This window comes from Pseudomonas sp. JS425, assembly GCF_018223845.1.
GTDB classification, from domain to species: domain Bacteria; phylum Pseudomonadota; class Gammaproteobacteria; order Pseudomonadales; family Pseudomonadaceae; genus Aquipseudomonas; species Aquipseudomonas asiatica.
The window spans coordinates 1900251-2015593 of the sequence record NZ_CP073661.1; the positions used below are offsets into that span (position 1 = coordinate 1900251).

Genomic DNA, 115343 nt, shown 5'->3' on the forward strand with positions numbered 1-115343 from the left:
AGCGCTTTGGCGTGCAGGTGGACTACGTGCCACTGGTCGACCTCGCCGGCTGGGAAAAGGCCATCAAGGCCAATACCAAGCTGCTGATCGTCGAATCGCCGTCCAACCCGCTGGCAGAGCTGGTCGATATCACCGCGCTCAGCGAAATCGCCCATGCCCACGGCGCCATGCTGGTGGTGGACAACTGCTTCAGCACCCCGGCGCTGCAGCAGCCGCTGAAGCTGGGTGCCGACATCGTGTTCCACTCGGCCACCAAGTTCATCGACGGCCAGGGCCGCTGCATGGGTGGCGTGGTTGCCGGCCGTGCCGAGCAGATGAAAGAAGTGGTGGGCTTCCTGCGTACCGCAGGCCCCACCCTCAGCCCGTTCAACGCCTGGATCTTCACCAAGGGCCTGGAAACCCTGCGCCTGCGCATGCGTGCGCACTGCGAAAGCGCCCAGCTGCTGGCCGAATGGCTGGAGCAGCAGGAGGGCGTGGAGAAGGTGCATTACGCCGGCCTGCCGAGCCACCCGCAGCACGAACTGGCCAAGCGCCAGATGAGTGGCTTCGGTGCGGTGGTCAGCTTCGAGGTCAAGGGTGGCAAAGAAGGCGCCTGGCGCTTCATCGACGCTACCCGGGTGATTTCCATCACCACCAACCTGGGTGACAGCAAGACCACCATCGCCCACCCGGCCACCACCTCCCACGGTCGCCTGACGCCGCAGGAGCGTGAAGCCGCGGGTATCCGTGACAGCCTGATCCGGGTTGCCGTGGGCCTGGAAGATGTGGCCGACCTGCAGGCCGACCTGGCGCGCGGGTTGGCTGCACTGTGATTGAAATCCGCGGCGGTACGCCCGGCCATAACGGCCGGGTAGCCCTGGTGACCGGTGCCGCACGCGGCATCGGCCTGGGTATTGCCGCCTGGTTGATCTGCGAAGGCTGGCAGGTGGTGCTCAGCGACCTCGACCGCCAGCGCGGCGCAAAGGCGGCCAAGGCGCTGGGTGACAATGCCTGGTTCATCACCATGGACGTTGCCGACGAGGCCCAGGTCAGCGCCGGGGTGTCGGAGGTGCTGGGGCAGTTTGGTCGCCTGGACGCGCTGGTGTGCAATGCGGCCATCGCCAACCCGCACAACCAGACCCTGGAAAGCCTGAGCCTGGCGCAGTGGAACCGGGTGCTGGCGGTCAACCTCAACGGCCCGATGCTGCTGGCCAAGCATTGTGCGCCGTACCTGCGTGCGCACAATGGGGCGATCGTCAATCTCACCTCCACCCGGGCGCGGCAATCCGAACCCGATACCGAGGCCTACGCAGCGAGCAAGGGCGGGCTGGTGGCCTTGACCCATGCCTTGGCCATGAGCCTGGGCCCGGAGATTCGCGTCAATGCGGTGAGCCCGGGCTGGATCGATGCCCGTGATCCGTCGCAGCGCCGTGCCGAGCCGTTGACCGAGGCGGACCATGCCCAGCACCCGACGGGCAGGGTAGGGACGGTGGAAGACGTGGCGGCCATGGTTGCCTGGCTGTTGTCTCGGCAAGCGGCGTTCGTCACCGGCCAGGAGTTCGTGGTCGATGGCGGCATGACCCGCAAGATGATCTACACCTGAGCCTTGTGCATATCCTGTACCGGTCTCTTCGCGGGCACGCCCGCTCCCACAGGTGCAGCGCAGTTCTCAAGACCTGTGCGGTACCTGTGGGAGCGGGTTTACCCGCGAAGAGGCCGCCACAGGCAACCGCACCGCTTTTGCGCTTTTCTGAAAAAAATTCAATGGGGCTATTGACTTAGCTTCGCCACCTGCGTAAATTTCGCGGCCTCAGCGAAGCAAACGCAACAAGCAACATCGCGAGGGTGATTAGCTCAGCCGGGAGAGCATCTGCCTTACAAGCAGAGGGTCGGCGGTTCGATCCCGTCATCACCCACCACTTCCTGAGATGTTCCTGGTGCTTCAGGTTTCGCAAGAAACCGATAGCCAGAGAGGAACGCACTGCGCAGCGGTAGTTCAGTCGGTTAGAATACCGGCCTGTCACGCCGGGGGTCGCGGGTTCGAGTCCCGTCCGCTGCGCCATTTTTTAGTATCAGATGGGTGCCTGGCACCGGTCTGAAGCCACAAGGTAAACGCCTTGGGCTGATCCCAGTTTCAATCGGGCGAAAGCCTGAACGATACGCAGCGGTAGTTCAGTCGGTTAGAATACCGGCCTGTCACGCCGGGGGTCGCGGGTTCGAGTCCCGTCCGCTGCGCCATCTTCGTTTCAAGGTCCCTTGAACACCTTGAAGCAAACACAAGAGAAGCGATCACGTTATCGCTTTTTTTGTGCCTGTCCTGAGGCCATCGCGCCGGAAGGGTAGACCCAGGTTTCAATCGGGTGCAAGCCTGAATGATACGCAGCGGTAGTTCAGTCGGTTAGAATACCGGCCTGTCACGCCGGGGGTCGCGGGTTCGAGTCCCGTCCGCTGCGCCATCTTCGCTTCGAGGCCCCTTGAACGTCTCGAAGCCACGAGAAAGCGACCTTAGGGTCGCTTTTTTCGTTTCTGCGTCTGGCAATTGCCGCCCTTGACCCAGATTTACACGAACCTGACAGACTCTTCACCGATCAGCGGTTCCTGTGCCTGCCTGCTGTGTTGCACAATAGGCACCTTCTTGACTTACCCGGAATTCGCAATGACCAGATCTTCCGTCTTTGGTGCGCTCGGGCTGGCCCTGGTGCTGGCGGGCGTGACCGGTTGTTCCTCGAAAAAAGCCGCCGTCTACGAGCACGAGAACTTCGATGACTCGGGCACCTTCTCGCGCAGCTTCCCGGTGAGCGATGCCGGCTCCTGCGAGGCCGCCCGACGCGCCTTGCTCAGCCAGGGTTACATCATCACCAGCAGCGGCGCCAACCAGGTGGTGGGCAACAAGAGCTTCCAGCAGAACAGCGAGAACCACCTGCAGATCAGTTTCAACGTCACCTGTGCGCCGGATGTGAGCGACGAGCAGCGTTCGACCATGTTCGCCAACGCCCTGCAGGACCGCTACGCCCTGAAAAAGTCCAACACCTCCGCCAGCCTGGGGGTTGGTGTACTGGGGTCGGTATCGATGCCGATCGGCTCCAGCGACGACTCGATGGTCAAGGTGGCCAGCGAGACTGTGACAGCGGCTCAGTTCTATGACCGCTATTTCGCCCTGGTAGAGAGCTATCTGCCCAAGCCCAAGCCGAAGCAGGCCAATAAGGCCGAGGTCGAGGCGCCTGCGCCGAATGTCGAGAAGCCGGCGGCAGCCCTGGGGCTACCGGAGCAGGCCGCCGCAGCGCCGGTGGCACCGGCCCCGGTTGCTGAGCCTTTGGTTGATGCGGCGCCAGCCCCGGCCCCTGTAGCCCCGGCCAGCGAGGCGGTAGCAGCGCCGGTGCTGGATGACAGCCAGGGCTCGCAGCCAGTGGCACCGCCGGCTGAGGCTGCGCCTATTGAAGTACAACAGCAAGCACAGCCTGCCGAGGCCGCTGAGCCCGCGTCCCCCGCCCTTTGATGGCTTGCCTGTACGGGTAAACCCGCTCCCACAGGTACTGCGCAGTTCTCAACATCTGCGCAGTACCGCCATGGGGCAAAATCCTCCGTGCCCATGAACTTGGCCCTGTGCTGTGCAACTGCCCCGGTGCGAACAGCTTACGGAGGTCCCCAAGGCGCGCTGCGGCTTGGCGAAGCCTTCCCAATTCGCTTTTTTCTGGATCGACATCTACAAGGCGTACTTCTTGGCCCCGGCAACACAGATGACAGCCCCCAGCGTCACCACAAGCATCATCCAGCTGACCTGTTCGTGCAGCAGCAACGCTGCCAGCCCAAGCCCCATGAACGGCTGAAAGAGTTGCAACTGGCCCACTGCTGCAATGCCACCCTGGACGAGCCCTCGGTACCAGAACACAAAACCGATCAGCATGCTGAACAGTGAAACGTAGCCGAGGCTGAACCACGCAGGGGCGCTTACTTTGGCGAAGGCATCTGGTGTCGGAAGATTAGTGATTGTCAGTAGTAGCATCAGCGGCAACGCCACCAGCAACGCCCAACTGATCACTTGCCAACCCCCCAACGTCCGTGACAGGCGCGCCCCTTCGGCATAACCCAACCCACAGACGATGACCGCCGCCATCATCAGCAAATCGCCCAGCGCCGATGCCTCCCCACCATTCATAAGCGCATATCCAACGACGATTCCGGCACCCGTCAACGAGAATAACCAGAACAGTGGCCGAGGTCGCTCACCGCCCCGCAGCACGGCAAACCCTGCGGTACACAGCGGCAGCAGCCCGACAAAGACAATGGAATGGGCAGAGGTTACATGCTGCAGGGCCAGTGCCGTCAGCAGCGGGAAACCGATTACCACGCCCAACGCTGTTACCGCCAATGACCACAGGTCACCGCGTTCAGGGCGAGGCTGGCGCAGCACAAGCAAGAAAAGCGCCCCCAACAGAGCGGCAATCGTTGCCCTGGCACAGGTCAGGAACGTCGGTTCGAAGGCCGTCACTGCCACACGGGTGGCCGGCAGCGAGCCGGCGAAGATGGCGACGCCTATGAAGCCGTTGATCCATCCGCTTGTTGATTTTTCCATCGCCCAGTCCTCGATAAGTCTGGGTTCAGTACATCACTGACGCGCTCACCAAGGCCATGTACAATCCAATACAGTTTTACCGAACTGTTATGCACATTAATCCAGCACAGTTGAGGGTGCGATGAAACGCAGTGGAACGCTGATTCGGACCGTCATGGGTGAGGTGCAGGCGAGGATAGCCTCCCGGACCTACACGCCCGGTGCGCGGATCCCTTCGGTCCGGGCAATGGCACAGGCCATGCAGGTATCGGTTTCTACCGTACTTGAGGCCTATGAACGGTTGATGGCAGAGGGGGTGCTCAGCGCCCGCCCTGGCTCTGGCTACTACGTGGCAGGGCCCGTGGCGCCCTTGGCACTGACCGAACTCGGCCCCAGGCTCGATCGTGAGGTCGACCCGCTGTGGATCTCGCGCCAGTCTCTTGAAACCTCCAGCGATGCGCTGAAACCAGGGTGCGGGTGGCTGCCTGCCTCCTGGATGTACGAAGCCGGCATGCGTAAAGCGCTGCGAGTCGCTGCCCGTTCCGACACGGTAAAACTGGCCGAGTACGCGTCGCCGCTCGGGCATCCGCCGCTCAGGCAGTTCCTGTCGCGACGGCTGGCTGGCATCGGCATCGAAGCCCCGCTGGAACAGATCATGCTCACCGAATCGGGCACCCACGCCATCGACCTGATTTGCCGTTTTCTGCTGGAACCGGGGGACACGGTCCTGGTCGACGACCCCTGCTATTTCAATTTTCACGCACTGCTCAAAGCCCACAGGGTGAACATTGTCGGGGTACCCTACACGCAGACAGGCCCGGACATCGAGGCGTTCGGCGCAGCCCTGCTCAGGCACGCACCCAGGTTGTACATCACCAATTCCGGCATCCACAACCCAACCGGGGCCAGCCTGTCCCCGGTCACCGCGCACAGGCTGCTGAAGCTGGCCGACACCTCTAGCCTGGTGATCGTGGAGGACGACATCTTCGCTGATTTCGAGAATACGCCCGCGCCACGGCTGTCTGCCTTCGACGGCCTCTCGCGTGTGATTCAGATAGGCAGCTTTTCCAAGACCATCTCTGCTTCAATCCGATGCGGCTACATCGCCGCCCGTGGTGAATGGATCGAGAGCCTGGTCGACCTGAAGATCGCGACCACCTTCGGCGGCGGACGCTTGGCCGCGGACATCATCTATCAAGCGATTACGGATAGCGGGTACCGAAAACACATGGAAGGTGTCCGCCACCGGTTAGGCGAGGCAATGGACAGAACGGTGCCGAGGCTTCAGGCCATTGGTATCAAGCCGTGGATAATTCCCCAGGCAGGCATGTACCTCTGGTGCCAGCTCCCTCAAGGCAAGGATGCAGCAACGCTGGCCAGGACCTGCCTGAATGAAGGTGTAGTGTTGGCGCCCGGTAATGCGTTCAGCCAATCCATGACGGCGGGGGATTTCCTGCGCTTCAACGTTGCTCAATCGGGTGACGGCAAACTCTACGAAGTGTTGAAAAGGGCGCTGAGTGCGCAGTCGCCAGAGCACTTAGTGCCAAGCTGAGCTTGTCATGGGGCACACCTGCGACAGAAATGGCTACGGCATGCTCGCGCACCGCACGGGGGAGCGCAGCCAGCACTGCGCACGCGTAGTTCGGCTTGGGCCTGCCGTCTAAAGCCTGCATGACCTACAAACGGCTAATATCAAGTAGCACGGGGCTAACGATTGCTGGGCACCGGATCATAAGCTTGTCATCAATCCTTCATCCTTCCTGCCTAGGGTGAGGCGACAGTTACCAGGAAAAATGAGTGAAGAGGGCTTAGGGCTATGGACGAATACCAAGAAGAACTTCTCGAATTCCAGGCTTATGAACTGGACACCCCGGAACCGGCTGACGACGCCACCGAGCTCTAGCCCACCCGCCGCTGGCTGCGGCGAAACTCCCCCGGTGTAAGGCCCGTCCAGCGTTTGAATGCGCGCTGGAAGGCCTCGGCCGAAGCAAACCCCAGCAGGTAGGCAATCTCGCCAAAGGCCAGTTCCGTATCGCGGATGTAGGTCTCGGCCAGGTCGCGCCGTGTTTCGCTGAGCAGGTCGCGAAAACGGGTGCCTTCCTCGGCCAGCTTCCGGCGCAAGGTCCAGGTCGGAAGTTGCAGGTGCAGCGCCACTTCTTCCAGATCCGGCTCACGACCGCCGTTGAGCAATGGGCCCAGCAGGTGGGTGATGCGCTCACCCAGGCTGCGTACCCGCGTGCGTTGCAGCATTTCCGCCTCGCACAGCTGCAGCAGGTGGTGCCAGGTGCTTGGGCAATGCCTGGGATTGGCCAACTGCAGCGTGGCGCGGCTCAGGCGCAGCTGGTTACCAGCGGCCGCGAACTGCACGGGTGTGCTGCACAGCGGCTGGTAGCGCGCGGCATAAGCGGGTGCGGCGAACTCGATGTCCATATGTTCGGCCTGCACCGCCGTACCGGCCAGGTCGGCAAGCTGGGCGAGCCAGCCGGCAAGTAGCGAATCGACCACGAAACGGTTGTAGGCGTTGTAGGGGCTGATGGAGTAGAAGCGCAGCCAGGCGCCCTCGGCATCTTCCTGAAAACTGGAGTGGCCGCGGTAGTTGGCGGCGTACAGCGGCTCGAAGCGCAACAGGGTACGTGCCGCCTCGCCCAGGTTCGGTGCCTGGGCAGCGGTGACCCCGGCCAGGCCGGCATGCGCCAGGCGGCTCAGGCGCCCCATGTGCAGGCCCAGTGCGGCCTCGCCGCACAGCTCGATGGCAGCGTGCCCAAGGTGCATGTAGCGCGGGATCGACAAGCGCGCGCCGGCTTCGCCCAGGCGCGCCGCATCCAGGCCATAGCGGCGCAGCAGCGGCTCGGGGTCATGGCCCAGTTCGCGCAGGGCTTCGGTCAGCGGCTGGACAAAGCCAACCGACAGGTCGCCCAGGCGCACGCGGGGGCGGGCCATGGGCTTACAACCACAGGTTCAACAGGCGGGCTCCAGGGCTGGGGGTGCCTGCCAGCAATTCACCCGCCTGGCGGGCAAAGCCCTGGCCGTCGCTGCCCTGTTCCCAGAACTGCCCACGCATGAACACGCTCATGCTGCTGACGCTGGTTCCGGCCGATTGGGTCAGTCGCTGCCATGCAGCCTGTTCGCTGACTTCGCCGCGCCGCAAGGGCAGCCCGGCGCTGGCATCCTGATGGCGATTGCCGCGCCAGGGCGCTTGCCAGCTGCCCTTGCCGCTGAGGAACACCGGGTTGGCGATCAGTTGTACTGCCTGTTGGGCCAGTTGTTGGTGGTTTTCCGGGTACCAGCTGTCGCTGCCCACCAGCACGCCCAGGCGCCCGGCAGGGGTTTGCAATACCTGCAGCGGGTGCTGGCGGCCATCATGTACATAGCGGCGCATTTCGCTGTCGGGGAACTGCTGGCGTTGCGGTTGGCCCAGCAGCGAGCCGTCGCCGGCGAACACCACGCTGCTGTTGAACAGCGGGCCGCTGCCGGCATGCAGCACGCCCTGTTTCACGTAGGGGGCGGGCAGTACGATAGAGCCGGCCACCAGGGTGACATTGAATTCCTTGGCCAGGCCACCGAACAGTTGCTGGTAGTCCGCAGCCATCTGCTCGGCTTTCATGCGCAGGTGCGCGTCGGCGCGCCAGTCGTCCCCGTCGGCACGGAGCATGGCCAGGCCATAGCGCAGCGGGTTGCTCAGTTCCAGCCATTGCAGGGCTTCGCGGCTTTGCGTGACTTGATAAAGCTCGTTCTTTTCGCCACGCGCCCACAGCCAGGTGCCGATGTGCTCGGGTAGCACCACCACCGTGCGCGGGCCGACCAGCCCTTGGGTGCGGGCTTGCTCCAGGTAGGCCGCGAGCTTGCGGTGCAGGCGCTGCAGGTTCTGGTAGTCGCCCGGGAACAGCAGCGGTTCGACGCCAAGCAGGTTGCCGTGCTCGCCCGGCACGCCATGGTTCAGCGCCAGTTCGATGCGCAGGTCGGACAGGTAATGGCCTTCCGGGCGCTGCTGGGTCCAGAAACCGTAGCCGCAGAGGGCGGCGATCATCACCAGCGCCAGGGCGCTTGCCAGGAGTTTTCGCATGAAGCAGGACAGCGCCTTGGAAACAAGAGTTTCCTAGGGTAGTCGCGCTGTGCGCGAGGATCAATAACTTGTCAGTTTCGATCATTGAGCCCGTTCAAACGTCTGTTTAATGTCGCAGGCAGACAAACGACGGGGTCCGCCAGCCGGTGAGGCACCCGCATTCCGTGAATACGCCACCTGGGGACCTTTCCATGGCCGCCGACCGCTACCCGCACCTGCTCGCACCGCTGGACCTGGGCTTCACCACCTTGCGCAACCGCACCCTGATGGGCTCGATGCACACCGGCCTCGAAGAGCGCCCGGGCGGCTTCGAGCGTATGGCGGCGTACTTTGCCGAGCGCGCCCGCGGTGGCGTCGGCCTGATGGTTACTGGCGGCATCGCGCCCAACGATGAGGGCGGAGTGTATTCCGGGGCGGCCAAGCTCAGCACCGAGGAAGAAGCCGACAAGCACCGCATCGTCACCGAGGCGGTACACGCTGCCGGCGGCAAGATCTGCCTGCAGATCCTGCATGCCGGGCGCTACGCCTACAGCCCGCGCCAGGTGGCGCCCAGCGCGATCCAGGCGCCAATCAACCCGTTCAAACCCAAGGAACTGGACGAGGCGGGTATCGAGAAGCAGATCGCCGACTTCGTCAATTGCGCGGTGCTGGCCCAGCGCGCCGGTTACGACGGCGTCGAGATCATGGGTTCGGAAGGCTACTTCATCAACCAGTTCCTCGCCGCCCACACCAACCACCGCACCGACCGCTGGGGTGGCAGTTATGAAAACCGCATGCGCCTGGCGGTGGAGATCGTCAGCCGGGTGCGCGGCGCGGTCGGGCCGAACTTCATCATCATCTTCCGCCTGTCGATGCTCGATCTCATCGAGGGCGGCAGCACCTGGGATGAAATCGAGCTGCTGGCCAAGGCCATCGAGAAGGCCGGCGCGACGTTGATCAATACCGGCATCGGCTGGCACGAAGCGCGTATACCGACCATTGCCACCAAGGTGCCGCGCGCGGCATTCAGCAAGGTCACCGCCAAGTTGCGCGGCGTGGTGAACATTCCGCTGATCACCACCAACCGCATCAATACTCCGGAGGTGGCCGAGGCGGTGCTGGCCGAAGGCGATGCCGACATGGTCTCGATGGCACGTCCGTTCCTGGCCGACCCGGACTTCGTCAACAAGGCCGCTGCTGGTCGCGGCGACGAGATCAACACCTGCATCGGCTGCAACCAGGCCTGCCTGGACCATACTTTCGGCGGCAAGCTGACCAGTTGCCTGGTCAACCCGCGTGCCTGCCACGAGACCGAGCTCAACTACCTGCCCGTGCGCACCGTGAAGCGCATTGCCGTGGTCGGCGCAGGCCCGGCCGGCCTGGCGGCAGCCACGGTGGCGGCAGAGCGCGGCCACGCGGTGACCCTGTTCGATGCCGCCAGCGAGATCGGCGGGCAGTTCAATGTGGCCAAGCGGGTACCGGGAAAGGAAGAGTTCCATGAAACCCTGCGTTACTTCCGCAACAAGGTCAAAAGCACGGGCGTGGACTTGCGCCTGAACACCCGGGTCAATGTGCAGGCCCTGGTGGACGGTGGCTACGACGAGATCATCCTGGCCACCGGCATCGCCCCGCGCACGCCGGCCATCCCCGGTGTCGAGCATGCCAAGGTGCTCAGCTACCTCGACGTGCTGCTCGAGCGCAAGCCGGTGGGCAAGGCTGTCGCGGTGATTGGTGCGGGTGGCATCGGTTTCGACGTTTCCGAGTACCTGGTGCATCAGGGCGTTGCCACCAGCCAGGACCGTGAGGCGTTCTGGAAGGAGTGGGGCATCGACACCCATCTGCAGGCGCGTGGTGGCGTGGCCGGGATCAAGGCCGAGCCGCATGCCCCGGCGCGGCAGGTGTACCTGTTGCAGCGCAAGAAATCCAAGGTGGGTGACGGCCTGGGCAAGACCACCGGCTGGATTCACCGCACCGGGTTGAAGAACAAGCGGGTGCAGATGCTCAACAGCGTCGAGTACCTGGGCATCGACGATGCCGGCCTGCACATTCGCGTGGCCGATGGCGAGCCGCAGGTGCTGGCGGTGGACAACGTGGTGATCTGTGCAGGGCAGGAGCCGCTGCGCGAGCTGCAGGACGGGCTGGTGGCGGCGGGGCAGTCGGTACACCTGATTGGTGGGGCAGATGTGGCGGCCGAGCTGGATGCCAAGCGGGCGATCAACCAAGGTTCGAGATTGGCGGCTGAGCTCTGAGATCGCCGGGGCCGCTTTGCGGCCCTGTGGGAGCGGGTTCACCCGCGAATAGGGCTGCGCGGTGCATGGCACCGGCTGCGCCGGTGTTCGCGGGTGAACCCGCTCCCACAGGGGCGCAAAGCGCCCCCGGGATTTCACTGGTAAACTCGCAGCATGCTCCTCGACCTCCCCCAAGCCCCCCTGCAGCCCCTGATCCTGCCCTGGCTGCAACAAGCCCAGGTAGAAGCCGCCATCCTGCGCCTGGACCTGATCGATCCGCTGATCAGCGGCAACAAATGGTTCAAGCTACGCCATCACCTGCAACAGGCCAGCGCCAGCAACGCCCCGGGCCTGATCAGCCTCGGCGGCAACCATTCCAACCACCTGCACGCCCTGGCCGCTGCCGGCAAGCGCTTCGGCTTCGCCACCGCCGGCCTGCTGCGTGGTCACGCCCAGGACACGCCAACCGTGCGTGACCTGCAGACGCTGGGCATGGAACTGCACTGGCTGGGCTATGGCGGCTACCGCGCACGAAATCAAGCGGGTTTCTGGGAGCCCTGGCAAGCGCGCTACCCGGGTTGGTACTGCATCCCTGAAGGGGGCGGCGGGTTGGCCGGTGCACAGGGCTGCGCGCTGATCATGCAGCAGGCACGGGCGCAGATCGCGGCACTGGGCTGGTCGGGCTACGACGCCTGGTGGCTGGCTGCTGGAACGGGGACTACCCTGGCCGGTCTGGTAATGGCCGAGGCGGGCGCACATGTGGTGCATGGTGCAGTGGCGGTACCCAGGGACCATGGTGTGCCGGTGGCGGTAGCTGCACTGGCCGGCGCGCATGGCTACCAACTGCACGACGCCTGCCGTGGCGGTTTCGGCAAATTCGACGCTGATCTGTTGGCGTTCATCGCTGATTGCGAGCGGCACACAGGCGTGCCGCTCGAAGCCCTCTACACTGGCAAGGCTCTGCTGGCCCTGCGTGAGCAGGTCGAGGCCGGGCTGTTCGCGCCCGGCACCCGCCTGATCGTGGTGCACACCGGCGGCCTGCAGGGCCGGCGCGGTTACTTGTAGGGCAGCATGCGCAGCAGCGTGTTGTCGCGCTGCACATAGTGGTGATAGAGCCCGGCCAGAGCGTGCAGGCCGATCAGCCAGTAGCCCCAGCTGCCGATGCGTTCATGCCAGCCTTTGATGAACTTGGCCTGGTCCGGATTCGGGCCGATCAGGTGCGGCAGCTCCAGACCGAAGAACGGCACTGGTTTGTCGGCGGCGCTGAGGATCAGCCAGCCGGCCAGCGGCAGGATGATCATCAGCAGGTACAACGCCAGGTGCATCAGGTGCGCGAGGCCGGTCTGCCAGGCCGCAGGCTTGGGCACGATGGGTGGAGTCGGGCGGCTCAGGCGGATGGCCAGGCGCAACCAGACCAGCACGAACACGCTGAGCCCGAGCATGAAGTGCAGGTCCTTCATCAGGTTGCGTTCGACGCTGTCCTTGGGGAACAGGCCACGCAGTTCGATTAGGGCGTAGACAGCGGCCAGCAGCACCAGCATCAGCCAGTGCAGGGCGATGGACAGGCGCGCGTAATGGGTCGTGGGGGTGGATGAAACCATGATCGGTCCTCGTCATCAGGTCGGAATAGCGCTCTTGCCGGCGCTCAGGAAGTACTGTAGTGGCTACGGGGTAACAAATCTTTGCGCCAGGTCTGTGAAAATTGTGTTGTCTGCACCGGCCCTTTCGCGGGTGAACCCGCTCCCACAGGCACAGCGCTGAGCCAGAGACCTGTGCAGTACCTGTGGGGGCGGGCAAGCCCGCGAAGAGGCCGGAACAGCCTGTATCATGCCTTGGATGTAAATGGCCAACTGTCAGCCACCAGAAACACCCGCTCGGCCTCCTGCCACGCCCCGTCAGCCTCTTGCTCCAACCTCACCAGCAACTGCGCCGGAGCCTGCCGCTCCAGCACATGCAGCCATGCCGCAAACTGCTCCACCGCCCAGCACTCATGCGCCTCGACCCGCGCTGGCGCCAGCCAGGCATGCCGTTGCAGCGGCTGCCATTGCTCACCTTCGCCCATGACCCAGTCCCGCCGCCGCAGCCAGCGCCCGCGCAAGTGCTGCGGATTGGCGCCCTGTGGTGGCTGCGCATGCCCGGGCCACGGGTAGAACAGATAGCCACCCAGCCACACATGCGCCTGCACCTGCTCCACCCCCAGCCGAGCCAGCACCTCGCGGCTGTGTGCCCCCGCCGACATGGGCAACTGGTGCCGTGCCAGGTGCGCCAGTTTGCTTCCCAGTCGGTCATGGCAGCCCGGCCCCAGCCAGGCGTCGGGGTCATGCCCGGGGTGTTCCGGACCCAGGTACAGCTTGATGGCCAGTTCCAGGTGGTGCACACCGTCGCGGTCGCGCAGCACCACATCCAGCTCGCCCAGGGTGCGCCCGCCGTCGCGAATCGCCAGGTTGGCCGCCAGCAGTTCGATGCCCGGGGCCTGGCCCAGGGCGAATTGCCACAGCCGTTCGTAGTAGTGCCCCAGGCGCCGGCTACCCAGCTGCGCCAGCCAGTCGCGCAATGGGCGGTCATCGTCATCCAGCGCCCGCAGCCAGTCTGCCAGGCGCTGTGGCTGGTCCGCCCACAGGCTGCCCGCCAGCGGGTGGCGCTGGGGGCAGGGCGGGGCGCTGAGCAACGGAGGCGACAGCAGGGCCCAGGCCAGGTCGCGCACGTTGGGGCGGCGTAGCTGCCGGGGCAGGTCGTGGAGCAGGGCGAATGGCATCATCCTGCGAGCATAGCCGGTTTGCCGCTACCCGGTGGTTTCGCCCATAATCGCGGCATAGTCACCCGCCGCAGAGCCTCGCAGGAGCCCCATGGAGCAATTTCGCAATATCGGTATCATTGGCCGCCTTGGCAGCTCCCAGGTGCTCGACACCATTCGCCGACTGAAAAAATTTCTTATCGAGCGCCACCTGCACGTGATCCTCGAGGACACCATCGCCGAAGTGTTGCCTGGCCATGGCCTGCAAACTTCCACCCGCAAGCTGCTGGGTGAGGTCTGTGACCTGGTCATCGTGGTCGGCGGCGACGGCAGCCTGCTGGGCGCCGCCCGCGCCCTGGCCCGGCACAACATTCCGGTGCTGGGCATCAACCGTGGCAACCTGGGTTTCCTCACCGACATCCGCCCCGACGAGCTGGAAGAGAAGGTCGCCGAAGTGCTCGACGGCCACTACCTGGTGGAAAACCGCTTCCTGTTGCAGGCCGAGGTACGCCGCCACAACGAAGCCATCGGCCAGGGTGATGCGCTGAACGATGTGGTGCTGCACCCGGGCAAGTCCACGCGCATGATCGAGTTCGAGATCTACATCGATGGCCAGTTCGTCTGCAGCCAGAAGGCCGACGGCCTGATCGTCGCCACCCCCACCGGCTCCACCGCCTACGCGCTGTCGGCCGGCGGCCCGATCATGCACCCCAAGCTCGATGCCATCGTCATCGTGCCGATGTACCCGCACACCCTGTCAGGCCGGCCGATCGTGGTCGACGGCAACAGCGAACTGAAGATCGTGGTGTCCAAGGACCTGCAGATCTACCCGCAGGTATCCTGTGACGGCCAGAACCACTTCACCTGTGCCCCCGGCGACACCATCACGGTGAGCAAGAAACCGCAGAAGCTGCGCCTGATCCACCCGCTGGACCACAATTACTACGAGGTCTGCCGCACCAAGCTCGGCTGGGGCAGCCGGCTGGGAAGCAGGGACGACTGATGCTCGATCCGGCGCGTAGTTTCGACATCATCGGTGACGTGCACGGTTGTGCGCTGACCCTTGAACGCCTGCTCGACGCCCTCGGTTACAAGCGTGTGGCAGGCGTGTGGCGCCACCCGCGGCGCCAGGCGCTGTTCCTTGGCGACATCGTGGACCGCGGGCCACGCATCCGCGAGGCGCTGCACATCGTCCACGACATGGTCGAGGCCGGCCAGGCGTTCTGCATCATGGGCAACCACGAGTACAACGCGCTGGGCTGGGTCACCCCGGCACTGCCTGGCAGCGGCAAGGCCTTTGTGCGCGAGCATACGCCACGCCACGCCCGGCTGATCGACGAAACCCTGACCCAGTTTGCCCACCACCCCGCTGACTGGCACGACTTCGTCAACTGGTTCTACGAATTGCCGCTGTTCGTCGACGCCGGGCGCTTCCGCCTGGTGCATGCCTGCTGGGACCCGCGGCTGATCGAGCCGCTGCGCCAGCAGTACCCCGACGGGCGCATCGACGAACACTTCATCCAGGCCTCGGCGGTGAACGGCAGCTTTGCCGCCACCGTGTGCAACCGCCTGCTGCGCGGTACCGACATGCGCCTGCCGGACGGCCTGACCCTCACCGGTGGCGACGGCCTGACCCGTGCCTTCTTCCGTACCAAGTTCTGGGAAGAAGACCCGCAAACCTACGGCGACATCGTGTTCCAGCCAGACGCCCTGCCCGCGGAAGTGGCCAGCACCCCGCTCAGTCACAGCCAGAAGAACGCCTTGCTGCGCTATGCCGAAGACGAGCCCATGCTGTTCGTCGGCCATTACTGGCGCAGCGGCCGCCCGGCGCCGATCCGCGCCAACCTGGCCTGCCTGGACTACAGCGCCGTGCTCTATGGCAAGCTGGCAGCCTACCGGCTGGATGATGAAACCCGCATCGACCCGCACAAGTTCGTCTGGGTCGACGTCGACCGCCCACAGGCCAACCAATGAACATTATCGAAGTGATGCGCCTGCCGCTGTCGGTCGACCTCAGCGGCTTCGTTCACCTGCTGCAGCGCCTGCAGGTGCCGCACCGGGTCAGCGAGGAGGGCGATGCCCAGGTGCTCTGGGCCCCCGACACCCTGGCAGCGGACGTCCGCGAACTCTACCAGCGCTACCCCGACGGCAACGCCGACCTGCCAGCCACCACCGATCCTGTGGGAGCGGGCGAGCCCGCGAAAGGGCCCTCCCTGGCAGAACAGGCCAAAGCCTGCAAAGTCACCACTATCACCCTGCTGCTGTGCTTCATCGTCGCCGGCCTCACCGGCCTTGGCGACAATTTCACCACCATCAGCTGGTTCACCTTCCTCGATTTCCGCGTCCAGGGCGACTACCTGTACTTCAGCCCGCTGGCGCAAAGCCTGGACCAAGGCCAGTGGTGGCGCCTGGTATCGCCCATGCTGCTGCATTTCGGCGTGCTGCACCTGGCCATGAACAGCCTGTGGTACTGGGAGCTGGGCAAACGCATCGAACTGCGCCAGGGCCCGTGGGCGCTGCTGGGCCTGACCCTGCTGTTCAGCCTGGTGTCCAACCTGGCCCAGCACTACAGCAGCGGGCCGAGCCTGTTCGGCGGCCTGTCCGGCGTGCTGTACGGCCTGCTCGGGCACATCTGGCTGTACCAGTGGCTGGCACCCGACCGTTACTTCAACCTGCCCAAGGGCGTGCTGGTGATGATGCTGATCTGGCTGGTGGTGTGCCTGAGCGGCGTGATCGACACCCTGGGCCTTGGCCAGATCGCCAACGCCGCCCACGTCGGCGGGCTGCTCATCGGATGCCTGACCGGGCTCTTGGGTGGGGCGCTGGCCCGGCGTAAACTGTCGGCTTGAATCAGGAGACACTATGTCCACTTTCGCGCAAATGATTGAAAACATCACCCCGGAAATCTACGAGAGCCTGAAACTGGCCGTGGAAATCGGCAAATGGTCGGATGGCCGCAAGCTCACTGCCGAGCAGAAAGAGCTGTCGCTGCAGGCGGTAATCGCCTGGGAGATGAAAAACCTGCCCGAAGACCAGCGTACCGGCTACATGGGCCCGCAGGAATGCGCCTCGAAGTCCGCGCCGATCGCCAACATTCTGTTCAAGTCGGACTCGGTACATTGATCGAACTCGCTCGTGGCTCGTTGAGCAAGATGGCGGTAAGCCTGCAGGCGCCAGTGGTGCAGTACAGCTTTCGCCTGGATGACACGCAGGTGCCGGTCAACCCGCTGATCGGCCAGCGCCTGCGCCTTGAGTACCTTGGCGCCATTCACTGCAGCCATTGTGGCAAGCGCACCAAGACCAGCTTCAGCCAGGGTTACTGCTACCCGTGCATGACCAAACTGGCCCAGTGCGACGTGTGCATCATGGCCCCGGAAAAGTGCCACTACGACGCCGGCACCTGCCGCGAACCGTCGTGGGGCGAACAGTTCTGCATGACCGACCATGTGGTCTACCTGGCCAACTCGTCGGGGATCAAGGTCGGTATCACCCGCGCCACCCAGCTGCCCACCCGCTGGCTCGACCAGGGCGCCACCCAGGCCCTGCCGATCGTGCGCGTGGCCACCCGCCAGCAGTCCGGCCTGGTCGAAGACTTGCTGCGCAGCCAGGTGCCGGACCGCACCAACTGGCGCGCCCTGCTCAAGGGCGATGCCGAGGAGCTCGACCTGGTGGCCATTCGTGAACAGGTCTTCGACGCCTGTGCCGAGGGCCTGCGCGAGCTGCAGGGGCGCTTCGGCCTGCAGGCGATCCAGCCGCTGGCCGACGCCGAAGTGGTGCAGATGAAGTACCCGGTCGAGGCCTACCCATCGAAGATCGTCAGCTTCAACCTCGACAAGGACCCGGTAGTGGAAGGCACGCTGCTGGGCATCAAGGGCCAGTACCTGATCTTCGACACCGGTGTGATCAATATTCGCAAGTACACGGCCTACCAGTTGGCCGTGCTCCAGTAAAAAGGACCTGCACATGCGTACCGAACAACCGCAAGTGATCTATCTCAAGGACTACCAGGCGCCCGAGTACCTGATCGACGAGACGCACCTGACCTTCGAGCTGTTCGAGGACCATACCCTGGTTCACGCGCAACTGGTCATGCGCCGCAACCCGGCACGCGGTGCCGGCCTGCCGCCACTGGTACTCGATGGCCAGCAGCTGGAGCTGCTGCGCGCCTCGCTGGATGACCAGGAGCTGCAGCCGGGCGACTACCAGCTCGACGCTGACAGCCTGACCGTGCAGCCCAAGGCCGAGCGCTTCACCCTCGACACCAGCGTGAAGATCCACCCCGAGAGCAACACCGCACTGGAAGGCCTGTACAAGTCGGGCAAGATGTTCTGCACCCAGTGCGAGGCCGAAGGCTTCCGCAAGATCACCTACTACCTCGATCGTCCGGATGTGATGAGCACCTTCACCACCACGGTCATCGCCGAGCAGCATCGCTACCCGGTATTGCTGTCGAACGGCAACCCGATCGGCAGCGGGCCGGCAGACGATGGCCGCCACTGGGCGACCTGGGAAGACCCGTTCATGAAGCCGGCCTACCTGTTCGCCCTGGTGGCCGGTGACCTGTGGTGCGTCGAGGACAGCTTCACCCGCCAGTCCGGCCGTGACGTGACCCTGCGCATCTACGTCGAGCCCGAGAACATCGACAAGTGCGACCACGCCATGGTCAGCCTGAAGAAGTCCATGCGCTGGGACGAAGAAGTCTATGGCCGCGAGTACGACCTGGACATCTTCATGATCGTCGCGGTCAACGACTTCAACATGGGCGCCATGGAAAACAAGGGCCTGAACATCTTCAACTCCAGCTGTGTGCTGGCTCGTGCCGAAACCGCCACCGATGCCGCCCACCAGCGCGTCGAAGGCGTGGTCGCCCACGAGTATTTCCACAACTGGTCGGGCAACCGCGTCACCTGCCGTGACTGGTTCCAGCTGTCGCTGAAGGAAGGCTTCACGGTGTTCCGAGATGCCGAGTTCAGCGCCGACATGAACTCGCGCACGGTCAAGCGCATCGAAGACGTGGCCTACCTGCGTACTCACCAGTTCGCCGAAGACGCTGGCCCCATGGCCCACCCGGTGCGCCCGGACAGCTTCATCGAGATCTCCAACTTCTACACCCTGACCGTGTACGAGAAGGGCGCCGAAGTGGTGCGCATGGTTCGTACCCTGCTGGGCGCCGACGGCTTCCGCAAGGGCAGCGACCTGTACTTTGAACGCCACGATGGCCAAGCGGTGACCACCGACGATTTCATCAAGGCCATGGAAGACGCCAACGGCGTCGACTTCACCCAGTTCAAGCGCTGGTACAACCAGGCCGGCACCCCGCGCCTGGAAGTCAGCGAGGCCTATGACGCGGCCGCGCAAACCTACAGCCTGACCTTCCGCCAAAGCTGCCCGCAGACCCCGGACAAGGCCGAAAAGCTGCCGTTCGTGATCCCGGTGGAGCTTGGCCTGCTGGATGCCGCAGGCAACGACCTGCCGCTGCAACTGGCCGGCGAAGATACGGCGCAGGGCACCAGCCGCGTGCTGTCGGTGACCGAGGCCGAGCAGACCTTCACCTTCCAGGGTATCCAGGCCAAGCCGCTGCCGTCGCTTCTGCGTGGCTTCAGTGCACCGGTCAAGCTGAGCTTCCCCTACGACCGCGACCAGCTGATGTTCCTCATGCAGCACGACAGCGACGGCTTCAACCGCTGGGAGGCGGGGCAGCAGTTGTCGGTGCAGGTGCTGCAGGAGCTGATCGGCCAGCATCAGCGCGGCGAGGCACTGAAGCTCGACCAGCGCCTGATCACCGCCCTGGGCACCGTGCTCGGCAATGAGTCGCTGGACCCGGCCATGGTTGCCGAAATGCTCTCGCTGCCGGGTGAGGCATACCTCACCGAGATCAGCCAGGTGGCCGACGTGGACGCCATCCACGCTGCCCGCGAGTTCGCCCGCCAGCAGATCGCCGAGCAGCTGTTCGACGCCCTGTGGGCGCGCTACCAGGCCAACCGCGAAGTGTCGCGCAGCACCGCCTACGTGGCCTCGGCCGAGCATTTCGCTCGCCGCAGCCTGCAGAACATCGCGCTGTCGTACCTGATGCAGAGCGGCAAGCCGCAGGTGCTGCAGGCGGCTTTGGAGCAGTTCGAGCACTGCGACAACATGACCGAGCGCCTTACCGCCCTGGCTGTGCTGGTCAACTCACCGTTCGAAGCCGAGCGGGCCAAGGCGCTGGAAGCCTTTGCCGAGCACTTCAAGGACAACCCGCTGGTCATGGACCAGTGGTTCAGCGTGCAGGCGGCCAGTACGCTGCCGGGCGGGCTGGCGCGGGTCAAGGCGCTGATGCAGCACCCGGCGTTCACTCTGAAGAACCCGAACAAGGTACGTGCGTTGATCGGCGCCTTTGCCGGGCAGAACCTGGTCAACTTCCATGCGGCGGATGGCTCCGGCTACCGCTTCCTGGCGGACCTGGTGATCGAGCTGAATGCGCTGAACCCGCAGATCGCTTCGCGCCAACTGGCACCGCTGACCCGCTGGCGCAAGTATGACGATGCGCGTCAGGCCCTGATGAAGGGTGAGCTGGAGCGGATTCTGGCTTCTGGTGAGCTGTCCAGTGATGTGTATGAGGTTGTGAGCAAGAGCCTGGCTTGAGTTTTCCGTAGCCTGAACCGACCTCTTCGCGGGTAAACCCGCTCCCACAGGTCCTGCACCGCTTTCACGGGCTGTGCAGGACCTGTGGGAGCGGGTTTACCCGCGAAGCTTTTGGAGCCGACAACAAAACATAACACCCCGCCCGTTGTATTCCCGCAAACATCCCCGCTACGATCCCTTCAAGCTATTGCAAGCCTCTAGATCAGGCTTTTCGCAGTACCTGCAGTGCATTGACCCACCAGACAAGAACACAACAGGGGGACAGTCATGAGGGAACAGAACAGGCGCTTTGCCTGGCCATTGGCAGCCAGCGCGGTACTGGCGCTGGGGCTCGGCGTGTGGGCTGACAGCGTGCAAGCCGCTGCCGCCGACGAATATTCCACCGAATCGGCCAAGGCCAGCCAAAGCCTGCTGATCGACGCCACCCATGCCGGTAAGCGCCTGGTGGTAGTGGGCGATCGCGGTCATATCCTGTTCTCCGACGACCAGGGCAGAACCTGGACCCAGGCGCGGGTGCCCACCCGGCAACTGTTGACCGCGGTGTTCTTCCTCGACGACAAGCGCGGCTGGGCCGTCGGCCACGATGCGCTGGTGCTCGCCAGCAGCGATGGTGGTGCCACCTGGAGCAAGCAGTTCGAAGACCTGACCCGCGAAGCACCCTTGCTCGATGTCGCCTTCCTCGACGCCCGGCACGGCTTTGCCGTAGGTGCCTACGGCGCCTTGCTGGAAACCACCGACGGCGGCCAGCACTGGCAGGACGTGGCCGAGCGCCTGGACAACCCCGACCAGCTGCACCTGAACGGTATCGCCCAGGTGCGTGACGCGGGCCTGTTCATTGTCGGCGAGCAGGGCGGCATGTTCCGCTCGGCCGACAACGGTCAGACCTGGGCCAAGGTTCAAGGCCCCTACGAGGGCTCGCTGTTCGGCGTGATAGGCACTGCACAGCCGCGCACATTGCTGGCCTACGGCCTGCGCGGCAACCTGTTCCGCTCCACCGATTTCGGTGACAGCTGGCAACCGATCGAGCTCAAGGCCGCACGTGGCACCCTCGAATTCGGCCTGGCAGGCGCTACGCTTGTCGAGGACGGTAGCCTGGTGCTGGTCGGCAATGGCGGCAGCGTGCTGCGCAGTACCGATGACGGCCAGACCTTCAGTGTCTACAACCGCGCCGACCGCATTGCCCTGGCCGGCGTCAGCGGCCTAGCCGATGGCGGCCTGCTGCTGGTAGGGCAGGGTGGCGTGCACCTGGCTGACCCGCAGGGTGCTGACCAGGAGGTGCGTCCATGACCAGCAGGGAGAGCATCACCATGCACCCGCATCACCAGGACAAGGCCACGTTGCTCGAACGCCTGATCTTCAACAATCGCCCCGTGGTCATCGCCCTGTGCGTGCTGGTCAGCATCTTCCTGTTCTGGCAGGCCACGCAGATACGCCCGTCCACCAGCTTCGAGAAGATGATCCCGCTGCAGCACCCGTTCATCGAGCAGATGATGGAGCACCGCAACGACCTGGCCAACCTCGGCAACACCGTGCGCATTTCGGTGGAGGCCGTGAATGGCGACATCTTCGACAAGGACTACATGGAGACCCTGCGGCAGATCCATGACGAAGTGTTCTACATCCCTGGCGTCGACCGTGCCGGGTTGAAGTCGCTGTGGAGCCCCAGCGTGCGCTGGAGCGAGGTCACCGAGGAAGGCTTCTCGGGTGGCGAGGTGATTCCCAACACCTACAACGGCTCGCAGGACAGCCTCGACACCCTGCGCGACAACGTGCTCAAGTCGGGCCAGGTGGGGCGACTGGTGGGCAACAACTTCAAGTCCAGCATCGTCGATGTGCCACTGCTGGAGAGCTACCCCGACCCGCAGGACCCAGGCAAGCAGGTGAAGTTGGACTACCAGCAGTTCTCGCACCAGCTTGAAGAAAAGATCCGTGACAAGTTCCAGGCGCAGAACCCCAACGTGAAGGTGCACATCGTCGGCTTCGCCAAGAAGGTCGGCGACCTGATCGACGGCCTGGTGATGGTGGCGATGTTCTTCGGCGTCGCCCTGGCCATCACCTGGGTGCTGCTGTACTGGTTCACCTGGTGCATCCGCAGTACCATCGCCGTGCTCATCACCACCCTGGTGGCAGTGGTCTGGCAGTTGGGCCTGATGCATGCAGTGGGCTTTGGCCTGGACCCGTACTCGATGCTGGTGCCGTTCCTGATCTTCGCCATTGGCATTTCCCACGGGGTGCAGAAGATCAACGGTATCGCCCTGCAGTCGAGTGACGCCGACAACGCCCTGACCGCCGCCCGGCGCACCTTCCGCCAGCTGTTCCTGCCGGGGATGATCGCCATCCTCGCCGACGCCGTGGGCTTCATCACCCTGCTGATTATCGACATCGGCGTGATTCGTGAACTGGCCATCGGTGCCTCCATCGGTGTGGCGGTGATCGTGTTCACCAACCTCATCCTGCTGCCGGTAGCGATCTCCTACGTCGGCATCAGCAAGAAGGCCGTCGAGCGCAGCAAGCAGGACGCCACCCGCGAGCACCCGTTCTGGCGCCTGTTGTCGAACTTCGCCAGTGCCAAGGTGGCGCCGGTGTCGGTGGCCCTGGCGCTGGTCGCCTTCGCCGGTGGCCTGTGGTACAGCCAGAACCTGAAGATCGGCGACCTCGACCAGGGTGCGCCGGAGCTGCGCCCCGACTCGCGCTACAACCAGGACAACAACTTCATCATCAGCAACTATTCGACCAGTTCCGACGTGCTGGTGATCATGGTCAAGACCCCGCCGGAAAGCTGCTCGATCCACTCGACCATGGCACCGATCGACGAGCTGATGTGGACCATGCAGAACACCCCGGGCGTGCAGTCGGCAATTTCCCTCGTGACCGTGTCCAAGCAGGTGATCAAGGGCATGAACGAGGGCAGCCTGAAATGGGAAACCCTGTCGCGCAACCCGGACATTCTCAACAACTCCATCGCCCGCGCCGACGGCTTGTACAACGGCGACTGCTCGCTGGCGCCGGTGCTGGTGTTCCTCAACGACCACAAGGCCGAAACCCTGGAGCGGGTCACTGCCGTGGCCAAGGCGTTTGCCGACAGCCACAACAAGGAAGGCCTGCAGTTCCTGCTGGCGGCGGGCAATGCCGGGATCGAAGCGGCGACCAACGAGGTGATCAAGTCGGCCGAGCTGACCATCCTGATCCTGGTGTACATCTGCGTGGCGGTGATGTGCCTGATTACCTTCCGCTCGTTCGCCGCCACCCTGTGCATCGTCCTGCCGCTGGTGCTGACCTCGGTGCTGGGCAACGCGCTGATGGCCTACATGGGCATCGGGGTCAAGGTGGCGACCTTGCCGGTGGTGGCGCTGGGTGTGGGCATTGGCGTGGACTATGGCATCTACATCTACAGCCGGCTGGAAAGCTTCCTGCGCGCCGGGTTGCCGTTGCAGGAGGCGTATTACGAGACCCTGCGCTCGACCGGCAAGGCAGTGCTGTTCACCGGCTTGTGCCTGGCCATCGGCGTGTGCACCTGGATCTTCTCGGCTATCAAGTTCCAGGCGGACATGGGGCTGATGCTGACCTTCATGCTGCTGTGGAACATGTTCGGTGCGCTGTGGCTGCTGCCGGCGCTGGCAAGGTTCCTGATCAAGCCTGAGAAGATGGTGGGCAAGGAGGGGGGCTCCATTTTCGCTCATTGACCGCAGGGGGCCGCTCCTGCAGGGGAACGCGTATCGGCAGGCTGATGCGATCCCTGTAGGAGCGGCCTTGTGTCGCGATGGGCTGCAAAGCAGCCCCAGGGCTATAATGCCAACTCATTTCAGATTGGTACCCCCATGTCCCCCCTCGCCACCGCCCTGCAGTCCTGCGACATGCTCCTGATCGACGGCCTGCACGCCTTCGACTTCACCTCCGATGAATCCGGCCTCACCATCGAATGCATGGACGGCCGCCAGCTCCGCCGCTGGACCTTCACCCCCGAGCAGATCACAGCTGCCATCGCCGTGGGTGACGAGTGGCAACTCGACGATGCCGACGGCGCGCATCGGCTAGTCTGTATGAGTGCCTTTCGCGCCCCGGATGATGACGAAGATGAATCGGATCTGGACGAGCCTGCTGACCGCTAGCCTGATGAGCCTGACCATCCATGCCCACGCCGCCACCTTGCTGGTGGGCAGTTACACCGATGGCGCCAGCGAGGGCATCTACCGCTACGGGTTCGACGAAAAGACCGGTCATATCGACCCGTCGCCGCAGCAGGTGGTGGAGAGTGTCAGCCCTTCATGGCTGGTGCTGTCGGCCGATCAACGCCAGCTCTTTGCGGTCAACGAAACGCCGAAGGGCGGGGTCAGCAGTTTCGCCGTCAGTGCAAAAGGCGAGATCAAGCTGCTCAACCAGGTACCCAGCCAAGGTGACGAGCCTACCCACGCCAGCCTCAGCCAGGACCAGCGTTATCTGTTCGTGGCCAACTACGCGGTCAAGCCCGATCCCGGCGGCAGCCTGGTGGTAGTCCCGGTGGCCAAGGACGGCAAGCTCAAGCCGGTGGTGCAACAGGCCCGGCACAAGGCGAGCGGGGTCAACCCCGAGCGCCAGGCCGGCGCCCATGTGCATTCGCTGGTGCTGTCACCGGACGGCCGCCACCTGTATGCCAGCGACCTGGGGGCCGACAAGGTGTTCATCTACCGCTACGACGGTGCCAGCGCAGACCACCCGTTGACGCCGGCGATCCCCGCGTCGGTGGACCTGCCGCCGGGCAGCGGGCCGCGCCACCTGTTGTTCGACGCCAAGGGTCGGCACGCCTACCTGACCCTGGAAATGAGTGCCGAAGTGGTGATGTTCGACGTGCAGGAGGGCAACCTGGTCGAACGCCAGCGCCTGCCCCTGACCGAGAGCAAGGAAGCTGCGGCGAAAGCGGCAGGTGGCTTGCACTTGTCGGCAGACGGGCGCTTCCTGTATGTGAGCAACCGAGGCACGGCCAACGAGATCGTGGCGTTCAGCGTGGGCAAGCAGGATGGCCAGCTGACCTTCCTGCAGCGCCGTTCGGTGGAGGGGGATCATCCCCGCGAGTTCGCCCTCGACCCGAGTGACAACTTCTTGCTGGTGGCCAACCAGAAGAGCAACCAGATCGTGGTGATGCGCCGCGATCCGCGCAGCGGCAAGCTGTTGGAGACGGTGCAGACGCTGAAGCAGGATGCGCCGTCGGACCTGAAGTTCATCGAGTGATATCGATCGGCGTGATAGTCGATACTGGCGCAATGAATTTTTGCCTGCGGCTTCGGCGGCGTAAGTTTGACCCAAGGCCCAAACAGGCCAACGTCAAACCACCGCCGTCGAGGTCAGCCCAGATGAACTTCAATCTCTTCCCGGTCATTGCCGCATCCGCCATTTCCGCTTCGGTCGTATTGCCAGCGCATGCCCATGCCGACAGCAGCGGCAAGGCGTCCGCTACCCATAGCTACACCGAACAGTACCTGCGCCAGAGTGCCAACTTCCATGCGGCATTGAGTGGCAAGCACAACCACTGACTCAAGCCTGACACGGATCCTGTGGGAGCGGCCTTGTGTCGCGAAAGGGGCGCGAAGCGCCCCCAGGATTTCAGCGGTTTACCCCAGGATTGCCGGGGCCGCTGTGCGGCCCTTTCGCGACACAAGGCCGCTCCCACAGGGGACTGTGCAATGCTGATAGTTGTTCATTTGGCCATGACTGACCTGAACAGCTCCGAAGCCAACCACCCCTCCAGCCAGCTCCGCACCCGCGGATAAGCCGCCTCGGCGAACCACTGCGGTTCGACCCCGGCAAACTGGCGCATCAGGGGCAGCAACGCGGCATCGGCAATGCTCGGGTGCGTGGCCAGCAAGTAGGGCCTGCCTGCCAGCAGGCCCTCGAGCTCCGCCAGCCAGGCCTCGGCCTGCTGGCGGTAATGCTCGCGGGTATGCTCGGGGTAGCGCTCGGCATACTTGTACAGGTTCGCCTGCGCCTTGAACGTGCTGTCGTTGCGCGCAATCAGTGTTTCAGCCTGCTGCGCCGCCGCAGGGTCGGCCTGCAGCCGCCAGTCCTGGGGGTCGTTTTGCGCCAGCGCCCAACGCATGATGTCCAGGCTTTCTTCGAGCACCCCGGCACCGGTATCCAGTACCGGCACCGTGCCCTTGGGTGACAAGGCCAGCAGTTCTGCCGGCTTGTTCTTCATCGCTACCTCGCGAATCTCCACCTTGCACTCCGCATAGCGCAGGGCCAGGCGCGCGCGCATGGCCCAGGGGCAGCGGCGGAACGAGTAGAGGATCACCCGCACACCTCCACGTCACTCAGGCCATTGCCTTGGCGGCGCACCTGGATCTGCACCGGGATGCGTTCGTGCATTTCCTGCACGTGGGAAATCACCGCCACCTTGCGGCCCTGGGCCTGCAAGCCGTCAAGGGCGTCCATGGCCAGTTGCAGCGACTCGGGGTCGAGGCTGCCGAAGCCTTCATCGATGAACAGCGATTCGATGCGCAGCGTGCTGGAGGCCATCGAGGCCAGGCCCAGGGCCAGGGCCAGCGACACCAGGAAGGTTTCCCCGCCAGACAGCGAGTGCACCGAACGCAGTTCGTCACCCATCTCGGTGTCCAGCACCAGCAGGCCCAGGGCGCTGCCGCCGCGCTTTAGGCGGTAACGGCGGGCCAGCTGGCGCAGCTGGGCGTTGGCGTGGTGCAGCAGCAGGTCGAGGTTGTAGCCCTGGGCGATCTTGCGGAACACATCGCCAGAGGCCGAGCCGATCAGGGCGTTCAGGCGAGCCCAGCGTTGCCACTGCTGGTGGGCCTGTTCGATTTCCGCCGCCAGCGCCTGGTGCGCCTGTTGGCGACGCTGGTCATCGGCCTGCTGTGCACGCAGTTCGGCGCATTGCTGCTCATGGCCGGCCAGGCGTTCGCGCAGTTCGGTCAGGGCCTGTTCCAAGGCGTCGGCCGAGGTGTCCACAGTCATTTGCGCGGCATGTTGCTGCAGGCGTTGTTCACGTTCCTGCAGCAGCACGCGTCCCTGTTCGATGGCCTTTTCGGCGCCTTGCAGGCGCTGGCGCAGCTCATTTACCTGCGCGTCCTCCATGCCCAGCAGGCGATCCAGGCCGGCGTCGTCCAGTTCCGGGTGTTCTGCGCGCCACTGGGCGATCTGGCCCTGCAACTGCTGGCACTCGGCGTCCAGCGCCTGCTGCTGCTGGGTGTTGGCCTTGAGTTCGCTGGCCAGTTGCACGCCTTGGGTACGCAAGTCCTGCAGGCGCTGGGCAGTGTCGGCATCGAGGGCGCGGGCCTGCTCCAGCGCGGCGTCCATATGCAGTTGCCAGGCTTCGGCGCTGGCGTGTCCGCCCAGCAGTTCGCCGAGCGAAGCCTGGGCCTGCTGGCGCTGCTCGTCGAGGGCGGCAAGTTTCTGCTGCAGCTGCTGCTGGGTCTGCACGCGTGCCTGCTGCTGGTCGCGCAGCTTGTCCAGCTGGGCCTGGCGGGCTTGCTGTTCTTCCTGTTCGTCCTTGCGCTGCTCCAGTTGCTGCAGGCGCAGGGCGATCTGCTGGTCCAGGGCGAGGAAGGCATTGGCCGGGTCGTCGTTCAAGGCCTTGAGGGCCTCTTCGGGCAATACGCCGGCAAGGTCCTCAAGGCCTTGCTGCAACTGCTGCTCGTCGCTGGCCAGGGCCTGGTGCTGTTGCTCCAGGTGGCGCTGGGCTTGCTGTTGCGCCTGCTGGGCGGCCTGCAATTGCTGGTTGAGACGGGCTGCATCTTTTTGCAGGGCGAGCAGGGCGCTCTGGCGTTTCTCGTCCTGGCCGATTTCTTCGTCCAGGCGCCGCAGCTGGCTGTCGAGCCAGGCACTGCGGGCATTGTCGTCCTGCGGGGCCAGGGCGGGCCACAGGCTGTGCGCCTGCACCTGGGCCACCAGCGGTTGTAGCTGTTCGCCCAGTTGCTGCTGTTGCTGCTGATAATCCTTGAGCTGGGCGTTGACCACGCCCAGCTGGGTGCGCAGCTCCACCAGCTTGCTGTTGAGGGTTTCGACCTGCTTCTGCGCGGCGTCTTCCTCGGCCTGGTCATGGCGACCCAGGCTTTGCAGCAGCGCGTCAGGCTGGTGGAACGGGTGCTCGGCGCTGCCGCACACCGGGCAGGGTTCGCCGTCGCGCAACTGGCCGCGCAACTCTTCGACGCTGGTGTTACGTGCCAGGCGCTGGCGTTCCAGCAACTGGCGGGTGAGGTTGAGCGCTTGCTCGGCGGCTTCCAGCTCGGCCTTGGCGGCGGTGCCTTCGGTAATCAGTTGCTGGCGCTGCTGCATGGCCTGCTGCTGACGCACGCGTACGGCCTCCAGCTGTTGGCGCAGCTCCAGTTCACGGCCATGCAGACGTGACAGCTCTTCCACGGCGCGCTGCTGCTTGCGGTTGTCCTGCAGCATGCCACCCAGCAGGTCGATCTGTTCTGCCAGGGCCTGGGGTTCGGCCTTGGCTTCGCGGAACAGCAGCTCGAAGGCATCGCGCTCGGCCTGCAAGTGCGCATTGGCCTGGCTGGCCTGGGCTTGTAGGCCGGGCAGCTCTTCACGGCCCTTGGCCAGGCGGCCACCGATCAGCATCACTTGCTTCAGTTGCGGCAGGTAGGCGTGCCAGGCATTGGCCAGGCCCGCCAGATGCTGGCTGTCGGCGAGCGCGGTGTCGATCTGCGCCAGTTGCTGCAGGCTGCGCTGCTGGTTGTCTTCGAGCTGCTGCAGGTGCTGCTGGCCTTCGGCGACCTGCTGCTCGGCCTGCTGGCCGGCGCTGCGCTGTGCTGCCAGCTCCTGGTCCAGGCGGGCCAGGTTGTCCTGGGCGGCAAAGGCCTGGCGCAGGCGAGGGGCGTTCTCGCTGTGTTGGGCCTGGCTATCGGCAAGCGCCTGACGCGCGGCGTCCAGCGCCTGTTCGAGCTCACTGGTGCGCACTTGCAGTTCGGCTTGCTGCTGCTGTTGCTCGGCGATCTTCGCTGCCACCGGTGCCAGTTGCGCGGTCAGTGTCTGCTGGCGGTGGAACTGGTGACGCTGCGGGGCCAGACGCTCCAGGCGCACCAGGTCCAGGCGCTGGTCAGCCAGTTGTTGCCAGTCCTGTTCGGCGGCCTGCAGCGCGGTGCCGGCTTCGGCGTGCTGGGCCTGCAACTGGCGCTGCTCGTTCAGCCAGTTGCGTTGCTGTTCCAGCTGGCGCTCGCCAGCCTGGTCGGCCTTGAACTGCTGTTGCGCCTGCTCCAGGCGCTGGTCGAGTTCGGCGCGCGCTTCGGCGGCCATCGGCAGCAGGTGGCTGGCACGGTCCTTCAGGGCATTGTGGGCCTCACCGGCTTCGCGTGCCTTGCTGAAGGCGCGCTGGCCCAGGCGGGTGTAGATGGCGGTGTTGGTGAGCTTTTCCAGCAGCTCGCTGCGTTCTTTGTCGTCGGCCTTGAGGAAGGCGCCGAATTCGCTCTGGGCCAGCATCACCGCGCGGGTGAACTGTTCGAAGTTCAGGCCCAGGCGGGCTTCGACCAGTTGTTTGTACTCGTTCTTGCCACTGCCCAGTACCTGCTCGCTGTCCAGGTCATAGAAGCTCTGGCGGCTGTGCTGCAGCTTGCCGTTGGCCTTGTCGCGGGCGCGGTTGGCTTCCCAGCGGGCGCGATAGCGGCGGCCATCGATGCCGACGAAATCGACTTCGGCAAAGCCGCTGCCGGTGCCGCGGCGCAGCAGGTTGCGCGGGTCGGAGGTAGGGATTTCACCGTCTGCATCCGGCACCTTGGCCTCGCGGCCAATGTCGTTCAGCCGTGGCACGGTGCCGAACAACGCCAGGCACAGGGCGTCGAGCAGGGTACTTTTGCCCGCCCCGGTAGGCCCGGTGATGGCGAACAGGCCGGCGCTGGCCAGCGGTTCGGCGGTGAAATCGATATCGACCGGGCCGGCCAGGGATGCCAGGTTCTTCAGGCGGATGGCGAGAATCTTCATGGCTGTTCCTCTTCCTGCTGCACGTCCTGCAACAGCAGGGCGAAGTCGGCCAGCGCCTGTTCGTCGGCGGGGTTGCCATAGGCCTGCTCCCAGGCGCGGCTGAACAGGTCCTGCGGGGTCATCTGGGCCAGTTCGACAAAGGCCAGGTCATCGTCTTCGGCATTGTTGCGGCCGGCGTATTCGGCACTGATGCGGATCAAGCGCACGGCCTTGCCTTGCAGTGCGGTTTCGATCTGCTGGCGCAGGTCGGGTTGCGGCTCATCCAGTATCACCCGCACCTCCAGCCAGGGCTGGCGGTTGGGGTCTTCGAGCAGGTCGATCACTGGCAGCTCGGCCAACTGCTCCAGCAGTTCGCCCAGTGGTGCCGGGCCGACCCGTTGCAGGGCCACGGCGCGCGGTACCGGGCGCGGTTCGACGCTGACCAGGCCAGTGCCGTCCAGCTCCACTTCCAGCACTTGGTGCGGGTAGTTGATTTCGGCGAACGACAGCGGGATCGGCGAGCCGCTGTAGCGGATGCGTTCTTCGCGGTTGACCTTCTGCGGCTTGTGCAGGTGGCCCAGGGCGACGTAGCTGATGGCCTTGTCGAACAGCTTGGCCGGCAGCGCTTCGGCGTTGCCGATGATCAGGCTGCGTTCGGAGTCCTCCGACACCGCGCCACCGGCCATGTGCGCGTGGCTGATGGCGATCAGCGCCTGGTCCTTCTTGCGCTTCTTTTGCGCGGCGGCGATCAGTTGCTGGTGCACCTGGGTAATGCCTTGCAGGTAGTCGTCACCCAGTTGCGGGCCGGTCACCTCGGCCGGGCGCAGGAAGGGCAGGGCCAGGCACCAGGCGGCGACCTTGCCACGGCCGTTGGTCAGCGGAATCAGCAGGCGCTCGGCATCCAGCTGGCCCTCGTCCAGCCAGTGCACACGGCCCAGGGCATGGGTGCGCAGGCGGCGCATCAGCGCCGCGGGCAGCTCGATGCGCGAGCCGGAGTCGTGGTTGCCAGCGATCATCACAATGTCCAGCTTCGGCTGTTGCTCGTGGGCCTGGACGATGAAGTCGTAGAGACGTTCCTGGGCTTTGACCGGCGGGTTGACCGTGTCGAAGATATCGCCGGCGATCAGCAGCGCATCCGGCTGGCGCAGGCGCAGCTGGCCGAGCAGCCAGTCGAGGAAGCAGGCGTGTTCGAAGTCGCGTTCCTGGCCGTGCAGGCTTTGGCCCAGGTGCCAGTCGGAAGTATGAAACAGACGCATGGATGACCTGTTGGTGTCGAGTCGAGCAAGCGGGGGCTTGGCTTGGGTGATGGGTGTTGCGCAAGGGCGGTATGGTAACCCAAGCCTATGCGGCAAGGCAGTCGCTCCTGGCGGGTAAGTGCTTTCCTACAAGCAGGTCCGCGCACTGAACGCCTTGTTCATTGACGGCCTAACGGCGTTTTCCTAGCGTCCTTGGGTTTCAAGCCTCAAGGACGCAACAATGATCAAGGATCTGACCGAGCGCTCGCTGCTTCAGTCTTGTCGTTCATTCACGTTGCACAACTTGGCCGAACAGGAGTAACCCCTCATGTTCGAAGCGGCCAGGTTTGGCGACGAGATTTCACACACCGGCGCATTGGGCGGCTTCCTGCTGGGCGCTGCCCTGGGTATCGCACTGGTGGCCACGGTGGCCATCGCCACCTTCACCTGCGGGTTAGGCGTGGCTTTGCTGGCCGGCATCGCGGCAGGTCTCGGGGGCAGCTTGCTGACCGCTGCCGGCGAGGCACTGGGCAGTCTGTTCTCATCCCCCTCAGGGACGATACTGACGGCCTCGCCCAACGTCTTCATAAATAGCCGCAAGGCCGCCCGCGTCGAGAAAAGCATCGGTGCCTGCGACAAGCACCCCGGCCCGGTGCAGATCGCCGAGGGCTCGACCAATGTCTTCATCAATGGCGTCGCGGCGGCGCGCAAGGGCGACAAGCTGACCTGCGGCGCGACCATTTCCGGGGGTTCGAACAACGTCTTCATCGGCGGTGGCGCTTACCGCTACCTGCCCGTGGATGACGAAGTCCCGGAGTGGCTGCGCACCACCGTGGATGTGCTGATGGCGATTGCTGGCGCAGCCAGTGGCCTTGCGAATGTGCTCAAGATGGGTACCCAGGCCGGTATGAAGGCCGCCCTACCTTGTGCCCTGAAATTCACGGCCGGCTTCATTGCTGGCGAAGTGGCCGCCCGCTACATGGTCGAGCCTGTGGCACGCAGGGTGTTGGGTGGACTGGTTGGCAACCCGGTCGACCTCACCACCGGCCGCAAGCTGATCCCCGATGAAATTGACTTCAGCCTCCCGGGCTTGATGCCGATCGAGTGGTCACGTTTCTACGCCAGCGACCTTACCGTCGACAGCGTGCTCGGGCGCGGCTGGGTGCTGCCCTGGGAGCAAAGCCTGCGTCGGCGGGGCTCATTCATTTACCTCACCGACAACCAAGGCCGCAAAGTTCCGTTCGTGACCCTGCAACCGGGCGAACGGATCTACAACCCGCACGAGCAGGTGTACCTGGTGTGCACCGAGGGCGGCCACTACATCCTGCAAACGCGGGACAACCTGTTCTTCTACTTCGGCGAAGTGCCAGACACCAACAGCGAAGTGCCGCTGCAACGCATCGAGAACGTTCTCGGTCACTTCCTGCATTTCACCCGCACGCCTGACGGTACGCTGACCGACATCAGCGGCACCGGCGGCACCCGCGTGCACCTGCACTACGACCACCCGCTGGGCCGCCTGACCGACATCAAGCGCGTGGTGAACGACCAGGCGGTCGAAACGCTCACCCAGTACCGCTACGATGAACACGGCCAGTTGAGCGCGGTGATCAACCGCAACGGCCACACCGTGCGCAGTTTCAGCTACGCCGAAGGCCTGATGGTAACCCACAGCAACGCGCTGGGCCTGGGCTGCCATTACCGTTGGGAAACTCTCGGCGGCCAGCCGCGCGTGGTCGAGCACTGGACCACCGATGGCGAACGCTTCCACTTCCGCTACGACCTCGACGCCCGCACCAGCTGGGCCACCGACGTGCTCGGCCGCGAGCTGGAAGTGCAGTACAACCCCGACCACCGGGTGATCGCCAGCCGCGACTACGGCGGCGAACGCTACGCCACCGAGCTGGACGACAATGGCAACATGGTCGACCTGACCTTGGCGGACGGTAACCGCCTGCAATTCAAGTACGACGAATTCTCCCGCCTGCTCGAAGAAACCGACCCGCTGGGCCGCAAGACCACCTACGAATATCACCACCTGACCACGCTGGTGACCCAGGTCAGTTACCCGGATGGCAGCACCTGGCGGGCGCGCTACGACGAAAAGGGCAACCTGCTCGCCGAATTCGATGCCCTGGGTCAAATGACCGAATACCTGAACAGCGATGACGGCCTGCCGCACACCATTATCGACGCGACCTACAAGTCCAAGTACCTGTGGTGGAACACCTTGGCACAGGTCGAGCGTTACCAGGATTGTTCGGGCAAGAATACCTGGTACCGCTACGACGAACGCCAGCACCTCGTCGCGGTAACCGATGCGCTGAACCAGACCACCACGCTGGAGCGCAAGCCCGACGGTGAGGTGCTGCGCATCAGCCATCCCGACGGCACGGCGGAAACTTTTACCTACAACGACCTTGGTCAGGTGCTCGACCACACCGATGGCAAAGGCCAGATCACCCGCCTGCTACGCACTTCCCGTGGTTTGCCGAGTAACCGCCGGGACCCGAAAGGAGGGACGGTTCGTTACGAGTACGACAAGGCCTGGCGTCTGACCGGGTTGGTGAACGAGAACAACGCCACGTACCGCTTTGCCTATGACGCCTCGGACCGGCTGACTGAAGAAGTGCGGGTGGATAACCTGACCCGGCGTTTCAGCTACAACCTCGGCGGCCATCTGACCCGGCTGGATGAGATTGGCTATGGCGAAAATGCCGAGCGGCCGGAGCGGCATACGCTGTTCGAGCGTGACAGCATTGGCCGGTTGGTCGCCAAGATCAACCGCGATGCGAGCCAGACCTTCGCGTACGACGACAGCGACCGGTTGCTGAGCATCGAGCGGCAGCCGACCGGAATCGGCAAGCAGCTAGGAATCAGCGAAGAAAAGCTGGAGTACACCTACGATTTGCTGGGCCGGCTGATCAAAGAAATCACCTCCGACGGCACGCTCTGCTACGAATACGACCCGCTCGGCAATCTGACTACGCTAACCCTGCCGGACGGCCGCAAGGTCAATCACCTGTACTACGGCAGTGGGCATCTGCACCAACTGAACCTGGACGGTCAGGTGATCAGCGACATGGAGCGTGATGACCTGCACCGCGAGGTTTACCGGACCCAGGGCAAGCTCACCAGTTGTTTCGGTTATGACGAGATGGGGCGCAAGGCGCGGCAATACGCCTCGATGCTGCCCGCCGACAAGCTCTCGCAGGTGCACAACACCGGTATCAATACCTCATTGCTGGTGGAGCATGCGTACAACCCGATTCACCGCCGTTACCAATACGACCCGGCAGGTGAACTGGTGCGTACGCTCGACAAGCTGCGTGGCGAGATCAAGTACGAGTACGAAGCGAACGGCCAGTTGCGCAGCCGCGATACGGGCTCGCTGGTTGGCAGCGAAGAGTTTCGTTACGACCCTGCGGGCAACCGCTTGGATTTCAATGCCCGGCAATTTGCCAAGTCCAGGGACAACCGCATCACACACTGGCGGGACCAGGAGTATCGTTACGACCCGTGGGGCAACCTGATCGAAAAATGCTCGGAATATGGCAACCGGTTGCAGCGCTTCGGTTATGACGGTGAAAACCGGCTGGTGCGGGCGGAGACATGGGTCAATGGCAAGCTGGAGAGTACCGGGCACTACCGTTATGACAGCCTGGGGCGGCGGGTGGCCAAGCTGGCTGAGATCAATGGCCAGGTCGAGCAGAAGCGCTTCCTCTGGCAAGGGCTGAGAATGCTGCGGGAGGAGACGCCGGGGCAGAGCATCCTGTATCTGTATGAGCCGGGTAGCTATGCGCCGTTGGCGCGGGTCGATCAGGCGGAAGGGGAGGAGCAGAAGCTTTATTATTTCCATACTGACCAGATTGGTACGCCGCTGGAGGTCACGGACAGTGACGGTAAGATCGTCTGGCAGGCGACGTATCGCTCGTGGGGGGCAATAGAGAGTCTGCCGATCAATGAGATCGAGCAGAATTTGCGTTTCCAAGGTCAGTACTTTGATAGTGAAACGGGACTGCACTACAACACGTTCCGGTACTATGGTCCTGAGATAGGGCAATTTATCACCCAAGACCCAATTGGCTTGGGCGGGGGATGGAATCTCTATAAATATGCCAACAATCCGGTTGTTTGGGTTGATCCCTTTGGATTGGATGCATTAAGCACTCTTGCCGAGCGTGGTTATTTTGGTATAACTAAAACACTAGGTGGTGGCCTAGATTATTCTGGTAGCAATGCGCTTTATGCGAAAAATCCAGGGGTCAATCCCATAGTGGTAATTGAATATACGGGAAATTATATTGAGGACTTTGAGGCTGCAAACAAAGTGGCCGAATTAAATCAAAAAACCACGCCGCGAGGCTATGTGTGGCATCATGTGGATGACTATAATCCTAAAACCAATAAAGGCACTATGCAATTAGTAGAGCAGAGGGCTCATCAAGGTGTTCCTCATAATGGAGGAGTATCTCAATATAAAGCTGCAACCGGAAAAGCTTATACATTCCCAGCCAGAAAGCCAGTGGCCGCGAAAAAAGCAGGAGGAATTTCATGTTAGATCTCGAAGGGTCTGAATCCAGTATTGATGTCGGTGATTTTTCAGAAATTGAAACTTTGGCAAATGGTAAGCTTCCGATCCTATTTAAGGAAATTTATCTTAGGAACAATGGCGGATTTCCCAGGGTTACCGAGGTGGAAGGTGATGAGTATGTATTTAGTATAAATGGTTTCAATTCGGTAAAATTCGGGGAGCTACCGATAGAAAAATTAATGCAAGAATATAATGCTCAAGATAAGGCTTTGCATGGCTATGTGCCTTTTGCATATGACGATGGCGGCAACAGCTTCATGCTTTCTCTGAGGGAGGAAGACGCTGGAACTGTATATTTACTAATTCAAGATGGTCTGCAAATGGAGAGGGTCTGTGCGAGCTTTGATGATTTCGTAAATTCGCTGAGCATTGGGTGAGATAGTTGTTTTATTAAGGTGAGGTTCAGTTGTTAAAGTGCTGGATTCAATCGCTTAGCAAGAACTGCTTGTGGGGTTGATAGATGTTGCGGCAATCGAGGTTGAACCGGAGTGCGTTGAGGTTTTCGCTCGCTTTGATTTTGCTAAACAGCGTGCGCCTGAACTGTGCTCTGACTTTACCGAGGCTTACAAACAGGCTGGACTGACAAAGGCTCAAGTGAAATCAATAGGCAAATACACTTGGCACCACTTGGACGATTTCGATCCTGTGACGGGCAAAGGTACTATGCAGTTAGTAATGCAGTCTGCTCACAAGGCTTCGTTGCCGCATACTGGCTCAGTCGCGCAATTCGAAAAATATTTTGGTTTGCCTTCTGGATCTTATGGGATACCTGAAGCTATAGCTATCTCACAGGATAAGGGTTGACTAAAGGCCGCCCACAGAAAACAACATTAAAAACTTGTTGAAGATTCTATAATGGATGACTTTGAACTGTTTGATTCTGGTGCTCCCGTCTCGATATTAGATATTGATAACCTTGAGTCTGAAATTGGCATGCAATTTCCAACGGACTTCAGGGAGCTTTACCTGTCTTTCAATGGAGGCACTCCGAATCGGGAGTTTTGGGCGGGCGATAAAAATTATGAGCCGATTAGAATTGAAGATTTTAAAAGCATCGCCAGCGCTGAAATCGTTGACAAAGACGAGACTAAATACATAGGCGGATGCTTCAATTTGATGGTGCATAGGAACGTATTGCCAGCACATTTGGTACCTTTTGCCGTTGATGAGGCAGGTAATTTTATTTGCCTTGATAAAGAAGGAGGTAGTGTTATTTATTTTGCGGTTGATGTTTTTCAGCCGGATATTGACATGCGCATAAATCACATTAACGCTCAAAAGATGTTGTCCTCTTCGTTTCGTGTGTTTATTGACTCCTTGGTTGGTGAGGGTGAGGTCGATCAGTAGATTCCTTGAGGGGCGTGCATATTAGGTCATTAGATGATTGAAATGAAAATGATGATCGACAAGTTGTCTGGTGCGCCTGCACTTATTCCCGGTGCATCCGAAGAAGATCTGGAATTATTTGTTCAGCGCTGTCAGTTGGCGTTGCTTGCTATGCCGCCCTCAGAGTATCTGGAGCTATTAGGTGTTTGTAATGGGGCTGCGGAGAATGGCGTATTTTTGTATTCAACTCGCCGAATACCATTTTCGGATTGTGCCGGTGAGACCAATGATTTTATAGAGATGAATTTGAATTGGCGTGATTTGGAATGGATGAAGGATTACTTGGTTTTTGGAGAGAGTGATATGGATGTTTATGTGCTGGAAATGTCCTCAAAAATATATCAGGTGAGAGATCGCCAGGCCTTCGATAATGTTTACTATGAGTTTTCAACATTTAATGAAATGGTAAGTCATATGTTTGGTTTTATGGCGGTCGGGTGAGTTTTTAAGGGGCAGTTTTCCAATTTCTGATAGAGTGTGATCCATGAACTCCCCCTGCTACAAGATGGGGCTCAATTTGCCGTGGCATCTCTGGCCCCATGAAAAACCCTGCGCCTCCTGGGTTTGAGGTTACGAGACCTCTGCATGCGGATTGTTCCGATGAAGGAATATACAGAAATGGAAGGTTTTTCTCGATTGGCTTCGAGGATCAAGTAAAGGTGTTAAACTATGAATCAAACTTCCAAGGGTCGAGTGAAGTGGTAAATACCTAGAAGAGGGCAAGATCATTTTCCGGATGGGGGTTATATAAAAATGGAGATATCCCTGTTGATCCAGGGTTTCGTTTTTCCATGATTGCTAAGGCTGCTAAATTGGGTTCGGAACTGCAGCGGGTCAATAGTTTGCCTTCGGGGTATTGAGGTGTATGAAAATGAATTGGCCTGAATCTTTGAGGCGGCGTATTGTAACGAGCTAAAAGGTTATGATGTATATTTTTCACCTTACGATGTTCCTAGAACAATGTCTGTCATTGCGATTGTCATGGAGGGGGCTGGGGTCTCAGCTTCAGCCCTTATGAAGCTCCATCGTGTACTTGGTGTCCCATTGTTGCAGTTGAAATCAACGATTCTGGCGCATGAGCCAGTATTAGAGTTGGAAATTTTTGACGGCGAATATCACGATCATGCAAAAATGATTCGATCAGTTTGTGCTGTGCTAACTGCGGAAAAAGTAGATGCGTCTTATTACGAAATTCCCTATGGTCAGCAATATGTAGGGAACCCCAAATTATCCATTTGGAAAATCGATTCAAGTCTGGTGGAGGGTATATTGAGTGCGGCTGATGATGAGGTGGAGCGACAGCTCAATAGTTAGTCTAATAGGGGGTATACGAAGTTCCTCAGCGGCACCCGCGTTCACCTGCACTACGACAACCCGCTGGGTCGCCTGACCGACATCAATTGGTGAACAACGAATTTCTGATCGCGCCGATCTGGAAGCCTTGAGTGTTTCGTGACTTGGCTCTCGCTTTGCGGGAGGTATTAAGCTTGCCCTCAAAAGCATGCTGTTTTACCCTCCAAACCGGCCATGATCATGGCTATTCGACACACACGGACGATAATCACAGGAGTCACCAATGGAAGGCATCCCACAAACCCAATCCACCCCAGATAACCTCAAGCCAAAATGGCGGGAGCGTTTCGCTTTCTTCGATCAGTACGGCGCACCCACCTCCGAGCCCTACAAAGCCGCTTTCCGCGCCTTGCCATTTGGTAAGAAGCTGCTGATCAACAACAACTTCATCGCCTTTTTCTTCGGCCCGATCTACTGGTTCGTGCTGGGACTGTGGAAGAAGAACCTGGTCATGCTGGCCATCATGATCGCCATCGGCGTTCTCCTGAGCTACTACGAGATCGCGACGGGTAGCGAAATCCCGCGCCCGTTGGATAACGGCATCAGCATGGCGTTTGCGTTTCTGTACAGCTTCCTGACCAACCGTGCCTACTACCTGAAGCAGACCAAAGGACAGCAGAGCTGGAACCCGTTCGAGGGGCAGCGGTTCATCTGAGCTGTCAGCCAGGTCAACCGGTGCTCGCAGGTTGATGAAGCCCCGATCACGGTCTCTGTAGGAGCGGCCTTGTGTCGCGAAAGGGCCGCAAGGCGGCCCCGGCGATTTTGCGGTGATGCGCAGATCCTGGGGGCGCTTCGCACCCCTATCGCGACACAAGGCCGCTCCTACAGGGGCCGCGCATGTCTTGGGGCTGTGTAGTCAGTGCCAGGTGATATCCCCGGTTTGCCGGTGCAACAGCAACTCGGCCAGGGCCTTGGTCATCTGTACGTGATGCACCGCGTTGACCAGCATGTTGATGCCGGGCTCGCCGGCATTGGCGCAGATGTATTCGTCCAGCGAGTCTTCGATGCCGGCCATCAGCTGGAGGGTGTGGATCAGGGCGTCAACCGAGGGGGTGTCCTGGTTGATGGTGTAGAAGGGGCGGGCCGTTAGTTTTACGGGTGGATCGGGGACGAGTTTCTTCATGGCGTATTCCTCTGAAGGAGAAGGGAACTGCCACCTGAATCTTTCTCACGGATTGAGGGTGGCAGCCGTACGCGGGGTGAGAAACCGAGGAGAAATACGCAAAGACTCGGCCAGGCCAAGGCCCGCCCACGTACGGCCACCATAGAGGTGCTGCGTAAAATCTCTGTCGGGTTCTCACACCCGGTCACCGAAGCGACCCGGAAACGTTATCCGTGAGGTGTTTCCCCGACAACAGCGATAGTTCGGCAGCGCGCGTAGGATAATTCCTAAGTGGGTTGATTCTGAAGCATTAGGGTGCAGGTTCAGAAATGTCGTACGGCGGCGGGTGGCACCGGCTACGCCGGTGTTCGCGGGTGAACCCGCTCCCACAGGTACTGCGCAAGGTTTGTGGGAGCGGGCATGCCCGCGAAGAGGCCTGCACAGGCAGCACATCACTTGGGATAGAGCGGCGGCAGGCTGCCGTTCTCGCCGGTCGGTAGCAATACCTGCTCAGCCGGCGGGATCGTACCGATCGCCCGCCACAAATCTTCACCCTGCCAATACTGCCCGCTCTCGCTATACAGCGCCCCGTTCAACCCATCCAGTGCATCCGACAACGGCACGAACCGCGCCGCCATCTCGGCCAGGGTCTCCGGCTGCTGGCGGGCCCAGGCGTCCAGCGCCTGGCGGGTTGCCTGTGGGTCGTTGGCCTGGCACGCGCGCTTGAGATCATCCAGCAAGGTACGCGGGCTCGGCCCGGCCTGCGCGGCACGCAGCACCGCTGGCTGCGAGCGGGCGCGCCACCACAGGGCAAAGCCCAGCACGGTGGTGAGGGCGAACACCAGGGTGGCCAGCTGCCAGGGCCACAGCAAGCTGCTGGCACTGCTGTTGTCGCCAACCGGGGTGTCGGCGCTCAGCGCCGGGTTGTCCTGCACATTCAGCGTGCGCGCCGGCAGGCTGCTGTGCTCCAGGTGGTCTTCTCGGGTATTCCACCAGGCCACTTCCAGCGCCGGCAGGGCCAGCGCGCCGCTGTGGGTTGGCACCAAGGCTTCGCGCTCTTCGCGGTTGGCAATCATCCCTCGTTCGCTGATTTCGTTGCGCAGCAACGGCTGGTCGGGGTACCGGCGCAGGCCGGTGATTTCGGTGGCTGGCAGCGGTGGCAGCTGGGTGCTGGACAAGCCTTCGGCACGCAGGGTGATGTTACGGGTCAGCGAGTCGCCAATCTGCACCTGCTGGTTGCCAGGGTCGGGGTTCCAGTGCTCTTCAAGTGTCAGGCTGCGGGCCGGTAGCCAGGGCGCGCCAGCAGGCCAGGCCGCCGGAATCGGCCGTACGGCCAGGCGCAATGGCAACGAACTGACCTGCACCTGGTGGCCGGCCCGGGTCGTGCCGTTGGCTTGCGGGGCCTCGTCCTGGCTAGCGGCGGCGGTGGCGGTGAAAGTCAACGGTGGGATGTCGAGGGTGCCGCTTTGTTGGGCATACACGGCATAGCGGGTTTCGATCACGCCGTGGCGGACGCCGTTGATTTCCTTTTCATAGGTGCGCGATTCACCCAGCGGTTCGACCTTGGCGTTTTCCAGTTGCAGCGGGCTGAGGCTGCTGTCGTCGTACAGTGCCACTGAATGGTAGATGCGCAGGGTGAGCACGGCCTGGGCCTGGACGTAGACCTCGCTGCTGTCGAGCGTGGCTTCGATGAACACCTGCGAGGCACTGTCCTGGCGGCTGGCATCGGCCTGCAGCACTTGCAGTTCGATGGCCTGGCTGTGCGACTGGCCTAGTTGCAGTTCGGGGATGCGCAGGCTGCCGCTGCGCCGCGGCAGCAGGGTGATGATCCAGCGGGTACTGGCGCGGGTTTCGCCATCGAGGCTGTGCAGGCTGTTCAGCTGGCGCGTGCCGCGCACTTCGAAGTCACCCTCCAGCGCGCGCAGGTCGGGCTTGCCGAACTGGGTGACGTCCTGGCTTTCCAGGGTCAGCTCCAGGCTTTCGCCGGCTTCCAGGCGGGTACGGTCGACGCTGGCACGCAGCAACGGTTCGGCCTGGGCCAGCACGGCCCACAGCAGACAGAGGAGAAAGACGCCGAAGCGACTCATCGTGAGGTTTCCTGATGCAATTGCTGTTCATACCAGAATTTGCGCCGCAGCAGCTCCGCCGGGTTGTCGGGGATCTCCCGCAGCCATTGTTCCAGGGCCTGGCGCTGTTCGGTATCAAGGCTGGTCGATACCGGGCGCTGCGGCGGCTGGGTGACGCTGTCGTCCGCGCCCGCTTGGTTGCCGGGCGTTACCTGGCTGTTGCTACTGCCTTCGCCGGGCTGTTCGGCGCTGGCCTGTTCGTCGTTGCCGGGCGTGCCTTGGGCCGGGCTGCTGGCCGAGCTGCTGTTGCCTTCGGTTTCGCTGCCGGGCGTGCCTTGGGTATCGCTGCTGGCCGGTTGTTCCTCGGCAGTGGCCTCGCGCTGTTGCAGCAGTTGCTGCACCAGTGCCTGGTTGTCCAGCGCCGCTTGCAGGTCGGGCTGGCGTTCAAGGGCTTGTTCGTAGGCGTCCAGCGCAGCTTCCAGCTCACCGCCGCGGGCCAGGGCATTGCCTCGATTGTAGTGTGCGGCGGCGGTGTCGCCTTGGGAAAAGGCTTCGGCAGCGCCGGCATAGTCGCCGGCCTGGTACAGGGCCATGCCGCGCCATTGCGGGTCCTGGAAATGGCGCGCGGCACTGGCCGGGCGATTCTGCTCCAGCAGGCGCTGGCCTTGCTGGTCGGGGCGCAGCCACAGGTCGTTGAACTCGAAGGCCTGGCTGGGCTGGGGCAGGGCCAGCAGCAGCGGCAGGCAGAACAGCCAGCCGCGTCGGCCGGCACAGGCGGCCAGCAGCAACAGCGGCAGCAGCAGCCAGTACCCCTGGTCGGCCCAGCTGTCCAGTTGCAGGGTCTGGCCATCATTGCGCCCGGTGCGCGGGCTGTCGAACAGGCCCAGGCCTCGCAGGTCGAGGTCGTCGATGCGAGCATGCCGGTAGCGCCCGCCGGTGCCGTTGATGAAGCCCTTGAGGCTGGCGCTGTCCAGGCGTGGCAACAGGATGCCGCCCTGGTCGTCCTTGAGGTATTCGCCATTGGCCTGGCGCACCGGTGCGCCTTCGCGGCTGCCGATGCCCAGCATCAGCAGGCTCGGGCCCTGGCGGCCGAGGGCCTGGGCGATGCCTTCGCGCTCCGGGGCGCTGAGCGACGAGCCGATCAGCAGCAGGCGGCCCTGGCCCAGGCCGCTCTGGGCAAGCAGGGCAAGGCCTTTTTGCACGGCCAGGTCGGCGCGCTGGCCGGGCTTGGGCATGATCGATGGGTCGACCGCCTCGAGCAGGTTGCGGCTGGTGGCCAAGTCATCGGACAGCGGCACCAGGGTGTGTGCGGAGCCAGCGTAGACCACCAGCGCGGTCTGGCTGTCGCGGCGGTGCTCCAGCAGGTCGAGGATTTTGCGCCGCGCCTGCTCCAGGCGGTTGGGCGGGCTGTCCTCGGCGAGCATCTGCGGGGTCAGTTCGAGCAGGATCACCAGTGGGTCGGCCGGGCGCTGGCGGCTTTCTTCCACGCGCTGCCAACTGGGCCCGAGCAGCGCCAGGATCACCAGCACCCAGGCCAGGCCCAGTGCTACCCATGGCAGCTTGCTGGTGCTGCCGCTGCCACCGCCGAGCAGGACGCCATGGAACGCCGGCGGCAGAATCATCTGCCAGCGCCCGGCGCGCTTGCGCCGGTGCCACAGTTTGTACAGCAGCCAGGCGAGCAGGGGTACGGCCAGCAGCCAGAGCGGGCGCAGCCATTCGGGCCACAGTTCGATCATCGCCGCCTCCTCAGGCGCAGGCGCTTCAGACGCTGGCGCCATTCCGGGTGCGGTTGCAGGAAGCGCGGCTTGCGCAGCAGGCGGTGCAGCAGGTTGTCCGGCCATTGCACGGCCAGCACCAGCAGCACGCTCAGCAGCAAGGCCAGGGCCAGGGGCCAGGCATACAGGGCCTTGGCCGTGCGCGCCTGGGTCGGTTGCTGGGCCACCGGTTCGAGCTGATCGAGGGTGTCGCCGATGGCGTCCAGTTCGGCGCCGTCATGGGCGCGGAAGTAGGCACCGTGGGTGATGTCGGCAATTTCCTTGAGCGAGGCTTCGTCCAGGTCCAGGCTCGGGTTCAGGCCGAGCAGACCAGGGGTGCCGCTGGCTTCGGGGTTGGCGCCGATGCCGATGGTGTAGATGCGCACGCCTTCCTGGGCGGCCAGGCGGGCGGCGGTCAGCGGGTGGATCTGCCCGCCGTTGTTGGCGCCGTCGGTGATCAGCACCAGCACCCGGCTTTGTGCCGGGCGTTGACGCAGGCGCTTGACCGCCAGGCCAATGGCGTCTCCGATGGCGGTGTTCTTGCCGGCGATACCGATCTGCGCCTCGTCGAGGAAGGTACGCACCGTGCGCCGGTCGAAGGTGAGCGGGGCCTGCAGGTAGGCCTGGCTGCCGAACAGGATCAGGCCCACGCGGTCGCCTTCGCGGTCCTGCAGGAAGTCGCCGAGCAGCGCCTTGACCAGGTCGAGGCGGCTGATCTCTTCGTTCTGCCACTGCATGTCGGGGAAGTCCATAGACCCGGACACATCCACTGCCACCAGCAGGTCGCGGCCGCTGGCGGCCACTGGCACCGGCTCGCCCAGCCATTGCGGGCGGGCGGCGGCGCACAGCAGCAACAGCCAGATGACGACAAAGGGCGCCTGCTGGCGCCAGGTTGGCAGGTTGAGCCGCGCGCGGCGCCCGGCCAGGCCTTCCAGTTCGTCGAGGAAGCCCACCTTGAGCACCGGTTCGCCGCTGTCGGCTGCTGGCAGCACCAGGCGCGCCAGCCACGGCAGCGGCAACAGGGCGAAGACCCACGGCCAGGCCAGTTCAAACATGCTTGCGAATCCAGGTTTCGACGGCTTGGCTGAGCCCGGCGATGGCCTTGTCGTCGAGCTTGCACTCGGGTTTGTAGGCGCCTTCGACCAGTACCATCCAGCGGGTCAGGCCGGCGGCCGGGCAGCGGTTGTCGAGAAACGCCAGCCACTGGCGGCCGTTGAGGGTATGGCTGTTGGCGCCTGGGTAGTGGCTGCGGCACAAGCGCTTGAGCAGGGCGTTGATCTGTTGCAGCCACGCCCCGGCCGGCGCGCCATCGTAGGGGCGCGGCAGGCGGGCCAGTTCGGCCAGTGCTTCCACGCGTACCGGGTCCAAGGGTTGTTCGGCACGCACGATACGACGTTTGCCCGGGCGCCAGTGGCGCACCCGCCACAGGCCCCAGGCCAGCAGCGGCAGCATGGCCAGCAGCAGCCACCAGCCGGGTGCCGGTGGCCAAAGACCGATCGGCGCGGGGGCGATCAGCGGCTGCAGTTGATCAAGCGGGTTCATTGGCCGCTGCTCTTCATGACGCGCTCCGTGGCCGCTGGGCGTTCAGGTACTCGCGCAGCTGCTCGATCATGTCGCTTTGGGTGCTCAGTGGCATCAGCAGCACGCGCAGCTTTTGCGCCATCAGCTCCCAGCGCTCGATGCGCGCTTCGGCCTGCTGGCGGTAGGCCTGGCGCAGGTTGGCGTCCAGGGTGTCGAGCTCCAGCTGCGCGCTGCGCTGGGCGAAGCGCAGCAGGCCAGCGGCGGGCAGGGCATGATCGAGCGGGTCGGACACCGGCATCAACAGCAGGTCGCAATGGCGCGAGAGCATGGCCAGGTGCTGCTCCACCTGGGCAGTGAGCGAGCGCTCATCGCAGATCACGATGGCCAGGCTGCCGGGGCGCAGCACTTCGCGGGCGCGGCGCAGGGCCAGGCCGAGGCTGTCGGCACCGGGCGTGGCCTCGGTGTGCAGCGCCTGGTTGACCTTGGCCAGGCGGTTGAGCAGTTGCAGCAGGCTCTGTTTGCTGCGCCGGGGCTTGATTTCGTGGTGCTCGTTGTCGCCGAACACCAACCCGCCAATGCGGTCGTTATGGCCCAGCGCGGCCCAGCCGAACAGCGCTGCAGCCTGGGCGGCCAGCACCGACTTGAACATCAGCCCCGAGCCGAAGAACAGCCGTTGGCTCTGCTCGACAAGAATGAAGATTGGCCGTTCGCGCTCTTCGTGGAACAGCTTGGTATGCGGCTCCTGGGTACGCGCGGTAACCCGCCAGTCGATGTTGCGCACATCGTCGCCAGCCTGGTAGACGCGCACCTGGTCGAAGTCCACGCCGCGCCCGCGCAGCTTGGAGTGGTGCAGGCCCACCAGCGGGCTGCGCTGGCCGGGCCGGGAAAACAGCTGGATTTCGCGCACGCGGTGGCGCATGTCGATCAGCTCGGCAAGGCCGATGCGGATGCCGGGTTCGGCCAGCGATGCAGTGGGCATGGGCTCAGGCAACGGCGACGACGTCGAGGATGCGCTGGACCACGCGGTCCTGGTCGATCCCTGCCGCCTCGGCCTCGAACGAGAGGATGATGCGGTGGCGCAGCACGTCGAACAGCACCGCCTGGATGTCTTCGGGGCTGACGAAGTCGCGCCCGGCCAGCCAGGCGTGCGCGCGCGCGCAGCGGTCCAGCGAAATGGAACCACGCGGGCTGGCGCCGTAGGCGATCCAGTCGGCCAGTTCGGCATCGAACTTGGCCGGAGTGCGGGTGGCCATCACCAGTTGCACCAGGTATTCCTCCACCGCGTCGGCCATGTACAGGCCAAGGATTTCCTTGCGGGCGGCGAAGATCGCCTGCTGGCTGACCCGGCGCTCGGGCTTGGTCTCGCCGCCCAGGGCTTCACCACGGGCCTGCAACAGGATGCGCCGCTCTACCGCAGCGTCGGGGAAGCCGATTTTCACGTGCATCAGGAAGCGGTCGAGCTGGGCTTCGGGCAGCGGGTAGGTGCCTTCCTGCTCGATCGGGTTCTGTGTGGCCATGACCAGGAACAGCGGCGACAGGTCGTAGGTGCTGCGGCCCACGCTGACCTGGCGTTCGGCCATGGCTTCGAGCAGTGCGGACTGCACCTTGGCCGGGGCGCGGTTGATTTCGTCGGCCAGCACCAGGTTGTGGAAGATCGGCCCCTGCTGGAACACGAAGCTGCCGGTTTCCGGGCGGTATATCTCGGTGCCGGTGATGTCGGCCGGGAGCAGGTCGGGGGTGAACTGGATGCGATGGAACTGCGCCTCGATGCCTTCGGCGAGCTCTTTGATGGCCTTGGTCTTGGCCAGGCCCGGCGCGCCTTCGACCAGCATGTGGCCGTCTGCCAGGAGCACGATCAACAGCCGCTCGACCAGTTTCTCCTGGCCTAGGATCTGGGAAGAAAGAAAGGTGCGCAGCGCGATCAGCGCTTCACGGTGTTCCATTGGTGACGGTTCCTGGTATGGGGCCGCAGGCGGCTGGAAGCAGCTGCCCTGGCAAGGGGTGATACTTTAATCCATCCGGGGGGGTGGCGACCAATGGCGGTAGGGAAATTTATCCTTGCCGGGGGCCATGCAGGTCCGGAAATGTCCTGCATATGGCTGGCCATTGGCTGATGTTCCGCGGCGGTGTGCTGGCGCCTGCTTGTGCTTTTTGTACAAGCAGGAGGCAGGACAATGGACCTGAACAGCTGTAGCACTGCACGCATCACGCCGGTCACTCTGCGTTTTGGCGTGTTCTTCGATGGCACCGGTAACAACCTGAACAATGTGATGGCGGTGGATGCACCGGTGGGTAAAGGGGGCAGTTATGCCAATGCCATGAGCAATGTGGCCCTGTTGCATGCACTGTACCCGACGAAGGGGGCCAATGCTGATGGGACCATGGCGTTTCTGAAGCGCTATGTCGAGGGCGTGGGCACCCTGGCGGGGGAGGCGGATCATGCCTATGCCTCGGCCACCGGGTGTGGGCGTAGAGGGGCCGAGGCGCGGGTCACCGAGGCCTTGGCGGGGATAGCTGGGCAACTGCGGGACTGGCGCCAGGCGCACCCACAGGCAAGGCTCGAGCGGGTCGAGTTCGACTTGTTCGGTTTCAGCCGCGGCGCTGCGGCTGTGCGTCATCTGGCCAACCTGCTGCATGATGGCGGCAGCAGCCTGTTGGCTGTGCCCTGTGGCATCGTGATCAACTTCATCGGTCTGTTCGACACGGTTGCTGCGATTATCGCGCCGCTGCAGGGCGACTTCGATCCTGCCGACGACCGCCATGGTGGCTTGCGCCTGGGTCTGGTCGCGGGCATTGCCCGGCAAATGGTGCAACTGGTGGCGGGGGACGAGCAGCGGCACAACTTCCCGCTGGTACGCAGCGGCCATGACATCGTGTTGCCAGGCGTGCACTCGAACATTGGCGGTGGTTACCCGGATACCACGCAGGAGCAGGTGCTGCTGTGCAAACCGCATTCTCAGCGGGTGCCGCTGAGAATGCGCGCCGAGCACACGCGTGTGCATGCCACAGTCAGTGCGTTGCTGGCGTCGTCGTTTGGCGAAATGGGCGCGCCCAGGCCGCGTGTGCTGGCCTGGGAGGTTCCGATTGCCGGTGGCCTGCCTAGCGAGGCGCAGAAACAGGTGTATGCGGCGGTGTACCGCGAACGGGAAGTGGCGGGGCAGCTGTCGCGGGTGTACCTGAGCATCATGCGGGAGCTGGCGGTGCGCGCTGGTGTGCCGTTTGCGCAACTGGGCGGGCAGGTTGAGTACCGGCTGCCGGATGAACTGCTGGGCATCAGCCGCAAGTTGCATGCGTTTGCCTTGGGTGAATGCGAACAGCCTGGGTTGACCGAGGATGAGCAGCGATTGTTGCGAGACAGGTACGTGCATGCATCAGCGAACTGGAATGCGTTGAAGGGGTTGCACGGCAGTGTGCTGGATGTGTTGTTCGTCAATCGGCCGGGAGCAGGTGGGCGGGTGGTGCATGCCAATCCGGTCGCCTGAGTAGCCAGTGCGCAGATGAATCAATGGCCATGTGCTGTTCTGCGGGATCTGCCTTGCATTGCGAAAGGGCTGCAAAGCAGCCCTGGGGCTAGACAGGCTGTCGGTGCTTCCTGGCCAGGTAGGCTTCCTGTGCCAAGGTCAGCAGCACCGTCAGCAGCATGAACACGATCGATGCCACGAAGATGCCATGAGGCAGGCGTTGGTCGAGCATCCAGCCAAACGCCACCGGCCCGAGGGCACCGCCGATGCTGAAGCCGGTCGAGACCAGCCCGAACGCTTTGCCCTCGGCGCCGCTCGGTGCCGCCGCCTTCACCAGCATGTCCCTCGACGGGGCGATGATCCCGGTCAGCAAGCCAATGGCACCGAGAACCACCACCAACCCCCAGCCCCGAAGCAGCCCGAGGGCCACCAGCGTTGTCAACGCGGCAGCCAGGGCAAAGGCCGAGGCCGCCACCAGGCCGTGACGCCGGGTCCGGTCAGCCAAGGCCCCACCGCACAGTACACCTGCAGCACTGCTGAGCAGAAAGGCCGTGAGTGCCGTGTTGGCCCAGGCCAGGGTCAGGTCTTGGCCCTGGACCAGGGCGGCCACGGAGAACTTCTCGATGGCACTGGTGCTCAGGTTGAGCAAGATGAACAGGACCGTCAACAGCCCGAGCATGGGCGTGAACAGTCGCGCGCGACCTGCTGCAGTGGGGCCAGAGCCGCCTTTGCCAGGCTTGGCAACGTGGTGGATTCCACTGCCTGGAACCGATATCAACAGCAAGGCGGCAACCCCCGCAGCCGCGCCCGCCATCAGGGCAGCCTGCGTGCCGAATAGTGCAGCGATGCCGAGAAATATCGCTGGCGTTACCGCCGAGCCGAGGAAGCCGGCAAAGGTATGGATCGAGAACGCCCGCCCCAGGCGGCCTTGTTCGATGCCGTTGGCCAGCAGCGCGTAGTCGGCCGGGTGGTACACGCCATTGGCCAGGCCGGCCATGGCCATCGCCACCAAAAGCAGGATGTAGCTGGGGCTGACAGCAACCAGCAGGAAACTGATGCTGCCCAGCAGCAAGCCCGCCTTGAGCACCTTGCGCGCACCGTAGTGGTCGACGGCATAGCCTAGCGGTGCCTGCACCAGGGCGGAGACGATATTGAACACGGCCAGGGCTGCGCCGAGTTCGACGAACCCTACCCCCAGCAAGTCGGGGAGCACGGGTAGCAGCGCCGGGATAAGCATGATGTGCACATGGCTGACGAAGTGTACGGCAGCAATTTGGGTAAGAAGCTTGGGGCCAGCTTTGGGCATGTCGATACCTGTTGTACGGCGTGCGCACCTGGCGCACGGCAGGATGGTGGAAAGCCCGCTTACCGGGAGAAGTGGCAGAAACCGGGTAGGCGGCCGTTCAGTACGGCATAGGCCAGCAAGCCAATGACCAGCCCCCAGAATGCCCCGCCAATGCCAAACAGGTTGATGTTGGCTGCCGCGGCCAGGAATGTGATCAGTGCCGCTTCGCGTGAACGGGCATCTGCCATTGCGTTGGCCAGGCTGGCGCCGATGGTGCCCAGCAGTGCAAGGCCGGCCAGCGTGGTGATGAAGGTGGCCGGCAGGGCCATGAACACACTGGCCAGGGTGACCCCGAATACCCCTACGAGGATGTAGCAGACGCCGGCAGCGATGCCCGCGACCCAGCGTTTGCCCGGGTCTTCGTGGGCTTCCTTGCCAGTGCAGATGGCAGCGGTGATGGCAGCGATGTTGAAGGCGTGCGACCCGAACGGTGCCATCAGCAACGACCCCAGGCCAGTGACTGCCACGATCGGATTGGCGCTGGTCTTGAAGCCATCGTTGCGCAGCACCAGCATGCCTGGCATGTACTGACCGGTAAGGGTGATCAGGAACAACGGCAGGGCCACGCTCAGGGCGGAGTTGAGGGAGAAGGTGGGCGCGGTGAACAACGGCGTGGCGAATTCCAGCCTGAGCGCTGTCAGGTCCACCTGGCCCTGCAGTAGCAGGTAGCCCAGGCCTAGCAGCAGAATGCCTACTACGGCATAGCGGGCGGTAAAGCGTTTGAATGTTACATAGGCCGCGATCAACAGCCCGGCCAGGGCGGGGTCGACCGACAGGCCGCCGAATGCACCAATGCCGAATTGCAACAGGATACCCGCCAGCAGGCCGGCGGCAATTCCGCCCGGGATGGCCCGTACCAGGCGCTCGAAGTAACCGGTCACTCCCAGCATCACGAAGCCGGCTGCCGACAGCAGGTAGGCACCGATGGCGTCGCTGTAGGGCACGCTGGCCAGCGCTGTGACCAGGAACGCAGCGGCCGGCGTGGACCAGGCGGTGATCACCGGCTCGCGGCTGTACCAGGACAGGACCAGGCCACTGAGCCCGACGCCGATCGACACTGACCAGACCCACGAGGAGGTCAGCGCCGGGCTCAGCCCGGCCAGCTTGGCGGCCTGGAACACCAGGATGAAGGTGCCGCCATAATTGACTATTACCGAAACGATCCCCGCCACCACGGGGTGAAGGATGTCTGTCAGCCGTAGCGGGGTTGGAACAGTGTGTGCGGGCGTGTTCATCGAGGCCTCGGTCGTTCTGGCGCATAGGGTTGGAAAGGCTGGTTTTTATAGCGCTAGAATGGCCGGTATAGCCCCACCACTTTTCCACACATGGCCATACCAATGTTCAAGCATGCACAACTGGAGTCGGTGAAAGCCTGGATCGGCGACCCAGAGCGCGCGTCACTGCCGTTGCACGTAAGAATCCAGCGTGCGATACGCCAGCTTGTTCTCGAAGGGGCGTTGCCCGTGGGCAAGGCGTTGCCCGCCTCCCGTGCGCTGGCGGCCTCGCTGGCTGTGTCACGGGATACGGTCGAGGCTGCATATGGCCAGCTGCACGCCGAAGGCTTCATCGAGCGCCGGGTGGGTAGTGGCAGCTTCGTATCACCCCGTGCGCAGCACCTTCCGGCCCCGCCCCGGGCCCGCAAGGTGAAAGCCCCGGACGAACCGCCGGCAATCAGCCGTCGTGGCCAGGCGCTGTGCCAGGAGGGCGGAGTGCACAATTTCTTCGTTTCTCGGCCGTTTGCGCCGGGGGTGGCGGAAACCCGCAATTTCCCGTTGCAGGCCTGGGAAAAGCTGCAACGGCAGGTGTTCAAGGAACATGGCTCCCAGGCATTGGAGCCCAGTAGCGCGCAAGGTACCGAGCCACTGCGGCGGGCTATTGCCGATTACGTCAATCTTGAACGTGGCGCACAGGCCACGGCTGACCGCGTGCTAATCCTTACCAGTTCACAGCAGGCGTTCAGCCTGTGTGCTCACGTATTGGCCGACGCGGGCGATCAGGTGGTTATCGAAGACCCGGCCTACCATGGGGTCAGGAAGGCGCTGGGTGCTGCTGGCCTGCATTGCATCGCCGTGGCCGTGGACACGGACGGCATGCAGGTCGCGCAGATAACACGGCTGGCTCCCCATGCCAGGGCTGTTTTCCTGACCCCTTCGCATCAGTTCCCTACTGGTGTGACCCTGTCCCTGGACCGGCGTCTGGCGGTGATCGAGTGGGCCCGGCAACAACGCGCCTGGATCATCGAGGACGATTACGACAGCGAGTTTCACTATGCCGGCAAACCCACCGCGTGCGTGCAAGGCCTGGATGCCCACGACCGTACGGTTTACATCGGCACGTTCACCAAGTCCCTGTTCGCCGGCTTGCGCATTGCCTACATGGTCTTGCCGCCGCAACTGGTCGAGCCGATGACCGCTGCGCGAACCTTGCAGGACGGGCATACGGCTTCGCTGGCACAACTGACCTTGGCCAGGTTCATCGAAGGCGGGCACTTCGGCGCCCATGTGCGCTTGATGCGGGCGATCTATGCGGAGCGCCGCGATGCCCTGGCGGCATTGGTGCAGGCACAGCTGTCGGACTTTCTTGTCGCGCGTGTGCCCGCAGGCGGCATGCAGATGCCTTGTGTTTTCACCAGGCCGATGCCTGAAGAGCAGGTCGTGAAGGCGGCGCAGGCCGCTGGTATAGACCTGCTGGGGCTAAGTGGCCTGTATGCGTCGACGAAAGGGGAGGCGGGATTGCTGATGGGGTTTGCGGCGCATACCCCTGGCGAGCTGGCGATGGCCGTGGCGAAATTGGCGAAGGTGTTGCGCCAGGTCGAGTCTGGCCAAGGGCGAGCAACGTTGCCAGGATGAAGCCCGGCAGCAAGACGCCGCCGGGCAGTTGTCACGGTCAGTCGGCCAGTTCTACCAGCATGCTCTTCAGGTAGTCGCTGCCTTGCGCATCCAGCGGTTGCAGGGGCAGGCGTGGAGCGCCGACATCCTGGCCGAGCAGTTTTAAACCGGCCTTGATGGTGGTGGGCAGGCCACGGCGGGTGATGTACTCCAGCAGTTCGTACTGGCGGTAGAACAACGCGCGAGCTTCGGCCAGGTTACCTTGCTGCACCGCGTCCCACAGCGCCAGGTTCAGTGCCGGGATCAGGTTGGGCGCGGCGGTGCACCAGCCGGTGGCACCGGCCACCAGGGCTTCCAGGGTGAGCGGGTTGCAACCGTTGTAGAAGGCCACCTGGCCATCGGTGGCCTTGAACAGGCGGTGCATGCGCTGAATGTCGCCGGTGCTTTCCTTGACCATGGTCACATTGGGCACTTCGCCGAGGATGCGCAGGATCAGCTCCACCGACAGGTCGGTGCCGCTGGTGCCCGGGTTGTTGTAGAGCATGATCGGAATGTCGATGGCTGCGCCCACCGCCATGTAGTGGGCGACCACTTCGGCTTCGGTGAGCTTCCAGTAGGAGATGGGCAGCACCATCACCGCCGTGGCGCCGCAGGCCTGTGCCAGGCGGGCGCGCTGCACGGTGCGTGCGGTAGTCAGGTCGGAGACGCTGACCACGCTGGGCACGCGGCCGGCGATGCGTGCCTGGCTGAAGCGCACCACCGTTTCCCATTCGCTGTCGGACAGGTAGGCGCCTTCGCCGGTGCTGCCCAGCGGTGCGATGGCGTGCACGCCGTCTTCTATCAGGCGGTCGATGGACAGGCCCAGGGCATCCAGGTCGAGCGCGCCGTCTGCCGTGAAGGGAGTGATGGTGTAGCCGATAACGCCGCGAATTACAGGTGTAGACATAACCAGGCACCTTTGCCGTTGTTGGGGAAAGAGTACAGCTTCAGTCAGCCCAGGCAGTCGCCATGGGCACGCAAGGCACGGCGCGCGTAATAGCTGAACGCGGCACCATGACGTTTGGGGGTGGAGATCCAGTCGTGGGCTTCCTTGCCCAGGGCATCCGGGATGGGGCGAATTTCACCGGCGCCCATGGCCAGCAGCTGCATCTTTGCCGCGCGCTCGAACAGCATGGCAAGGACGCAGGCTTCCTCGATCGAGCGGCCGGCGATCAGCAAACCGTGGTGGGAAAGCAGGATCGCGCGCTTGTCGCCGATCGCCCTGGAAATGATTTCACCTTCTTCGTTGCCCACCGGTACGCCGGGCCATTCCTTGAGGAACGCGCAGTCGTCGAACAGCGGGCACAGGTCCATGTGCGAGATCGCCAGTGGCACTTCCAGCATCGACAGGGCGGCGCTGTGCAGTGGGTGGGTGTGGATGATGCAGTTGACGTCGGGGCGTGCGCGGTACAGCCAGCTATGGAAGCGGTTGGCCGGGTTGGCCATGCCGCGGCCTTGCAGCACGGTGAGGTCTTCGTCGACCACCAGCAGGTTGGAAGCGGCGATCTCGTCGAAGCCCAGGCCGAGTTGTTGCGTGTAGTAGGTGCCAGGCTGCTCGGCGCGGGCGGTGATCTGCCCGGCCAGGCCCGAATCGTGGCCGCCGTCGAACAGGATGCGGCAGGTAAGGGCGAGTTTCTGGCGAGGAGTGTAGGTGTTGTCGGCCAGCGCCGTCAGCATCTGCTGCTGGGCGAGTTTGACGAGCTGATCCTTGGGGGTCTGCATGGTGGTCGTCATGGGCTGTACCTGCATGGGGAAGGGCGATGGATTGCTGATCGGCGAGGACACCGTCAGGACACAAGTGCGATATTAATGACACAAAGTGTCATATGCAAGCGATGTGTCATCGCCAGCGCCAGTCATCTGAGACTGCGCGGGGGAGGTATGGCGGGGTTGTCAGAGGTGGTGCAGGCAACGATCGGCAGGCCAGCCTTGGTCACAGGGCTGGCACGTGCCCTTCAAGGCGCGCCGAACAGCATCGTCCAGTACACGCCGTTATCGCTACGCGAGTTCTCGGCAAAGGCCGCACCCACCTGGGTAAACATCGGGTTCATCAGGTTGGCGCAATGCCCGGGGCTGGCCAGCCAGCCTGCCATCGCCTTGCTCGGTGACCCTTGGCCTGCGGCAATGTTCTCGCCGATCTGCCGCCCACGGTAGCCGGCATCCCATGCCCGATCCGCAGGTAGATCACCGTCGAGGTCGCGGTGCGCGAAGAAATTGTCGTTGGCCATCGCCCGGCTGTGGCGCTGCGCCGCCGTTCCCAGGGCGGTGTTCCAGGCCAGCGGGCGTGCAGCGGCAAAGCGCTTGCGACCACACAGGCGTGGTTTCGCCCGTGCAGCGTTCACCTGTGCCAGCAACGCTTTGCTTGCCGATCGCCCATCGCCGAGCTGGGCATCGAGCAGGGGCCGAGCCAGCAGCACCCGCCACTCGTTGCGTGAGCGACTCACACCGATATCGGCATATTGGCTATCGAGCAGCGCCGTGCAGTAGTCGCTGCGCAGCATATCGAAGGCCTCCTCGGCATCTTGCGCGCCGACCAGGCGGATGGCCCGCACCTTCACGGCCTGATAACCCGCAGCCTTCAATCCTTCCCGCAAACCCCCGCCGTAGCCGACTGGCAACGCCAGTTTCGGTTTCAGCACCAGCGGCGTCGAGCCCCGGATAATGCGCCGCTCGCAGCGCTGTGGCTGGGTGCGATAGTCGTTGATGGCTGCCACCAGTTGCCTTTCCCCGCTGGCATGGGCGGGGTTGGCGAACAGGTGGAAAAAAGGAATGAGGCAGAGCGAGACAAAGGGGGAGCGACGGACTGCGTGGCGCATGGGGTGAATGGCTCTGGTGAATGGCGGCGGCAAGGCCGAATTTAGGGCTCGGCTAAGACTGTGCGCCTCAATCCAGGTTCACTGGTGGCGGGTACAAATTTGTAGTTGGAGTTTCGGTACTCCAACGAAGGCAATCCAGGCCAGGGTTTCATGCATCCCCGATCAAGCCGGTAACCCCGCCAACCTCAACCCTTCGGCAAATCGGGCCAGATCCTCATCGCGGTAAATCGGCAGCCACTGGCGCAAGGTCGACACCCTTAACCCTGGGTCTTGTGCTCGCAAGCGCTCCATCGCCCGGTGCGCGCTGTCCATCCGCCCGCTCAGTGCATGGCTGGCCGCCAGCAGGGCCACCGCCGCCAGCAGACTGGGCAGATTCCCCAGCGACTTTTCCGCCCACTCCACAGCCTCATCCAGCCGCCCGGCAAAGAAATGCGCCAACGCCATGCCCACCTGCATGCGAAACATCTCCGGGTCCAGTGGGCTCAGCCGTGTGGCGTGCTTGAGATTGTCGATGGCGGTCTGTGTCTCGCCGCGTAACGCCCTGAGTATCCCGCCCAGGTACCAGGCCGGCGCCAGGTTGGAGTTGAGCAGGCGTGCCCGGTCAAGCAGCGCTATCGCGCCGTCCAGGTCACCCGTCAGGTGCCCCAGGGCATGGCCGCCGCGGGTTAACGCCACGGCATCGTCACGCCCCAGTTCCACTGCCAGGCGCGCAAGCCGGGCACCCTCGGTGATTTCCTGGGCGCGATCATCCATCCAGCCATTGAGCTTGCGCCAGAAGTAGCACCACGCCGCCATGCCATAGGCCGAAGCGAACTCAGGGTCCAGTTCGATGGCTTGGTAGTACAGCGGTAGAGCCTGGGCGATGGCGTCGCGGGTGCCGTTATGCAGCTTGGCCTTGCCGCGCAGGTAATAATCGTAGGCGCACAGGTTGTCGGTGGGCTTGCGCTTGGCCCGTTCGATCTCCGCCCGTTCCAGCTGCGGGGCGATGGCGCCCACCACGCTTTCGGTCACCTGGTCCTGCAACTCGAACAGGTCGTCGAGCCGCCCCTCGAAACGCTCGGCCCACAGATGCTCGCCGCTGGTGGCGTCGATCAGCTGGCCGGTGATGCGTAGCCGCTTGCCAGCCTTGCGCACGCTGCCTTCGAGCACATAGCGCACGCCCAGTGCCTGGCTAACCTGCTGCACATCGATGCGCTGGCCTTTGAAGGTGAAGCTCGAGTTGCGGGCGATGACGAACAGCCAGCGAATGCGGGACAGGGCGGCGATGATGTCCTCGACCATCCCGTCGGCGAAATAGTCCTGCTCAGGGTCACCGCTGAGGTTCTGGAAGGGCAGCACGGTGATCGACGGTTTATCGGGCAGGGCGGGCCCACAGGCGACGGGAACAGGTTCGGATGGGGCCTGTGCCGCGCTGCTGGAAGGCTCGCGGATCAGGCCGACGAAGCGGTAGCCCTTGCGCGCGATCGTGCGTACCAGGCGCTGCTCTTCACCGGAATCGCCGATGGCTTTGCGCACGGCATTGATATGGCTGGTGATGGTCGATTCCGAGACGATCTTGCCGTTCCACACGCGCGCCAACAACTCGTCACGCCCCAGCACCTGGTCGCGGTGACTGACCAGTTGCAAGAGCAGGTCGAACACCTGCGGGCCGATGGCCACGGCCCTCCCGCACAGGGTCAGCTCCCTGCGCTGTTCGTCGAGCACATAGTCGTCAAACTCGAATGGCACGTGGCATCCCCTCGCACGCCCTAGGCTTCGTGTCCGAGGCGACTGTTCAGTGGTATGGGCCGATGATACGGCAGCGCAAAGCTGGCTGCACATGCCAGGGCGTGAATTGAACAGTTTGGACGGAAATTCAAGCAAGCCTGGAGGCAAATCCAGCCGGTACGCAAGGACTCTGCACAGGCCGGCGGCGCATGCTTGAACCTCCACGACGGCAATGGTTGCAGTCGTGAACGTGGAGACAGCCCCAATGAAAATCGTGGTGATCGGAGGCACTGGCCTCATTGGTTCGAAGCTTGTCGGCGGCCTGCGCGAGCGCGGCCACGATGCCGTCGCGGCAGCGCCGAGCACGGGGGTGAACAGCATCACCCGCGAGGGCTTGGCAGAGGCGATGAACGGTGCGGATGTGGTAGTGGATGTGGCGAATGCCCCGTCCTGGGAGGACCAGGCGGTGCTCGATTTTTTCGAGACGTCCACCCGCAACCTGCTGGCAGCCGAGAAGGCTGCAGGGGTCAAGCATCATGTCGCGTTGTCTATCGTGGGCAGCGAGCGGTTGCCGGAAAATGGCTACTTCCGGGCCAAGGTCGCCCAGGAGGCGCTGATCAGGGAGTCCGCGCTGCCGTACACCATTCTGCGCGCCACGCAGTTCTTCGAGTTCGTCGAAGGCATTGCCCAGGCAGGGACGGTGGGAGAGGAGATTCGCCTGTCGCCGGCGCTGTTCCAGCCTTTGGCCTCGGATGATGTGGTAGCAGCGCTGATCGATGTGGCGTTGGCGCCACCAGCGCTCGGCATGCTGGAGGTTGCCGGGCCAGAGGCCGCGCCACTGGATGAACTGGTGCGCCGCTTCCTGCGCCTGCGTGGAGATACACGAAAGGTGGTGCCGGATGTGCATGCCCGCTATTTCGGTGCCGAGCTCGATGACAAGTCGCTGACTCCCGGCAGCGGCGCGCGGCTTGGCAAGATCCGCTTCGAAGACTGGCTGGCTCGCCAGTGAACGATTCAACCCCTATCCCGAACCGAAGGAGCATCACCATGTTCAGCCGCCCCCTCCTGGCCGCCGCGTTCACCGTGCTGGCCATGACCCCGGTTGTCGCCGCCGAGCGGCCAGTCAGCAAAGTCACCGTGGTCTTCGACAGACCACTGCCCAACGTGCCAGGCAAAAGCATGCGCGGAGTGATCGTCGACTACGCCCCCGGGGCCGCGTCGCCCGCGCATCGGCACCCGAAATCTGCATTCATCTATGCCACGGTGCTGGAAGGCGAAGTGCGCAGCAGCGTCAATGGCGAGCCAGCCAAGGTCTACAAACCTGGCGAAAACTGGTACGAGGCACCGGGCGCTTTCCATGGCGTCAGTGCCAACGCCAGCGACAGCAAGCCGGCCAAGCTGATGGCCGTGTTCGTGCTCGACAGCAATGAGACGGTACTGGTCACGCCGAGCGAGAAGTAGGCCTTCGGCCCTGTTGGCAGTGCCATGCCACCAGGGCCGAATACAGGACAACGCATCATGAACACACATGAACCTGAGCAGGCCCACGCGGCGGTGATGCCGCAGCCTGCACGGATGAAGATAGTGGGCGTCGTGCTGTGCGTGGCAGCCATGCTGTTGCTGGCTGTGGGTTGGCTGACGTTGCGCTCTGCTGACGTCGCCTTTACCGACAACGCCTATGTGCGTGGAGATGTAACGTCGCTGGCGGCCAAGGTGTCGGGTTACGTGACGGCGGTGGAGGTCGGGGACAATCAGCAGGTCAGGGCCGGTGACGTGTTGTTCCGTATCGATGACCGCGACTACCGTGCGCACCTGGCCCAGGCGCAGGCCAACCTGAAGGCTGCCGAGGCGCGTCTTGGCGATGTCGACGCCCAGACACGCCTGCAGCAGGCGCAGGTCCGCCAGGCCGAGGCGCAGCGCCAGTCGGCCCAGGCCGAGCGGCAGCTGGCCAGCAAAACCCACGAGCGCAGCCGCAAGCTGATTCGGTACAGTGCAATCAGCCAGGCCTTGGTCGATCAGACCGACGCCGCCCGCAGCAGCGCCGAGGCCGCGCTGAAGGCTGCGGCGGCGACACTCGATGCTCAGCGTCAACGTATCGCCGTGCTGGATGCCCAGCGTGAGGCAGCCGTGGCGGCTATCGCCCAGGCCAGGGCCGCGCGCGACCTGGCGCTGATCGAGCTTGAACATACCGTGGTGCGGGCGCCGGTTGCCGGCGTGATTGGTAATCGCCAGGTACGGGTCGGACGATTCGTTACGCCGGGTGCTGCCTTGCTCGACCTGGTCCCGGTCGACGGGGTGTGGATCGTGGCCAACTTCAAGGAAACCCAGCTGGAGCAAATCCAGCCTGGGCAGCGGGCACGGGTCACTCTGGATGGCTACCCGCAGGACAGCCTCGAAGGCGTGGTAGACAGCTTCGCACCTGGCAGCGGCGCGGCGTTCAGTCTGTTGCCGCCGGACAACGCAACGGGCAATTTCGTGCGTGTAGTGCAGCGGGTGCCGGTGAAGATTCGCCTGGCCCACAACCCGTTGCCCGGGCGCATCGTGCCGGGGCTGTCGGCGCGAGTGAGGATCGAGGTCGGAGGTGGCTCGTGAGCACCCGGAAAGTGGGCATCAAGTGGCTTAAAGGGTGGCTGCTGGTTGCTGGCATCGTACTGGCTGCGCTCACCGACGCCATCGCCAGCAGCGTGCTGGCGATAGGGCGCAACGACATCATGGGCGATACACATGCCACGTCGGATGAATTCGCCTGGCTGGATGTTGCTTACACTGCATGCAAATTGGCAGGGTTCCTGTTCGCGCCCTGGCTGCTGGGCAGGCTGCCACCGCGCGCGGTGATCATCGGAGCGACCCTGGCCATGGGGTTGGCCTGTGTCGGTGCGGCGCAATTGGTGAGCATCGAGCTGCTGGTGGCCTTGCGCGCCTGCCAAGGCCTGTCAGGCGGTGTATTGCTGGTGGCGGGGCAGACACTGATCTTTCTTGCCTACCCGCGGCGGCAGCAGCCGGTCTTGCAAGGCTTGTTCGCCATTGGCGCGGTGGTCGCGCCAGCGGCACTCACGCCGTCGATGCAGGGGTGGTTGATCGATAGCCAGGATTGGACCTGGATATTTCTCAGCGTTGCGCCGCTGACCTTGGCGGCGACCGGCCTGTTGCTGCTGGTCGAGCTGCCTGCCTATGACCTGCCAGGCCGGCGCCGCTTCGATTGGCCGGGCTGGGTACTGGCGGCCACCGCGTTGCTGTGCCTGACCTACCTCCTGACCCAGGGCAGCCGCTGGGATTGGTTCGAGGCAGCACACATGTGCTGGGCCGGCGTGGTCGGCGGCACGGCGTTGTTGCTGTTGCTTGGCCAGCAACTGACGGGTAATGGGCAGGGGTTGCTGGACTTCAGTCTGTTCCGGTCGAGTGATTTCACCTTCGCCTTCATTGTCAGCTTCGTTGCTGGCGCGGCATTGTTCGGCAGCGCCTTTGTGATACCGGCTTTTGCCTTGTCCATGCTGGGTTTCACCGCCACCGACGCCGGCCTGTTGCTTCTACCCAGTGGCGTGGTGTTCATCGCCGTGCTGCTGGGGGTGGCGTACCTGATCCAGGTGCGTGGTATCGCGCCTTTTGCCACTGTGCCGTTTGGCATCCTGGCAATCATGGCGGCGATGTGGATGCTTTCGGGCTCGACCCGCGAGAGTGGCATGCACGACATGATGGCCGCGGTCATGCTGCGCGGGGCCGGGCTGGGGTTGCTGTTTCTGTCGCTGACTCTGATTGCCTTTGGCAGGCTGGGCCGGCACAGCCTGGCCAGTGGTATCGGCCTTTTCAATACCGGGCGGCAGGTGGGTGGGCTTTTGGGGGTAGCAGGGTTGCAGACGCTGCTCGACCAGCATGGCGTGCTCAATGCCCAGGCGCTTGGTGCGCATGTGAGCACAGGCGCGACGGCGGTAAATGAACGGCTTGATTCGGTGACGTCGATGTTGCGGCTTGAGGGTATTGACCCGCCGGCTGCTGGACGAGTGGCCATGAGCCTGTTGTCGCAGGCAGTGACGGGGCAAGGGGCGGTGATCGCCTTCGACACGGCGTTCATCGCTGTGGCGTTGCTGTTTGCCGTGGCAGCGCCGCTGCTAGTGTGCATCAAAATGCTGTTGGCGCGCATGGCCGGGAAACAGGACGCCGGGCAATCTCATGAAGGTGAATTGCCGGTTTCACATCGTGAGCTTTCGCTGTAAAACGGCGCTGTGCCTAATTTGAATGCAGCAGCAAGGTAAACCGCAATGACACAAGCTACCGATCAGGCTTTTTATGACCGCGCGGATGCGCATATCGAACTGGCGAACCAGCAGATCGAGAAAATCGAAGACCTGGGCAAGGTCAGCGCCTCACTGACCTTCGGCGCCTCGCGCTTCAATGCCTGGATGAGCGCCCGCAGTTTCAAGACCAGTGCGGAACTGGCTGCCGCGCGGGAGGAGCTGTTGAAGTATTTCTGCGAGCAGTACCGGATGATGCTTGAGGACAACCTGGACGAGCACATCGAGCATTTCGACCGGTATGTGCTGGGCAAAGGCAACTGAGCCATGGGGGCGCGATCTCATGGAACTGCACAAGGCTCATTGAATTAGCAGGGACCCTGTGGGAGCGGCTTTAGCCGCGAACACCGGCGCAGCCGGTGCCATGCACCGCGTTGGATTCTTCGCGGGTAAACCCGCTCCCACAGGGTACGCGGACCGCTTGTGAATTCAGTCCTCTACCCGCCAGCGCAGCCTTATCGGGCCTTCTTCTCCAGAATCCGCGGCCCGGTACCTTCCTTGCCCAGCACATCCTCGGGGTTGCGCAGTGGGCAATCTTCCAGCGACAGGCAGCCGCAACCAATGCAGTTGTCCAGGTTGTCGCGCAAAGCCTCCAGCGTGCGGATGCGGGCGTTCAGGTCCTCGCGCCAGGCGGTCGACATCTCGCCCCACTGCGCTGCCGTGAGCTTGCTGTTGGGCGCATAGCGGCTGAAGGCCTGCTTGATCTCCTCAAGCGGAATACCCGTGCGCTGCGCCACCTTGATGATGGCCAGCGTACGCAGCACCAGTGAAGGATAGCGGCGCTGGTTACCCGCCGTACGGACGCTGGCGATCAGCCCCTTGGTCTCGTAGAAGTGCAGCGCAGAAACCGCCACGCCGCTGCGTTTGGCCACTTCCCCTACCGTTAGCATCCGTGTGTTGTCCGCTGCCATGCCTGTTGACCTCAAGTTAACTCGAGCTCTTATAGTCCTGCCCGATCTTCCCCGCAACCGCTTTGCTGATGATCGAAGCAACCAGTACAGGTGGCAGCCGAGATGGCGGGGCGCATTGCCTTCGAGATCTACAGGGATCGCGGTTGGTTTGATCAGCCAGGCGACCGATCCCGGCGCATCTGGGTAATCAGGGTAAAGCGATCATCCGGGTGCACCGTCTCGGACACCGCCATCAGGTCGCCGTTTTCCTCGCGGTAATGGCGAATGATCTTCAGCCCCGGCGCGCCTGCCTCGGCCTTCAGCAGCCGGGCCATTTCCGCGGTCAGCAACACTGCCCGCACCTGCTGGTCGACCACCGCGATCGCCCGGGCAAAGTGCTGCTCGATCAGCCCCGCAATAAGTTGGTCGGGGTGCTCGCGGGCCAACTCGATGACTTCGGCATGGTCGCGCTGCGCGTACACATCGGTCCAGCACAGCGGCGCCGCGTTGTGCACGCGGTCGACACGGATGCTCGACACGCAGAAGTAGTGCTCGCCCGGTACCAGCCCCAGCCGCGCCGCCTCGCTCAGGTCGGCGACGAAGTGGCGCACGTCCTGAATTTCCCGTTGCTGGTTTTGCGCCAGTTGCGCCAGGTCCGCCACGCTGGCCAGTGACTGCGAGTAGCCACCGCGCGGGCTACTGGCCTCCACCCGGGTACCCACGCGCTTGCGCCGCGATACCAGCCCTTGGTTGAGCAACTGGTTGATCGCCGCGCGCACCGTGTGTCGGCTCACATCGTACAGGTCGCACAGCTCGAACTCGGTCGGCAGCAGGCTGCCCACCGGGTAGCGGCCGCTGGCGATGCCTTCCATCAAGTCCTTTGCCACGGTGGTATAACGCGTTGGGTTCATACCTTTGGTCTGTCTCGCGAATTTGTATCAGCAGCAGGGGCGCAAAGTCGCCCCGAAAATCAAGCCTGGGCAGGCAGGCTCATATGCAGCAAGGGGAACGGCCGGCCTTCGCCATCCAGCGCTGAGCGGCCGGTCTGGATGAAGCCGTAATGCCGGTAGAACCCCACTGCCTGCGGGTTCTGCTCGTTGACATCGACGCTCATCGCGCTGCGCTTCTGGCGGCCGAAATCAAGCAGCGCGCGGCCTATGCCCTGGCCGTGGCGCTCGGGGGCGACGAAGAGCATTTCCACGTGGTTGCCATTGAAGCCGATGAAGCCCAGCGGGCGGTCTTCGGTGTCAACCGCGACCCAGAGCTCGACGGCCTGGAAGTAGACGTCGCGCAATTGCGGCAGTAGTGCGTCGATGTCGGATGCTTGCAGAAAGTGGTGCGTGGCGCGCACGGCGCGCAGCCAGATATCGAGCAGTTGCGGGTGGTCTGCAGCGATACTTTGGCGAATGATCATGGAGTCATGCCTGGGCGGTGTATGGCCGGGGAGGCCGGGAGGAAGAAAAAGGGTACCCGGATTGTGTGGGGCGGGGCAATGGACGGTGGGGCAGGGCATCAGCTGATGTGTTGCCCGGGCCGGCCCTTTCGCGGGTAGACCCGCTCCTGCAAGCATGGCACTGCCCTCGAGCCCGGCGCCGTACCTGTGGGAGTGGGTTTACCCGCGAACATGGGCGAAGCCCGTGCCATCGATGGGCTCGACTGCAATCCACATCGATGCTGGAATTGAACCCGCACAACAAGAACGGCCGGGAGCGCCAATGAACCGAAACGAACTGCGCAAAGCCGATATCAACCTGATGGTGGTGTTCGAAGCGCTGATGCAGGAGCGCAACATCACCCGTGCCGCAGAGAAACTGTTCGTCGCCCAATCCACGGTCAGCGCTGCGCTGGCCCGCATGCGCACGATGTTCAACGACCCGTTGCTGATCCGTGTGGGCAACCGCATGGAGCCCTCGGCCAGGGCCGAAGAGGTGATCAAGTACCTCACTCCGGCACTGGATGCCATGTCCGTCGCCCTCAGCCTGACCCACGACTTCGACCCGCTGACCAGCAAGATGACCTTCCGCATCGGTTTGTCCGATGACGTCGAGTCGGGGTTGTTGCCGCCACTGCTGCGGGCGCTGCGAGTGGAAGCGCCGAATGTGGTGGTGGTCGTGCAGCATGTCGATTATTGGCGCATTCCGGACCTGCTGGCGGCGGGCGACGTGACGGTCGGGATCAGCCAGACCCGTGGGCTGCCGGCCAATGCCAAGCGCAAGGTATTGCGCACTATGCAGGGCCGGGTAGTGCGGGCCGACAAGTCCGCCACGCCGCTGACGCTGGATGAGTTCTGCGCCCGCCCGCACGTTCAGGTCTCACCCACCGCCAATACCCAGGGTGTGGTCGATGACTGGCTGAAAGAGATCGGCCGCCAACGCAAGGTGGTGTTGTCGGTGCCGCAGTTCAGTTCACTGCCGGCGATTCTGGCCGGTACCGACCTGCTGGCCTGCTGCCCGGACTATGCCGCGCAGGGCATGGAGCGTTGGGGCAACCTGCAGGCCGAGCACCTGCCGTTCGAGACCACGGCGCTGGAACTGGCCATGGTCTGGCTGGGTACCACCGACAGCGACCCTGCCGAACGCTGGTTGCGTGGCCGCCTGGAGCACTACATGGGCGGTGTGCGCGAGGGGCTGATGGGGGCCTAGCCACACGCCTATCATGGAACTGCACATAACTCATTGAATTGGCACGGCCCCCGTGGGAGCGGCTTTAGCCGCGAACACCGGCGCAGCCGGTGCCATGCACCGCGTTGGGTTCTTCGCGGCTAAAGCCGCTCCCACAATGTACGCGTACCGCTTGCGAATTCAGTTCTCTACGCGACAGCGCATGAAAAACGGTATCTAGAAGCCCGCCTCCAGGCCCAGCAGGTCCTGCACTGTCTGCCTGCGGCGAATCATCCGTAGCGCCCCATCCTCGATCAGGAACTCCGGCAGCAACGGCCGGCTGTTGTAGTTCGACGACATCGACGCGCCGTAGGCCCCGGCGTCGTGGATCACCAGCAGGTCACCCACCTGCGCCTGGGGCAGGTCGTGCGGGGTCAGTTCCTGGTCATCCTGGGTAAACACATCACCCGACTCGCACAGCGGCCCGGCCACCACGGTCGGCTGCCGTGGGCGGTCAACCGGCTGGCCGTCGGCGTCGAGCAGGGTCATGCGGTGGTAGGCCCCGTACATCGCCGGGCGCATCAGGTCGTTGAAACCGGCGTCGATCATGACGAAGGTGTTGCGGCCCACCTGCTTCACAGCGCGTACCTCGGCCACCAGGTAGCCCGATTCCGCCACCAGGAAGCGCCCCGGCTCGATCTCCATGCGCACGGGGTGGCCCAGCATCGCTTCGATTTCCTTGCGGGCCACGGCCCAGGTCCGGGCGTAGCGTTGCAGGTCGACCGGCGTGTCGCTGCTGCGGTACGGGGTGGAAAGCCCGCCGCCAATGGAGAACGCCTCGATGTCCACGCCCAGGCGGCCGATCAGCTCGATCATCGAGCGGGCCACTTGCTCCAGGTGCTGGTAATCCACCCCCGAGCCGATGTGCATGTGCACCCCTACCAGGTGCAGGCCATGGGCTTTCACGCAGGCCAGCGCTTCGCCCAGCTCTTCGTGCCAGATGCCGTGCTTGCTGTTCTCGCCGCCGGTGTTGGTCTTGCGGCTGTGGCCATGGCCGAAGCCGGGGTTGATGCGGACCCACACGCGGTGGCCGGGCGAGCGTTCACCCAGTTGGCGCAGCATGTCGATGGAGCCGGCGTTGACTTCGATCTTCGAGGCCACCACCCGCTCCAGGGTCGGCCGGTCCAGTGCGTCGCAGGTCAGCACCACGCCGGCAGGGTCGCCATCCACGCTGGCGCCCGCGGCAAAGGCCCGCTCCATTTCGCCCAGCGACACTGCGTCCAGCACCAGGCCGTGGGCGCGCATCAGGCGCAGCACATGCAGGTTGGGGTTGGCCTTCTGGGCGAAGCGCACGGTGTCGAACACCTTCAGCTGTTCGACACGCTCGGCGATGGTGCCGGCGTCATAGGCCCACAGCGGCGAGCCGTGCTGGCGGACAGCCTCGGCCAGAAGAGTGAAGGGTGCAGTCATGGCGGCGCTACTCATATAAGGAAGGCCACGAGAATGAGCCAAAGCAGGAATTCAGAAAAATAGCTATTTTTCTGTCAGCCATTCATATCTGATATGACCATTACCGACTTGCCAGGTGTTGCCCGTGAAACTGTCCGTCCGCCATATCGAAGTGTTCCGCGCCATCATGGCCGCTGGCAGCGTCACCGGTGCGGCGCGCCTGCTGTTCACCTCGCAGCCCACCGTCAGCCGCGAACTGGCGCGGCTGGAGCAGGTAACCGGGCTGAACCTGTTCGAGCGCGAAGGTGGCCGCCTGGTGGCGACGGCCCAGGCGCTGCTGTTGATCGAGGAGGTTGAGCGGGCCTACGTAGGGCTGGAGCGCATCGACCGCTTTGCCCAGGCCATCCGCAATTTCGAGCAGGGCCGGCTGGCCATTACCTGCCTGCCACTGTTTTCCCAGACTTTGCTGCCCAAGGCTTGCCAGCGCTTTCACCAGCAGCACCGGGGCGTGAGCGTGAGTATCCTGGCGCAGGAGTCGCCGTTGCTGGAGGAGTCACTGGTTGCCCAGCAGCATGACCTGGGCCTGACCGAGGTAGAACAGATACCGCGTGGCGCCTACGGCGAATTGCTGTTCAGCGCCAACATGGTGTGCGTGCTGCCCGACGGGCACCCGTTGCAGGCCAGGGCCGAGCTGGAGCTGAGCGATTTCCATGAGGTCGATTTCATCAACCTGGCCAGCCTGGACACCTACCGGCAGCGCCTGGACCAGCACTTTCGCGCGGCAGGGGTGAACCGCCGCACGGTCATCGAGACCACCAGTGCTGCCTCGGTGTGCGCCATGGTCAGGCAAGGCCTGGGGGTGGCGATCATCAACCCGCTGAGCGGCCTGGAGGCGGCGCAGGGCGGGTTGCCAATTCGGCGGTTGCGGGTGTCGGTGCCGTATCAGGTGATGCTGATCAGGCCGGACCACCGGCCGGCGTCGGCGGCGGTGGAGCCGTTTTGCCAGGCGTTGCGGGTGCAGGCCCGGGAGATGCAGCAGGCGCTGGCATGATCGTTGTGGGGGAACTGCCTTGCACAAAACCTAAAAACTGGCGCGATCACTGTGGGAGATCACCCAGCCCTTCCGGGCTGCGCTGTCGCGCAGCAAACATGAGGCGCATGACTTCAGATCTGTGGCAGCGCTGACATTTTGAAAAAGAAAAGGCGGCTGGCCTATTAGGGCCAGCCGCCTTTCGCTTTGTTAGGGTTTGAGCGCGCGGGACAGAGATCGTAGCCAGCACTGGTGTGTGTCAGCACACCCGCGTGGGAGAGTGATCCGCACGGTATCGGCGTGAAGTCCCTGTAGGCATCAGCTGAATCAGCTGTGACCACGTATGAGAGAGTGAACCCTTTCGCCACCGTGTGCCCCGCGCGCCCTTTATCCTGCGAGTATTCACCATGGCGCGCAAGCCTTCCAAGCAACGCTTCACCATCGTTCATCCCGACTGCGCTGCGATTGATGTAGGTAGTCGAGAACACTTTGTCGCGGTTGATCCCCAGTACGAGAACGCCGTTCAGTCATTCACGTCCTTTACCGACGACTTGTACAAGCTGGCCGATTGGCTCGATAGCTTGGCCATCAAGGTCGTAGCCATGGAGTCCACAGGCGTTTACTGGATTCCGATTTACGAAATCCTCAGCGAACGGGGATTCGAGGTCTATCTTGTTAATGCCCGAGCTACCCGGCAAATAACTGGACGCAAGTCTGACGTGCTGGATTGCCAATGGATCTGGCAACTGATGACTCATGGTCTCTTGCGAGGCGCTTTTCGCCCAAGCGACCCAACATGCTGCGTTCGCTCACTGGTCAGGCAACGGGCTTTCAAAGTGAAAGACCAGGCTCAAACCTTGAACCGGATACAGAAGGCACTGAGCCAAATGAACATCCAGTTGGCCAATGTCATCAGTGATATTTCAGGCGTGACGGGCATGAGAATTTTGCGAGCAATCATCGCGGGTGAGCGAGATCCTGTTCGATTGGCTGAGCTGACCGATGGCCGCATCAAGGCAGGTAAAGACACCATTGCGCGTAGCCTGCATGGCAATTGGCGACGAGAGCACCTGCATGCATTGGCGCAGGAGCTCGCAGCCTATGACTTTCTTGAGCAACAGATCGCTGAATGCGATGCCGTCATCGGAAAGGCATTGGAACAACTACCCGTACTAGAGCATGAACCACAACCACCCAGGAAAGCGCTGCGAAGCCCACACCGGACGAGCGCTCAACAGGCAGCGCTACACCAAGCCCTCTGGCAGGTGCTAGGGGTCGATTTGACCGCTATTCCAACAATTGGCGTGGACACCGCCCTGGTGCTGGCGGGAGAGATCGGCTCTGATCTCTCACGATTTCCATCATCCCAGCACTTTTGCTCCTGGCTAGGGTTGGCCCCGCCGACTCGTATCTCAGGCGGCCGCCAGCTATCAGGGGGCGGTCCTAAGGTCATTAACCGAGCGGCACAGGCGCTCAAGCAGGCCGCTTCAAATGCACGCAACGACAAGGGTTTCATCGGGGCATCGCATCGAGCCAGATTGACTCGCATGGACACCAGTTGCGCCATCAAAGCCACTGCACACCAACTGGCTCGACTGGTCTACACACTGCTGACAAAAAAACAGACTTATGTTGAACAGGGGCTCGAAGCATTCGAAGCCAAAAGCCAAGACCGACAGCTTCGGGCTTTGCTTCGCAAAGCCCGAAAGCTGGGATATCAATTGGTGGCAGCCTAAGGTGCTTAAAAAACAGCGGGTTGCATTTTGTTTGATGAGAGCGGGCGCGCCCGCGAAGCAGGCGACGCGATGGATGGCACCGGCTGTGCCGGTGTTCGCGGGCATGCCCGCTCCCACAGTGATCGCGCCGGTATTCAGTTCGTCACAGCTCGCAGACGAAGGTGCCGGTCCCGGCCAGGATGTTCTCCAGGGTTTCCTTCACTTCATCCATGTCACTCAACTCGCTGGTCAGGTTGATCTCCAGCACCTCATCCCCCTTCAGCGCATCCCGGTCGCCCGCCGCCACTTCGATCAGCAGGCGCTTGGCACTCAGGGTCACTTTCAGCCCATCCAGCGTCGACGGCTCGTCATCCAGGGTCAGGTCGACGGTGTCTTCGTCCGGGTAGCGGGTCAGCAGGAACATCTGACCCTTGTCGCTGTGGCAGCACAGGGTCGCCATGTTGTCTTCCTCGTCATCGCAAGGGGTGGCGAACAGCAGGGCAGTATTGATTTGCATGGACAAGGCTCGGATCAAAGGAAACGGAAGGGAATTCTGACAGTCTTGCCGACAGGCATAAACGTAAAGTTACCGCCCCTTGACCGAAATTGTCGCAGCGCTGCAAGCCTTGATGACCGATCAGTCGTTAAGCTTCGGCGAGCCCTGGGCGTGCCTGCGCACGTTCAACGCCTGGTTTTACCGTCCGCCTTGCCACGGGTTGGCTATCGTTGATCCGTAGACGGCGCACGCAGCGACGCTTCAATTATTACAAAGCCCAAGCGGAGTACCACAGATGGCGTTCTTCACCGCAGCCAGCAAAGCCGACTTCCAGCATCAACTGCAAGCGGCCCTGGCGCAGCACATCAGCGAACAGTCCCTACCACAAGTTGCGCTGTTCGCCGAGCAGTTCTTCGGCATCATCTCTCTGGACGAACTCACCCAACGCAGGCTTTCCGACCTGGCCGGCTGCACCCTGTCAGCCTGGCGCATTATCGAGCGTTTCGACCCCGAATACCCGCAAGTACGGGTGTACAACCCCGATTACGAGCGTAATGGCTGGCAATCGACCCACAGCGTGGTCGAAGTGCTGCACCACGACCTGCCGTTCCTGGTCGACTCGGTACGCACCGAGCTCAACCGCCGCGGCTACAGCATCCACACCCTGCAGACCACCGTGCTCAGTGTGCGCCGCGGCGCCAAGGGCGAGCTGCTTGAACTGCTGCCCAAGGGCACCCAAGGCGAGGGCGTACGCCATGAGTCGCTGATGTACCTGGAGATCGACCGTTGCGCCAACGCCGCCGAGCTGACGGTACTGGCCCGCGAGATCGAGCAGGTGCTGGCCGAGGTGCGGGTGGTGGTGGCCGACTTCGAACCGATGAAGGCCAAGCTGCGTGAAGTGGTTGCGGAGGTGGAGCAGACCGCCTTTGGCCCGGCGCAGAACGAAAAGGGCGAGGTCAAGGCTTTCCTCGAGTGGCTGCTGGACAACCACTTCACCTTCCTGGGCTATGAAGAATTCACCGTCAAGGGCGACGCCGATGGCGGCCAGATGGTCTACGACGAGCAGTCGTTCCTCGGCCTGCCGCGCCGCCTGCGCGTGGGCCTGACGAGCGACGAGCTGCGCATCGAAGACTACGCCGTGGCCTACCTCAACGAACCGCTGCTGCTGTCGTTCGCCAAGGCCGCGCTGCCAAGCCGCGTACACCGCCCGGCCTACCCGGACTACGTGTCGATCCGCCAGCTGGACGCCAATGGCAAGGTGATCAAGGAGCACCGCTTCATGGGCCTGTACACCTCGTCGGTGTACGGTGAAAGCGTGCATGCCATCCCTTATATCCGGCAGAAGGTCACCGAAGTCGAGCGCCGCTCGGGCTTCGATCCCAAGGCCCACCTGGGCAAGGAACTGGCCCAGGTACTGGAAGTACTGCCGCGCGACGACCTGTTCCAGACCCCGGTCGACGAGCTGTTCAGCACCGTCATGTCGATCGTGCAGATCCAGGAACGCAACAAGATCCGCGTGTTCCTGCGCAAGGACCCGTACGGCCGCTTCTGCTACTGCCTGGCCTATGTACCGCGGGAAATCTACTCCACTGAAGTGCGGCAGAAGATCCAGCAGGTGCTGATGGAGCGCCTGAAGGCCAGCGACTGCGAGTTCTGGACCTTCTTCTCCGAATCGGTGCTGGCCCGTGTGCAGCTGATTTTGCGGGTAGACCCGAAAAACCGCATCGATATCGACCCGCAGCAGCTGGAACGCGAAGTGATCCAGGCCTGCCGTTCGTGGCATGACGACTACTCGGCACTGGTGATCGAGAACTTCGGCGAAGCCCAGGGCACCAACATCCTCGCTGACTTCCCCAAAGGTTTCCCGGCCGGCTACCGCGAGCGCTTCGCCGCGCACTCGGCAGTGGTCGACCTGCAGCACGTGCTGAACCTGTCGGAAAGCAAGCCGCTGGCGATGAGCTTCTACCAGCCATTGACCCAGGTCGGGGAACGCACCCTGCACTGCAAGCTGTACCACGCCGACACGCCGCTGGCGCTGTCCGACGTGCTGCCGATCCTGGAGAACCTTGGCCTGCGCGTACTCGGCGAGTTCCCGTACCGCCTGCGCCATGCCAGTGGCCGCGGCTACTGGATCCACGACTTCGCCTTCACCTACAGCGAAGGCCTGAGCCTGGACATCCAGCAGCTCAATGACACCCTGCAGGATGCCTTCATCCACATCGTCCGCGGCGATGCCGAGAACGACGCCTTCAACCGTCTGGTGCTGACAGCCGGCCTGCCATGGCGCGACGTGGCGCTGCTGCGCGCCTACGCCCGTTACCTGAAGCAGATTCGCCTGGGCTTCGACCTGGGCTACATCGCCAGTACCCTGAACAACCACACCGACATCGCCCGCGAGCTGACCCGGTTGTTCAAGACCCGCTTCTACCTGGCGCGCAAGCTCACCCAGGAAGACCTGGATGACAAGCAACTGCGCCTGGAGCAAGCTATCCTGACCGCGCTGGACGACGTGCAGGTGCTCAACGAAGACCGCATCCTGCGTCGCTACCTGGACCTGATCAAGGCCACCCTGCGCACCAACTTCTACCAGCCGGACGCCAACGGCCACAACAAGTCGTACTTCAGCTTCAAGTTCAACCCCAAGCTGATCCCCGAACTGCCTAAGCCAGTGCCCAAGTTCGAGATCTTCGTCTACTCGCCACGGGTCGAAGGCGTGCACCTGCGCTTTGGCAACGTCGCCCGCGGCGGCCTGCGCTGGTCCGACCGCGAGGAAGACTTCCGCACCGAAGTGCTGGGCCTGGTGAAAGCCCAGCAGGTGAAGAACTCGGTGATCGTGCCGGTCGGCGCCAAGGGCGGCTTCCTGCCGCGCCGCCTGCCGCTGGGCGGCAGCCGTGACGAGATCGCCGCCGAAGGCGTGGCGTGCTACCGCATCTTCATTTCCGGCCTGCTCGACATCACCGACAACCTCAAGGACGGTGGCGTGGTGCCGCCGGCCAACGTGGTACGCCATGACGATGACGACCCGTACCTGGTGGTGGCGGCCGACAAGGGCACCGCGACCTTCTCGGACATCGCCAACGGCATCGCCATCGACTACGGCTTCTGGCTGGGCGACGCCTTCGCCTCGGGTGGCTCGGCCGGTTACGACCACAAGAAGATGGGCATTACCGCGCGCGGCGCCTGGGTGGGCGTGCAGCGCCACTTCCGCGAGCGCGGCATCAATGTGCAGGAAGACCCGATCACCGTCATTGGCGTTGGCGACATGGCCGGCGACGTGTTCGGCAACGGCCTGCTGATGTCCGACAAGCTGCAATTGGTGGCGGCGTTCAACCACTTGCACATCTTCATCGACCCGAACCCGGAGCCTGCGTCCAGCTTTGCCGAGCGCAAGCGCCTGTTCGACCTGCCGCGCTCGGCCTGGAGCGACTACGACACCAGCATCATGTCCGAAGGCGGCGGGATCTTCCCGCGCAGTGCCAAGAGCATCGCCATCAGCCCGCAGATGAAAGAGCGCTTCGCCATCGAAGCCGATCGCCTGACCCCGACCGAGCTGCTCAATGCGCTGCTCAAGGCACCGGTAGACCTGCTGTGGAACGGTGGCATCGGTACCTACGTCAAGGCCAGCACCGAGAGCCACGCCGATGTCGGCGACAAGGCCAACGACGCGCTGCGGGTCAATGGCAACGAGCTGCGCTGCAAGGTGGTGGGCGAGGGCGGCAACCTGGGCATGACCCAGCTTGGCCGGGTCGAGTTCGGCCTGCATGGCGGCGCCACCAACACCGACTTCATCGACAACGCCGGCGGCGTGGACTGCTCCGACCACGAGGTCAACATCAAGATCCTGCTCAACGAAGTGGTGCAGGGTGGCGACATGACCGAGAAGCAGCGCAACCAGCTGCTGGGCAGCATGACCGACGAAGTGGCCGGGCTGGTGCTGGGCAACAACTACAAGCAGACCCAGGCGCTGTCGCTGGCGGCCCGCCGCGCCCGCGAGCGGATTGCCGAGTACAAGCGCCTGATGGCCGACCTGGAAGCCCGTGGCAAGCTGGACCGTGCCATCGAGTTCCTGCCGTCCGAAGAGCAGTTGGCCGAGCGCCTGGCCGCCGGCCAGGGCCTGACCCGCGCCGAGCTGTCGGTGTTGATCTCGTACAGCAAGATCGACCTCAAGGAACAGCTGCTCAAGTCGCTGGTGCCGGACGATGACTACCTGACCCGCGACATGGAAACCGCTTTCCCGCCGTCGCTGGTCAGCAAATTCGCCGAGTCCATGCGCCGCCACCGCCTGAAGCGCGAAATCGTCAGCACCCAGATCGCCAACGACCTGGTCAACAACATGGGCATCACTTTCGTCCAGCGCCTGAAGGAGTCGACCGGCATGAGCCCGGCCAACGTGGCCGGGGCCTACGTGATCGTGCGCGACATCTTCCACCTGCCGCACTGGTTCCGTCAGATCGAGGCTCTGGACTACCAGGTGCCGGCGGAAATCCAGCTGACCCTGATGGACGAGCTGATGCGCCTGGGCCGTCGTGCCACCCGCTGGTTCCTGCGCAGCCGCCGCAACGAGCAGGACGCCGGGCGCGACACCGCGCACTTCGGGCCGAAGATCGCGCAACTGGGGCTCAAGCTCGACGAGTTGCTCGAAGGCCCGACCCGCGAGCGCTGGATGGTGCGCTACCAAGGCTTCGTCGAGGCTGGTGTGCCGGAGTTGCTGGCGCGCATGGTGGCTGGTACTACCCACCTGTACACCCTGTTGCCGATCATCGAGGCTTCGGACGTTACCGGCCATGACCCGGCGCAGGTGGCCAAGGCGTTCTTCGCCGTGGGCAGCGCACTGGACCTGACCTGGTACCTGCAGGAAATCAGCAACCTGCCGGTGGAGAACAACTGGCAGGCGCTGGCCCGCGAGGCGTTCCGCGACGACATCGACCTGCAGCAGCGGGCGATCACCATCTCGGTACTGCAGATGGCCGATGCACCGGAAGACATGGACGCCCGCGTGGCGCTGTGGGCCGAGCAGCACCGGGTGATGGTGGAGCGCTGGCGCGCCATGCTGGATGACCTGCGCAATGCAACGGGTACCGATTATGCGATGTACGCGGTGGCCAACCGCGAGCTGGTCGACCTGGCCATGAGCGGGCAGGCGGCGGTGGTGCCGTCCTGAGCCATGAGCTGAAATGAAAAGCCCCGGCAGTGATGCCGGGGCTTTTTTGTATTCCTGTGTTGGCCCCTTCGCGGGCATGCCCGCTCCCACAGGTCCCCACCGACCTTTAGTCTTGTGCGATACCTGTGGGAGCGGGCGCGCCCGCGAAGAGGCCGGTACCGGCTTACTTGAACCTGCGCTCCACCCCTTTCTCCACCAGGATCTTCGCCGAAATCTCTTCCACCGAAAAATGCGTGGAATTGATGTTGGGAATGTTCTCCCGGCGGAACAGGTTTTCCACCTCGCGCACTTCGAACTCGCACTGGGCAAAGCTGGAATAGCGGCTGTTGGGTTTGCGCTCGTGGCGGATGGCGGTGAGGCGGTCGGGGTCGATAGTCAGGCCGAACAGCTTGTTGTGGTGCTTTTTCAGCACCGCCGGCAGTTGCAGGCGCTCCATGTCGTCCTCGGTCAGCGGGTAGTTGGCGGCGCGGATGCCGAACTGCATGGCCATGTACAGGCAGGTGGGGGTCTTGCCGCAGCGCGATACGCCTACCAGGATCAGGTCGGCCTTGTCGTAGTAGTGGGTGCGTGCGCCATCGTCATTGTCCAGGGCGAAATTCACCGCCTCGATGCGTTCCATGTAGTTGGAATTGCCGCCGATAGAGTGCGATTTGCCGACCGAATACGACGAATGGGCAGTCAATTCCTGTTCGAGCGGGGACAAAAACGAAGAAAAGATGTCGATCATGAAGCCATTCGAGGTAGCCAGGATCTCACGGATGTCCTGATTGACGATGGTATCGAAGATGATCGGGCGTACACCATCGCGCTCGGCCGCAGCGTTGATTTGCTGGACCATGGTCCGCGCCTTTTCCGGCGAATCGATGTAGGGACGGGTGAATTTATTGAACGGAATGCTCTCGAATTGAGCGAGCAGACTCTGGCCCAGGGTTTCGGCGGTGATGCCGGTGCCGTCGGAGATGAAGAACGCGGTTCGTTTCATTTGCGATCTGGGCCTTAAGCTGATGACGTTTCTTGGATATGATAAGTTCGGTTTGCCGAATGCGGCTGTCGGCATTCTCACTTATTTTCCAGGTACAGGCCACAAGCGTCCGGCCAAGTCAACGAAGGCAGGCGGGCGCCATTGAGCTTTTCCAACACAGTTAGTGGAGAGATCACCTTGGTAGAGTACGTAGTTTCCCTCGATAAGCTCGGCGTCCATGATGTGGAGCATGTGGGGGGCAAGAACGCATCCCTGGGCGAGATGATCAGCAACCTCGCAGGTGCTGGTGTATCGGTGCCGGGCGGCTTTGCCACTACGGCGCAGGCGTACCGCGATTTTCTCGAACAGAGTGGTCTCAACGACCGTATCCACGCCGCGCTCGACGCACTCGATGTGGATGACATCAACGCCCTGACCAAGACCGGCGCGCAGATTCGCCAGTGGGTCATGGAAGCCGACTTCCCGGCACGTCTGGATTCGGAAATCCGTACGGCCTTCGCCGAAATGGCTGCCGGCAACGACAACATGGCCGTTGCCGTGCGTTCCTCGGCTACCGCCGAAGACCTGCCGGACGCCTCGTTCGCCGGCCAACAGGAAACCTTCCTCAACATCCGCGGCGTCGACAACGTGATCCGCGCGGCCAAGGAAGTGTTCGCCTCGCTTTTCAACGACCGTGCCATCGCCTACCGCGTGCACCAGGGCTTCGACCACAAGCTGGTGGCCCTGTCCGCCGGCGTGCAGCGCATGGTCCGCTCCGAAACCGGCACCGCCGGCGTCATGTTCACCCTCGACACCGAGTCGGGCTTCCGCGACGTGGTGTTCATCACCGGCGCCTACGGCCTGGGCGAAACCGTGGTGCAGGGTGCGGTCAACCCTGACGAATTCTACGTGCACAAAAACACCCTTCAGGCAGGCCGCCCGGCCATCCTGCGCCGCAACCTGGGCAGCAAGGCGATCAAGATGGTCTATGGCGAAGAAGCCAAGGCCGGCCGTTCGGTCAAGACCGTCGAAGTGGACCGCGCCGAGCGCGCGCGCTTCTGCCTGACTGATGCCGAGGTCAGCGAGCTGGCCAAGCAGGCCATGATCATCGAGCAGCACTACCAGCGCCCGATGGACATCGAATGGGCCAAGGACGGTGACGACGGCAAGCTGTACATCGTCCAGGCGCGCCCCGAGACGGTGAAGAGCCGCTCCAGCGCCAACGTCATGGAACGCTACCTGCTGAAAGAGAAGGGCACCGTTCTGGTCGAGGGCCGCGCCATTGGCCAGCGCATCGGCGCCGGCAAGGTCCGCGTGATCAACGACGTATCGGAAATGGACAAGGTCCAGCCGGGCGACGTGCTGGTCTCCGACATGACCGACCCGGACTGGGAACCGGTGATGAAGCGCGCCAGCGCGATCGTCACCAACCGTGGCGGGCGTACCTGCCACGCGGCGATCATCGCCCGTGAGCTGGGCATTCCGGCCGTGGTCGGTTGCGGCAACGCCACCCAGGTGCTGAAAGACGGCCAGGGTGTGACTGTGTCCTGTGCCGAAGGCGATACCGGCTTCATCTTCGAGGGCGAGCTGGGCTTCGATGTGAAGCAGAACTCGGTCGACGCCATGCCCGACCTGCCATTCAAGATCATGATGAACGTCGGCAACCCGGACCGTGCCTTCGATTTCGCCCAGCTGCCCAACGCCGGTGTCGGCCTGGCGCGCCTGGAGTTCATCATCAACCGCATGATCGGCGTGCACCCCAAGGCGCTGCTGAACTACGCCGGCCTGCCAGCCGACCTGAAGGACAGCGTCGACAAGCGCATCGCCGGCTACAACGACCCGGTAGGCTTCTATGTCGAGAAGCTGGTCGAGGGCATCAGCACCCTGGCTGCGGCCTTCTACCCGAAAAAGGTCATCGTGCGCCTGTCGGACTTCAAGTCCAACGAGTACGCCAACCTGATCGGCGGCAAGCTGTACGAGCCGGAAGAAGAAAACCCGATGCTCGGCTTCCGTGGCGCTTCGCGCTACATCAGCGAATCGTTCCGTGACTGCTTCGAACTCGAGTGCCGTGCGCTCAAGCGCGTGCGCAACGAGATGGGCCTGACCAACGTCGAGATCATGGTGCCGTTCGTGCGTACCCTGGGTGAAGCCAGCCAGGTTGTCGACCTGCTCGCCGAAAACGGCCTGGCCCGTGGCGACAACGGCCTGCGCGTGATCATGATGTGCGAACTGCCGTCCAACGCCATCCTCGCCGAAGAGTTCCTGGAGTACTTCGACGGCTTCTCGATCGGCTCCAACGACCTGACCCAGCTGACCCTGGGCCTGGACCGTGACTCGGGCATCATCGCCCACCTGTTCGACGAGCGTAACCCTGCGGTGAAGAAGCTGCTGGCCAACGCCATTGCCGCGTGCAACAAGGCTGGCAAGTACATCGGCATCTGCGGCCAGGGCCCGTCGGACCACCCGGACCTGGCCAAGTGGCTGATGGAGCAGGGTATCGACAGCGTGTCGCTGAACCCGGACTCGGTACTCGAAACCTGGTTCTACCTGGCTGAAGGCCAGGGCGCGGTCTGATGCAGTAAAACGCGGGGGTACGTCTGGCGTACCCCCGCCTGGTTTTCTCCAGGGCGAGCTCCAGCAATGGAACCCGCCCTTTTTTGTGCACCAAGCAACCTTATGCAAAGCAGCAGTACTCTATTCCCCGTGGCCCTGCTCAGTGCCGAACGCCGCGGCGACCTCAGCGAAGACGTGTACCGGATCAAGGCCGGCAACAGCCCTGACCCCAGCGTCGAGCTGGCTGTCACCCGCCTGGGGCTGGCCGATCAGGGCCAGGCCCAGGGCGTACCGGTCATTCTCTTGCACGGCAGCTTCTCCAACCGCCGCTTCTGGTATTCCCCCAAAGGGGTTGGTCTGGGCGCCTATCTCGCCCGCGCCGGCTTCGATGTGTGGATCCCGGAAATGCGCGGCCATGGCCTGTCGCCGCGCAACCATGACTGGAAGCACAACAGCGTTGCCGCCTATGCCCGCGATGACCTGCCGCTGATTGCCGCGTTCGTGCGCGAGCAGTCGGGCCAGACGCCGCACTGGGTCGGCCATTCCTTGGGCGGCACGACCCTGGCGGCAGCGCTGGGCGGTGGCTTTCTGGCTGCCGAACAGGTGGCCAGCGTGGCGCTGTTCGGTACCCAGATCAGCCGCGTGTACTGGCCGCTGAAGGTGCCACCGCTGGCCTGGGGGGCGAAGCTGCTGCTCAAGCGCTGGGGGCAGATTTCCGGGCCGCGTTTCAAACGTGGGCCGGAGGATGAGCCGATCGGCCTGGCCCTGGAAAGCATGCGCTGGCATGGCCTGTTCGGGCGCTTTGGCGACAAACAGAGCGACTGGTGGGCGGGGCTGGCCAAGGTGGATGTGCCGCTGCTGGCCGTGGCTGGTGCGGGGGACTTCCAGGACCCGGTGTGGGCCTGCCGCAAGCTGTTCGAGCAATTCGGCGGTGAGCGCAAGCAGTTTCTGCGGCTGGGGCTCGAGGAAGGCTTCGACGCTTTCGGGCATGTCGACATGCTGGTGAGCAAGGCCGCGCAGGTGCAGGTGTGGCCGCTGGTGGAGCGTTGGCTGCGGGATCCGCTGGTGCCTGTGCATGAATCCACGGTGGTGGCGGAGCCTGTGCCCGTCGGTTGAATGGGTTGCGCCTGTGCTGGCCTCTTCGCGGGTAAACCCGCTCCCACAGGAATTGCACAGGGCTCGGGTGCAGTGAAAACCCTGTGGGAGCGGGTTTACTCGCGAAAGGGCCGGTACAGGCAAAACACAACTGACTGCTTGGTCCCGGATGACTGCAATGGGCTCTACGGTGTAGCCTTGGCCGATACCCGCTTTCGTTGTGACTGACAGGAGCTTCCCATGCAGCATTACGTTACGCCCGACCTGTGTGATGCCTACCCGGACCTGGTGCAGGTGCTGGAACCGATGTTCAGCAATTTTGGTGGCCGCGATTCGTTCGGCGGCCAGATCGTCACCATCAAGTGCTTCGAAGACAACTCGCTGGTCAAGGAGCAGGTCGAGCTCGATGGCAAGGGCAAGGTCCTGGTCGTCGATGGTGGTGGCTCGCTGCGCCGCGCACTGCTCGGCGACATGCTCGCCGAGAAGGCTGCCAGGAACGGTTGGGAAGGCCTGGTGATCTACGGCTGCGTGCGTGACGTCGACGTGTTGATCCAGACCGACGTCGGCGTGCAGGCCCTGGCCAGCCACCCGATGAAGACCGACAAGCGCGGCATCGGCGACCTCAACGTGCCAGTGACCTTCGCCGGGGTGACCTTCCGCCCGGGCGAGTATGTGTATGCCGACAACAATGGCGTGCTGGTCTCGCCAAGCCCGTTGAAAATGCCTGAGTAAGGCGCCGCCCGTGCTGATGGAGCTTTGATGTTCGAGGAAGACAACGCGCAGTGGGGGCTGGTGCACGCCCTGGTGCTCGATGGCAAAGGTGGCGCGCGCTCGATTGCCCGTACCGAGCTGGACGACCTGCAGCTGCAACCCGAGCAAAGCCTGTGGCTGCACTGGGATCGCAGCCATCCGCAAACCCGCACCTGGCTGCTGCACGACAGCGGCCTGAGCGCGTTCGCCTGCGAGCTGCTGCTGGAAGAAAACACCCGGCCGCGCCTGCTGCCCATGGCCGATGAACAGTTGTTGCTGTTCCTGCGTGGGGTCAACCTCAACCCGGGTGCAGAGCCGGAAGACATGGTCTCGGTGCGTATCTTTGCCGAGGCGCAGCGGGTCATCTCGCTGCGCCTGCGGCCGCTGCGCGCCAGTGACGAGATTCTCCAGAAGCTCGAAGAGGGCAGGGGCCCGAAATCGGCTTCCGAGCTGTTGCTGCTGATGGGCGAACTGCTCACCGAAAAGGTTCAGGGCCTGGTCAGCGACCTATCCGAACTGGCCGACATTGAGGAAGAAAAGGTTGAATCCGACGAACGGTACACCCCGGAGAACGGCAGCCTGCAGCAGATCCGCCGGCGTGCCGCCGGTCTGCGGCGTTTTCTTGCCCCGCAGCGGGAAATCTACGCCCAGTTGTCGCGCAGCAAATGGAGCTGGTTCGCCGATGCCGATGCCGATTACTGGAACGAGCTGAACAACAGCCTCATCCGCTACCTCGAAGAGCTGGAACTGACCCGCGAACGTGCCGCGCTGGTGCTGGAAAGCCAGGATCGCCGGCGTAGCGAGCGCATGAACCGCACCATGTACCGCTTCGGCATCATCACCTGCATCTTCCTGCCCATGAGCTTCATCACCGGGCTGCTGGGCATCAATGTCGGCGGCATCCCCGGGGCGGAAAACCCCTATGGTTTCCTGTTCGCCTGCATCGTCGTGCTGGGGCTGGCGGTGGGGCAGTGGTGGCTGTTTCGGCGGTTGCGGTGGGTATAGATGTCGATTGACCTGCTCTGGCCTCTTCGCGGGCACGCCCGCTCCCACAGGGACACCACAGCCTTCAGGTTCTGTGGGATCCCTGTGGGAGCGGGCGTGCCCGCGAAGAAGCCGACGCGCATTCATTTTGAAACACTCGTCCCAATGCGATGTGTGACCCATCGACCGGCCATCTCGTCTCTGACTGACACTGCGCGAGGTGCCCATGCACGATCCGTTTGAAGAATCCCTGCGCGACCTGCTCAAGGCGTCCCCCTCCGGCAATGACCGGGACGACCGGGACGACGCCGCTTGCCTGGGTCGCGTACTGAAAACCGCCAACCGCCAGGTTGGCGCGGGCGATCTGTTCAGCCTGCTTGGCCGCTGGAGCCAGGCGCTGCTGATCGCCGTGAACAATGGCGCGGCGCATGTTGCGCCGGTGCGTCGACACTCTTCCCGCAACGCTGCCAACGGCAGCAAAGCAGATAAGGCCGATTGAATATGGAACTCGATCTCTGGACCCAGAGCCTGGTCACCGCCATGACTGCCCTTTGGACCAAGGTAGCGAACTTCATCCCCAACCTGTTCGGCGCGCTGGTCGTGGTGCTGCTCGGTTTCGTGGTGGCCAAGCTGCTCGACACGCTGCTGTCCAAACTGCTGGCCAAGTTCGGCCTGGACCGCCTGATGGCCGGCACCGGCCTGACCAAGATGCTTGGCCGGGTCGGCATCCAGGTACCCATCTCCACCCTGATCGGCAAGATCGTCTACTGGTTCGTGCTGCTCATCTTCCTGGTCTCGGCCGCAGAGTCGCTGGGCCTGGAGCGGGTTTCGGCAACCCTCGACATGCTTGCCCTTTACCTGCCGAAGGTGTTCGGCGCAGCCCTGGTGCTGCTGGCCGGCGTGCTGCTGGCCCAGGTGGCCAACGGTCTGGTACGCGGCGCTGCCGAAGGCATCGGCCTGGAATACTCGGCAGGCCTGGGCCGTATCACCCAAGGCCTGGTGATCATCATCAGCATCTCGGTGGCCATCAGCCAGCTGGAGGTGAAAACCGACCTGCTGAACCATGTGATCGTGATCGGGCTGATTACCGTTGGTCTGGCCGTTGCGTTGGCAATGGGCCTCGGTAGCCGCGAAATCGCCGGGCAGATCCTGGCCGGCATCTACGTGCGCGAACTTTATCAGGTGGGCCAGCAGGTGCGAATTGGAGAGGTCGAAGGGCACATCGAGGAAATCGGTACGGTCAAGACGACGCTGCTGACCGATGATGGCGAACTGGTGTCGCTGTCCAATCGCGAGTTGCTTGAGCAGCGAGTCAATAGCCGCTAACCGCACAAAGCTGTTAATGTATGCCGCCGCGAAAATCGACCCACGGGGTCGCGCGGCGACATTGACCTGACTGTCGGCCAGATCCGTTTTGAATAAAGTTCATTCGCCGCCCATGCGTTATGACCCCCGCGAGCTCACCGACGAAGAGTTGGTGGCGCGTTCGCATGAAGAGCTGTATCACGTTACCCGCGCCTATGAGGAGCTCATGCGGCGCTACCAACGGACCCTGTTCAACGTCTGTGCGCGTTATCTGGGGAACGACCGTGACGCGGACGATGTCTGTCAGGAAGTCATGTTGAAAGTGCTGTACGGGCTGAAGAACTTCGAGGGTAAGTCCAAGTTCAAGACCTGGCTCTACAGCATCACCTACAACGAATGCATTACCCAGTACCGCAAGGAGCGCCGTAAACGTCGGCTGATGGATGCCTTGAGTCTGGACCCTGTCGAAGAGGCGTCCGAAGAAAAGGCTCCGAAGCCGGAAGAAAAAGGCGGGCTGGACAAGTGGCTGGTGCATGTGAACCCGATTGACCGGGAAATCCTGGTGCTGCGTTTTGTCGCAGAGCTGGAATTTCAGGAAATTGCCGACATCATGCACATGGGCCTGAGCGCGACAAAAATGCGCTACAAGCGCGCGCTAGACAAGCTTCGGGAGAAATTTGCCGGCCTCGATGAAACTTAGTGGCGTGCAAATATCTCTAACGAACCGGCGAGTTCTGCTAGACTTGCCGTCGAGTTGTCCCCCTTGTTTGTGGTGGGACTGCTTAACTATCACCAGATGGGGATTTAACGGATGAAATTGAAAAACACCTTGGGCTTGGCCATTGGCTCGCTCGTCGCTGCTACTTCGTTCGGCGTTCTGGCTCAAGGCCAAGGCGCTGTGGAAATCGAAGGCAACGTTACCAAGCAGTACTACGACAGCGAACGTAACTTCAAGAACGACGGCACCAATCCTGGTGTTCGCCTGGGCTACTTCCTGACCGACGACGTTTCCCTGGACCTCGGCTACAACGAGACCCACAACGCTCGTGGTGAAGTCTTCAACAAAGACATCAAAGGTTCCAAGGCCAAGCTCGACGCTACCTACCACTTCGGTACCGTTGGCGACGCTCTGCGTCCGTACGTTTCCGCCGGTTTCGCTCACGAGAGCCTGGGCCAGGCTACTCGTAGCGGCCGCGACCACTCCACCTTCGCCAACGTTGGCGCTGGCGCCAAGTGGTACATCACCGACATGTTCTTCGCCCGTGCTGGCGTAGAAGCCATGTACAACATCGACAACGGCAACACCGAATGGGGCCCGACCGTTGGTGTTGGTCTGAACTTCGGCGGTAGCCCGAAGCAAGCTGAAGTCGCTCCGGCCCCAGTTGCCGAAGTGTGCTCCGACTCCGATAACGACGGCGTTTGCGACAACGTCGACAAGTGCCCTGACACCCCGGCCAACGTTACCGTTGACGCTGATGGCTGCCCGGCTGTTGCCGAAGTCGTTCGCGTTGAGCTGGATGTCAAGTTCGACTTCGACAAGTCGGTCGTCAAGCCAAACAGCTACGGCGACATCAAGAACCTGGCTGACTTCATGAAGCAGTACCCACAGACCACCACCACCGTGGAAGGTCACACTGACTCCGTCGGCCCAGACGCTTACAACCAGAAGCTGTCCGAGCGTCGTGCCAACGCTGTCAAGCAGGTCCTGACCCAGCAGTACGGCGTAGAATCCAGCCGTGTTGATTCGGTTGGCTACGGCGAAACCCGTCCGGTTGCCGACAACGCCACCGAAGAAGGCCGCGCTGTCAACCGTCGCGTTGAAGCTCAGGTAGAAGCCCAGGCCAAGTAATTGGTTTGAAGCTTCATGAAAAACCCGGCCTCGGCCGGGTTTTTCTTTGTCTGGGATTTGTGTGGTGTGTGCCGGCCCTTTCGCGGGTAAACCCACTCCCACAGGTTCGCCGCACCCTTCAGGTCATGCACAATCCCTGTGGGAGCGGGTTTACCCGCGAAAGGGCCGGCGCAGGCAGCGCATCATCCAGCAATTGCCACCAATTCCTGAACCACCTGTTCCCCAACCACCTCCCCAATCACCAAAATCGCCGGGCTACGCAAGCCAAACCCCCGCGCATCCTCGACCATCCCCCGCACATCGCTCCTGCACTCCCGCTGCTGCGGCAACGAGGCATTCTCGATCATCGCCACCGGCATCGCCGGTGCCATGCCCCCGTCCAGCAACCCTTGGCGCACCTGCTCCAGCCTGGCCACGCCCATGTACACCACCAGCGTCGTCCCGCCCTGGGCCAAGGCCGCCCAGTTCAGTTCGCTGTCGTCCTGGGTATGTGCCGTGACCAGCGTCACGCCCCGGCTCACACCCCGTGAGGTCAGGGAAATTCCGCATTGCGTGGCGCCAGCCAGGCCGGCGGTGATGCCGTTGACCACTTCCACCTCGATACCATGCCCCTGCAACCACAGCGCCTCTTCACCGCCGCGGCCGAAGATGCACGGGTCGCCGCCCTTGAGCCGCACCACGCAGCGCCCTTGCCGCGCATGGCGCAGCATCAGGCGCTGGATGAACGCCTGCGGCGTGGAGCGGCAGCCGCCGCGCTTGCCCACGGCAATCACACGGGCCTGTGGGCAGTGCTCCAGCACCGCCGGGTTGACCAGGTCGTCGATCATCACCACAGCGGCTTGCTGCAAGGCGCGTACAGCCTTGAGAGTGAGCAGCTCCGGATCACCAGGGCCAGCACCAACCAGCCAGACTTTCGCATTCATCAGGGTTTCCTCATCGGCAAGGTGCGTTCAGCCCTTGAGCAGGGTGAGCAGCAAAATCAGGTTGAACAGCAAGGACAGCAGGGCCAGGGTGCGCCAGACCTTCAACGGTTCGCGCTCCAGCAACGGCCGTGGGCGGGTGGGCAGTTCCTGGCGGTCGCCACGTTCGAGTAGCAGTAGCCAGTGTTCGGCGGTTTCGAAGCGCTGCGCTGGGTCGGCTGCCAGTGCCTGCTGCAGGTTGTGCTGCAGCCATTCCGGCAGGTCGGGGCGGTAGCGCGCGGCGTTGACCGGCTGGCCGAAGCGTGGGCGCTGGAAGGCCTCCACCTCGCCGTAGGGGTAATGCCCGGTCAGCAGGTGATACAACGTCACTCCCACGGCATATAGGTCCTGGCGTGGGCTGGGCGGTTGGCCGTCGAACGCTTCCGGGGCAATGTATGACGGTGTGCCCGGCAACTCGTGCAGCGGGTCTTCGGACAAGCCCGGGCAGTAGGCCAGGCCGAAGTCCAGCAGGCGCAGCTGCCCATCGCTGCCCAGGTGCAGGTTCTCTGGCTTGATGTCGCGGTGCAGCAGGTTGCGCCGGTGCAATACGCCGACCGCCTGCAGCAGCTGCCGGGCCAGCTCCAGCCACTGCGGCATGGGCAGCGGGCCATGCTCGGCCAGCAGCGCCGCCAGGCTCTGGCCGGGGTATTCGCGCATCACGTAGTACAGGTGCTGGCGCTGGCTGGCGGTGTGCAGCTCGGGAAAGTGCCGACCAGCGACCCGGCGCAGGAACCATTCCTCCAGCAACAGCCCTTGCGCCGCGCCGGGCTCCTGCTCGCGCGCGGGTGGCAGTGTCTTCAGCAGCCAGGCTCGGCCCTGACCATCGCGCACCCGGTACAGCAGCGACTGGCGGCTTTGCGAAAGCAGCTTTTCGGCTTGCCAGCCATCGATTACCTGGCCTTCACGCAACGGGCCGGGCACCGGCCATTGCTGCAGTTGCGCCAGGGTGTCACCCAGGTTGGCAGTGCCCAATTGCTCGACCTGCACCAGCAAGGCACTGGCGTTGTCCTGGCTACCGTTCAGGTGCGCGCTGGCGACCAGGGTATCGACGGCCAGTTGCAGGTCGGGTTGCTCGCGCAGCACCGCCTGGATGTGCTGGTCGCCCAGGCTGGCCCATACGCCATCGCTCAACAACAGGAAGCTCTCGCCCGGCTGCAGCTCGCCTTCCAGGTAATCCACCAGCAAATGCTGGTCCAGGCCCAGCGCACGCTTCAGTACATGCTGCATGCCGGGCTGGTCCCATACGTGATCTTCGCTCAGGCATTGCAGGCGCCCGGCGTGCCAGCGGTACACGCGGCAGTCTCCCACGTGGGCCAGGGTAAAGCGTCGGCCGCGCAGCACCAGCGCGCTGAGGGTGGTCAGCAGTGGCTGGCCACTGCCTTGGGCGCGCAGCCAGCGGTTTTGCGCCAGCAGCAGGCGGTCCAGTGCCTGGGCCACGCTCCAGGTCGCGGGGGTGGCGTAATAGTCCAGGGCCAGCGCCTGCAGGCTGGCACGGGCTGCCAGGCCGCCATCGGCACATTGGCTGACGCCGTCGGCGAGGGCGAACAGGTAGCCTTTGCTGGCGGCCAGCTCCGGTGCCGGGGTAACCAGGCGCAGGGCGTCCTGATTTTCCTCGCGCGGCCCGGTGGCGCTGGCCTGGGCAAAGTTCAGTTGCAGGCTCATGGCTGTGCCTCAGACCCGTGCCGCGGTAACCGCAGCCGAGCCCCAGGTGGTGCGCCAGCGCTGTTTCACGCCGTGCAGGCCGAACCAGGCCAGCAAGCCCAGGCTGGCGAACAGCCACAGCCCCAGTTGGTAGTCACCGGTGTGCTGCTTGATGGTGCCAAGCCCGGCGGCCAGCAGGAAGCCTCCGATGCCGCCGGCCATGCCGATCAGCCCGGTCATCACGCCGATCTCCTGGCGGAAGCGTTGCGGCACAAGCTGGAACACCGCGCCATTGCCGGCCCCCAGGCCGAGCATGGCGCTGACGAACAGGGCCAGTGCGGCGGCAGCGCTAGGCAGGTTGAAGCCGACTGCAGCGATGCAGATGGCCGCCACGCTGTACATGCCCAGCAGGGTGCGGATGCCGCCGAAGCGGTCGGCCAGGGCGCCGCCGAGCGGGCGCATCAGGCTGCCGGCGAACACGCAGGCAGCGGTGTAGTAGCCGGCGGTGACCGGGCTCAGGCCATACTGGTCGCTGAAATAGCCGGGCAGGGCGCTGGCCAGGCCGATGAAGCCGCCGAAGGTGACGCTGTAGAAGAACATGAACCACCAGCTGTCTCGGTCGCCCAGGGCCTTGAGGTAGTCGGCCATGGCTTTTGGCTTGGGCCGCTGCGGAGCATTGCGTGCCAGCAGGGCGAACACCAACAGGGCCAGCGACAGCGGGATCAGCGCGAAGCCGAACACGTTGTTCCAGCCAAAGCCCGCAGCCAGCGCGGGGGCCAGCAGGGCGGCGAACACTGTGCCGGAGTTGCCGGCACCTGCAATGCCCATGGCTTTGCCTTGGTGCTGTGGCGGGTACCATTGCGAGGCCAGCGGCAGTGACACAGCGAACGAAGCGCCGGCAAAGCCGAGGAACACGCCCAGCAGCAGCGCTTGTTCATAGCTGTGCACGCCCAGGTGCCAGGCAGCGGCGAGGGCGACGATGACCACCACTTGGCCGATCAGCCCCGCGGTCTTGGGTGACAGGCGGTCGACCAGCACGCCCATGGCGAAGCGCAGGATCGCCCCGGCCAGGATCGGCGTGGCCACCATCAGGCCCCGTTGTTGTGCACTCAGCTGCAGATCGGCGGCAATCTGCACCGCCAATGGGCCAAGCAGGTACCAGACCATGAAGCTGAGGTCGAAGTACAGGAACGCGGCGAACAGCGTGGGCACATGCCCGGATTTCCAGAAGCTGGTACTCATCGAACACCTCACTCGGCAATGCAACGGAACGAAAAAGACGCCGCTACCCGCTCCACGTGCGTGGAGGGGAGAGCGACGTCTTTGTCGGGGATTAAGTGGGGCAACCGCCGTTGGCTACCGGTGATATTTGTTCAGCAAGAGATGGGCCAACTCTGAGAAGTTGCAGTCTCCTTGTAGGAGCGGCCTTGTGTCGCGATGGGCTGCGCAGCAGCCCCAGGATCTCAGCTTCGCGGCAGAGATTGCCGGGGCTGCTGCGCAGCCCATCGCGACACAAGGCCGCTCCTACAGGGGACCGCGTGAAGCAGGTTGCTAGCCCAGCATCTCGTGCATGGCAATGATCTGCTCGGCCACCTGGATCAGCTTCTGCTGCCGGCTCATGGCCTGGCGGCGCATCAGGGTGTAGGCCTGTTCTTCGTTGCAGTCCTTCATCTTCATCAGCAAACCCTTGGCCTGCTCGATGCGCTTGCGTTCAGCCAGTTGCTGGTCCCGTGCGAGCAGCTGCGCCTTCAGCGCCTGGTCACTTTCGAAGCGGGCCATGGCCACATCCAGGATCGGTTGCAGCCGCGCGGCATGGATGCCTTCGACGATGTAGGCGCTGACCCCCGCCTGGATCGCCTGGCGCATCACCCCGGGGTCGTGCTCGTCGGTGAACAGCACGATCGGCCGTGGCTGGTCACGGCTGACCAGGACCACCTGTTCCATCACATCGCGGTCCGGTGAGTCGGTATCGATAAGCACCACGTCCGGGCGCACCGTTTCGACGCAGGCGGGCAGGTCGATGGTCAGGCCTGGGGCTTCGATGACTTCGAAGCCGGCCTCGCTCAAGGCCGCCTTGAGGCGGCCGAGTTTGCTCTGGGTGTCGTCGATCAGCAGGATGCGCAACATGAATGGTCCCCCTCACGCGCCGACACGGGCATCGGGCAGGTCGCCCAAGGCATGCAGGCTGAAGCTGCGGGCATAGCCGTAGGGGTCGCTGCCGTCCCAGCGGCTGCCATCTATCAGCAGGCTGCTGCGCATCGGCTGCTCGGGGCAGGCCACGCCGAGGCTTTGGGCCGCCTCGCCATACAGTGCCAGTTGCTGGACCTGGCGCGCCACGCCGAGGTAGTCGGGGTCATCGCGCAGCAAGCCCCAGCGGCGGAACTGGGTCATGAACCACATGCCGTCGGACAGGTATGGCAGGTTGGCCCGGCCGTGATCGTGCAGGCGCAGGGCGTGCGGGTCTTGCCAGTGGTTGCCCAGGCCATCGTGGTAGCTGCCGAGCAGTCGCGGCTCGATACTTGCCAGCGGAGTGTCCAGGTAGGCGCTGCTGCTGAGCAGTTGCGCGGTGCTGCGGCGGTTTTCCGGACTTTGCTCGATGAAGCGGCTGGCGGCGAGTACCGCCTTGATCAGCGCGCGGGCGCTGTTGGGATATTGCTCGGCAAAGGCGCGGGCGCAGGCCAGGACCTTTTCCGGGTGGTCCGGCCAGATCGACTGGCTGGTGGCCAGGGTGAAGCCCTGGCCCGTGGCCACTGCATGGGCAGCCCAGGGTTCGCCCACGCAGAAACCGTCTATGCGCCCGGCCTGAATATGCGCAGCCATTTGCGCCGGTGGTACCACCACGCTGTCGACGTCGCGCAATGGGTGGATGCCCTGGCTGGCCAGCCAGTAATACAGCCACATGGCGTGGGTACCGGTGGGGAAGGTCTGGGCGAAGGTGAGGCGTGCGCCATGCTGGTGCACCAGGCGCGCCAGTGCTTCAGGGTTGGTCACGCCTTTGCGCTGCAGGGCCGGGGACAGGTTTATGGCCTGGGCGTTCTGGTTCAGCCCCATGAGCACGGCCATGGCGCTGGCCGGTACACCGCCGATGCCCAGGTGCACGGCGTACACCAGGCCATACAGGCAGTGCGCCGCATCCAGTTCGCCGCTGACCAGCTTGTCGCGCAGCCCGGCCCAGGAGCCCTGGCGCTTGAGGTTGAGGGTAAGGCCGTGCTGCTGGGCGAAGCCCTGGGTGGCGGCGACTACCACCGAGGCGCAGTCGGTCAGGGCCATGTAGCCGATGTTCAGGCTGGGCTTTTCCGGCGCGTCGCTGCCGTTGACCCAGGCCAGGGGCGTTGTTCGGGGTGCAGTGTTCACAAGGTTCCTCGCCCGTACTGATAAGGCTGTGGGCTTTTCCGGTGCAACCGATGTGCCATCTGGCAGCATCCCTGTGGAGCAACTGCCCTGTGCCGCCTGCATTGGCCTCATCGCCGGCAAGCCAGCTCCCACAGATACAGCACAGGTTTCAGCCCTTGTGTTGTACCTGTGGGAGCTTCCCTGTGGAGCAACTGCCTTGTGGCGCCTGCATTGGCCTCATCGCCGGCAAGCCAGCTCCCACAGATACAGCACAGGTTTCAGCCCTTGTGTTGTACCTGTGGGAGCTGGCTTGCCGGCGATGGGCTGCGCAGCAGCCCCACGATTTGCTGTCATGCCGGCCCCACGCTGGCTATAATCGCCCCCTCATTCACCCCGAGCCTTGCCCGCCCATGTATACCCTGGCCCGCCAGCTGCTGTTCAAGCTTTCCCCGGAAACCTCCCACGACCTGTCCCTGGACCTGATCGGTGCCGGTGGCCGTCTCGGCCTCAACGGCATGCTGTGCAAGCAGCCGGCGGCTTTGCCGGTTACGGTCATGGGCTTGAACTTCGCCAACCCGGTGGGCCTGGCGGCCGGCCTGGACAAGAACGGCGCGGCCATCGACGGTTTCGCCCAGCTGGGCTTCGGATTCGTCGAAATCGGCACCGTCACCCCGCGTCCACAGCCGGGCAACCCCAAGCCGCGGCTGTTCCGCCTGCCGGAGGCAACGGCCATCATCAACCGCATGGGCTTCAACAACCTGGGCGTTGATCACCTGCTCGGCCGGGTACGGGCTGCGCGTTACAACGGTGTGCTGGGCATCAACATCGGCAAGAATTTCGACACCCCGGTGGAGCGTGCCGTCGATGACTACCTGATCTGCCTGGACAAGGTGTACACCGAGGCCAGTTACATCACGGTCAACGTCAGTTCGCCCAACACCCCGGGCCTGCGCAGCCTGCAGTTCGGCGATTCGCTCAAGCAGCTGCTCGATGCCCTGGCCGTGCGCCGCGAGCAACTGGCCGGCACGCATGGCAAGCGCGTACCTCTGGCAATCAAGATTGCCCCGGACATGAGCGACGAAGAAACCGCCCTGGTGGCCGCCGCGTTGATGGAGTCGGGCATGGATGCGGTGATCGCCACCAACACCACGCTGGGGCGTGAAGGTGTCGAAGGCCTGCCGTACGGTGGCGAGGCGGGTGGCCTGTCGGGTGCGCCGGTGCTGGAGAAGAGCACCCATATCGTCAAGGTGCTGGCGGGCGAGCTGGGCGGCAAGCTGCCGATCATTGCCGCTGGCGGCATTACCGAAGGTCGCCATGCCGCCGAGAAGATCGCTGCCGGGGCGAGCCTGGTGCAGATCTACTCCGGCTTCATCTATAAAGGGCCGGCGCTGATTCGTGAGGCGGTGGACGCTATCGCGGCAATGCCACGGGTTTGATGGGCAATAAAAAAGGGCCCCATCAAGGGGCCCCTGGGCCTTCGCCCGCCGCCCGGATAGGGCGTGCATGGTGAATCGAATTCAGTGTCCTCGTTCAGCCAACGGCGTGATTTTCGTTGAGTCTATGGATGCCAGCGGTGCCAGTCATTCCGTCCCAGTTATCACCGCGACCTTCACGCCAGCCGTTGATCCAGGCTTGGCGAACAGAAGGAAGATTGAAGGGGCAAAGTTCGCGGGATTTGCCGGTGACCCCGTATTGGTAGCCACGTGAATATGCTCTTTCCAACGGATCACGCTTAAGTCTTCTCATAGGGTGTTGCCCTCACTTGTTGACTGTAATGTCCCGTCGGCCTCTCCGAGGCCGGGCAGAGTCTTTCTGCCGGTGTGCGCTCGCTGCCGGCGTGGCGAGCTGAAAGTGCCACCTCGTTGCGAAGTGGCCTGAGACCAGTTCTATCGAATGCGAGTCACGGTGTGAATGATCGATTTGTCATAAGCACGTAACCTTTCCAAGGGTGAGGGGATAAGTAAATAAATGCGACTCAACCTTGTTTAGCGTTGAGCCCGCTATGATCAGGGTTTGCCGATCATTGACGTCATTTCGCCAGCGTTGCTTGCGGATGACAGAAATAATTTGAAATGCGACGAAGGGTCACATCGGCCCTGGTATCGCCAGAATTTTTCATACTGCCTGATGATCTAAGCTGTCTTTGCCACTGGGCCAAGCACAGATCGGTCAGGCGGCCCGGCCTTTCATCGCACGCTCGCGTGTCGGGAAGGGCCACCCGCACGCCTGCTGGAAAGGTGTGCGGGCAAACATCGCGGGGCGATGCGTCGCCCCGTCAGTCAAATAGCCCAAGGCGCTGGATTACTCATGTCGGACCGTTTCGAACTTTACCTCACTTGCCCTAAAGGCCTGGAAGGCCTGCTTGCCGAAGAGGCGCGGGGCCTCGGCCTGGATGACGTGCGCGAGCACACCTCGGCCATTCGCGGCGCCGCCGACATGGAAACCGCCTACCGCCTGTGCCTTTGGTCACGCCTGGCCAACCGGGTGCTGCTGGTACTCAAGCGCTTCTCCATGAAGAACGCCGACGACCTCTACGACGGCGTGCACGCGGTCGACTGGGCCGATCACTTGGCAGCCGACGGCACCCTGGCAGTTGAGTTCAGCGGCCATGGCTCGGGCATCGACAACACCCACTTCGGTGCGTTGAAGGTCAAGGACGCGATCGTCGACAAGCTGCGCAACCGTGAAGGCCTGCGCCCGTCGGTGGAAAAGATCGACCCTGATGTGCGCGTGCACCTGCGCCTGGACCGTGGCGAAGCCATTCTCTCGCTCGACCTTTCCGGGCACAGCCTGCACCAGCGTGGCTACCGCCTGCAGCAAGGCGCCGCGCCGCTGAAGGAAAACCTGGCGGCGGCGGTACTCATCCGCGCCGGCTGGCCGCGCATTGCCGCCGAAGGTGGCGCGCTGGCCGACCCGATGTGCGGTGTGGGTACCTTCCTGGTCGAAGCGGCGATGATCGCCGCCGATATCGCGCCCAACCTCAAGCGTGAGCGCTGGGGCTTCAGTGCCTGGCTCGGCCACGTACCGGCATTGTGGCGCAAGGTGCATGACGAGGCGCAGGCGCGGGCACAGGCCGGCCTGGCCAAGCCACCACTGTGGATCCGTGGTTACGAGGCCGACCCGCGGTTGATCCAGCCAGGCCGCAACAACGTCGAGCGTGCCGGCCTGGGCGACTGGGTGAAGATCTACCAGGGCGAAGTCAGCACCTTCGAACCGCGCCCGGACCAGAACCAGAAGGGCCTGGTCATCAGCAACCCACCCTATGGCGAGCGCCTGGGTGACGAAGCCAGCCTGCTGTACCTCTACCAGAACCTCGGTGAGCGCCTGCGCCAGGCCTGCATGGGCTGGGAGGCGGCGGTGTTCACCGGCGCGCCGCAGCTGGGCAAGCGCATGGGTATTCGCAGCCACAAGCAGTACGCGTTCTGGAACGGCGCCTTGCCGTGCAAGCTGCTGCTGTTCAAGGTGCAGCCCGACCAGTTCGTTACCGGCGAGCGCCGCGAGGCGCAGCCTGAAGGCGCGGAAACCCGCCAGCAGGCAGCACCGGCCAGCGAGCCGGCGCGCCTGTCGGAAGGGGCGCAGATGTTCGCCAACCGCCTGCAGAAAAACCTCAAGCAACTGGGCAAGTGGGCCCGCCGCGAGCAGGTCGATTGCTACCGCCTGTACGATGCCGACATGCCCGAATATGCCCTGGCGGTCGACTTGTACCAGGATTGGGTGCACGTGCAGGAATACGCCGCGCCACGTTCGGTCGACCCGGACAAGGCCCAGGCACGGCTGCTCGATGCGCTGGCCGCCATCCCGCAGGCCCTGGGCATTTCGCCGCAGCGTGTGGTGCTCAAGCGTCGCGAGCGGCAGAGCGGCACGCGCCAGTACGAGCGCCAGGCGAGCGAAGGCCGCTTCCAGGAAGTGAACGAAGGCGGCGTAAAGCTGCTGGTCAACCTTACCGACTACCTCGACACGGGCCTGTTCCTGGACCATCGCCCGATGCGCATGCGCATCCAGCGCGAAGCAGCCGGCAAACGCTTCCTCAACCTGTTCTGCTACACCGCTACGGCCACCGTGCACGCGGCCAAGGGCGGCGCGCGCAGCACCACCAGCGTCGACCTGTCGAAAACCTACCTGGACTGGGCGCGACGCAACCTGGCGCTCAATGGCTTCTCCGAGCGCAACCGCCTGGAGCAAGGCGATGTGATGGCCTGGCTGGAAGGCAACCGCGACAGCTATGACCTGATCTTCATCGACCCGCCGACCTTCTCCAACTCCAAGCGCATGGAAGGCGTGTTCGATGTGCAGCGTGACCACGTGCAACTGCTGGACCTGGCCATGGCCCGCCTGGCGCCGGGTGGCGTGCTGTATTTCTCCAACAACTTCCGCAAGTTCCAGTTGGACGAGCACCTTATGGCGCGTTATGCGGTGGAGGAGATCACGGCCCAGACCCTGGACCCGGACTTCGCGCGCAATAACCGTATCCATCGCGCCTGGCGTCTGGAGCTTCGTTGAGGCGACGAGGTACATTGCGCGGCTAATGGCCAATAGCTATAACTGAGGGCAGGGCAAGATAATCCGCAGGACGCTGACGTGACGAGATGGGTGTATGTCAAAGGGTGGCGTGCGTGCGCGGTTGCTTGGCCTGTGCACAGAGGCAGTGTCCGCCTGGGCGGTGGCCGTGGTCGCCCTGGTCGTAGGTGGCCTGTTGACGGCCGTCCTGGCGTTAGCCACGCAAACCTTCTACAAGCAGCAACTGCGCCAGCGCTTCGAGCTGCTGGCCAGCGAGCGTTTCAGCCGTATCGCCGAGCGGTTTGACGAACAGCAGCAGCGCCTGGACGGGCTGCGGCGGTTTTTCAGCTTTTCCAACGAAATCACCCCACACGAGTTCGACGGCTACGCCCGGCCATTGCTGCAGCGGACCCTGGCCTACGCCTGGGCGCCGCGTGTCGAGGCCGCGCAACGCGCCGAGTTCGAGCGCCAGGCCAGTGTGCATTTCGGCCCGGGCTATGTGATCCGCGACCAGGATGAACAAGGCCAGTGGCACCCATCCCCCCAGCGCGACCATTACTTCCCGGTGCTCTATACCCAGTCGGGTGAATTGCCCGGGCTGCCCTATGGTCTGGACCTCGCCGGCCAGGAAGTGCCCTTGGCGGCACTGGCGCGGGCGCTGGGGCCCGGCAGCATGGCGGTGTCCGAGCCACTGCCCATGTTCGATACCAGCTCGGATGCGCGTGGCCTGCTGATGGTGGCGCCAGTGTTTTCCGATGCCAACCCCCGCGGCGCGGCAATGGGCTATGTGATGGCCCTGCTGAGCATGCGTGAACTGGTCAGTGACGGGCGCCCGGTTACGGCAGACGATAACCTGGTGGTGCGTATCGTCGACCCCACCGGGCTGCATGGCCCCGAGGTGATGTTCGACTCGCAGAACCCGGTCGCACCTCTGCCGCTGGCCATCAACCAGTTGTTGCACCTGGCTGACCACCACTTCCAGCTGAGTATCCGGCCGAGCCTGGCCTTCGTGCGCGCCAACCGCTCCTCCGCGGTGCTGGCGGTGAGCCTGCTGGGCGGCTTGTTGAGCCTGCTGCTCAGTGTGTTGCTCTACAGCCTGTTCAGCCAGCGCCAGCGCGCCTTGGCCCTGGTAGAGCAGCGTACCGCCGAGCTGCGGGTCAGCGAGCAGTCACTGCGTGGTACCCATAACCAGCTGCGCAGCGTGCTGGATGCCGCAACCCAGGTGGCGATCATCGCCACCAACCTCAAGGGCGTGGTCAGCACCTTCAACGCCGGTGCCGAGCGCATGCTCGGTTACCCGGCCAGCGAGGCAATCGGCAAGCTGCGCCTGGAGGACCTGGTGTTGCCCGAGGAGTTGAGCCTGCGTGCCCATGCCTTGAGCCTGCGTTTCGGCCGGCCGATTGCAGGTGGCCAGGCCATGTTTGCCGAAACGGTGCAGGAGCATGGTGCCGAGCCGGGGGAGTGGACCTTGTTGCGCGCCGATGGCAGCCAACTGGTGGCCAACATGCTGGTCACCGCCATGCTCGATGAGCAGGGGTTATGGATCGGTTACCTGGCGATCTGCATCGATGTCACTGAACGGCGTCGGGTGCATGAGGCGCTGGCGGCGCGTGACCGCCTTCTGGAAAAACTCAGTGCCGAGGTGCCGGGCGGCATCTACCAGTACCGCCTGGATGGCAACGGCCATTCCTGTTTTCCGTACGCCAGCAAGGGCCTGTACGACATCTACGAAGTCGATCTGCAGCAGTTGCGCGAGGACGCCACGGCGGTGTTCGAGCGCATCCACCCGGATGACCTCGAGCGCGTGCGCCGCTCGGTGCGTTACTCGGCCGAACACCTGTCGCCCTGGCGTGAAGAATATCGGGTCTGCCTGCCGCGTGCCGGGCTGCGTTGGGTGCGTGGCGAGGCGACACCGGAGGTGGGCGAGCAGGGCTGCACGTTGTGGCATGGCTACCTGACCGATATCTCCGACCTCAAGGGTGTGGAGGAAGAGTTGCGCGCGCTGTCGGTGACCGATTCACTGACCGGCATCCATAATCGCCGTTACTTCCAGGAGCGGCTCAAGCTCGAGCTGGAACGGGCCCAGCGCGATGGCCAGGCACTGGCGGTCATCATGCTCGATATCGATCACTTCAAGCGCATCAACGACCATTTTGGCCATGCTGTCGGCGATCGCGTGCTGCGCAGCCTGTGCCTGCGTATCAGCCAGCGTTTGCGCCGTACCGATGTTTTCTGCCGCTTGGGCGGCGAGGAATTCATGGTGCTGTGCCCGGGGAGCGATGCCGAGCAGGCGCGGCTGCTGGCGCTGGAACTGTGGCATGGGGTGCGCAATGTGCCGGTGGAAGGCGTGGGCAGGGTGACTGCGAGTTTTGGTGTGGCGGGCTGGCGACCGGGGGAAGGGGCCGATGCCTTGCTGTTGCGGGCTGATGCAGGCGTGTATGCGGCCAAGCAGGCCGGGCGGGACCGGGTGGAGGGGGAGTTGGCCTGACAGCTTTCAGTTGCCAATGCCGGCCCGTTCGCGGCTAAAGCCGCTCCCACAGGGACATCACAGGTCTTGAACCCTGCACTGTACATGTAGGAGCGGCTTTAGCCGCGAAGAGGCCGGTACCGGCTAACGATCAGTTGGCCGCAGTACTGCCGGCCAGTTTCGGCTGGCGGTACAGGTCCAGCAGCACCTGGTCGAGCACCTGCGAGGCGCCCCACGGTTTCGGATCGTTGAGGATCGCCGCCACCGCCCAGGTATGGCCGTTGCTGTCGCGGCTGAAGCCTGCAATTGCCCGCACGGTATTCAGCGTGCCAGTCTTGATGTGCCCTTCGCCGGTCATGGCGGTACGCTTCAGGCGCTTGCGCATGGTGCCATCCATACCCACCAGCGGCATCGAGCTCATGAACTCGGCAGCATAAGGGCTCTTCCAGGCGGCCTGCAGCATCGCGGCCATCTCCCGGGTGCTGACCCGTTCGGCACGCGACAGGCCGGAACCGTTTTCCATTACCAGATGCGGCGCGGTAATGCCCTTCTTCGCCAGCCACTGGCGCACCACACGCTGGGCGGCGCGGGCGTCGTCACCGTCGGCATCGGTGCGGAACTGCGCGCCAAGGCTCAGGAACAGCTGCTGGGCCATGGTGTTGTTGCTGTACTTGTTGATGTCGCGGATCACTTCCACCAGGTCTGGCGAGAAGGCTCGGGCCAGCAGGCGAGCGCCCTTGGGCACGTTCTCGAAGCGGTCGCCACCCTGGATGCTGCCACCCAGCTCGTTCCAGATCGCGCGCACGGCACCGGCGGCGTAGGTCTGGTGGTCGAGCAGCGACAGATAGGTCTGGGAGTTGCAGCCGTCACCCAGCTGACCACTGACCGTTACGCTGATGCCATCGGCCTGCTGCACCGGGTTGTAGCGCACGTCACCCGAGCACTGTCTGGAGGCTACTGCCTTGACCTGGTTGTCGATACGGATGCTGGCAATCGGCGGTTCGACTGCGATGGTTACCTTGCCGCCATCGTTGCGGGCCACGAAACGCAGGGCCTTGAGGTTGACCAGCAGCGAGTCGGGCTTGACTAGGAACGGCTTGTTCTCATCGCCACCGTCGTCGTTGAACTGCGGCAGGTTGGGCTGCACGAAGTGGCTGCGGTCCAGCACCAGGTCGCCGGTGATGGTGCGCACGCCATTGGCGCGCAGGTCACGCATCAGCAGCCACAGCTTTTCCATGTTCAGTTTCGGGTCGCCGCCACCCTTGAGGTACAGGTTGCCGTTGAGTACACCGTTGCTCAGGGTGCCGTCGGTGTAGAACTCGGTTTTCCACTGGAAGGTCGGGCCGAGCAGTTCGAGGGCGGCGTAGGTGGTGACCAGTTTCATGGTCGAGGCCGGGTTGACCGAGACATCGGCATTGAACACGGTCGGTGTGCCGGGGCCGTCCAGCGGCAGCATCACCAGCGACAGGGCAGAATCCTGCAGCTTGTTGGCCTTGAGGGCCTGCTGCACCTTGGCAGGCAGCGTGGTGTTGACGGCGGCGGCCTGGCTGGGCAGGGCGAGTGGCAACAGCAGGCCGGCAAGAACGAGGGGACGAAGCGTTTTGATCATGATCGATAAATACCCTACGGCGAGGGAAAAGGGCATTGGGGCTGTAAGGAATGATGGCCCCAGGGTGAAAGAATACGCATTATGCCCCAAGCGCAGCGACGATGCGCCACGTTCGACGGAAAAGCACCCCCAATAAAAAAGGCCACCCCTGAGGGTGGCCTTTCCAGCGATCGAGCCGGGCCGGTATTACTCGGCCTTGTTGATCGGCTTTTCCGGGTACCAGGCGTCCAGCAGCGGGCTGACCTCGATCTTGGTCAGTTCGCTACGGCCTTTGAGCCAGGCTTCAACGGCTGCACGCTGTTCTTCGCTGACCGAGCCGCGTTTGACCGAGCACACCAGGCCGAAATCGTCACCGCCTACATAGTCCAGGCCATTGGCGTCCATGGCTTCTGCCAGGAACGCGTCGAGGAAAGCATCGATTGCCTGGTCATCCAGATCTTCCTTGAATTCCAGGTTCAGCTCGAAGCCCAATTCCTGAAACTCGTCGACACACAGCTTCTTGCGCAGACGACGGGAGCGGTTTGTGGCCATGAAACAATCCTCTTAGGTAATAACGCCGCGCAGTCTACCAGTTAACACGCCTGGCTGCCTGCCTGTGTGCAGGTGCCTGTGGCCAGTTCCCTGGCCAGGGCACGTTCTACCCGGTACATATGCCGCGCCAGTGCCTGGCGCCGCAGGCGTAACTGGGTGGTAGGCAAGCCGCTTGCCTCGAGGGCTTCGCAGGCTTTCATCAGCTCGGGGGCTTCCAGCATCCGCGCGGCACTGAGCACCTTGTGCGCCTGTTCGGCAATGGCATCGCTGTCATGCTGCGGATGCAATGCCATCAAGGTGGCCAGGTCGGCCTGCAGGCTCTGCTGCAACGCCTGCAGGAAACGCTGGCGATCATTCGGGTCATGCCCGACCACCGTGGCCAGGCCGTCCAGGTGGTAGAGCTTGCGGCGCGGTTTCTGCTGGCGGCGTGGGCGGATACTGGCAAGACGCTGGCTGAGCGTGCCCAGGCTGATGGGTTTGAGCAGGCAGTCGTCCATGCCGGCGCTCAGGCACTTGCGGCGTACCTCCGGCTGTGCGTTGGCGGTGTAGCCGAGAATGGTGCAGCGCTGCCGCTTGCCATGGCGTTCCTCGGTACGTACGGCAGTGGCCAGCTGGTAACCGTTCATGTGCGGCATGTTGCAGTCGAGCACCAGCACATCGAAGTCGCCCGCCCGCCAGGTAGCCAGGCCTTCGCGACCGTCTTGGGCGCTGGTGTGCTCAAGCCCCAGGTAGCCAAGCTGCTGTGCCATCAGTTGCAGGTTGGCCGGGTGGTCGTCGATCACCAGCACGCTCAGCCGTGGGTCGGGCACGTCGAGGTTTTCGATCAGCGGGGTCGGCTGCGCTGCTGCGTCAACCCGCTGCAGCGGCATCTTCAGGCGCACCTGGGTGCCGACATCCTCCAGGCTCTTTATGGTCAGGCTGCCGCCCATCATCTCGCACAGGTTGCGACAGATGGCCAGGCCCAGCCCGGTACCTGCACGGGCGCTCTGGCTATGCGGGTTGGCCTGGATGAACGGGTTGAACAGGCGCTGCAGGTCGTCGGCGTGGATACCGATGCCACTGTCGCGCACTTCCAGCTCCAGAACTGCGGGGGTAGTGCTGCCGTCGTCCACCAGGCCGACGCATATGCGCACCTGGCCATGCTCGGTGAACTTGATGGCGTTGCTTACCAGGTTGGACAGGACTTGCTTGAAACGCAGGGGGTCGAGCAGGGCATGGCAGCGGGCGGCCGGTGCGATGATCACCTCCAGGGCCAGGCCTTTCTGCCGGGCCTGGCCCTCGAAAATGCGCCCCACCGACTCGACCAGGGCCGCCAGGTCGACGGCCTCCGGGGCGAGGGACAAATGCCCGGACTCGATGCGCACAATGTCGAGGATATCGCCGATCAGGCCCAGCAGGTCCTTGGCCGAATGGTGGGCCAGCTCCAGCGCACAGCGGTCTACACGGCCTTGGTCGGCGCGCTTGACTGCCAGCTCGAGCATGCCGATGACGGCATTCATCGGGGTGCGGATTTCGTGGCTGATGGTGGCCAGGAACGTGCTTTTGGCGCGGTTCGCATCATCGGCCTGCTGCTTGGCCTGGCGCAGCTCCATGACCAGATGGCGGCGCTCGCTGATGTCGATCCAGCCACCGATGATGCCCTGCACCTCACCCAGTGAGTCGCGGTACGGCAGAATCCAGTGGTAGATGGTCATCTCCCGGCCCTGGATCCGAAGTGGCCGGTCCATGATCAGCGGCGAGCCTTCGGCCATCACCTTCAGATAATCGGCGTGGATCTGCCGGGTCTGCTCGTAATCGGCGAACAGGCTCCCCTCCAGGTTTTTGCCGATGACCTCCTCGGAGCGGGCCTGCACGGCTTCCAGGTAGCTGTAGTTGCAGCTTTGCAGTCGGCCCTCGCGATCACGCACGTACATGGGGTGGGGCGTGCCGTTGAGGAGGGCGCGCATGAACGCCAACTGGTCGTTCAGCGCCCGTTCGGCGCGTTGCCGCTGGCGAATCTGCAGGCGCAGGCGGGCATTCCACAACAAGGCCAGCAGCAACAGCACGGCGGTGCCCAGTACCACCTGTATCGCCAGCCGGCGGTAGCCGTGGTCGTTGCCATCCTCGTGCAGGCTGAAGCCGCGCCAACGGTTGTTGATGACCCCCAGTTCTTCCGGCGAGATGCTCAGCAGTGCCTTGTCGAGGATCGACACCAGCGCTTGTGACGGGGCGCTGGTGGCCATGGCGAAGGTGGCGGGTTCGCTGCCGACGGTGGCCCGGATGACCAGTTCGGGATTGCCAGCCAGGGCGTGGTTGGCGTCGATCAAGTTGGTGATCACCGCATCGACGGCACCACTGTTGAGCAACGCCATGGAATAGAACGAGCTTTCGGTCTCGACCCAGCCGATTTGCGGATAGTGCCGCGACAGCATGGCGTCCATGGCGCTGTAGCGGGTAATGGCGATGCGATGACCCTGCAGCTGTTCCAGCGAGGTGAAGGGTTGTTTGTCCTTGCGGCTGACCAGCACATAGGCGCTTTCCAGGTAGGGTTGGCTGATTTGCAGGTCGTCTTCGTTCATCCCGCCGCTGGCCAGTGCAGCAATGACATCGGCGCGGCCATCCTTGAGGCGGGCAATCATGTCGGCAAGGCCGCTGGCGCGCTGCACTTCGAAACGCAAGCCGGTGCGCAGGCGAAGGAGCTCGAGCAGGTCGGCGGTGATGCCGCGAAAATGCCCCGAGCCGTCGAAATAGGAGACCGGTGCAGCGGTGTCATCGATTGCAACGCGCATCACCGGGTGGTCTTTCAGCCATTGTTCTTCGGTGTCGGTCAGTTGCAGCTTGCGGTCGGTCAGCAGCAGGTCGCTACCAGCGCTCCAGCGCTTGAAGATGCTGGCGCGTATGGCCGAGGTCTGTCTGTCCAGGGTGGCGTTCACCAGATCCATCAGGACCCGGTCCTCGCGGCGCAGGGCAAAACCGAAGCCGATGGCCTCGTGCTTGCCGAAACTGGCCATGCGCAGACGCGGCAGGTGGCCGCGATTGAGCTGGTAGTGGGTGGAAATGGTATCACCGATGAACACGTCGGCCTGGCCGAACGCCACGGCACTCAGGGCCTGGCTGGACGAGCCGAAGGCCAGAAGCTCGGCCTTGGGGTAGGCGCTGTTCACCTCCTGCCGGGGCAGGTAATGGTAGAGCATGCCCAGGCGCATGCCGCCCAGGCCCGTGTCCAGCGCCCGGCTTTCGTCCTCGCGCGTTACCAGCACCGGTTGGTCGATGGCATAGGGGGCCGACAGGGCCAGGCCATCGCTGGCCGCTTCGTAGCCGTTGGAGCTGCCAAGGAGGTCGATATCGCCCTGCCGGAGCGCCTCGACCGCCGCTTGCCGGCTGGAAAAGCGCAGCACCCGCACGGGCAACTGCAGGGCCTTGCCGATCAGGCTTGCGTACTCGGCGGTAAGGCCCTGGTAGTCGCGGCCCCCACTGGTGATGTCGAACGGCGGGTAGTCTGGTGCCGAGGTACCCAGCACCAGTTCCTGACGGCCTTCGAGCCATTGCCGTTGTTCGTCCGTGAGCGCTGGTAATGCCGGCCTGGCCGATGAGCGTGCCAGCAAGGTATAGGATGAAGCCTCGTGATGGGTAGCCTGTGCCACGCCGCTGAACAGGAGCAGGGTGAGCAGTAGGCGAGCGATACTGTGCGCCATGACTACCCTCAGACCAGCGCGTTGCGTTTGGCCATTTCAATCAGATCGACCAGTGTATTGACCTGAAGTTTGTGCATGAGGCGCTTCTTGTAGGTACTGACGGTCTTGCTGCTGAGGAACATGCCCTTGGCAATTTCCTTGTTGCTGCGGCCCTGGGCGAATAGTTGAAGCACCATCAGTTCGCGGTCATTAACCTGACGGAAAAGTTGCAGGTCGGCATCTATCGCCTGGTTATGCTTGATTGCCTGGCTGGGGAAATAGTTGTAACCAGCCAGCACGGCCTTTACTGCACTGAGCAGTTCGCTCAGGTCCTCCTGCTTGCACACATAGCCTGCAGCACCCGAGTGCATGCGGCGTACGGCAAACAATGCGGGAGATTGCGCGGTCAGTACCAGTACCTTCACGGGCAAGGCCATGGCCTGGAACCGGGCAAGCACCTCCAGCCCGTCCAGTTTGGGGATGCTGATGTCGAGGATGACCAGGTCTGGGGCGGCTTCGCGAATCATCTGCATGGCGTCCACGCCGTTGTCCGACTCGCCGACAACCTTGTAATTCTGGTTTTCCAGCAACATACGAACGGCCAGGCGGATGACGGGATGGTCGTCGACGATAAATATGGAATGCATGTTCAACTTCCCTGCGGGCGATTGAGGGTGACAGGCGGCACCTTATCGCAGTTGAAAGTCATCGGGCATGCGAGGAAGGGCTATTAGCCCTATATGGGAAATGGCTTACAAGATAAAACAATTCGGGCTACGAAATAAGCGCGTTTAATTCATTGTCAAAGCGTGATTGGTAACTTTTCATTTACTTTTATTCGTGCCGTTTAACTTTCCGCCAGTATATGTAGGAAGTTTCCCACAATATGCGGTGCAGCTACGGGCGATGTCCGGGCTGCACCGGCAGGGCTCAGGTCGGGCTGGAGCGCCCGGTCATTTCCCGGGCCATTTCACTGGCATAGCTGTCGGTCATCCCCGCGATGAAGTCGATCATGCGCAGGAAGGCGCTGTGCAGCGAGCCGTGTGGGTCGGGGGCATTGTTGCCGATCAGGTCCAGTACCCGGCGGCTCTTGAACGACGGCGTGCGTCCGCCGTGCTGCTCGAGGGCGGCCCCGCAGAAGGTGTTCAGCAAGATTTCCAGCGTGGTGTAGGCGCCGATCTCGTGCAGGGTCTTGCGCTTGTCCTGGAAGATCTTGTTGCGTGCCATGTCCTTGGCCTGCAGTACGCAGCGCTTGGCCGGGCCGTGCATGTGTTCGACCAGGTCGCCCGCCAGCTGGCCGGCCAGCAAGGCTTGCTGCTGCTCGACGAAGGCGCGGGCGGCAGCGTTGGTCAGGTGCTCGATGGCCTTGCCGCGCAGGATCGCCAGCTTGCGCCGCCGGGAATCGCCAGGGCCGAGCTGACGGTAGGTTTCCGGCAGGTCATCGCCGACCAGATCGAGCAGCAGTGCTTCGACTTCGGCGTATTGCAGCAGCTCCATTTCCAGGCCGTCTTCCAGGTCGATCAGCGCGTAGCAGATGTCATCTGCAGCCTCCATCAGGTAGACCAGCGGGTGGCGCGCCCAGCGCTGGTGTTCCAGTTGCGGCAGGCCGAGCTTGCGGGCGATCTGCTCGAGAAGCGGCAGTTCGCTCTGGTAACTGCCGAACTTGTGCTTCTTGTAGCCCAGGGCGTCGGCGTGGCGTGCGCTCCACGGGTACTTCAGGTAAGTGCCGAGGGTGGCATAGGTCAGCCGAGTACCGCCGTCGAACTGGTGGTACTCCAGCTGGGTGAGTACGCGAAAGCCTTGGGCGTTACCTTCGAAGTTGAGGAAGTCGGCGCGCTCGTCGTCGCTCATGTCATCCAGCCAGCCACGCCCGGCGGCCTGCTGGAACCAGTGCCGGATGGCGTCTTCGCCAGAGTGGCCGAACGGTGGGTTGCCGATGTCATGGGCCAGGCAGGCCGACTGCACGATCATCCCCAGGTCGCTGGGGGCGCACCAGTCCGGCAGGCTGTCGCGCAGGGTTTCGCCGACGCGCATGCCCAGCGAGCGGCCGACGCAGCTGACTTCCAGTGAGTGGGTCAGGCGTGTATGGATATGGTCGTTGCTGGAAACCGGGTGCACCTGGGTCTTGCGCCCGAGGCGGCGGAAGGCACCGGAGAAGATGATTCGGTCGTGGTCCTTGTGGAAGGGGCTGCGCCCGAGTTCATCGGCGCTGTACAGGGCTTTGCCCAGGCGTTCGCGGGTGAGCAGGGTATGCCAGTCCAAGGCGCGGTCTCCTGTAGGTCGAAGGCAGCAGCATATCCTGTAGGAGCAGCCTTGTGCTGCGAAGAGGTCCGTTTGATCGATACAAATTCCTCGCCGCTCCCGGCCTCTTCGCAGCACAAGGCTGCTCCTACAAGGATCGCGATGGTCAGGGGCGGCGGCTGCCTTGCAGGTACAGGCGCAGCAGCGGCAGCAGGCTGGTGCCCAGGCGCAACAGCCGCGCCAGGTTGCCGCTGCGCACGCCCTTGCCGGTGAGGAAACCCAGCGCCACCACTGCGCCAATCCCCCACAGCGGCGCATGCTTGATGCCCAGCCCGTCGTGCAACGAGCTGCCCATGCCGCGCACGCGGCGCAGTGGCTCAAGCAACTGCGCGGACTCGTGGCGGATTTCCTGGCGGTGCATTTCCATGCGCAGGCGCAGCAGCGCCTTGCGCAGTTCCCGCGGGTTTCGGGTGTTTGGCAATTCTGGCAGGCTCATGGCAACAGGCGCTCCCGGTCCTTGGCAAGTTCCTCGAGGGTGGCGCCGAAGGGCGACGACTCGTCGAACACCGCGGCCTTCAGGCGCAAGCCGCAATACAGCGCGGCTATGCCGTAGAACACGCACAGGCCAATGATGCCGGCCAGGCGATAGCTATCCCACAGCAGCACCAGCAACAGCCCGGACAACGCCGTCAGCAGAAGCAGGGCGAATACCAGGGCGAGGCCGGCGAACAGCAGCAGGCTCAAGGTGCGGCCCTTCTGCTCCTGCAATTCGATGCCGAACAGTTCGATGTGGCTGTGCAGCAGCCCCAGGGCAGCCGCCCCCAGGCGCTTGCCCGAGGCGCTGGCGCCGTTGGCGTCGTTCTCCATGGAAACCCCTCAGCGCCGGTTGGCCAGCAGGCCGATCAACAGGCCGACGCCAGCGGCAATGCCGATCGCCTGCCACGGTTTTTCCTGCACGTACTGTTCGGCACTGCTCAATGCTGCCTGGCCGCGTTCCCGCACCGAGTCCTGGGTCAGTTGCAGGGTTTCGCGGGCCTGGGTCAGGCGGTCGTGGATCTGTTCACGCAACTCGTCAGCCTGGTCGCCTGCCAGGTTGGCAGTGTCGGCCAGCAGCTTCTCGGTGTCGCGGACCAGTGCCTGGAAGTCAGCCATCAATATCTCTTGTGCAGTCTTTGCCGATTTGCTGGCCATGGGTATCTCCCTGTCGATGAGTGTTGGTAGTTCGAGTGATAGCACGCGCGGAAGGTTCAAGTACCGGCGCTGGTATGGGCCTTGCTAAGGCTTTGCCACGTTGCGGGGCGCCCTGGTCGGGTATTGCGCCGATTCAGGGCGTCAGCGCAGCGGATACCGATAAACCTTAACTCAATCCACGACAAACCCAAGAAAAAACCAAGCAGGCTCCGCCCGGTTCACCGAAACGGGGCAGGGAGCTGGCACCGATTCGGTGCAGGGATGCAGGTTCTTGAACTGTCCTGGTGCCTTTTTCAGCAGGTCTGCCTATTTCATGGAAAACATGCACAGCGCGATGGACTCTCTGGTCCACGGTTCAAACACCCTGTTCATTCTCATGGGCGCCATCCTGGTGCTGGCCATGCATGCCGGCTTCGCGTTTCTCGAAGTGGGCACTGTACGCCACAAGAACCAGGTCAACGCCTTGTCGAAGATTCTCAGCGACTTCGCTATTTCGGCATTGGTGTACTTCTTCATCGGCTACTGGATCGCCTACGGGGTCAGCTTCTTCCAGCCGGCGGCAGCGTTGGCGGCCGACCATGGCTATGCGCTGGTCAAGTGCTTTTTCCTGCTGACCTTCGCTGCGGCGATCCCGGCAATCATCTCCGGGGGCATCGCGGAGCGGGCGCGATTTGTGCCGCAACTGTGTGCCACGGCGTTGATCGTAGCGTTCATCTATCCGTTCTTCGAGGGCGTGGTGTGGAACGGCAACCTGGGCGTTCAGGCCTGGTTGCAGGCACGCTTCGGCGCGCCGTTCCATGATTTTGCCGGCTCGGTGGTGGTGCATGCCATGGGCGGCTGGCTGGCGCTGGCGGCGGTGTTGCTGCTGGGCGCGCGCCGTGGGCGCTACCGCGATGGCCGGTTGGTGGCTTTTGCCCCTTCGAGCATTCCCTTTCTGGCATTGGGGTCGTGGATCCTGATCATCGGCTGGTTTGGCTTCAACGTCATGAGTGCCCAGACCCTGCAAGGTGTCAGCGGCCTGGTGGCAATCAACTCGCTGATGGCCATGGTCGGTGGCACCCTGTCGGCCTTGCTGGCCGGGCGTAACGACCCGGGCTTCCTGCATAACGGGCCGCTGGCCGGGCTGGTAGCGGTTTGTGCCGGTTCCGAGCTGATGCACCCGATTGGTGCGCTGGCCACCGGCCTGGTGGCGGGTGCGCTGTTCGTCTGGACCTTCACCGCGGCGCAGAACCGCTGGAAGATCGACGATGTGCTGGGTGTGTGGCCGTTGCATGGCCTGTGCGGCGTATGGGGTGGCATGGCCTGCGGCATCTTCGGCCAGGAGGTGCTGGGTGGCATGGGCGGTGTCAGCCTGGTCAGCCAATTGCTGGGCAGCCTGATGGGCGTGGTGGTGGCATTGGCCGGCGGTTTTGCCGTGTATGGTGCAATCCGCGCGCTGCATGGGCTGCGCTTGAGCCATGAGCAGGAATTCCAGGGCGCGGACCTGTCGCTACACCGTATCGGCGCCACCAGCCAGGATTGAGCCAGGTCAGGTGCACTGTGGGCAGGACGGACCTAGAATAGGTTTCTCCCTGCCAAAGCGGACTTGCCCCATGCTGCCTGAATGCCAACTGTTCGGCACCCTCGGCTGCCACCTGTGTGAAGTGGCCGAGGCCGTGCTGATGCCCTTCGTCGATCATGGCCTGCTGGTGGAACTGGTCGACATTGCCGAGAACGAAACTCTGTTCGAACGCTATGGCCTGATCATTCCGGTGCTGCGCCGTTGTGACAACGGCGCCGAGCTGCACTGGCCGTTCGATGCCGAACAGGTGGTGGCGTTTCTCGCGCAGTAATTGCGCCAGGGGAGGTCTGTCCCTGCTCCATGCGGTGTGCAGCGTTGTGATGATCCGCTGCCGGCACGTTGAGGCCGGCATCCTTCACCGGTCATCAGGAATCCAGCCATGCGCATTACCCCCCATTTCACCCTCGATGAAATGACTGTTTCGCAGCTCGCCGCCAGGGAAGGGCTCGACAACAATCCTCCAGCCGAGGCGCGTGCCAACCTGCAGTTGCTGTGCAATGCACTGGAGCAGGTGCGCGCGCTGTTCGGCGCACCGGTCATCGTCAGCAGTGGTTATCGCAGCCCCGCAGTCAATCAGCGCATTGGCGGGACGCTGACGAGCAAGCATCTGCAGGGGCTGGCGGCTGATTTCACGGTGATTGAAGTGACCCCGCGCGAGGTTGTGCGACGGATCAGCGAAAGCACCATCCCCTTCGACCAGCTGATCCTCGAATTCGATGACTGGGTGCACCTGGCCGTGTCGCGCGGCGCCCCTCGGCGCCAGGTGTTGACCATCCGTAAAGGCACCGGCTATCTGCCGGGCCTGCAATGAAGCGCATTGACGGCGGTAAGAGGATATTCGTATGCTGTATATAAATACAGTGTCGAGGTGAAGCCATGCTCAATGTCGAGCAACTCAAGTACAGCGTCAACCGCATGCCCGTCGAGCGGGTGGCCGACGCTGTTCTGGAACTGCGCCTCGAAGGCCTGGTGACCGATGACCGCACGCCGTTCGGCAAGGTCCACTTCAATACCTGCTTCGCCGAGATCGAGGCCCTGTTCCAGCGTGCCGGCTATCACCGCGGGCTGGATGTGGTGGGGTATCAGGGGTTGCTGTATGCCCTCTACGACCCTGGGCGCTGGGAGCCGGTGCAGGTGTTGCGCTGGTTGAAGGAGCGCTGCGAGGCCATTGCCCAGGCTGGTTGAGGGCGCGGGCTTGGGGGATAATGCGCGGCCGTGAACGTTTCGAGCCCTGCCATGACCACGCCTTTCGACCCCGCCCGCCAGCAAGCCAGCACGGTGTGCCTGCCCCCCGGTAACTGGGCGACGGTGCTCGACTGCCTGTGTGACCATTTCAAGGCCATCGACCGCGCCCAGTGGCTTGACCGCTTTGCCCGTGGCCGGGTGCTTGATGCCGAAGGGCGGGCGGTTTCTGCCGAACTGCCTTACAAGCGCGGTATGCGATTGCACTACTTCCGTGAGGTGCCAAACGAGCGGCCGATCCCGGTGCAGGAGGCCATACTGCATGTGGATGAGCACCTGGTGGTAGCCGACAAGCCGCATTTCCTGCCTGTGACGCCGACTGGTGAATACGTCGAACAGACCTTGCTGCGCCGCCTGATCCGCCGCCTGGGCAACCCGCATCTGGTGCCGTTGCACCGTATCGACCGGCATACCGCCGGGCTTGTGCTGTTTTCCGCCAACCCGCAGAGCCGCAGTGCCTACCAGCGGCTGTTCCCCGAACGACGCATCGACAAGCGCTACCAGGCAATTGCGGCGGCCATGCCGCAGCACGATTTCCCGCTGGTGCACAAAAGCCGCCTGGTTCATGGCGAGCCGTTTTTCCGCATGCACGAGGTAGAGGGGGAGGCCAACAGCGAAACCCTGGCCGAAGTGCTGGAGAAGAATGGCGAGCTTTGGCGTTACGGGCTGTCGCCGGTAACTGGCAAGACCCATCAGTTGCGCGTGCACATGGCAGCGCTGGGGGCGGGGATCTGCAATGACCCATTCTATCCGCAGCTTCTCAACGACGAGGACGACTACCAGCGGCCGCTGAAGTTGCTGGCGCAGAGCCTGCGCTTTGCAGACCCGCTGAGCGGGGAAGAACGCTACTTCGAGAGCTGTTTGCAGCTGGATTGGTAATGCTCACGCGCTCGTTGCATGAGCAACTGTCGTGAATGCACTCTGAAGGCTTGCGCGGCCCCCTGTGGGAGCGGGTTCACCCGCGAAGAAGCCTGCGCGCTGGATGGCACCGGCTTCGCCGGTGTTCGCGGGTGAACCCGCTCCCACAGTGATCGCGCAATCTTTTGGATTTTGAGCAAGACAGTTACTCCCACAGGTACGGCGCAGGTATAAAGTGCATGCCGTACCTGTGGAAGCCGCCTTAGCGGTTGAACCGCTCCACCAGCGAGTACTGGGTACCCGCCGTACTGGTCAGCTCTTCGCTGAGCAGCGCCGAGTGCTGGGCCTGTTCGGCAGTCTGGTCGGCCAGGTCGGCGATGGTGCTGATGTTGCGGCTGATCTCGTCAGCCACTGCAGTCTGCTCTTCGGTCGCTGCAGCAATCTGGGTAGCCATGTCGGTGATGTTGGCCACCGCTTCACTGATACCCACCAGCGCCTCGTCGGCCTGCATCACACGGTCGACGCCTTCCTGCGCCTGGCGATGGCCGGTTTCCATGGTCAGTACGGCATTGCTGGCGGTTTGTTGCAGCTTGGCGATCAGGCCGTGGATCTGCCCGGTGGATTCGGCAGTGCGCTGGGCCAGCTGGCGCACTTCGTCGGCCACCACGGCAAAGCCTCGGCCCATTTCACCGGCACGTGCCGCTTCGATGGCCGCGTTCAGCGCCAGCAGGTTGGTCTGGTCGGCGATGCCCTTGATCACATCGACCACGCCACCAATCTCGTCGCTGTCCTTGGCCAGTTGCGTCACCGTCTGGCCGGTTTCGCCCACCGCCGCCGACAGGCGCTCGATGGCCTCGCGGGTTTCACCGGCAATCTGCCGGCCCTGGCTGGTCAGGCGGTTGGCTTCCTGGGTGGCATCGGCGGTGCGTTGCACGTGGTTGGCCACTTCCTGAGTGGTGGCGGCCATCTGGTTGACCGCAGCGGCAACCTGCTCGGTCTCCACCCGCTGGCGCTCCAGGCCCGAAGAGCTCTTGTGCGCAAGCGCGTCAGACTGGCGCGCCTGTTCGCTGAGGTGTTCGGCGCTGTCCTGCAGGCGGGTCAGGCAGGTTTTCATGCGCGCGTCCTGGCTGAGCATGGCCATTTCCAGGCGCGCCTGCACGCCCCGGCTGTCGGTGTACATCTGCGCGATCAGCGGGTCGGAGGTGGTTTGCTCGGCCAGGCGCAGCAGGCGCTTGAGGCCGCGCTGCTGCCAGCTCAGGCCCAGCAGGCCCAGCGGTACGGAAAGCCCGGCAGCCAGGGCGAAGCCCCAGGAATGGCCCAGCCAGTTGCCGATCAGGAAGCCCACCTGGCTGATCAGGATGAACGGCAACCAGTCCTGCAGCACCGGTAGCCACTTGTCCCGGCGCGGTACCGGCGGCTTGCCCTGGTTGATGCGCTGGTACAGCGCCTCGGCGCGGCGGACCTGCTCGGCGGTGGGCTTGACCCGCACCGATTCGAAGCCGACCACCTGGTTGTTGTCGAAGATCGGCGTGACATAGGCGTTGACCCAGTAATGGTCGCCGGACTTGCAGCGGTTCTTGACGATGCCCATCCACGGCTGGCCCTGCTTGAGGGTTTGCCACATGTGGGCAAACACCGCTGGCGGCACATCGGGGTGACGCACCAGGTTATGCGGGGCACCGGTCAGTTCTTCGCGGGTGAAACCACTGATCTCGACGAAGGCATCGTTGCAGTAAGTGATCACACCTTTGGCATTGGTGGTGGAGATCAACCGCTGCTGGGCAGGGAAAGTCCGTTCTCTCTGGGTAATCGGCTGGTTGTTACGCATGGGTTGATAGTCCGCAGGGCTTTCGACTGGTATCGGCAAGCCGCTGGTTTTATTGAATGAATAATTAATGTGCTTGACCTGTGGCAACAGGCCATCACTTCGATCTGGGTTAGCCAACGAGCACGTTCAAGTAATTTAGCGTCATTATTTCGTTTTTACTGCTGTTTAATGACGGATAAGTCGAATGATGACCGACTGGCTAGCCAAGAGCCAGCATCGGATAGCTGAACAGGGTGAAATGCACCAGGTTCAGGCCAAAATGGCAGAGCACCGCAGCCGCCACGCCGCCCCAGCGGTACGCCAGGCCGTAGCCGATACCGGCAAGGGTAGCCAGGTATACCCATTGCCAGCCGGCCCCCAGGTGGGCCAGGCCGAACAGCAAGGCGGCGGCGAACAATGCCAGCCCTTGGTGGCGCAGCAGCCGTTGCAGGCCGGCCTGGATGTAGCCGCGGAACAACAGTTCTTCGGTCAGGCTTACCAGCAGCAGGTTGTTCAGCAGCCAGAGCCAGGCTTGGTCGGGCCATTTCGGGGCCCAGGCCAGCATGCCCATTGCCCAGGCGCCGCCCAGGCAGGCAAGCAGTGTCAGGGGCAGGGCGTACAGCAGGCTGGTCGCCAGGCCCTGGCTGCGCCACAGGAACAGCCAAGGGCAGGCCAGCAGCAGCCAGGCGCCGATCAGGGGTTTGTCCAGGTTCAGGTACATCGTGAAGGGCAGGGCGCCAGGGCTGAGGGCAACGCCGTCGATGACCTTGGCAGCGTTGAAGCCGGGCAGCCAGTGCAATGCCAGGGCGATGGCCAAGAGGATGAACAACGTGTGGCCGAGAGCTTGTTGCCAGCGCTGGGGGCGGCGAGCGAGTAGGGCGCTGGCAAGCAGGGCGAGAAAGGTTGGCAGGGTGGTGATGCCGAGGTTGCCCTGGCTCAGGGCGAGGGTGTAGCCGAGTGCCAGGAGTAAAAGTGCGATCAGGTGGAAGCGAGGCACGAGTGGTCCTTCTCGTTGAACAATATTGGGGCTGCACAGCAGCCCCAAGCATACGCGCCTCAACCAGCAATCAGCTGCCGCAACACATAATGCAATATTCCCCCCGCCTTGAAGTACTCCACTTCATTCACGGTATCGATCCGGCACAGCACCTCGATCTGCTCGTGCTGCCCATCCTCGCGGGTGATGCGCAAGGGCAGGCTCATGCCCGGGCGGATCTGTGTACCGTTCAAGCCCAGTACATCGATCTTCTCCTTGCCGGTCAGTCCCAGTTGCTTGCGGTTGTGGCCGGCCTTGAATTGCAGCGGCAGTACGCCCATGCCTACCAGGTTGGAGCGGTGAATGCGCTCGAAGCTTTCCGCCAGTACCGCTTTGACCCCCAGCAGGTTGGTGCCTTTGGCGGCCCAGTCGCGGCTCGAGCCGGTGCCATATTCCTGGCCGGCGATCACCACCAGCGGCGTGCCTTCCTGCTGGTAGCGCATGGCCGCGTCGTAGATCGACAGCTTCTCGCCACTGGGCACGTGCAGGGTGTTGCCACCTTCTTCGCCCGCCAGCATTTCGTTGCGGATGCGGATGTTGGCGAAGGTGCCGCGCATCATCACTTCATGGTTGCCACGCCGTGAGCCGTAGGAGTTGAAGTCGTGGGGTTCCACGCCCTGCTCACGCAGGTAGCGCCCGGCCGGGCTGTCGGCCTTTATGTTGCCGGCCGGGGAAATGTGGTCGGTGGTCACCGAGTCACCCAGTAGTGCCAGGATCCGCGCACCCTGGATGTCGGTGACCTGCGGGGGTGGCCCGCCGATGTCGTCGAAGAACGGCGGATGCTGGATATAGGTAGAATCGGCCTGCCACACGTAGGTGGCCGCCTGCGGTACCTCAATGGCCTGCCACTGTGCATCGCCGGCGAACACTTCGGCGTATTCCTTGTGGAACATCGCCGTGTCTACCTTGGCCACGGCAGCGGCAATTTCCTGCTGGCTGGGCCAGATGTCACGCAGGTACACCGGTTGACCATCCTTGCCAGTGCCCAGAGGGTAGCGGGTCAGGTCCAGGCGTACGCTGCCGGCCAGGGCATAGGCCACCACCAGTGGCGGCGAGGCCAGCCAGTTGGTCTTGACCAGCGGATGCACACGGCCTTCGAAGTTGCGGTTACCCGACAACACAGAAGCCACCGTGAGGTCGGCGCTGCCGATGGCTTTTTCGATCGCTTCATCCAGCGGGCCGGAGTTGCCGATGCAGGTTGTGCAGCCATAGCCGACCAGATCGAACCCCAATTGGTCCAGATAGGTGGTTAGCCCGGCGGCCTTGAAGTAGTCGGTGACCACCTTGGAGCCCGGCGCCAGCGAACTCTTGACCCAGGGTTTGCGTTGCAGGCCTTTCTCCAGGGCCTTTTTCGCCACCAGCCCGGCGGCCATCATCACACTGGGGTTCGAGGTGTTGGTACACGAGGTGATCGCGGCAATCACCACGGCGCCATCGCGCAGGGTGTGGGTCTGGCCTTCATGGCTGTAGTCGATCTCCCCAGCCTGGTCGGCGTTGCCCACCGCCACGCCGCCGCCACCTTCGCTTTCCAGGCGGCTGACCTCTTTGGCCAGCGGTTTGGGTTGCAGTTCGATGAAGTGGTCGAAGGCCTGGCTGACCTGGCCCAGGGCTACCCGGTCCTGCGGCCGCTTGGGCCCGGCCAGGCTGGCCTCGACCTCTTGCATGTCCAGCGCCAGGCTGTCGCTGAACAGTGGCTCCTGGCCCGGCTGCCGCCACAAGCCCTGGGCTTTGCAGTACTGCTCAACCAATTGCACCGTCGCCTCGGGGCGGCCGGACAGGCGCAGGTAGTCCAGGGTCACTTGGTCGACGGGGAAGAAGCCGCAGGTGGCACCGTATTCCGGGGCCATGTTGGCGATGGTTGCCCGGTCGGCCAAGGGCAGCTCTGCCAGGCCGTCGCCATAGAACTCGACGAACTTGCCCACCACGCCCTTCTTGCGCAGCATCTGCGTCACCGTCAGCACCAGGTCGGTGGCGGTGATGCCTTCGCGCAGCTTGCCGGTCAGCTTGAAGCCGATCACTTCAGGGATCAGCATCGACACCGGCTGGCCGAGCATGGCTGCCTCCGCTTCGATCCCGCCCACGCCCCAGCCAAGCACGCCCAGGCCATTGATCATGGTGGTATGCGAATCGGTACCGACCAGGGTGTCGGGGAAGGCGTAGGTGCGGCCATCGGCCTCACGGGTCCAGACGGTGCGGCCGAGGTATTCGAGGTTGACCTGGTGGCAAATACCAGTACCCGGCGGTACCACGCGGAAGTTGTCAAAGGCGCTCTGGCCCCAGCGCAGGAAGGCATAGCGCTCGCCGTTGCGCTGCATTTCGATGTCGACGTTCTCGCTGAAGGC

General features: G+C 63.3%; 95 protein-coding genes and 4 tRNA genes (2 of these 99 cut by a window edge). 55 read left to right on the forward strand and 44 right to left on the reverse strand.

The genetic code is table 11. The annotated features are described in order from the left end of the window. The 7 genes from KDB76_RS08795 to KDB76_RS08825 all read left to right on the forward strand — a co-directional run. A protein-coding gene (locus KDB76_RS08795; protein ID WP_003258500.1) for an O-succinylhomoserine sulfhydrylase crosses the window boundary here: on the forward strand, nt 1-812 show its 3' portion. Its footprint begins 400 nt before the window's first position; the window shows 812 of its 1212 coding nt (coding positions 401-1212); its start codon lies off the left edge, out of view; the stop codon is at nt 810-812. Then, nucleotides 809-1582, forward strand: a complete 774-nt coding sequence (locus KDB76_RS08800; protein WP_013971614.1) for an SDR family oxidoreductase — start codon at nt 809-811, stop codon at nt 1580-1582. Before KDB76_RS08795 ends, KDB76_RS08800 begins: the two co-directional genes overlap by 4 nt. Nucleotides 1583-1822: 240 nt before the next feature. After that, nucleotides 1823-1898 (forward strand) — tRNA-Val (locus KDB76_RS08805). 66 nt (nt 1899-1964) lie between these two features. Further along, nucleotides 1965-2041, forward strand: a tRNA-Asp gene (locus tag KDB76_RS08810). Nucleotides 2042-2140: 99 nt separating this feature from the next. Continuing rightward, nucleotides 2141-2217 (forward strand) — tRNA-Asp (locus tag KDB76_RS08815). A gap of 141 nt (nt 2218-2358) precedes the next feature. Next, a tRNA-Asp gene (locus tag KDB76_RS08820) sits at nt 2359-2435 on the forward strand. A gap of 200 nt (nt 2436-2635) precedes the next feature. Then, a complete protein-coding gene (locus tag KDB76_RS08825; protein WP_013971615.1) occupies nt 2636-3475 on the forward strand; it encodes a DUF2242 domain-containing protein in 840 nt (279 codons plus the stop codon). A 207-nt stretch (nt 3476-3682) separates the two neighbouring features. Here the strand turns inward: KDB76_RS08825 and KDB76_RS08830 are convergent, their stop codons facing one another. Further along, nucleotides 3683-4552 carry a DMT family transporter gene (locus tag KDB76_RS08830; protein WP_013971616.1) on the reverse strand — a complete coding sequence of 290 codons (870 nt, stop codon included), beginning with the start codon at nt 4550-4552 and terminating at the stop codon, nt 3683-3685. Between the two features lie 121 nt (nt 4553-4673). On the opposite strand from KDB76_RS08830, the gene KDB76_RS08835 reads away from it, so the two are divergent. Continuing rightward, nucleotides 4674-6083: a PLP-dependent aminotransferase family protein gene (locus tag KDB76_RS08835; protein WP_038409136.1), complete on the forward strand. Its 1410-nt coding sequence runs from the start codon at nt 4674-4676 to the stop codon at nt 6081-6083. Nucleotides 6084-6430: 347 nt separating this feature from the next. On the opposite strand, the gene KDB76_RS08840 is transcribed toward KDB76_RS08835, so the two are convergent. Together KDB76_RS08840 and KDB76_RS08845 are read right to left on the reverse strand one after the other, a co-directional pair. After that, entirely contained in the window at nt 6431-7471 is a 1041-nt protein-coding gene (locus tag KDB76_RS08840) for an AraC family transcriptional regulator (RefSeq protein WP_038409138.1), read from the reverse strand. 4 nt (nt 7472-7475) lie between these two features. Then, nucleotides 7476-8594, reverse strand: coding sequence for a nitrilase-related carbon-nitrogen hydrolase (locus KDB76_RS08845; protein WP_013971619.1), 1119 nt, complete (start codon nt 8592-8594; stop codon nt 7476-7478). Between the two features lie 191 nt (nt 8595-8785). On the opposite strand from KDB76_RS08845, the gene KDB76_RS08850 reads away from it, so the two are divergent. Both KDB76_RS08850 and KDB76_RS08855 read left to right on the forward strand, forming a co-directional pair. Continuing rightward, a complete protein-coding gene (locus KDB76_RS08850) occupies nt 8786-10822 on the forward strand; it encodes an NADPH-dependent 2,4-dienoyl-CoA reductase (RefSeq protein WP_024086536.1) in 2037 nt (678 codons plus the stop codon). A gap of 153 nt (nt 10823-10975) precedes the next feature. Next, nucleotides 10976-11866 carry a pyridoxal-phosphate dependent enzyme gene (locus KDB76_RS08855; RefSeq protein WP_038409140.1) on the forward strand — a complete coding sequence of 297 codons (891 nt, stop codon included), beginning with the start codon at nt 10976-10978 and terminating at the stop codon, nt 11864-11866. On the opposite strand, the gene cybB is transcribed toward KDB76_RS08855, so the two are convergent. Both cybB and KDB76_RS08865 read right to left on the reverse strand, forming a co-directional pair. After that, nucleotides 11857-12402: a cytochrome b561 gene (gene cybB, locus KDB76_RS08860; protein WP_013971622.1), complete on the reverse strand. Its 546-nt coding sequence runs from the start codon at nt 12400-12402 to the stop codon at nt 11857-11859. The genes KDB76_RS08855 and cybB overlap by 10 nt on opposite strands. Before the next feature lie 224 nt (nt 12403-12626). Continuing rightward, nucleotides 12627-13559: a DUF1853 family protein gene (locus KDB76_RS08865; RefSeq protein WP_038409142.1), complete on the reverse strand. Its 933-nt coding sequence runs from the start codon at nt 13557-13559 to the stop codon at nt 12627-12629. 88 nt (nt 13560-13647) lie between these two features. On the opposite strand from KDB76_RS08865, the gene KDB76_RS08870 reads away from it, so the two are divergent. The 11 genes from KDB76_RS08870 (at nt 13648) to KDB76_RS08920 (ending at nt 25663) form a co-directional block, all read left to right on the forward strand. Next, complete coding sequence (locus tag KDB76_RS08870) at nt 13648-14538, forward strand: NAD(+) kinase (protein WP_013971624.1); 891 nt, start codon at nt 13648-13650, stop codon at nt 14536-14538. Further along, entirely contained in the window at nt 14538-15509 is a 972-nt protein-coding gene (locus tag KDB76_RS08875; protein WP_013971625.1) for a metallophosphoesterase, read from the forward strand. The genes KDB76_RS08870 and KDB76_RS08875 overlap by 1 nt, the downstream gene beginning before the upstream one ends. Continuing rightward, nucleotides 15506-16384, forward strand: coding sequence for a rhomboid family intramembrane serine protease (locus KDB76_RS08880; RefSeq protein ID WP_038409144.1), 879 nt, complete (start codon nt 15506-15508; stop codon nt 16382-16384). Before KDB76_RS08875 ends, KDB76_RS08880 begins: the two co-directional genes overlap by 4 nt. Nucleotides 16385-16397: 13 nt before the next feature. After that, on the forward strand, nt 16398-16658 hold the full coding sequence (locus KDB76_RS08885) for a DUF1315 family protein (RefSeq protein WP_003260154.1): 261 nt from the start codon (nt 16398-16400) through the stop codon (nt 16656-16658). Continuing rightward, complete coding sequence (locus KDB76_RS08890) at nt 16655-17485, forward strand: DUF2797 domain-containing protein (protein WP_013971627.1); 831 nt, start codon at nt 16655-16657, stop codon at nt 17483-17485. The genes KDB76_RS08885 and KDB76_RS08890 overlap by 4 nt, the downstream gene beginning before the upstream one ends. Before the next feature lie 13 nt (nt 17486-17498). Further along, nucleotides 17499-20156, forward strand: coding sequence for an aminopeptidase N (gene pepN / locus KDB76_RS08895; RefSeq protein WP_013971628.1), 2658 nt, complete (start codon nt 17499-17501; stop codon nt 20154-20156). Between the two features lie 267 nt (nt 20157-20423). Further along, entirely contained in the window at nt 20424-21443 is a 1020-nt protein-coding gene (locus KDB76_RS08900; protein ID WP_013971629.1) for a YCF48-related protein, read from the forward strand. Between the two features lie 20 nt (nt 21444-21463). After that, nucleotides 21464-23839 (forward strand): RND family transporter, encoded by a 2376-nt coding sequence (locus KDB76_RS08905; protein ID WP_024086538.1) that lies wholly within the window; start codon nt 21464-21466, stop codon nt 23837-23839. A gap of 135 nt (nt 23840-23974) precedes the next feature. After that, nucleotides 23975-24265 carry a DUF5629 family protein gene (locus KDB76_RS08910; RefSeq protein ID WP_013971631.1) on the forward strand — a complete coding sequence of 97 codons (291 nt, stop codon included), beginning with the start codon at nt 23975-23977 and terminating at the stop codon, nt 24263-24265. Further along, nucleotides 24231-25361 (forward strand): lactonase family protein, encoded by a 1131-nt coding sequence (locus KDB76_RS08915; protein WP_023660912.1) that lies wholly within the window; start codon nt 24231-24233, stop codon nt 25359-25361. The genes KDB76_RS08910 and KDB76_RS08915 overlap by 35 nt, the downstream gene beginning before the upstream one ends. Before the next feature lie 122 nt (nt 25362-25483). Continuing rightward, nucleotides 25484-25663, forward strand: a complete 180-nt coding sequence (locus tag KDB76_RS08920) for a hypothetical protein (protein ID WP_012271225.1) — start codon at nt 25484-25486, stop codon at nt 25661-25663. 164 nt (nt 25664-25827) lie between these two features. Here the strand turns inward: KDB76_RS08920 and KDB76_RS08925 are convergent, their stop codons facing one another. The 3 genes from KDB76_RS08925 to KDB76_RS08935 are packed head-to-tail and all read right to left on the reverse strand — an operon-like array spanning nt 25828 to nt 31297. Continuing rightward, nucleotides 25828-26421 carry a glutathione S-transferase gene (locus tag KDB76_RS08925; protein ID WP_024086539.1) on the reverse strand — a complete coding sequence of 198 codons (594 nt, stop codon included), beginning with the start codon at nt 26419-26421 and terminating at the stop codon, nt 25828-25830. Next, the gene (locus KDB76_RS08930) at nt 26418-30062 is read right to left on the reverse strand and encodes an AAA family ATPase (RefSeq protein ID WP_038409148.1); all 3645 of its coding nucleotides are present in this window, start codon (nt 30060-30062) and stop codon (nt 26418-26420) included. Before KDB76_RS08930 ends, KDB76_RS08925 begins: the two co-directional genes overlap by 4 nt. Continuing rightward, a complete protein-coding gene (locus KDB76_RS08935) occupies nt 30059-31297 on the reverse strand; it encodes an exonuclease SbcCD subunit D C-terminal domain-containing protein (protein WP_013971635.1) in 1239 nt (412 codons plus the stop codon). Before KDB76_RS08935 ends, KDB76_RS08930 begins: the two co-directional genes overlap by 4 nt. 307 nt (nt 31298-31604) lie before the next feature. Between KDB76_RS08935 and KDB76_RS08940 the strand changes: the two genes are divergently transcribed. From KDB76_RS08940 to KDB76_RS08970, 7 genes are all read left to right on the forward strand, one after another. Continuing rightward, nucleotides 31605-35837, forward strand: a complete 4233-nt coding sequence (locus KDB76_RS08940) for an RHS repeat-associated core domain-containing protein (RefSeq protein WP_080708140.1) — start codon at nt 31605-31607, stop codon at nt 35835-35837. Further along, the gene (locus KDB76_RS08945) at nt 35831-36247 is read left to right on the forward strand and encodes an SMI1/KNR4 family protein (protein WP_038409150.1); all 417 of its coding nucleotides are present in this window, start codon (nt 35831-35833) and stop codon (nt 36245-36247) included. Before KDB76_RS08940 ends, KDB76_RS08945 begins: the two co-directional genes overlap by 7 nt. 70 nt (nt 36248-36317) lie before the next feature. Next, on the forward strand, nt 36318-36674 hold the full coding sequence (locus KDB76_RS08950) for an HNH endonuclease (RefSeq protein ID WP_023662515.1): 357 nt from the start codon (nt 36318-36320) through the stop codon (nt 36672-36674). A gap of 51 nt (nt 36675-36725) precedes the next feature. Continuing rightward, complete coding sequence (locus tag KDB76_RS08955; RefSeq protein ID WP_049870804.1) at nt 36726-37217, forward strand: SMI1/KNR4 family protein; 492 nt, start codon at nt 36726-36728, stop codon at nt 37215-37217. A 33-nt stretch (nt 37218-37250) separates the two neighbouring features. After that, nucleotides 37251-37697 carry a YrhA family protein gene (locus KDB76_RS08960; protein ID WP_023662513.1) on the forward strand — a complete coding sequence of 149 codons (447 nt, stop codon included), beginning with the start codon at nt 37251-37253 and terminating at the stop codon, nt 37695-37697. A gap of 519 nt (nt 37698-38216) precedes the next feature. Beyond that, nucleotides 38217-38570, forward strand: coding sequence for a hypothetical protein (locus tag KDB76_RS08965; protein ID WP_080708141.1), 354 nt, complete (start codon nt 38217-38219; stop codon nt 38568-38570). A 262-nt stretch (nt 38571-38832) separates the two neighbouring features. Continuing rightward, nucleotides 38833-39264, forward strand: coding sequence for a DUF2628 domain-containing protein (locus KDB76_RS08970; RefSeq protein ID WP_013971637.1), 432 nt, complete (start codon nt 38833-38835; stop codon nt 39262-39264). 201 nt (nt 39265-39465) lie between these two features. Here the strand turns inward: KDB76_RS08970 and KDB76_RS08975 are convergent, their stop codons facing one another. The 7 genes from KDB76_RS08975 to KDB76_RS09005 form a co-directional block, all read right to left on the reverse strand. Next, nucleotides 39466-39732 carry a hypothetical protein gene (locus KDB76_RS08975; protein WP_024086543.1) on the reverse strand — a complete coding sequence of 89 codons (267 nt, stop codon included), beginning with the start codon at nt 39730-39732 and terminating at the stop codon, nt 39466-39468. Between the two features lie 431 nt (nt 39733-40163). Next, nucleotides 40164-41798, reverse strand: a complete 1635-nt coding sequence (locus KDB76_RS08980; protein WP_024086544.1) for a BatD family protein — start codon at nt 41796-41798, stop codon at nt 40164-40166. After that, a complete protein-coding gene (locus tag KDB76_RS08985) occupies nt 41795-43513 on the reverse strand; it encodes a tetratricopeptide repeat protein (RefSeq protein ID WP_024086545.1) in 1719 nt (572 codons plus the stop codon). The genes KDB76_RS08980 and KDB76_RS08985 overlap by 4 nt, the downstream gene beginning before the upstream one ends. Beyond that, nucleotides 43510-44586 carry a VWA domain-containing protein gene (locus tag KDB76_RS08990; RefSeq protein ID WP_024086546.1) on the reverse strand — a complete coding sequence of 359 codons (1077 nt, stop codon included), beginning with the start codon at nt 44584-44586 and terminating at the stop codon, nt 43510-43512. Before KDB76_RS08990 ends, KDB76_RS08985 begins: the two co-directional genes overlap by 4 nt. Next, nucleotides 44579-45073, reverse strand: a complete 495-nt coding sequence (locus KDB76_RS08995) for a DUF4381 domain-containing protein (RefSeq protein WP_013971642.1) — start codon at nt 45071-45073, stop codon at nt 44579-44581. The genes KDB76_RS08990 and KDB76_RS08995 overlap by 8 nt, the downstream gene beginning before the upstream one ends. A 13-nt stretch (nt 45074-45086) precedes the next feature. Next, nucleotides 45087-46031 (reverse strand): DUF58 domain-containing protein, encoded by a 945-nt coding sequence (locus tag KDB76_RS09000; protein ID WP_013971643.1) that lies wholly within the window; start codon nt 46029-46031, stop codon nt 45087-45089. Nucleotides 46032-46035: 4 nt separating this feature from the next. Beyond that, nucleotides 46036-46995: a MoxR family ATPase gene (locus tag KDB76_RS09005; RefSeq protein ID WP_013971644.1), complete on the reverse strand. Its 960-nt coding sequence runs from the start codon at nt 46993-46995 to the stop codon at nt 46036-46038. Nucleotides 46996-47226: 231 nt separating this feature from the next. On the opposite strand from KDB76_RS09005, the gene KDB76_RS09010 reads away from it, so the two are divergent. After that, a complete protein-coding gene (locus KDB76_RS09010; RefSeq protein WP_038409153.1) occupies nt 47227-48534 on the forward strand; it encodes a DUF2235 domain-containing protein in 1308 nt (435 codons plus the stop codon). Between the two features lie 88 nt (nt 48535-48622). Here the strand turns inward: KDB76_RS09010 and KDB76_RS09015 are convergent, their stop codons facing one another. Then, nucleotides 48623-49819, reverse strand: coding sequence for an MFS transporter (locus tag KDB76_RS09015; RefSeq protein WP_013971646.1), 1197 nt, complete (start codon nt 49817-49819; stop codon nt 48623-48625). Between the two features lie 59 nt (nt 49820-49878). Continuing rightward, nucleotides 49879-51093: a benzoate/H(+) symporter BenE family transporter gene (locus KDB76_RS09020; protein ID WP_038409154.1), complete on the reverse strand. Its 1215-nt coding sequence runs from the start codon at nt 51091-51093 to the stop codon at nt 49879-49881. A 102-nt stretch (nt 51094-51195) separates the two neighbouring features. Here KDB76_RS09020 and KDB76_RS09025 point away from each other — a divergent pair, with 102 nt between their 5' ends. Further along, nucleotides 51196-52707, forward strand: a complete 1512-nt coding sequence (locus KDB76_RS09025) for a PLP-dependent aminotransferase family protein (protein ID WP_024086548.1) — start codon at nt 51196-51198, stop codon at nt 52705-52707. 37 nt (nt 52708-52744) lie between these two features. Here KDB76_RS09025 and KDB76_RS09030 read toward each other — a convergent pair whose 3' ends face one another. The 4 genes from KDB76_RS09030 to KDB76_RS09045 form a co-directional block, all read right to left on the reverse strand. Further along, nucleotides 52745-53632, reverse strand: coding sequence for a dihydrodipicolinate synthase family protein (locus KDB76_RS09030; protein ID WP_024086549.1), 888 nt, complete (start codon nt 53630-53632; stop codon nt 52745-52747). A gap of 44 nt (nt 53633-53676) precedes the next feature. Then, a complete protein-coding gene (locus KDB76_RS09035) occupies nt 53677-54459 on the reverse strand; it encodes an aldolase (protein WP_015269467.1) in 783 nt (260 codons plus the stop codon). A gap of 221 nt (nt 54460-54680) precedes the next feature. Beyond that, nucleotides 54681-55541 carry a CAP domain-containing protein gene (locus tag KDB76_RS09040; protein WP_013971651.1) on the reverse strand — a complete coding sequence of 287 codons (861 nt, stop codon included), beginning with the start codon at nt 55539-55541 and terminating at the stop codon, nt 54681-54683. A gap of 162 nt (nt 55542-55703) precedes the next feature. Next, on the reverse strand, nt 55704-57269 hold the full coding sequence (locus KDB76_RS09045) for a winged helix-turn-helix domain-containing tetratricopeptide repeat protein (protein ID WP_038409156.1): 1566 nt from the start codon (nt 57267-57269) through the stop codon (nt 55704-55706). Nucleotides 57270-57513: 244 nt separating this feature from the next. Between KDB76_RS09045 and KDB76_RS09050 the strand changes: the two genes are divergently transcribed. From KDB76_RS09050 to KDB76_RS09070, 5 genes are read left to right on the forward strand one after another with little or no spacing between them, the layout of a single operon-like run. Then, on the forward strand, nt 57514-58257 hold the full coding sequence (locus KDB76_RS09050; RefSeq protein ID WP_024086551.1) for an SDR family oxidoreductase: 744 nt from the start codon (nt 57514-57516) through the stop codon (nt 58255-58257). Nucleotides 58258-58295: 38 nt separating this feature from the next. Then, the gene (locus KDB76_RS09055; protein ID WP_013971654.1) at nt 58296-58709 is read left to right on the forward strand and encodes a cupin domain-containing protein; all 414 of its coding nucleotides are present in this window, start codon (nt 58296-58298) and stop codon (nt 58707-58709) included. Nucleotides 58710-58766: 57 nt separating this feature from the next. Beyond that, entirely contained in the window at nt 58767-59840 is a 1074-nt protein-coding gene (locus KDB76_RS09060; protein ID WP_024086552.1) for an HlyD family secretion protein, read from the forward strand. Next, nucleotides 59837-61459 (forward strand): MFS transporter, encoded by a 1623-nt coding sequence (locus KDB76_RS09065; RefSeq protein WP_023661737.1) that lies wholly within the window; start codon nt 59837-59839, stop codon nt 61457-61459. Before KDB76_RS09060 ends, KDB76_RS09065 begins: the two co-directional genes overlap by 4 nt. A 45-nt stretch (nt 61460-61504) precedes the next feature. Beyond that, nucleotides 61505-61801, forward strand: a complete 297-nt coding sequence (locus tag KDB76_RS09070; RefSeq protein WP_013971657.1) for a DUF3144 domain-containing protein — start codon at nt 61505-61507, stop codon at nt 61799-61801. 191 nt (nt 61802-61992) lie between these two features. Here KDB76_RS09070 and soxR read toward each other — a convergent pair whose 3' ends face one another. The 3 genes from soxR to KDB76_RS09085 form a co-directional block, all read right to left on the reverse strand. Further along, the gene (soxR, locus tag KDB76_RS09075; RefSeq protein ID WP_023661735.1) at nt 61993-62448 is read right to left on the reverse strand and encodes a redox-sensitive transcriptional activator SoxR; all 456 of its coding nucleotides are present in this window, start codon (nt 62446-62448) and stop codon (nt 61993-61995) included. A 152-nt stretch (nt 62449-62600) separates the two neighbouring features. Then, complete coding sequence (locus tag KDB76_RS09080) at nt 62601-63338, reverse strand: GntR family transcriptional regulator (protein WP_038409159.1); 738 nt, start codon at nt 63336-63338, stop codon at nt 62601-62603. A gap of 59 nt (nt 63339-63397) precedes the next feature. Further along, on the reverse strand, nt 63398-63841 hold the full coding sequence (locus KDB76_RS09085; RefSeq protein ID WP_023661733.1) for an acetyltransferase: 444 nt from the start codon (nt 63839-63841) through the stop codon (nt 63398-63400). A 301-nt stretch (nt 63842-64142) separates the two neighbouring features. Between KDB76_RS09085 and KDB76_RS09090 the strand changes: the two genes are divergently transcribed. Further along, the gene (locus KDB76_RS09090; protein ID WP_024086554.1) at nt 64143-65069 is read left to right on the forward strand and encodes a LysR substrate-binding domain-containing protein; all 927 of its coding nucleotides are present in this window, start codon (nt 64143-64145) and stop codon (nt 65067-65069) included. A gap of 195 nt (nt 65070-65264) precedes the next feature. Here KDB76_RS09090 and lysA read toward each other — a convergent pair whose 3' ends face one another. Next, nucleotides 65265-66497 (reverse strand): diaminopimelate decarboxylase, encoded by a 1233-nt coding sequence (gene lysA / locus KDB76_RS09095; protein ID WP_024086555.1) that lies wholly within the window; start codon nt 66495-66497, stop codon nt 65265-65267. 124 nt (nt 66498-66621) lie between these two features. On the opposite strand from lysA, the gene KDB76_RS09100 reads away from it, so the two are divergent. Both KDB76_RS09100 and KDB76_RS09105 read left to right on the forward strand, forming a co-directional pair. After that, nucleotides 66622-67527 (forward strand): LysR family transcriptional regulator, encoded by a 906-nt coding sequence (locus KDB76_RS09100; RefSeq protein WP_015269490.1) that lies wholly within the window; start codon nt 66622-66624, stop codon nt 67525-67527. Nucleotides 67528-67913: 386 nt separating this feature from the next. Next, entirely contained in the window at nt 67914-69242 is a 1329-nt protein-coding gene (locus KDB76_RS09105; RefSeq protein ID WP_038410380.1) for an IS110 family transposase, read from the forward strand. Nucleotides 69243-69384: 142 nt separating this feature from the next. Here the strand turns inward: KDB76_RS09105 and KDB76_RS09110 are convergent, their stop codons facing one another. Further along, complete coding sequence (locus tag KDB76_RS09110; protein WP_013971664.1) at nt 69385-69738, reverse strand: hypothetical protein; 354 nt, start codon at nt 69736-69738, stop codon at nt 69385-69387. Nucleotides 69739-70012: 274 nt separating this feature from the next. Between KDB76_RS09110 and KDB76_RS09115 the strand changes: the two genes are divergently transcribed. Next, the gene (locus KDB76_RS09115) at nt 70013-74878 is read left to right on the forward strand and encodes an NAD-glutamate dehydrogenase (protein ID WP_024086556.1); all 4866 of its coding nucleotides are present in this window, start codon (nt 70013-70015) and stop codon (nt 74876-74878) included. 163 nt (nt 74879-75041) lie between these two features. Here KDB76_RS09115 and KDB76_RS09120 read toward each other — a convergent pair whose 3' ends face one another. Then, nucleotides 75042-75860, reverse strand: coding sequence for a pyruvate, water dikinase regulatory protein (locus KDB76_RS09120; RefSeq protein WP_024086557.1), 819 nt, complete (start codon nt 75858-75860; stop codon nt 75042-75044). A gap of 177 nt (nt 75861-76037) precedes the next feature. Here KDB76_RS09120 and ppsA point away from each other — a divergent pair, with 177 nt between their 5' ends. The 8 genes from ppsA to KDB76_RS09160 all read left to right on the forward strand — a co-directional run bounded on the left by ppsA (nt 76038) and on the right by KDB76_RS09160 (nt 84375). After that, nucleotides 76038-78413, forward strand: a complete 2376-nt coding sequence (gene ppsA, locus KDB76_RS09125; RefSeq protein WP_015269493.1) for a phosphoenolpyruvate synthase — start codon at nt 76038-76040, stop codon at nt 78411-78413. 66 nt (nt 78414-78479) lie between these two features. Further along, a complete protein-coding gene (locus KDB76_RS09130; protein WP_038409162.1) occupies nt 78480-79508 on the forward strand; it encodes an alpha/beta fold hydrolase in 1029 nt (342 codons plus the stop codon). Between the two features lie 219 nt (nt 79509-79727). After that, nucleotides 79728-80219: a ribonuclease E activity regulator RraA gene (gene rraA, locus KDB76_RS09135; RefSeq protein WP_013971668.1), complete on the forward strand. Its 492-nt coding sequence runs from the start codon at nt 79728-79730 to the stop codon at nt 80217-80219. Nucleotides 80220-80246: 27 nt separating this feature from the next. Then, on the forward strand, nt 80247-81242 hold the full coding sequence (locus tag KDB76_RS09140) for a zinc transporter ZntB (protein WP_024086559.1): 996 nt from the start codon (nt 80247-80249) through the stop codon (nt 81240-81242). Between the two features lie 205 nt (nt 81243-81447). Further along, on the forward strand, nt 81448-81720 hold the full coding sequence (locus KDB76_RS09145) for a hypothetical protein (protein WP_004376140.1): 273 nt from the start codon (nt 81448-81450) through the stop codon (nt 81718-81720). Nucleotides 81721-81722: 2 nt separating this feature from the next. Next, the gene (locus KDB76_RS09150; protein WP_004376138.1) at nt 81723-82547 is read left to right on the forward strand and encodes a mechanosensitive ion channel domain-containing protein; all 825 of its coding nucleotides are present in this window, start codon (nt 81723-81725) and stop codon (nt 82545-82547) included. A 112-nt stretch (nt 82548-82659) separates the two neighbouring features. Then, a complete protein-coding gene (gene sigX, locus KDB76_RS09155) occupies nt 82660-83226 on the forward strand; it encodes an RNA polymerase sigma factor SigX (RefSeq protein WP_033696348.1) in 567 nt (188 codons plus the stop codon). A gap of 111 nt (nt 83227-83337) precedes the next feature. Further along, complete coding sequence (locus KDB76_RS09160) at nt 83338-84375, forward strand: OmpA family protein (protein WP_004376136.1); 1038 nt, start codon at nt 83338-83340, stop codon at nt 84373-84375. A gap of 182 nt (nt 84376-84557) precedes the next feature. Here the strand turns inward: KDB76_RS09160 and cobA are convergent, their stop codons facing one another. The 5 genes from cobA to KDB76_RS09185 form a co-directional block, all read right to left on the reverse strand. Then, on the reverse strand, nt 84558-85298 hold the full coding sequence (gene cobA / locus KDB76_RS09165; RefSeq protein ID WP_023661728.1) for a uroporphyrinogen-III C-methyltransferase: 741 nt from the start codon (nt 85296-85298) through the stop codon (nt 84558-84560). A gap of 27 nt (nt 85299-85325) precedes the next feature. Next, nucleotides 85326-86996 (reverse strand): bifunctional protein-serine/threonine kinase/phosphatase, encoded by a 1671-nt coding sequence (locus KDB76_RS09170; protein ID WP_024088017.1) that lies wholly within the window; start codon nt 86994-86996, stop codon nt 85326-85328. Nucleotides 86997-87005: 9 nt separating this feature from the next. Next, nucleotides 87006-88217 carry a nitrate/nitrite transporter gene (locus tag KDB76_RS09175; RefSeq protein WP_013971672.1) on the reverse strand — a complete coding sequence of 404 codons (1212 nt, stop codon included), beginning with the start codon at nt 88215-88217 and terminating at the stop codon, nt 87006-87008. A 309-nt stretch (nt 88218-88526) separates the two neighbouring features. Further along, nucleotides 88527-89102: an ANTAR domain-containing protein gene (locus KDB76_RS09180; protein WP_013971673.1), complete on the reverse strand. Its 576-nt coding sequence runs from the start codon at nt 89100-89102 to the stop codon at nt 88527-88529. 12 nt (nt 89103-89114) lie between these two features. Next, nucleotides 89115-90329, reverse strand: a complete 1215-nt coding sequence (locus tag KDB76_RS09185; protein WP_024086562.1) for a CmpA/NrtA family ABC transporter substrate-binding protein — start codon at nt 90327-90329, stop codon at nt 89115-89117. Between the two features lie 389 nt (nt 90330-90718). On the opposite strand from KDB76_RS09185, the gene KDB76_RS09190 reads away from it, so the two are divergent. Beyond that, the gene (locus KDB76_RS09190) at nt 90719-91744 is read left to right on the forward strand and encodes a quinone-dependent dihydroorotate dehydrogenase (RefSeq protein WP_024086563.1); all 1026 of its coding nucleotides are present in this window, start codon (nt 90719-90721) and stop codon (nt 91742-91744) included. A gap of 94 nt (nt 91745-91838) precedes the next feature. Here the strand turns inward: KDB76_RS09190 and KDB76_RS09195 are convergent, their stop codons facing one another. Continuing rightward, nucleotides 91839-92054, reverse strand: coding sequence for a ribosome modulation factor (locus KDB76_RS09195; RefSeq protein WP_003248687.1), 216 nt, complete (start codon nt 92052-92054; stop codon nt 91839-91841). A 561-nt stretch (nt 92055-92615) separates the two neighbouring features. Between KDB76_RS09195 and rlmKL the strand changes: the two genes are divergently transcribed. Together rlmKL and KDB76_RS09205 are read left to right on the forward strand one after the other, a co-directional pair. After that, the gene (gene rlmKL, locus KDB76_RS09200) at nt 92616-94808 is read left to right on the forward strand and encodes a bifunctional 23S rRNA (guanine(2069)-N(7))-methyltransferase RlmK/23S rRNA (guanine(2445)-N(2))-methyltransferase RlmL (protein ID WP_038409166.1); all 2193 of its coding nucleotides are present in this window, start codon (nt 92616-92618) and stop codon (nt 94806-94808) included. 94 nt (nt 94809-94902) lie between these two features. Continuing rightward, complete coding sequence (locus KDB76_RS09205; RefSeq protein ID WP_024086565.1) at nt 94903-97293, forward strand: diguanylate cyclase; 2391 nt, start codon at nt 94903-94905, stop codon at nt 97291-97293. 130 nt (nt 97294-97423) lie between these two features. Here the strand turns inward: KDB76_RS09205 and dacB are convergent, their stop codons facing one another. The 8 genes from dacB to KDB76_RS09245 all read right to left on the reverse strand — a co-directional run bounded on the left by dacB (nt 97424) and on the right by KDB76_RS09245 (nt 106497). Further along, on the reverse strand, nt 97424-98881 hold the full coding sequence (gene dacB / locus KDB76_RS09210; protein ID WP_013971678.1) for a D-alanyl-D-alanine carboxypeptidase/D-alanyl-D-alanine-endopeptidase: 1458 nt from the start codon (nt 98879-98881) through the stop codon (nt 97424-97426). Between the two features lie 186 nt (nt 98882-99067). Beyond that, on the reverse strand, nt 99068-99412 hold the full coding sequence (locus KDB76_RS09215; RefSeq protein WP_004376110.1) for a YggL family protein: 345 nt from the start codon (nt 99410-99412) through the stop codon (nt 99068-99070). 41 nt (nt 99413-99453) lie between these two features. Then, complete coding sequence (locus KDB76_RS09220) at nt 99454-103086, reverse strand: transporter substrate-binding domain-containing protein (RefSeq protein WP_038409168.1); 3633 nt, start codon at nt 103084-103086, stop codon at nt 99454-99456. An 8-nt stretch (nt 103087-103094) separates the two neighbouring features. After that, complete coding sequence (locus KDB76_RS09225; RefSeq protein WP_038409170.1) at nt 103095-103712, reverse strand: response regulator transcription factor; 618 nt, start codon at nt 103710-103712, stop codon at nt 103095-103097. Between the two features lie 283 nt (nt 103713-103995). Further along, nucleotides 103996-105327 carry a deoxyguanosinetriphosphate triphosphohydrolase gene (locus KDB76_RS09230; RefSeq protein ID WP_013971681.1) on the reverse strand — a complete coding sequence of 444 codons (1332 nt, stop codon included), beginning with the start codon at nt 105325-105327 and terminating at the stop codon, nt 103996-103998. A 145-nt stretch (nt 105328-105472) separates the two neighbouring features. Beyond that, nucleotides 105473-105802, reverse strand: coding sequence for a hypothetical protein (locus KDB76_RS09235; RefSeq protein WP_013971682.1), 330 nt, complete (start codon nt 105800-105802; stop codon nt 105473-105475). Continuing rightward, a complete protein-coding gene (locus KDB76_RS09240) occupies nt 105799-106173 on the reverse strand; it encodes a phage holin family protein (RefSeq protein WP_013971683.1) in 375 nt (124 codons plus the stop codon). Before KDB76_RS09240 ends, KDB76_RS09235 begins: the two co-directional genes overlap by 4 nt. A gap of 9 nt (nt 106174-106182) precedes the next feature. Next, nucleotides 106183-106497, reverse strand: a complete 315-nt coding sequence (locus tag KDB76_RS09245; RefSeq protein WP_013971684.1) for a YqjD family protein — start codon at nt 106495-106497, stop codon at nt 106183-106185. 313 nt (nt 106498-106810) lie between these two features. On the opposite strand from KDB76_RS09245, the gene KDB76_RS09250 reads away from it, so the two are divergent. From KDB76_RS09250 to KDB76_RS09270, 5 genes are all read left to right on the forward strand, one after another. Then, a complete protein-coding gene (locus KDB76_RS09250; protein ID WP_024086570.1) occupies nt 106811-108019 on the forward strand; it encodes an ammonium transporter in 1209 nt (402 codons plus the stop codon). Between the two features lie 70 nt (nt 108020-108089). Continuing rightward, entirely contained in the window at nt 108090-108329 is a 240-nt protein-coding gene (locus tag KDB76_RS09255; protein ID WP_004376101.1) for a glutaredoxin family protein, read from the forward strand. Between the two features lie 108 nt (nt 108330-108437). Then, complete coding sequence (locus KDB76_RS09260) at nt 108438-108869, forward strand: D-Ala-D-Ala carboxypeptidase family metallohydrolase (protein WP_023661723.1); 432 nt, start codon at nt 108438-108440, stop codon at nt 108867-108869. 65 nt (nt 108870-108934) lie between these two features. Further along, the gene (locus KDB76_RS09265; protein ID WP_004376097.1) at nt 108935-109243 is read left to right on the forward strand and encodes a hypothetical protein; all 309 of its coding nucleotides are present in this window, start codon (nt 108935-108937) and stop codon (nt 109241-109243) included. Between the two features lie 51 nt (nt 109244-109294). Further along, the gene (locus KDB76_RS09270) at nt 109295-110179 is read left to right on the forward strand and encodes a pseudouridine synthase (RefSeq protein ID WP_015269509.1); all 885 of its coding nucleotides are present in this window, start codon (nt 109295-109297) and stop codon (nt 110177-110179) included. 241 nt (nt 110180-110420) lie between these two features. Here the strand turns inward: KDB76_RS09270 and KDB76_RS09275 are convergent, their stop codons facing one another. From KDB76_RS09275 to acnA, 3 genes are all read right to left on the reverse strand, one after another. Next, nucleotides 110421-111986 (reverse strand): PAS domain-containing methyl-accepting chemotaxis protein, encoded by a 1566-nt coding sequence (locus KDB76_RS09275; RefSeq protein WP_023661721.1) that lies wholly within the window; start codon nt 111984-111986, stop codon nt 110421-110423. Nucleotides 111987-112185: 199 nt separating this feature from the next. Beyond that, the gene (locus KDB76_RS09280; RefSeq protein WP_013971689.1) at nt 112186-112962 is read right to left on the reverse strand and encodes a CPBP family intramembrane glutamic endopeptidase; all 777 of its coding nucleotides are present in this window, start codon (nt 112960-112962) and stop codon (nt 112186-112188) included. A 59-nt stretch (nt 112963-113021) separates the two neighbouring features. Further along, nucleotides 113022-115343, reverse strand: partial view of an aconitate hydratase AcnA gene (gene acnA / locus KDB76_RS09285; protein WP_038409173.1) — the 3' portion only. Its footprint extends 420 nt past the window's final position; the window shows 2322 of its 2742 coding nt (coding positions 421-2742); its start codon lies off the right edge, out of view; it ends in the stop codon at nt 113022-113024.

Bases quoted from the DNA above. Each gene is read 5' to 3' on its own strand.
- KDB76_RS09085 (WP_023661733.1), bottom strand. From the start codon at position 63,841: ATGATCATTCGCCAAAGTATCGCTGCAGACCACCCGCAACTGCTCGAT.
- KDB76_RS09205 (WP_024086565.1), top strand. From the start codon at position 94,903: ATGTCAAAGGGTGGCGTGCGTGCGCGGTTGCTTGGCCTGTGCACAGAG.
- KDB76_RS08955 (WP_049870804.1), top strand. From the start codon at position 36,726: ATGGATGACTTTGAACTGTTTGATTCTGGTGCTCCCGTCTCGATATTA.
- KDB76_RS09255 (WP_004376101.1), top strand. From the start codon at position 108,090: ATGCTGCCTGAATGCCAACTGTTCGGCACCCTCGGCTGCCACCTGTGT.
- KDB76_RS09070 (WP_013971657.1), top strand. From the start codon at position 61,505: ATGACACAAGCTACCGATCAGGCTTTTTATGACCGCGCGGATGCGCAT.
- KDB76_RS08975 (WP_024086543.1), bottom strand. From the start codon at position 39,732: ATGAAGAAACTCGTCCCCGATCCACCCGTAAAACTAACGGCCCGCCCC.
- KDB76_RS08970 (WP_013971637.1), top strand. From the start codon at position 38,833: ATGGAAGGCATCCCACAAACCCAATCCACCCCAGATAACCTCAAGCCA.
- KDB76_RS09115 (WP_024086556.1), top strand. From the start codon at position 70,013: ATGGCGTTCTTCACCGCAGCCAGCAAAGCCGACTTCCAGCATCAACTG.
- KDB76_RS08935 (WP_013971635.1), bottom strand. From the start codon at position 31,297: ATGCGTCTGTTTCATACTTCCGACTGGCACCTGGGCCAAAGCCTGCAC.
- KDB76_RS09060 (WP_024086552.1), top strand. From the start codon at position 58,767: ATGAACACACATGAACCTGAGCAGGCCCACGCGGCGGTGATGCCGCAG.
- rraA (WP_013971668.1), top strand. From the start codon at position 79,728: ATGCAGCATTACGTTACGCCCGACCTGTGTGATGCCTACCCGGACCTG.
- KDB76_RS09140 (WP_024086559.1), top strand. From the start codon at position 80,247: ATGTTCGAGGAAGACAACGCGCAGTGGGGGCTGGTGCACGCCCTGGTG.
- KDB76_RS09055 (WP_013971654.1), top strand. From the start codon at position 58,296: ATGTTCAGCCGCCCCCTCCTGGCCGCCGCGTTCACCGTGCTGGCCATG.
- KDB76_RS09180 (WP_013971673.1), bottom strand. From the start codon at position 89,102: ATGTTGCGCATCCTGCTGATCGACGACACCCAGAGCAAACTCGGCCGC.
- dacB (WP_013971678.1), bottom strand. From the start codon at position 98,881: ATGATCAAAACGCTTCGTCCCCTCGTTCTTGCCGGCCTGCTGTTGCCA.
- KDB76_RS09130 (WP_038409162.1), top strand. From the start codon at position 78,480: ATGGAACCCGCCCTTTTTTGTGCACCAAGCAACCTTATGCAAAGCAGC.
- KDB76_RS08850 (WP_024086536.1), top strand. From the start codon at position 8,786: ATGGCCGCCGACCGCTACCCGCACCTGCTCGCACCGCTGGACCTGGGC.
- KDB76_RS08900 (WP_013971629.1), top strand. From the start codon at position 20,424: ATGAGGGAACAGAACAGGCGCTTTGCCTGGCCATTGGCAGCCAGCGCG.
- KDB76_RS08980 (WP_024086544.1), bottom strand. From the start codon at position 41,798: ATGAGTCGCTTCGGCGTCTTTCTCCTCTGTCTGCTGTGGGCCGTGCTG.
- lysA (WP_024086555.1), bottom strand. From the start codon at position 66,497: ATGACTGCACCCTTCACTCTTCTGGCCGAGGCTGTCCGCCAGCACGGC.
- KDB76_RS08930 (WP_038409148.1), bottom strand. From the start codon at position 30,062: ATGAAGATTCTCGCCATCCGCCTGAAGAACCTGGCATCCCTGGCCGGC.
- KDB76_RS09005 (WP_013971644.1), bottom strand. From the start codon at position 46,995: ATGGAACACCGTGAAGCGCTGATCGCGCTGCGCACCTTTCTTTCTTCC.
- KDB76_RS09080 (WP_038409159.1), bottom strand. From the start codon at position 63,338: ATGAACCCAACGCGTTATACCACCGTGGCAAAGGACTTGATGGAAGGC.
- KDB76_RS08830 (WP_013971616.1), bottom strand. From the start codon at position 4,552: ATGGAAAAATCAACAAGCGGATGGATCAACGGCTTCATAGGCGTCGCC.
- KDB76_RS09105 (WP_038410380.1), top strand. From the start codon at position 67,914: ATGGCGCGCAAGCCTTCCAAGCAACGCTTCACCATCGTTCATCCCGAC.
- KDB76_RS09250 (WP_024086570.1), top strand. From the start codon at position 106,811: ATGGAAAACATGCACAGCGCGATGGACTCTCTGGTCCACGGTTCAAAC.
- KDB76_RS09120 (WP_024086557.1), bottom strand. From the start codon at position 75,860: ATGAAACGAACCGCGTTCTTCATCTCCGACGGCACCGGCATCACCGCC.
- KDB76_RS08995 (WP_013971642.1), bottom strand. From the start codon at position 45,073: ATGAACCCGCTTGATCAACTGCAGCCGCTGATCGCCCCCGCGCCGATC.
- KDB76_RS08960 (WP_023662513.1), top strand. From the start codon at position 37,251: ATGATTGAAATGAAAATGATGATCGACAAGTTGTCTGGTGCGCCTGCA.
- KDB76_RS08835 (WP_038409136.1), top strand. From the start codon at position 4,674: ATGAAACGCAGTGGAACGCTGATTCGGACCGTCATGGGTGAGGTGCAG.
- KDB76_RS09020 (WP_038409154.1), bottom strand. From the start codon at position 51,093: ATGAACACGCCCGCACACACTGTTCCAACCCCGCTACGGCTGACAGAC.
- KDB76_RS09275 (WP_023661721.1), bottom strand. From the start codon at position 111,986: ATGCGTAACAACCAGCCGATTACCCAGAGAGAACGGACTTTCCCTGCC.
- soxR (WP_023661735.1), bottom strand. From the start codon at position 62,448: ATGGCAGCGGACAACACACGGATGCTAACGGTAGGGGAAGTGGCCAAA.
- KDB76_RS08875 (WP_013971625.1), top strand. From the start codon at position 14,538: ATGCTCGATCCGGCGCGTAGTTTCGACATCATCGGTGACGTGCACGGT.
- KDB76_RS09035 (WP_015269467.1), bottom strand. From the start codon at position 54,459: ATGACGACCACCATGCAGACCCCCAAGGATCAGCTCGTCAAACTCGCC.
- KDB76_RS08880 (WP_038409144.1), top strand. From the start codon at position 15,506: ATGAACATTATCGAAGTGATGCGCCTGCCGCTGTCGGTCGACCTCAGC.
- KDB76_RS08855 (WP_038409140.1), top strand. From the start codon at position 10,976: ATGCTCCTCGACCTCCCCCAAGCCCCCCTGCAGCCCCTGATCCTGCCC.
- KDB76_RS09260 (WP_023661723.1), top strand. From the start codon at position 108,438: ATGCGCATTACCCCCCATTTCACCCTCGATGAAATGACTGTTTCGCAG.
- KDB76_RS09000 (WP_013971643.1), bottom strand. From the start codon at position 46,031: ATGCCCACTGCATCGCTGGCCGAACCCGGCATCCGCATCGGCCTTGCC.
- KDB76_RS09015 (WP_013971646.1), bottom strand. From the start codon at position 49,819: ATGCCCAAAGCTGGCCCCAAGCTTCTTACCCAAATTGCTGCCGTACAC.
- KDB76_RS08825 (WP_013971615.1), top strand. From the start codon at position 2,636: ATGACCAGATCTTCCGTCTTTGGTGCGCTCGGGCTGGCCCTGGTGCTG.
- KDB76_RS09190 (WP_024086563.1), top strand. From the start codon at position 90,719: ATGTATACCCTGGCCCGCCAGCTGCTGTTCAAGCTTTCCCCGGAAACC.
- KDB76_RS08940 (WP_080708140.1), top strand. From the start codon at position 31,605: ATGTTCGAAGCGGCCAGGTTTGGCGACGAGATTTCACACACCGGCGCA.
- KDB76_RS09195 (WP_003248687.1), bottom strand. From the start codon at position 92,054: ATGAGAAGACTTAAGCGTGATCCGTTGGAAAGAGCATATTCACGTGGC.
- KDB76_RS09050 (WP_024086551.1), top strand. From the start codon at position 57,514: ATGAAAATCGTGGTGATCGGAGGCACTGGCCTCATTGGTTCGAAGCTT.
- KDB76_RS09270 (WP_015269509.1), top strand. From the start codon at position 109,295: ATGACCACGCCTTTCGACCCCGCCCGCCAGCAAGCCAGCACGGTGTGC.
- KDB76_RS08840 (WP_038409138.1), bottom strand. From the start codon at position 7,471: ATGGCCCGCCCCCGCGTGCGCCTGGGCGACCTGTCGGTTGGCTTTGTC.
- cybB (WP_013971622.1), bottom strand. From the start codon at position 12,402: ATGGTTTCATCCACCCCCACGACCCATTACGCGCGCCTGTCCATCGCC.
- KDB76_RS09160 (WP_004376136.1), top strand. From the start codon at position 83,338: ATGAAATTGAAAAACACCTTGGGCTTGGCCATTGGCTCGCTCGTCGCT.
- KDB76_RS09175 (WP_013971672.1), bottom strand. From the start codon at position 88,217: ATGAGTACCAGCTTCTGGAAATCCGGGCATGTGCCCACGCTGTTCGCC.
- KDB76_RS08870 (WP_013971624.1), top strand. From the start codon at position 13,648: ATGGAGCAATTTCGCAATATCGGTATCATTGGCCGCCTTGGCAGCTCC.
- KDB76_RS08920 (WP_012271225.1), top strand. From the start codon at position 25,484: ATGAACTTCAATCTCTTCCCGGTCATTGCCGCATCCGCCATTTCCGCT.
- KDB76_RS08915 (WP_023660912.1), top strand. From the start codon at position 24,231: ATGAATCGGATCTGGACGAGCCTGCTGACCGCTAGCCTGATGAGCCTG.
- KDB76_RS09040 (WP_013971651.1), bottom strand. From the start codon at position 55,541: ATGCGCCACGCAGTCCGTCGCTCCCCCTTTGTCTCGCTCTGCCTCATT.
- KDB76_RS09110 (WP_013971664.1), bottom strand. From the start codon at position 69,738: ATGCAAATCAATACTGCCCTGCTGTTCGCCACCCCTTGCGATGACGAG.
- rlmKL (WP_038409166.1), top strand. From the start codon at position 92,616: ATGTCGGACCGTTTCGAACTTTACCTCACTTGCCCTAAAGGCCTGGAA.
- KDB76_RS09265 (WP_004376097.1), top strand. From the start codon at position 108,935: ATGCTCAATGTCGAGCAACTCAAGTACAGCGTCAACCGCATGCCCGTC.
- KDB76_RS09030 (WP_024086549.1), bottom strand. From the start codon at position 53,632: ATGTCTACACCTGTAATTCGCGGCGTTATCGGCTACACCATCACTCCC.
- KDB76_RS08965 (WP_080708141.1), top strand. From the start codon at position 38,217: ATGTCTGTCATTGCGATTGTCATGGAGGGGGCTGGGGTCTCAGCTTCA.
- KDB76_RS09215 (WP_004376110.1), bottom strand. From the start codon at position 99,412: ATGGCCACAAACCGCTCCCGTCGTCTGCGCAAGAAGCTGTGTGTCGAC.
- KDB76_RS08945 (WP_038409150.1), top strand. From the start codon at position 35,831: ATGTTAGATCTCGAAGGGTCTGAATCCAGTATTGATGTCGGTGATTTT.
- sigX (WP_033696348.1), top strand. From the start codon at position 82,660: ATGCGTTATGACCCCCGCGAGCTCACCGACGAAGAGTTGGTGGCGCGT.
- KDB76_RS09225 (WP_038409170.1), bottom strand. From the start codon at position 103,712: ATGCATTCCATATTTATCGTCGACGACCATCCCGTCATCCGCCTGGCC.
- KDB76_RS09235 (WP_013971682.1), bottom strand. From the start codon at position 105,802: ATGAGCCTGCCAGAATTGCCAAACACCCGAAACCCGCGGGAACTGCGC.
- KDB76_RS09170 (WP_024088017.1), bottom strand. From the start codon at position 86,996: ATGAGCCTGCAACTGAACTTTGCCCAGGCCAGCGCCACCGGGCCGCGC.
- pepN (WP_013971628.1), top strand. From the start codon at position 17,499: ATGCGTACCGAACAACCGCAAGTGATCTATCTCAAGGACTACCAGGCG.
- KDB76_RS08910 (WP_013971631.1), top strand. From the start codon at position 23,975: ATGTCCCCCCTCGCCACCGCCCTGCAGTCCTGCGACATGCTCCTGATC.
- KDB76_RS09025 (WP_024086548.1), top strand. From the start codon at position 51,196: ATGTTCAAGCATGCACAACTGGAGTCGGTGAAAGCCTGGATCGGCGAC.
- KDB76_RS09150 (WP_004376138.1), top strand. From the start codon at position 81,723: ATGGAACTCGATCTCTGGACCCAGAGCCTGGTCACCGCCATGACTGCC.
- KDB76_RS09010 (WP_038409153.1), top strand. From the start codon at position 47,227: ATGGACCTGAACAGCTGTAGCACTGCACGCATCACGCCGGTCACTCTG.
- KDB76_RS09240 (WP_013971683.1), bottom strand. From the start codon at position 106,173: ATGGAGAACGACGCCAACGGCGCCAGCGCCTCGGGCAAGCGCCTGGGG.
- KDB76_RS08990 (WP_024086546.1), bottom strand. From the start codon at position 44,586: ATGTTTGAACTGGCCTGGCCGTGGGTCTTCGCCCTGTTGCCGCTGCCG.
- KDB76_RS08985 (WP_024086545.1), bottom strand. From the start codon at position 43,513: ATGATCGAACTGTGGCCCGAATGGCTGCGCCCGCTCTGGCTGCTGGCC.
- KDB76_RS08905 (WP_024086538.1), top strand. From the start codon at position 21,464: ATGCACCCGCATCACCAGGACAAGGCCACGTTGCTCGAACGCCTGATC.
- KDB76_RS09090 (WP_024086554.1), top strand. From the start codon at position 64,143: ATGAACCGAAACGAACTGCGCAAAGCCGATATCAACCTGATGGTGGTG.
- KDB76_RS09145 (WP_004376140.1), top strand. From the start codon at position 81,448: ATGCACGATCCGTTTGAAGAATCCCTGCGCGACCTGCTCAAGGCGTCC.
- cobA (WP_023661728.1), bottom strand. From the start codon at position 85,298: ATGAATGCGAAAGTCTGGCTGGTTGGTGCTGGCCCTGGTGATCCGGAG.
- KDB76_RS09220 (WP_038409168.1), bottom strand. From the start codon at position 103,086: ATGGCGCACAGTATCGCTCGCCTACTGCTCACCCTGCTCCTGTTCAGC.
- KDB76_RS08865 (WP_038409142.1), bottom strand. From the start codon at position 13,559: ATGATGCCATTCGCCCTGCTCCACGACCTGCCCCGGCAGCTACGCCGC.
- KDB76_RS08845 (WP_013971619.1), bottom strand. From the start codon at position 8,594: ATGCGAAAACTCCTGGCAAGCGCCCTGGCGCTGGTGATGATCGCCGCC.
- KDB76_RS09245 (WP_013971684.1), bottom strand. From the start codon at position 106,497: ATGGCCAGCAAATCGGCAAAGACTGCACAAGAGATATTGATGGCTGAC.
- KDB76_RS08885 (WP_003260154.1), top strand. From the start codon at position 16,398: ATGTCCACTTTCGCGCAAATGATTGAAAACATCACCCCGGAAATCTAC.